At 43.8% G+C, this 115,343-nt stretch carries 76 protein-coding genes and 1 tRNA gene (1 of these 77 running past the window's edge); 25 read left to right on the top strand and 52 right to left on the bottom strand.

Features of this window, described 5'->3' with window-relative positions:
* The 10 genes from NBH06_RS10810 to NBH06_RS10765 form a co-directional block, all read right to left on the bottom strand.
* Positions 1-1,654: the 5' portion of a hypothetical protein gene (locus NBH06_RS10810; protein WP_250794286.1), read on the bottom strand. It extends 86 nt beyond the left edge of the window; only the first 1,654 of its 1,740 coding nucleotides appear in the window; it begins with the start codon at positions 1,652-1,654; its stop codon lies off the left edge, out of view.
* A gap of 22 nt (positions 1,655-1,676) precedes the next feature.
* The gene (locus tag NBH06_RS10805; protein ID WP_250794285.1) at positions 1,677-2,390 is read right to left on the bottom strand and encodes a YjjG family noncanonical pyrimidine nucleotidase; all 714 of its coding nucleotides are present in this window, start codon (positions 2,388-2,390) and stop codon (positions 1,677-1,679) included.
* Between the two features lie 143 nt (positions 2,391-2,533).
* Positions 2,534-3,538, bottom strand: a complete 1,005-nt coding sequence (locus NBH06_RS10800; RefSeq protein ID WP_021891871.1) for a phosphodiester glycosidase family protein — start codon at positions 3,536-3,538, stop codon at positions 2,534-2,536.
* A gap of 12 nt (positions 3,539-3,550) precedes the next feature.
* Positions 3,551-6,142: an endonuclease/exonuclease/phosphatase family protein gene (locus NBH06_RS10795; protein ID WP_250794284.1), complete on the bottom strand. Its 2,592-nt coding sequence runs from the start codon at positions 6,140-6,142 to the stop codon at positions 3,551-3,553.
* Positions 6,127-8,604 (bottom strand): phosphodiester glycosidase family protein, encoded by a 2,478-nt coding sequence (locus NBH06_RS10790; protein ID WP_250794283.1) that lies wholly within the window; start codon positions 8,602-8,604, stop codon positions 6,127-6,129. Before NBH06_RS10790 ends, NBH06_RS10795 begins: the two co-directional genes overlap by 16 nt.
* Positions 8,605-8,714: 110 nt before the next feature.
* Positions 8,715-10,502: a T9SS type A sorting domain-containing protein gene (locus tag NBH06_RS10785; RefSeq protein WP_155011988.1), complete on the bottom strand. Its 1,788-nt coding sequence runs from the start codon at positions 10,500-10,502 to the stop codon at positions 8,715-8,717.
* 88 nt (positions 10,503-10,590) lie between these two features.
* Positions 10,591-12,342, bottom strand: coding sequence for a RagB/SusD family nutrient uptake outer membrane protein (locus NBH06_RS10780; protein ID WP_155011987.1), 1,752 nt, complete (start codon positions 12,340-12,342; stop codon positions 10,591-10,593).
* 20 nt (positions 12,343-12,362) lie between these two features.
* Positions 12,363-15,620, bottom strand: a complete 3,258-nt coding sequence (locus tag NBH06_RS10775) for a SusC/RagA family TonB-linked outer membrane protein (protein ID WP_250794280.1) — start codon at positions 15,618-15,620, stop codon at positions 12,363-12,365.
* Positions 15,621-15,718: 98 nt separating this feature from the next.
* Positions 15,719-17,044, bottom strand: coding sequence for a glycerol-3-phosphate transporter (gene glpT / locus NBH06_RS10770; RefSeq protein ID WP_250794278.1), 1,326 nt, complete (start codon positions 17,042-17,044; stop codon positions 15,719-15,721).
* Between the two features lie 22 nt (positions 17,045-17,066).
* Complete coding sequence (locus NBH06_RS10765) at positions 17,067-18,635, bottom strand: glycerol-3-phosphate dehydrogenase/oxidase (protein WP_021890964.1); 1,569 nt, start codon at positions 18,633-18,635, stop codon at positions 17,067-17,069.
* A gap of 229 nt (positions 18,636-18,864) precedes the next feature.
* Here NBH06_RS10765 and NBH06_RS10760 point away from each other — a divergent pair, with 229 nt between their 5' ends.
* Entirely contained in the window at positions 18,865-19,629 is a 765-nt protein-coding gene (locus NBH06_RS10760; protein ID WP_040295879.1) for a DeoR/GlpR family DNA-binding transcription regulator, read from the top strand.
* A gap of 154 nt (positions 19,630-19,783) precedes the next feature.
* Here the strand turns inward: NBH06_RS10760 and NBH06_RS10755 are convergent, their stop codons facing one another.
* The 6 genes from NBH06_RS10755 to NBH06_RS13630 all read right to left on the bottom strand — a co-directional run bounded on the left by NBH06_RS10755 (position 19,784) and on the right by NBH06_RS13630 (position 38,791).
* Complete coding sequence (locus NBH06_RS10755) at positions 19,784-33,463, bottom strand: choice-of-anchor Q domain-containing protein (protein ID WP_250794276.1); 13,680 nt, start codon at positions 33,461-33,463, stop codon at positions 19,784-19,786.
* A 17-nt stretch (positions 33,464-33,480) separates the two neighbouring features.
* Entirely contained in the window at positions 33,481-34,458 is a 978-nt protein-coding gene (locus NBH06_RS10750; RefSeq protein WP_250794274.1) for a hypothetical protein, read from the bottom strand.
* Between the two features lie 55 nt (positions 34,459-34,513).
* Positions 34,514-35,476, bottom strand: coding sequence for a FimB/Mfa2 family fimbrial subunit (locus NBH06_RS10745; protein WP_008861413.1), 963 nt, complete (start codon positions 35,474-35,476; stop codon positions 34,514-34,516).
* A 99-nt stretch (positions 35,477-35,575) separates the two neighbouring features.
* Positions 35,576-37,312 carry a hypothetical protein gene (locus tag NBH06_RS10740; protein ID WP_250794272.1) on the bottom strand — a complete coding sequence of 579 codons (1,737 nt, stop codon included), beginning with the start codon at positions 37,310-37,312 and terminating at the stop codon, positions 35,576-35,578.
* A 25-nt stretch (positions 37,313-37,337) separates the two neighbouring features.
* A complete protein-coding gene (locus NBH06_RS10735; protein WP_051008890.1) occupies positions 37,338-38,669 on the bottom strand; it encodes a hypothetical protein in 1,332 nt (443 codons plus the stop codon).
* Between the two features lie 5 nt (positions 38,670-38,674).
* Positions 38,675-38,791 (bottom strand): DUF3575 domain-containing protein, encoded by a 117-nt coding sequence (locus NBH06_RS13630; RefSeq protein WP_083855842.1) that lies wholly within the window; start codon positions 38,789-38,791, stop codon positions 38,675-38,677.
* A 343-nt stretch (positions 38,792-39,134) separates the two neighbouring features.
* Between NBH06_RS13630 and NBH06_RS10730 the strand changes: the two genes are divergently transcribed.
* Positions 39,135-39,611 (top strand): DUF3575 domain-containing protein, encoded by a 477-nt coding sequence (locus tag NBH06_RS10730; RefSeq protein ID WP_008861416.1) that lies wholly within the window; start codon positions 39,135-39,137, stop codon positions 39,609-39,611.
* A 462-nt stretch (positions 39,612-40,073) separates the two neighbouring features.
* Here the strand turns inward: NBH06_RS10730 and rhaD are convergent, their stop codons facing one another.
* From rhaD to NBH06_RS10710, 4 genes are read right to left on the bottom strand one after another with little or no spacing between them, the layout of a single operon-like run.
* Positions 40,074-40,874 carry a rhamnulose-1-phosphate aldolase gene (gene rhaD, locus NBH06_RS10725; protein ID WP_250794270.1) on the bottom strand — a complete coding sequence of 267 codons (801 nt, stop codon included), beginning with the start codon at positions 40,872-40,874 and terminating at the stop codon, positions 40,074-40,076.
* 13 nt (positions 40,875-40,887) lie between these two features.
* Positions 40,888-41,925 (bottom strand): L-rhamnose/proton symporter RhaT, encoded by a 1,038-nt coding sequence (gene rhaT / locus NBH06_RS10720; protein WP_195329605.1) that lies wholly within the window; start codon positions 41,923-41,925, stop codon positions 40,888-40,890.
* A gap of 6 nt (positions 41,926-41,931) precedes the next feature.
* The gene (locus NBH06_RS10715; protein ID WP_195633591.1) at positions 41,932-43,191 is read right to left on the bottom strand and encodes an L-rhamnose isomerase; all 1,260 of its coding nucleotides are present in this window, start codon (positions 43,189-43,191) and stop codon (positions 41,932-41,934) included.
* Positions 43,192-43,208: 17 nt separating this feature from the next.
* Positions 43,209-44,690, bottom strand: coding sequence for a rhamnulokinase (locus NBH06_RS10710; RefSeq protein WP_195633589.1), 1,482 nt, complete (start codon positions 44,688-44,690; stop codon positions 43,209-43,211).
* A 127-nt stretch (positions 44,691-44,817) separates the two neighbouring features.
* Here NBH06_RS10710 and NBH06_RS10705 point away from each other — a divergent pair, with 127 nt between their 5' ends.
* Positions 44,818-45,711 (top strand): AraC family transcriptional regulator, encoded by an 894-nt coding sequence (locus NBH06_RS10705; RefSeq protein WP_195633588.1) that lies wholly within the window; start codon positions 44,818-44,820, stop codon positions 45,709-45,711.
* Positions 45,712-45,885: 174 nt separating this feature from the next.
* Complete coding sequence (locus NBH06_RS10700) at positions 45,886-47,610, top strand: DNA/RNA non-specific endonuclease (RefSeq protein WP_195492786.1); 1,725 nt, start codon at positions 45,886-45,888, stop codon at positions 47,608-47,610.
* 105 nt (positions 47,611-47,715) lie between these two features.
* Here NBH06_RS10700 and pgeF read toward each other — a convergent pair whose 3' ends face one another.
* Both pgeF and obgE read right to left on the bottom strand, forming a co-directional pair.
* Complete coding sequence (gene pgeF, locus NBH06_RS10695) at positions 47,716-48,522, bottom strand: peptidoglycan editing factor PgeF (protein ID WP_195492787.1); 807 nt, start codon at positions 48,520-48,522, stop codon at positions 47,716-47,718.
* Positions 48,522-49,655, bottom strand: a complete 1,134-nt coding sequence (gene obgE, locus NBH06_RS10690; protein ID WP_195492788.1) for a GTPase ObgE — start codon at positions 49,653-49,655, stop codon at positions 48,522-48,524. Before obgE ends, pgeF begins: the two co-directional genes overlap by 1 nt.
* A gap of 312 nt (positions 49,656-49,967) precedes the next feature.
* Here obgE and NBH06_RS10685 point away from each other — a divergent pair, with 312 nt between their 5' ends.
* Positions 49,968-52,004: a leucine-rich repeat domain-containing protein gene (locus tag NBH06_RS10685; RefSeq protein WP_195492789.1), complete on the top strand. Its 2,037-nt coding sequence runs from the start codon at positions 49,968-49,970 to the stop codon at positions 52,002-52,004.
* 568 nt (positions 52,005-52,572) lie between these two features.
* Here NBH06_RS10685 and NBH06_RS10680 read toward each other — a convergent pair.
* Together NBH06_RS10680 and hpt are read right to left on the bottom strand one after the other, a co-directional pair.
* Positions 52,573-53,145, bottom strand: coding sequence for an adenylate kinase (locus NBH06_RS10680; protein WP_250794268.1), 573 nt, complete (start codon positions 53,143-53,145; stop codon positions 52,573-52,575).
* 35 nt (positions 53,146-53,180) lie between these two features.
* Positions 53,181-53,720, bottom strand: coding sequence for a hypoxanthine phosphoribosyltransferase (hpt, locus tag NBH06_RS10675; RefSeq protein ID WP_008861427.1), 540 nt, complete (start codon positions 53,718-53,720; stop codon positions 53,181-53,183).
* 243 nt (positions 53,721-53,963) lie between these two features.
* Between hpt and NBH06_RS10670 the strand changes: the two genes are divergently transcribed.
* From NBH06_RS10670 to rnhB, 3 genes are all read left to right on the top strand, one after another.
* Positions 53,964-55,493, top strand: coding sequence for an NAD(P)H-hydrate dehydratase (locus NBH06_RS10670; RefSeq protein ID WP_250794266.1), 1,530 nt, complete (start codon positions 53,964-53,966; stop codon positions 55,491-55,493).
* Between the two features lie 128 nt (positions 55,494-55,621).
* Positions 55,622-56,689 (top strand): DUF4831 family protein, encoded by a 1,068-nt coding sequence (locus NBH06_RS10665; RefSeq protein ID WP_195329590.1) that lies wholly within the window; start codon positions 55,622-55,624, stop codon positions 56,687-56,689.
* Positions 56,690-56,694: 5 nt separating this feature from the next.
* Positions 56,695-57,291, top strand: coding sequence for a ribonuclease HII (gene rnhB / locus NBH06_RS10660; RefSeq protein WP_195329588.1), 597 nt, complete (start codon positions 56,695-56,697; stop codon positions 57,289-57,291).
* Between the two features lie 74 nt (positions 57,292-57,365).
* Here the strand turns inward: rnhB and NBH06_RS10655 are convergent, their stop codons facing one another.
* The 15 genes from NBH06_RS10655 to NBH06_RS10585 all read right to left on the bottom strand — a co-directional run bounded on the left by NBH06_RS10655 (position 57,366) and on the right by NBH06_RS10585 (position 78,822).
* Positions 57,366-60,260 (bottom strand): T9SS type A sorting domain-containing protein, encoded by a 2,895-nt coding sequence (locus NBH06_RS10655; protein ID WP_195492790.1) that lies wholly within the window; start codon positions 60,258-60,260, stop codon positions 57,366-57,368.
* Positions 60,261-60,424: 164 nt separating this feature from the next.
* A complete protein-coding gene (locus NBH06_RS10650; protein WP_195492791.1) occupies positions 60,425-61,813 on the bottom strand; it encodes a hypothetical protein in 1,389 nt (462 codons plus the stop codon).
* Between the two features lie 157 nt (positions 61,814-61,970).
* A complete protein-coding gene (locus tag NBH06_RS10645; RefSeq protein WP_195492792.1) occupies positions 61,971-63,530 on the bottom strand; it encodes a peptide MFS transporter in 1,560 nt (519 codons plus the stop codon).
* A gap of 27 nt (positions 63,531-63,557) precedes the next feature.
* Positions 63,558-63,983, bottom strand: coding sequence for a SufE family protein (locus NBH06_RS10640; RefSeq protein ID WP_195492793.1), 426 nt, complete (start codon positions 63,981-63,983; stop codon positions 63,558-63,560).
* 16 nt (positions 63,984-63,999) lie between these two features.
* Positions 64,000-64,989 (bottom strand): M28 family peptidase, encoded by a 990-nt coding sequence (locus NBH06_RS10635; RefSeq protein ID WP_250794354.1) that lies wholly within the window; start codon positions 64,987-64,989, stop codon positions 64,000-64,002.
* Positions 64,990-65,035: 46 nt separating this feature from the next.
* On the bottom strand, positions 65,036-65,941 hold the full coding sequence (locus tag NBH06_RS10630) for a S66 peptidase family protein (RefSeq protein WP_394368598.1): 906 nt from the start codon (positions 65,939-65,941) through the stop codon (positions 65,036-65,038).
* A complete protein-coding gene (locus NBH06_RS10625; protein ID WP_008861435.1) occupies positions 65,941-66,555 on the bottom strand; it encodes a M15 family metallopeptidase in 615 nt (204 codons plus the stop codon). The genes NBH06_RS10630 and NBH06_RS10625 overlap by 1 nt, the downstream gene beginning before the upstream one ends.
* On the bottom strand, positions 66,549-67,724 hold the full coding sequence (locus tag NBH06_RS10620; protein WP_195492795.1) for a hypothetical protein: 1,176 nt from the start codon (positions 67,722-67,724) through the stop codon (positions 66,549-66,551). The genes NBH06_RS10625 and NBH06_RS10620 overlap by 7 nt, the downstream gene beginning before the upstream one ends.
* Before the next feature lie 132 nt (positions 67,725-67,856).
* On the bottom strand, positions 67,857-69,170 hold the full coding sequence (der, locus tag NBH06_RS10615; protein WP_008861437.1) for a ribosome biogenesis GTPase Der: 1,314 nt from the start codon (positions 69,168-69,170) through the stop codon (positions 67,857-67,859).
* A 48-nt stretch (positions 69,171-69,218) separates the two neighbouring features.
* Positions 69,219-70,103, bottom strand: a complete 885-nt coding sequence (gene era / locus NBH06_RS10610; protein ID WP_046413755.1) for a GTPase Era — start codon at positions 70,101-70,103, stop codon at positions 69,219-69,221.
* 157 nt (positions 70,104-70,260) lie between these two features.
* Positions 70,261-71,253 (bottom strand): beta-ketoacyl-ACP synthase III, encoded by a 993-nt coding sequence (locus NBH06_RS10605; protein WP_046409983.1) that lies wholly within the window; start codon positions 71,251-71,253, stop codon positions 70,261-70,263.
* A 75-nt stretch (positions 71,254-71,328) separates the two neighbouring features.
* Positions 71,329-71,514: a 50S ribosomal protein L32 gene (gene rpmF, locus NBH06_RS10600; protein WP_008861440.1), complete on the bottom strand. Its 186-nt coding sequence runs from the start codon at positions 71,512-71,514 to the stop codon at positions 71,329-71,331.
* A gap of 12 nt (positions 71,515-71,526) precedes the next feature.
* Positions 71,527-72,114: a YceD family protein gene (locus NBH06_RS10595; RefSeq protein ID WP_046409980.1), complete on the bottom strand. Its 588-nt coding sequence runs from the start codon at positions 72,112-72,114 to the stop codon at positions 71,527-71,529.
* Between the two features lie 158 nt (positions 72,115-72,272).
* Complete coding sequence (locus NBH06_RS10590) at positions 72,273-73,427, bottom strand: sensor histidine kinase (RefSeq protein WP_008861442.1); 1,155 nt, start codon at positions 73,425-73,427, stop codon at positions 72,273-72,275.
* Positions 73,428-73,566: 139 nt separating this feature from the next.
* Positions 73,567-78,822: a choice-of-anchor J domain-containing protein gene (locus NBH06_RS10585; protein WP_250794263.1), complete on the bottom strand. Its 5,256-nt coding sequence runs from the start codon at positions 78,820-78,822 to the stop codon at positions 73,567-73,569.
* 462 nt (positions 78,823-79,284) lie between these two features.
* Here NBH06_RS10585 and NBH06_RS10580 point away from each other — a divergent pair, with 462 nt between their 5' ends.
* The 7 genes from NBH06_RS10580 (at position 79,285) to NBH06_RS10550 (ending at position 88,679) form a co-directional block, all read left to right on the top strand.
* Positions 79,285-81,453, top strand: a complete 2,169-nt coding sequence (locus NBH06_RS10580; protein WP_250794261.1) for an SGNH/GDSL hydrolase family protein — start codon at positions 79,285-79,287, stop codon at positions 81,451-81,453.
* Between the two features lie 14 nt (positions 81,454-81,467).
* Complete coding sequence (locus NBH06_RS10575; protein WP_250794259.1) at positions 81,468-82,469, top strand: uroporphyrinogen decarboxylase family protein; 1,002 nt, start codon at positions 81,468-81,470, stop codon at positions 82,467-82,469.
* A gap of 15 nt (positions 82,470-82,484) precedes the next feature.
* Positions 82,485-83,531 (top strand): uroporphyrinogen decarboxylase family protein, encoded by a 1,047-nt coding sequence (locus tag NBH06_RS10570; RefSeq protein ID WP_195331764.1) that lies wholly within the window; start codon positions 82,485-82,487, stop codon positions 83,529-83,531.
* Positions 83,532-83,668: 137 nt separating this feature from the next.
* Positions 83,669-86,359 carry a hypothetical protein gene (locus tag NBH06_RS10565; protein ID WP_250794257.1) on the top strand — a complete coding sequence of 897 codons (2,691 nt, stop codon included), beginning with the start codon at positions 83,669-83,671 and terminating at the stop codon, positions 86,357-86,359.
* Positions 86,360-86,372: 13 nt separating this feature from the next.
* The gene (locus NBH06_RS10560; protein ID WP_008861448.1) at positions 86,373-87,011 is read left to right on the top strand and encodes a cobalamin B12-binding domain-containing protein; all 639 of its coding nucleotides are present in this window, start codon (positions 86,373-86,375) and stop codon (positions 87,009-87,011) included.
* A 5-nt stretch (positions 87,012-87,016) separates the two neighbouring features.
* Complete coding sequence (locus NBH06_RS10555) at positions 87,017-87,718, top strand: vitamin B12 dependent-methionine synthase activation domain-containing protein (protein WP_046416061.1); 702 nt, start codon at positions 87,017-87,019, stop codon at positions 87,716-87,718.
* Complete coding sequence (locus NBH06_RS10550; protein WP_250794254.1) at positions 87,693-88,679, top strand: uroporphyrinogen decarboxylase family protein; 987 nt, start codon at positions 87,693-87,695, stop codon at positions 88,677-88,679. The genes NBH06_RS10555 and NBH06_RS10550 overlap by 26 nt, the downstream gene beginning before the upstream one ends.
* A 133-nt stretch (positions 88,680-88,812) precedes the next feature.
* Here NBH06_RS10550 and NBH06_RS10545 read toward each other — a convergent pair whose 3' ends face one another.
* The 6 genes from NBH06_RS10545 to NBH06_RS10520 form a co-directional block, all read right to left on the bottom strand.
* Entirely contained in the window at positions 88,813-90,804 is a 1,992-nt protein-coding gene (locus NBH06_RS10545) for a glycoside hydrolase (protein ID WP_250794252.1), read from the bottom strand.
* A gap of 56 nt (positions 90,805-90,860) precedes the next feature.
* Positions 90,861-92,468 carry a RagB/SusD family nutrient uptake outer membrane protein gene (locus NBH06_RS10540; protein ID WP_008861452.1) on the bottom strand — a complete coding sequence of 536 codons (1,608 nt, stop codon included), beginning with the start codon at positions 92,466-92,468 and terminating at the stop codon, positions 90,861-90,863.
* A gap of 12 nt (positions 92,469-92,480) precedes the next feature.
* Entirely contained in the window at positions 92,481-95,621 is a 3,141-nt protein-coding gene (locus tag NBH06_RS10535) for a SusC/RagA family TonB-linked outer membrane protein (protein ID WP_250794251.1), read from the bottom strand.
* Between the two features lie 395 nt (positions 95,622-96,016).
* Positions 96,017-97,333, bottom strand: coding sequence for a hypothetical protein (locus NBH06_RS10530; RefSeq protein ID WP_250794249.1), 1,317 nt, complete (start codon positions 97,331-97,333; stop codon positions 96,017-96,019).
* 33 nt (positions 97,334-97,366) lie between these two features.
* A complete protein-coding gene (locus tag NBH06_RS10525) occupies positions 97,367-99,007 on the bottom strand; it encodes a sodium:solute symporter (protein ID WP_021891004.1) in 1,641 nt (546 codons plus the stop codon).
* An 8-nt stretch (positions 99,008-99,015) separates the two neighbouring features.
* On the bottom strand, positions 99,016-100,041 hold the full coding sequence (locus tag NBH06_RS10520) for a glycoside hydrolase family 130 protein (RefSeq protein ID WP_250794247.1): 1,026 nt from the start codon (positions 100,039-100,041) through the stop codon (positions 99,016-99,018).
* A 261-nt stretch (positions 100,042-100,302) separates the two neighbouring features.
* Here NBH06_RS10520 and NBH06_RS10515 point away from each other — a divergent pair, with 261 nt between their 5' ends.
* The 8 genes from NBH06_RS10515 (at position 100,303) to NBH06_RS10480 (ending at position 109,794) form a co-directional block, all read left to right on the top strand.
* Positions 100,303-101,172, top strand: a complete 870-nt coding sequence (locus NBH06_RS10515) for an AraC family transcriptional regulator (protein WP_195331870.1) — start codon at positions 100,303-100,305, stop codon at positions 101,170-101,172.
* A 448-nt stretch (positions 101,173-101,620) separates the two neighbouring features.
* Positions 101,621-102,904: a site-specific integrase gene (locus NBH06_RS10510; RefSeq protein ID WP_007756660.1), complete on the top strand. Its 1,284-nt coding sequence runs from the start codon at positions 101,621-101,623 to the stop codon at positions 102,902-102,904.
* A 63-nt stretch (positions 102,905-102,967) separates the two neighbouring features.
* A complete protein-coding gene (locus tag NBH06_RS10505; protein WP_007756662.1) occupies positions 102,968-104,254 on the top strand; it encodes a PDDEXK nuclease domain-containing protein in 1,287 nt (428 codons plus the stop codon).
* Between the two features lie 12 nt (positions 104,255-104,266).
* Positions 104,267-105,331, top strand: a complete 1,065-nt coding sequence (locus NBH06_RS10500) for a hypothetical protein (protein WP_115485124.1) — start codon at positions 104,267-104,269, stop codon at positions 105,329-105,331.
* 221 nt (positions 105,332-105,552) lie between these two features.
* A complete protein-coding gene (locus NBH06_RS10495; protein WP_005654521.1) occupies positions 105,553-105,861 on the top strand; it encodes a DUF3853 family protein in 309 nt (102 codons plus the stop codon).
* An 11-nt stretch (positions 105,862-105,872) separates the two neighbouring features.
* The gene (locus NBH06_RS10490) at positions 105,873-106,940 is read left to right on the top strand and encodes an AAA family ATPase (protein ID WP_117589719.1); all 1,068 of its coding nucleotides are present in this window, start codon (positions 105,873-105,875) and stop codon (positions 106,938-106,940) included.
* Between the two features lie 211 nt (positions 106,941-107,151).
* The gene (locus tag NBH06_RS10485; RefSeq protein WP_032839816.1) at positions 107,152-108,108 is read left to right on the top strand and encodes a toprim domain-containing protein; all 957 of its coding nucleotides are present in this window, start codon (positions 107,152-107,154) and stop codon (positions 108,106-108,108) included.
* 282 nt (positions 108,109-108,390) lie between these two features.
* Positions 108,391-109,794 carry a hypothetical protein gene (locus tag NBH06_RS10480; protein ID WP_022210005.1) on the top strand — a complete coding sequence of 468 codons (1,404 nt, stop codon included), beginning with the start codon at positions 108,391-108,393 and terminating at the stop codon, positions 109,792-109,794.
* Between the two features lie 146 nt (positions 109,795-109,940).
* Here NBH06_RS10480 and NBH06_RS10475 read toward each other — a convergent pair whose 3' ends face one another.
* Genes NBH06_RS10475 through NBH06_RS10460 form a run of 4 tightly spaced genes read right to left on the bottom strand, consistent with a single transcriptional unit; the run spans position 109,941 to position 112,782 of the window.
* Complete coding sequence (locus NBH06_RS10475; RefSeq protein WP_005924033.1) at positions 109,941-110,816, bottom strand: radical SAM mobile pair protein B; 876 nt, start codon at positions 110,814-110,816, stop codon at positions 109,941-109,943.
* A complete protein-coding gene (locus NBH06_RS10470) occupies positions 110,813-111,481 on the bottom strand; it encodes a radical SAM mobile pair protein A (protein ID WP_005924036.1) in 669 nt (222 codons plus the stop codon). Before NBH06_RS10470 ends, NBH06_RS10475 begins: the two co-directional genes overlap by 4 nt.
* Positions 111,482-111,504: 23 nt before the next feature.
* Positions 111,505-111,969, bottom strand: coding sequence for a cupin domain-containing protein (locus NBH06_RS10465; protein ID WP_005924039.1), 465 nt, complete (start codon positions 111,967-111,969; stop codon positions 111,505-111,507).
* A gap of 33 nt (positions 111,970-112,002) precedes the next feature.
* Positions 112,003-112,782, bottom strand: a complete 780-nt coding sequence (locus NBH06_RS10460; RefSeq protein ID WP_005924041.1) for an MBL fold metallo-hydrolase — start codon at positions 112,780-112,782, stop codon at positions 112,003-112,005.
* A 136-nt stretch (positions 112,783-112,918) separates the two neighbouring features.
* Between NBH06_RS10460 and NBH06_RS10455 the strand changes: the two genes are divergently transcribed.
* The gene (locus NBH06_RS10455; protein WP_250794245.1) at positions 112,919-113,818 is read left to right on the top strand and encodes a helix-turn-helix domain-containing protein; all 900 of its coding nucleotides are present in this window, start codon (positions 112,919-112,921) and stop codon (positions 113,816-113,818) included.
* 226 nt (positions 113,819-114,044) lie between these two features.
* Here the strand turns inward: NBH06_RS10455 and NBH06_RS10450 are convergent.
* Positions 114,045-114,129: transfer RNA gene (locus tag NBH06_RS10450), tRNA-Ser, on the bottom strand.
* Positions 114,130-114,312: 183 nt separating this feature from the next.
* Between NBH06_RS10450 and NBH06_RS10445 the strand changes: the two genes are divergently transcribed.
* On the top strand, positions 114,313-114,456 hold the full coding sequence (locus NBH06_RS10445) for a hypothetical protein (protein ID WP_195331869.1): 144 nt from the start codon (positions 114,313-114,315) through the stop codon (positions 114,454-114,456).
* Between the two features lie 19 nt (positions 114,457-114,475).
* Here the strand turns inward: NBH06_RS10445 and NBH06_RS10440 are convergent, their stop codons facing one another.
* Entirely contained in the window at positions 114,476-115,165 is a 690-nt protein-coding gene (locus tag NBH06_RS10440) for an HAD family hydrolase (RefSeq protein ID WP_195331868.1), read from the bottom strand.
* A partial coding sequence (locus NBH06_RS10435) for a hypothetical protein (RefSeq protein ID WP_250794243.1) occupies positions 115,107-115,343 on the bottom strand: 237 nt, incomplete at its 5' end. The genes NBH06_RS10440 and NBH06_RS10435, both read right to left, overlap by 59 nt.

Genomic DNA, 115,343 nt, shown 5'->3' with positions numbered 1-115,343 from the left:
TTTCAAAATCGAAATCCGTCCTATTCATATAAATAGGACAAGGAATATCGAGCTTGTCTTTCATTTCCGTATCGGGGAATAATTTATATGGAATCGAACGCCGTTCCAATTTATCGAGAAACGAGTAGTTCCGGGTATACAGCTTCGCCTCTCCCGGCGAAGACTCCATCTTTTCCAACACATAATCTATCGTTTCCTTATACACGATATTCTTGACCGCTAAGCCAGACAAACAGATAAAAATGTCGGCAGAAAGCAATGAAAGAATCAGTATATGCAGTCCACGGGAGAAACGGGTTTTCAACCCGAACCGTTCGGCATAAAACAGCATAACGAACGGGAATAGATAGAAAAAGGCGACATATCGAGCCCACCACCCCGACGGAAGAATAACCAATGAGACGAGCAACCCGACAAGAACCGACAGATACCAACGCATACGACGAATATGCCCCGTACAAACGAACAAAACGATAGACAACAAAATCGCTTCGAAAAAGAATATACCGAATCCTCCGATTCGAACATCAGACGCGACCGATGATAAAATATCGATTTTAGAAATCCCGAACACATGTATGTCTTCGGACAGCATATCGTCGGAAGGATTAGAAGCCACCGATATTAAAGCCGCCTCGGCATTAGATTTTCCTCGTATCGCCGGCAATACCTGACAATCCATAATATCGACTTTACCATTCCCCGAAAGAGGATAAACAGGAGAACCGTGCTCTTTCCAATTAGTCAGATAGGGATTGTATGCACCAACACCAATCCCTGACAAAACAACGACCGCACATACCGCAGTCAATCGAAAGGAATGTTTATAACGGCTTTTTCTCAACAATGCAAAGAAACAGATTCCTCCCCACAACACGACCCAAAAGAAAATATTGAATTTTATCGCTGGAATAAAGAACAATAACAATAAGTCGATATGCAAAGCCCTTTGTATCCCTTTCACAAAAAAGAGATACATGTTAATAAGAAAAATAACCAAAAGCGTATAAAGGGTCCAATCTATATAATAGGTACACATCTGATTAATCACGACCGGATTGAGAGCAACCACCAAAGCAATCCATATGCATAAATATTTATTCATCGTCGGCAAACAATAACATAAGAATAAATAGATATATACTATGGAAGAAAATACGAACCATAAATTCAATGCTTTACCGGCATCCAGATTCCCCATACAGGAAACAATCGTAGCTGCGATTGTTTCGATTCCTCTTGGATAATGCTCTACCCATAAAACAGTATACCCATCGATAGGAGTAGGGCTGCACGCAGAAGAATAGATCGGGTTCCACCCGTTCACCAACTCCCGAATCGTACAAGCATGATACCATTGACCGTCGAACGACCGATCGTAAATACAAGCGGATAACCCAAGAGTAACCGACAGTACGACAAGCACGGCAACAGTCGTGGTCCACCTCACGCATCCCCGGATTCTCTTATCGGAACACTCCCATAAAACCGATATACATACAGCAATCGGAAAAATAAAACTATTTATTTGCAAACCTACCCATAAAGATAACACGGCCAGCACATAACTGACCAAAGGTATCGCAATCAAGAGCCGGGCGAAAGACTCCATCGAAGCGGTTTTATCCGTTGAAAAACAGTGAAAGAATTTCATCTTTATGGATTCTGGCAATCGGTCATAAAATTTGTTTTATTTCAGAAAGGGAAGTAGCGGTATAATCGGGTCGGGCTCCGGGAATAACGAGATTATCCCTGTTAAAATAAATAGTCTTCCAGCCGGCATTCATGGCTCCCAATATATCGGCATCGTAATTATCGCCGACAATCAATGTTTCCGAAGCCTCTGCCCCCACAATCTGCAAAGCATAGTCGAACAAACGCCGGTCGGGTTTGGTAATACCTATTTCATCGGAAAGAATCAATCGTTTGAAATAATGAGAAATACCACCCGACTCCAATTTACGGGATTGAACCTCGGCAAAACCGTTGCTCAATATATACAAGGGATAGCCTCTTTCCGTAAGATAATCCAACAATTCGACCGCTCCCGGAACCAATGTCTTCTGCTGGGACAATACATCGAGGTAGCGATCGTTCAAGGCCATGATAAACTCCTTATCCTCGGACATTTTACTACCTGCATGCCGAAGCGGACGAGAAAACCGCTCGACTATCAAATAATCTTTCGTTATCCGATTGTGATGATACAACTCCCACAATTCGTGATTCGTCGCCATATACAACGACTTGAATCGGTCATAATCGGGAATCTCTTTTTTCAATGCAAACTCATCGTAAACTTGCCGCAAAGACAACACGGAATTTGCCCTGAAATCCCATATTGTATCGTCCAAATCGATAAATAGAACCTTACATAGCAATTCAGACATACGTTTATTATTTGGCACAAAGATAACGCAAACAAAAGCCGAAACAAAAAAATTTGTTTCGGCTCACAAAATTTATTTTCACACCTCTATACACAGATATTCAAACTCTTCACATGAATCGATATTTTCATACGGTATCACATTCAGTCTTTCTCTACGATAGCCAATCCATTCCCGACAGCTCTGGGAGAACCATCGGAAGGACGATTACGAACAATAAACGAAGCCTTCGCCTTTTCATCTTCGTCCCGCAAAACCATTGTCGAGGAACCTCCCCCGTCATAATTCACGGCATCATAGCTACCTATTCCCCACATAAAATCGGCCAATTCGTAAATATCCAAACCCTCGGCATAATTCGTTCGCCGGCCATCTACCACCACGACGTACAACGTTTGTTTGTCTTCCGACAGTCCTATTGCCGTACGGGGGTGTGTATCGCACAAATATGTACCTATACTGCTGATCCCGTCATTAAATACACCTCGTTTAATCAAACAGCCCAAACCGCCCAATGCTTGATAAATATCGGCTTTATGTTTGATAACATTGCTGGCAATATCGATATCCACCTTTCCGTCTTTTGTCATATAGACCGTAAATTCATGATTGGGATCTTGCCACCAATCGCTCAACGGATATCCGTCTTTCCAAAAAAGATGTTTCGGTTTAATTAAAGTCGTTTCACCTTTCGAGTCTTTTTCATACACCCAAAAACCACCGTTCACGGCAACATGTACCCGGCGTCCCGAATTTTCGAGATACTTCGTCTGTTCGGGAATCGTATTGACTTTTGTCGGCATGGTATTCACTTCACCGAACGGTGTAGTCGTCGCAATAGTCAATTTATTCACGTCGACTTCCGCCACATAAGCATGCTGGCGAGCCTTAGCCGTGTGAAAGTCAATCTCGGAAAATACCAATCCCGGATACCGCTCCTCTGTCGTCACCCGGTTTACTTTCACCACCAAATCGGTACGACTCAATATTTTCTTCACCAAAACCGAAGTCGTATCGGTCGTAACCGGGAACGAAGGGGTATTATCACCCTCTTTCGAAGGTTCGTCTTTCGATCCGCAAGCTACAAAACCGAATATCAAACCTATCAATAAAAGTTTGCTCCAATAATCTCTGCCTAACTTTATCATAATATACTTCAATTAATTATTTTTCAACACTTTGGTAAATTCTATACCACCCGACCTATCGTTGGTTTCCACCATATAAACACCGGCTGGCAAAATCGACACATCGACAGGTCGACCCGAAACCGCCTCTCCTTTCATTTGCAAACTCCCCGACAGATTATATATTGTATATCCAACTGTAAAACTATCAGAAATAACATAAAGGTTATCTTCCGAAACAAAAACTCTTATCGAATTCTGTTGTACATTAGGTTCCATGCCCGACTCTCCGGTATATTCATAAGCACCTATCATAGAGCCGGTAGTATTGCGTATTACGCCTCTCCCATCGACAGCCAGATTATCCGTATAAACTCCATTATCGTTTATGTCGATATAGAAAGTAGATTCCCTCAGAGCAGCAGCACTCAATACATTCAGGTTATTATTTCCGCATGCAACGGACTTCACTTTTACAGTAGGTGCAAATCCCCCATTATCGAATAACAGCAAGGATAATTTTCCATCGACGATTTCACTATCCAACACTTTCTGCAAATCCTGTACACAACGGTCATAATTGCGACATACCATATCGGTAGATTTTGCCGTAATATTCATTCTATCTGCTCCACCATACAAATTATATGTAGAGTTTTGCAAGGAGGCCGACTCTCCTAAATAGACTTCCCCCGCAGCGGCAGCCGAAGAAAAATTACCGGCGATTATGTTATTTACCAATCTCACCTTTCCCGAAATCACATGTACGGCAGAACCGTTGAAATTGACCGAAGGAACGCCGCTCGTCGTATAACACGAATCGGTATTGCCGACAATCGTATTATTCACCAAATTCAAACTTCCCGACCCCGACTTAAAATAAATAGCGCTACCTCCATTGGTTTTATCGGAAAGCGAACTGCTTTTCGCAGTCAACCGATTATTGACGAATGTATTATTGACAAATGTACTTACCATATACTCCGACTCGCCCATCTGCGTATAAACCCCGTTCCGACTACTGACATTATCGGCTATCGTATTCCCCGACAACAAGGAAAAAATCACACCGTCCGAATATCCCGAACTACCTTGTGTCGCTCGATTCTGCACGAAATAGGAATCAGATATATGCGACCGCCAACCCGGAGAAGCCAAATAAAATGCTCCACCCTGAGAACCGGATTGATTTCGAGCAAACATCGTCCGATTTATATTCAAATTTCCCCCGGAATATATAGCACCTCCATACGCCAAAGCATAATTATCACACAACTCCACATCTTTCAAAATGAGGTCTATTCCTTTCGAATAAATAGCGGCTCCGCTATTGAAGCCTGTCACATCGGCATATCCCCCGGTCAACTTCAAACCGTCGAGTTCCACAAAACAAGAATCGGCAACGGTCATTATATGATAGACATTATCCTCCGCACCCGATGCAATACGACCCGACTCATCGGTCACATCGTTCCGGTTCAAATCTCCCGACAGTTCCGTTTTCCCGACTACCGAAGAGAAACTCTCGTCATATCCGCCATGAATACGAACGCTCTTATACACGTTTACCGTCGCTTGCCGACCTGCATGCGACGATGTTTCCACCGGATAGAAAACGCCTTCTGTCATAAAAATAGTATCGTGTTTCGAAGCGACATCGATAGCCTCCTGCAAATTATTGAACGGGGCGTTTTTCGAACCATCGGGAACAGCCGACGGAGTCGTGCTCACATACCACTTGCCCCGCTCCAAATTATCTTTAAATGTGCAAGTAATCAAAATGGGTAAATGATCGGAAGGCGTAATCCCTCTCCCGAAGTCTTCTGTAATCGTCTCGTAAGAAAGCACATTCACCCGATCGCAAAACACATAGTCTATGGGTTCTCCACCCGTAACGGCAGGATTCCACTGTGCAAACGTAGTACCCGGTCCAACCGGAGCCGTCTGCGTCACCTTGCGACTATCGTCTAAATAAGCATTGAATGTGTTATACATCGCTTTCTCCGCATAGTAGGCATTGAAGTCACCCACGATAATAGCGGGATAACCGTCTGCTATTTCCTGCATTTTCTGCACATTGATCCGCGCCCCTTCGGCACGTGCAAGCACGCCCTTATGGTCGAGGTGCGTGGAGAAATAGAAAAATACATCGCCGGTCGTCTTGTCCTGTAATTTCACCCACACGGTATTTCGGCGTACCGCCGTATCCCACGACAAATCCGGAGCCGCAGGGTTCGATGTCAAGAAATATTGACCCTTATCCAGCAAAGTAAACTTCCCGGCCTTGTATACGATAGTCGTATGCGTACCGCTCGTCTCGGAAATCGCTCCCCAAGAATGAGTCGCATAATCGTCGCCCAACAATTCCTCCAATTGAGGCAACATCTTGATGCTGTTCTCTTGCAAGCCCACCACATCGAAATCATGCTCCACAATATTTCTAACCACATATTCTTTCCGCACATTCCAATCTTTATCTCCCGTATCGGCCGCATTCTCCCCTCGGATATTATACGACCCCATTCTATACACAGGCGAAGCCGAAAGCCCGGCTATCATGCCAAAGAATACCACCGATAATAAAAATCTGCTTTTCATATTCAAAATAACTATCTGTTTATCCATATTTTTTGCGAGAACACTTTGCCTTCGGTCACTATCCTCATTATATACATACCTATTCCCGGAGCCGATATATGGTTGCTGTTTTCGGTCAAAGAGATCAAACACCCCGAAACATTATACAACTCGACCCGATCAACCGCCTTACCCAGCAATATCGTCCGTCCCGATACAGACAAATCCAAAGACTTACCTTCTACCGTTTGAACGTCCGAAGCATTTTCATTATAATAATTATAAACCAATTCCACGGCCGGAATATCTATCCGATAATTTTGCCCCAACGTATTTATATCCATACCCAATGTAAAATGCGAGAGCACCAATGGATAATTCGCGATATCGAAAACATCGCCCAAAACATCGGGGAAAGCTATATCGCATATATTCTCTTTATTCGCTTCGGGAATCGGTAAATCAACTGCGACTGTCTTTTTCGACGGAAGTTTCAATGTACAAGAAAACGTCTTAACCTTCGCTTCTCCCGGATTTATATGAATCCGTAATGTATCGGGCAGACTATACAGAGGAATATCCCCTGCCAAAGAAATCGTTTTCGCCGAAGTACTGTTATATAAAAACGATATTTGTAACCCCTCTTTCTCGGAATTAGTTACCGACGTATTTTTAAACCCGGCCGAGGTTGTGAAAGAAACTTTCAGCCAATCGGGAGTTCCGTCATTTATATTCAATACATGTTTCGAGGGCTCCTGCACTTTCACTTTCAGAGTATCCGACACCCCCGATATAGAGCCACATATCTCGGCCATTCCGTTTTGCAAGCCTTTCAAAACGCCATTCTCCACAAAAGCTACATGCTCGTCCGAACTGCTCCACGAAAGCGCACTCGGATTAAGAGGCACTACCTCGCCGGTACTTTTCGTCATCGACACTTCCACCGGATACTCATAATGACAATCGCTCACAATCGAATCCAATCTGAAAACGATATTATCTATATCCTCTTTCACCACGACCTCCATTTCACAAGTATATCCGGCCGGTGTACGAGCATAAATTTTACCCAAACCTATACCGTCGGCAACAAAAGTCTTACCATCGGCTTTTACATATCCTATCCGTTCGTCACAAGTAATCGTATAATTAGACATTTCCGTATTTATCAACAGTCCATAGGCATTATACCCGTAAACAGTCGGACTATATTCCTCTCCTTTGGATATGACATGCGGAGGTGTCGCAAAATCTATTCCCCCGACAAACGAAGATGCAGGCGCTGTGGAAACCACGAATACACCATCGCCGACCTTACGCTGCACACCTTTCGAACTGGGATAGTTCCTTACCCCCAACATACTGGTATACAATGTGCTCGAACCTCCTCCATCTAAATTCAGTGCCTCATCGGCTCCGGCATATCGCATCAAGTCGGCTAATTCCCGGGTACGAACGCCTCGCGAAATTTCGGTACGACCATCGCAGACCAACATAATCAAATTCTTCTTATCCTTACTGTACCCAATTGAAGTACGGGGATGCCACTCTATGGCATCAGCTCGCTCCCCTTCCGTATTCAATACCTCCCCGTTTCCCAATATCTTGGGATTACCGGTAGTCAGATGCTCCACCATAACGGTCTCGCCATCAAACGACATCGGTAAATTCACCTCTACTTCGTCCCCATCATTCAAACTTTGAATAAAAGGCCCTGCCAAGCCTTTTCCGCTAATTACGTACCCACCGTCGGGAATCACCATATTGGTTCCTCTCGCCCATGCACCTTTCACGGTCATCTTACAAGGCTTCCCGGGCACTAAGCGTTCTCCTGCTTTCGGCATCAACGCGACCTCATAATACATCGGGAAAGAACTGCCCGTCACCTGCGTCACTTGCCCCGGCATTTTATCGGTATAGAGAATAATTTTATTGTTTCCGGCGTTAACATTTACTCCCGATATCTCATACGAATCGGTAGCCGTAGTAATCGTCCCGGTAAAATCGACCGAAGCATTGCTAAGGTACGGTACTTTATCGGACGTAATTCCAAAATGACGGCATATCGCCGATGTAGATGTCCTATAAATTTCACCTTCGGCGACCGACGCATGATGCGGCCTACCGACAATACTGGTTTTTCCGTCGTTCGCGGTCCCCGACATCGCAAAAAAACCACCGTTGATTCCCGCAAAATAAAAACTTTCGCCCTCCACACTATGACTTTCCGCCATCTGTGTAACAGTTTGAGCACCGGCTAAATGATCCGTAGCGCACACTGTTCTTATATCCACATAAGGATCGGTAAGATCTACCGTCAAATAAAAAACCGTCAATGTCGTATCGGGCCCTGTCAATAACAACGATGTCTGCGTAGTCCCGGGACCTATTTTAGCATGAAACGTAGTATCTACCCGATAGTCCGTATTCCAAACTTTCCACGTAACGGAAGCATATGAATTGCATACCGTTAACCATAAAACCAACCATAAATAAATTTTCAATTTCATAGTACGACATCAAACTTATTATTAAGAAAAAAGGTAATGAGAATGTGAAAATATGCTGCCGGAAAGAACTCCGGCAGCATACCAGATGAAAAAACTACTTAATTGAGATGTTATTTAATCACTTTGAATGCCTGTCCGCCCACGGTCATAATATAAACTCCCTTAGCAGCAGAGGACAAATCGATTACTTCATTGGCCGGTACAACTTTCACGACATTACCGCTCAAATTGTAAACCGTCACGTCGGTATCTGCCCCATTCACTTGGAATATACCATTACCCAGCGTGTTTACCGAAACCTTGCTAACATTCGTCAGATCTGTAATACCCGATGTAGCATCACCGTCATAAGCTCCCACACAAGTAGTGGCAGCGCGTTTGTAACCGCGTTGATCGACAGTCAAATCGATATTCTCCGGCAAGCTCCATTCGGTTTTTAAAGCGTTCAGTTCATCGAGAGTCAAACTCGACATACGGGTCGTCGGAACCAGCGTTTGTGTATTGCCTCCATTATCACCGAAAGTAGTCTCTCCGAATACATCGGCATAGGTATATGTTTCTGCATCGTTATCTTTCAAATACAAAAGTGACGTCTTTTGAATTTCGGGAGTTTGCGTACGATCTCTCGGGGTAGTCCAAGAGGTACAATACCATGCCGTACCCGAAATATTATAACCGCCACTGTTCCATGTACCCGGACGAGCAGGACTATTACGGCTCAACAATATAGCTGTATTCGAAGGAGCTGCTTCGCCCAAAACACCGTTTACAACGTAATTATTCGCCATATAATTGAAACCGCCATAACTCATCACACCCAAACCGCGACCGACATCCTTAGTGCCATTGTTATTACTACCAACCGTACGAGCTTCTTGTTCAGCGGTATAATCTTTATTAGCAATCGTATTGGAAATCATACACATCGTCGTTCCGGGGTAGCCCATTATGACACCGAATCCTTCGGTATAGTTATCGGCAACCAAACTGTTCACCAAATAGAGGCGGACACGCTCGTCACTGCTACCCAAAAAGATCGCCGATCCGCGAAGTTTATTGGTATAAGCCGGTTTGCCATCTTCACCGTATTTATCTTCCGGATAATACTCAGTCGTAAAATAATTATCGGTAAACTGACATCGTTGCACAACCGCTGTCGTTTTATATTCTTTCTCTGCATAGCCAGAAACCGTGAACATACCTAACGCTGCACCTTTTTCTCCCGAGAAATTTTCCGAAAATACACAATCTGACACATTAGCATGAGAAGCTATTACATCAAGACCAGAAGGCCCCACATAGGCAGCTCCATTCTGAATGAATTTACACCACTGCATATCCAAATCGGTGTCAAACACCATCACCGCCCCTTTATAACTGCTGGCACTATCGTAGTTACGGAAAGCGTGTTTGAATGTAAATCCTTTTACAGTAACGTCCAATCGAATCCTTACGGTATCCGTAGGAGTAAACGATGCATTCTGTATATACCACAAGTGAGTACGGTTACCGGGAACAGCTGCCACATCGCTCTCGATAGCCCCTGAAATGACAGTTTCATAAGGAGAAGGATACGTAATATCTGTATTCGTACCCGTACTGGCAGGGTCAAAACCTCCCAAAAGAGTCACACTTCGATTAATAGCTAAATATTTGTCGAAATCGGGAGAGGACAATTTATACACTCCACCGGCAAAACAAAAGACATCGCCATCGGCAAAATTTCCTTGTTCCATATTCTCGGCAAAATAGTCATAACTAATGGCTTGTTCCCAAGAAGAACCGTCTGTTCCATCGGAACCATCAACTTTTATAAAATACGTTTCGGCCAACACGCTGGGCGCTGTCGCCAACATAAACCCTGCAACAAGCAGGCAAGAAGTCAATTTTCTTTTCATAACTACTTTTTTTAGATTAGATTATTGGTAAATATTTAATTTTAGCGAGGAGAACAGAGATAGTCACCTCCATTCTCCCCAAAATAGTTTAATAAGACAAGCCGTCTTCCCAACCCGGGTTTTGAGTCAAGCTATGATTCAATGTACGTTCGTCGGTCGGTATCGGCCACAGATAATCACGTTCCTCATTCCAAATCCGTTTCACATCTTTGTGAGGCCACATATATCCCTCGGTGTCGTTGGTCAGGAAGAAATCCACACCCAATTTGTATTTGGTCAATCCCAAACCCGACGGAGCCTGATCCTTGTAAATAGCGGTTTCCTTCTTTCCGTCTCCGTTCAAGTCGTACTTACCTTCTCCGGGGAAATAGACACCATGATACTCGTTGGTAAGCTGTTTACCCTCTTTCCAACGAATCATATCGAACAAACGGAAACCTTCGAGACAAAGCTCTACCGTGCGTTCGCGACGTATTTCCAAAATCACACCGGTCATCGCACTTTTCGTCACATTGGGATAACCGGTCACATCGGCCATCAAATAGGGATCAGGATTGGCATTCGCCTCGTCCATATCGATATGAGCATCTTCCATTCCTGCCCGGTCACGTAACAGATTGACCGAAATATCCAAATCGTCCTGCGTCAACGTTCCCAATTCGGCCTTAGCTTCGGCATAATTCAGATAAACTTCCGCCAAACGGAACAACGGGAAATACATCGGCGATTTGTTGGATTGGTCGTATTGCGGCTCCATCACATATTTGATGTATTGATAACCGGTCAACGTATATTTAGACAAGGTATTGATCATCTCCTTCGTCGTGCCTTTCTGTACATAACCGGGAGTCAGAATCGTTTGAGACAAACGGGGGTCGCGACCGGTCACTTCGGCTACGAACTCATTCTTCTCATGCCCGGGTTTATCGGTGTAACGAGAACCGTCGGCCATCAAATAATGATCTACGAAACGTTTGGTGAACGATACCCGTTGATTACCTGTCATCGAATTGCACTGAGAATTATGCAAGATAGAAAGCTCTGTACTATAACGACGTCCCAAGATGATTTCCTCGGCAGGAGCATCGAGACGAGCGAACAAATCGCGATACGGGGTAGAACCTGTCTTATAAAGCGAGAATCCTCCTTTTTGAATCAATTCCAACGAAGCGGCAGCCGATTGTTTCAGCATTTCCTCCCAATCACCTAAATTGTGATATTTACGAAACGTTCCTTCGAACAATGCAGCGCGGGATTTCAATGCCAAAGCCGTCCATTTGTTCACTTCATACGGAGTCTTCGTCTCGGGCAACATAAATATCGCTTGGTCCAGATCTTCCATTACCTTTTGCATCACATATTTACGAGAATCACGGGGTTTATACAACAGCTCATTATCCTTCGACCCGATTACTTCGTCGTAATAAGGCACATCGCCGTAACGCTGCACTTTCGTAAAATAGAAGTAAGCGCGCATAAAATGGGAAAAGCCATCATAATGATTACGCGCGTTTACATCGTCACAATTTTTACACCATTGGAAATACGTATTTATGACACGTAAATCCTCCCAATCCCATGCTTTTTCGGTACCGGGAGTACGATTGCCTAAAATCTCGTTATCCAAGATATTTTTGATGACATCGTCAGCACAAATATCATTCAGGGCATCGGCTCCGGGAAGCATGCCATAATAAGCGTTCGTCCACAGACGCAGCTCCTCTTCGCTCGAAAAATAATTTTCGGGAGCCATCGTATCCTCGGGGATCAAGTCCAAATCGGTACAACCCATCAAAGCAGCCCCGGTCAACGTACAGAATATATATAAATACTTTTTCATCGTTGTTCTGTTTTTAATCGTTAAAATGTAATGTCCACACCCACCGAGAAATTTCTCGAATAGTTATAAGCCATACCCGTGTTACCGTTTCCTCCGGCAGCTTCCGGATCGATATACTTGGTATATTTTTTCATCGGTGACCAATACCAAAGGTTCTCACCGGTAAAATAAACACGCAGTTTGGTAAAGACCTTTTTCAAAACCGGCAACGTATAACCCACTGTGAGATTCTTTAACCGGATATACGATGCATTTTGCAAGTAGCGGTCATTATTCACTCCTAATTGACTGTCTTTGAACGTCTGGTAACCGCGAAAACGGGGGAAATACCCTCCGGGATTCTCTTCGGACCAGCATTGATCCATAAAGTTCTCGGGAATAAAACTCGTGAATGCCCGGGAATAAGGTCCCCAGAAACCGGTGGAAAGATGATTGGGATACCAATCTCTTTTACCTACCCCCTGGAAGAAGATACCTAAATCGAAACCGTTCCAGTCGGCCCCTAAACGAAAACTATAATTATAACGAGGTGTCTCGTTACCGATAATCTCTCTATCACCCGGATCATATACTGTATCATCACCTTTATTGATCACATTATTATTGTCCAAATCACGGAATTTCAAATCGCCGGCACGATAATAAGGATCCACTTTATCCGACAAAATACGGGCGTTTACGAAATCTTGATTGATTTTCGAGGTATATTCAGTAGCCTCCTCGTCCGAGGTAAACAGCCCGTCTACCCGATAGCCCCAAATTTCACCCAAAACCATACCTTCATAATAGTCAGTAAGCAATTTTTCAGGATTGTTATACTTCGTAATCACCGTTTTGTTATCGCCCAAAGAGGCCGACACCGTATAATTAAACCGTTTCCCCATCAAAGCGAACGAATCGTTCCAGTTCAATGAAAGCTCCCAACCCTTAGTGCGCAAATCGGCACAATTTTCTTTGGGTTCCTTAGCACCGAAAACACTCGGCAACACATACGACTTAGCCAACATACCCTCGGTATCCCGGATAAAATAGTCGCCTGTAAAATTCAATCGGCTATTGAGGAACGACATATCCAAACCTATATTCCACGTAGCGATCGTCTCCCATGTAAGATAACTGGTCTTAGGATTGCTTGGATAAGCATATTGCAATTTGCTCGTCCCATCGAGCGTATAATTCAAGGTTCCACCTGTATTGATCTCCTCTAAATAAGCATACTCATCGACACCATGCTGATTGGCCAATTTACCATAAGAAAGACGTATTTTCGTATTATCCACTACGTCTCTGATAGGTTCCCAAAAATTCTCCTCGCTGATACGCCAACCGGCGGAAGCAGAAGGCACGAACACCCAACGGTGATCGCTGCGAAAACGGGAAGTGCCATCGTAACGGGCGCTCACTTCCAACAGATAACGGCTCTTATAATCGTAGTTCACCCGACCGAAAAAGCCGCTGTTACGCCATTCGGAGATTGACTGACTACGGGTTATCTCACCCGTCGCATTGGCAAAACTCGATAAATTCTCACTCAACAGATTCAACTGCTCCAACTTCAGATGAGTATCTCGTGCACCTCGATATTGATAACCGGCCAATGCCGTAAAATTATGCGCCTTGTTCCATGTGTGGGTATAAGTTCCATACACATTCAAGTTATGCTCGTTCGTCTCATAATGATTTTCCCGATAATAATCCTTGAAGTTACCGGTAATAATCGTTTTTTCCTCACCCTGTTTATTGGAATAGTGCAAATTATGGTTCCGAACTTTATTCAAACGGCCACGAAATTTGTAGCTATAATCTACCGTCAATACCAAATCCTTGAAAATATCGATATCGAAACGGTTTCCTATAATTATATACTTTTGATTGTTAGCATGGCGCGCGCGATTATCCACCAAATAGGGAGGAGTTCCATTAATGGTAGTATTGGCATGCGTCTCGGCATAAATAGCCTTACCTTCGGGAGTCTTGGCTGGCCACGATGACATCAAGGTTTTATCCACCTCCATCAACGTATTGTCTATGGTCGACAAACCGCTGTATTTATAAGAAGAGGAGAAAAAGTTCATATTGGTCGAATAGCGCAACCACGGCTTGATTTTCACATCGAGTTTCGCTCTTGTAGAATAAGTGTCATAAGTATCTGGGTTGATATTGAAAATACCCTCCTCACGATTATAACGACCGCTCACATAATATTTCACCTTATCGTTACCGCCTCTCACCGAAAGATTATATTCCTGTTGGGGACGAGTTTTACGGAACAGATAGTTGTACCAGTCGAAGTTGGCATAATAGCGATACGAACCGTCGTCCTGCAAAACGATCCACGGACGATCGGGATGCTCGGTCTTGTCGTTGCGACGCTCATACAGCATTTGCATTTCCTCTTCGGTATAGTTGGTAAAATTGGTCGCATATTGCGAATAATAGGCCTTATCGACCAAACTTACCTGATCGTAGCCCGTGGTCATATAATCGGTCGATGTCGTGTTTTGCGACCAACCGAAACGTCCGTTAAAACTTATACTGGCCTTTCCGGCAGCATCCGAGCCTGTCTTAGTGGTAATCAAAATCACACCCTTCGAAGCCGTCGCACCGTAAATAGAAGCTGCCGAAGCATCTTTCAAAATAGAAACCGACTCGATATCGTTGGGATTGACCATATTCAGCTCGGTCACTACTCCATCGACCATAATCAGCGGTGTGTTTGACGTCGATATAGACGATTCACCGCGAATATTCAAATCATATCCGCTACTGGAACGCCCGGAAGACATCTTCAAGTTCATCGAAGGATCGGCTCCCTGCAATGCCATGGCGACGTTACTTACCGGACGAGCATTGATTTCTTTGGCACTGATGGTTCCCACAGCTCCGGTCAAATTGACTTTTTTCTGCGTACCATACCCCACTACAACCACTTCATTCAGTAATTGATTGGATTCTTTTAATTTAACCAGAACAAAGTTTTTCCCGTTGACAGGAATACTCTGTTTTTCATAACCGACATACGAAACCTCCAACGTTGCATTGGCAGGTATGTCTTTCACAGTAAAAGCACCGTCGGCATCGGTCGAACGACCGATAGAGGTACCCGAAACTTTAACAACAGCCCCGATAATCGGTTGGTCATATTCATCTAAGACCCTACCAGTCAACTGATTACTGGCTCCTACGGACTGTGCGAACATCTGGAAACCAGACATAAAGGCGATAATCAAGAGTAAACAAGACCATCTCCTGTGCAGTGTGTTCGTTAGTAAATTCATAATTTTTTTGATTTATGGTTCTTATTAAATTAGAAGTTTCTATATATTATTATAAGGAATGAAAAATTCATTCCTTTAACAAACTATCTTTTAACTATTTACAACCGATTCTCTTTACAAAACAACATTAACACAACAGTTACGGCACAAGCGGATAGCAACAGAATAAACCCTCCGTCCCAACCGAAATGCTCGAAAATGTATCCCATACCGATATTGGCAAACACGGCCGATCCCAGCAAATAGCCGAACAACCCCGTGAAACCGGCAGCCGTACCAGCCGCTTTTTTAGGAACCAAATCCAAAGCCGAAACTCCTATCAACATTACCGGGCCGTAGATGAGAAATCCTATCGCGGCCATAGCTACGTTGGTTACCATCGCCGAAGCGCTATTCCAATAAACATAAACCGCCAGCATGACCAGCAACATATAAATAATAGTAACCGGAGCACGACGGCCTCTAAAAACTTTATCGGAAAGCCAACCGCAAAGTATAGTTCCGAAAATACCGGCTATTTCGAACGCAAAATAAGACCAACTGCTATTCGCCAAATCCATGTGCTTCACCTGTTCGAGATACATCGGCGCCCAATCTAACACACCATAACGTACAAAATAGATAAACGCATTGGCAAAAGCGATAATCCACAAAAGCTTATTATTGAAAACATGCCCGAACAGAATATCTTTGGTAGAGAGTTCCTTTTCCTGTTCGGAGGAATATGCCTGAGTACACTCTTCCGGCTTATACAGTTCGATAGGCGGTAATCCACAGGATTGAGGCGTATCACGCACCAGTAAATAGGCAATCACAGCAATGACTACGGCAACCATAGCCGGGAAATAGAAGGCTCCGCCCCAGACTCCGAAAATGGTAATACCGAAAACCGCCAAAGGAGCCATAAGAGCTCCACCGACATTATGAGCGATATTCCATATAGACATCTTTACGCCTCGTTCCCGGACAGAAAACCAGTGAACCATCACCCGGCCACACGGAGGCCAACCCATACCTTGCACCCAACCATTTACAAATAAGATGCAGAACATAAGCATGATAGAAAGCGAACTGACCGTCCACGGGATAAGACCCATAACAGTCATAATCACTGCCGAAGCTATCAATCCCAAAGGTATGAACACACGAGCATTGCTATGGTCGGAAACTGTACCCATCACGAACTTACTGATACCATAAGCTATCGAAACGGCAGACAAAGCCCAACCTAAATCGGCCTTATCGAAACCCATCTGTTCGAGTGCAGGCATGGCAATCGAAAAATTTTTACGTACCAGATAATAACCTGCATACCCGATAAATATACCGAGAAAGACCTGTAATCTTAACTTCTTATACTCCTTGTCCACCCGTTCTTTGGGAAGCGGATCGATAACCGGAGCCGGTTGGAATAACTTCAACATACACTATCCTCTCTCTAAAAAATCAGGCTAAAATATAATTTTTTGCCAGATTGGTAAAATTTTTAACTTGTTCCGTTTCCCAATTTTTATCTTTTCCCATTTCACGAGCCATAATAGCCGCTACACGAGGAGCCATTTCCATAGCAGCCCGAGCATCCATAAAGAGCGCCCGAACACGTCGTGCCAATACATCTTCCACCGTTTGAGCCATCTCCTCCCGCACAGCCCAAATAACATGAGCTACCCGGAAAGTATATCCGATATGAAGCAACTCCCCCAACGAGGCATCGTTTTCTATCAATGCTGCGATTTGGTCGGCATCGCTACCGTACACGTAATCCCAAACCGAACGGTCCACTTCTTCCCGATAACCATGTAATTGCATTTTACGAGTCACACAAGCTCTCGGTTCCAAACCGATCAAAGCAGCTACTTTATTCACCGCTTCTTCGGCCATTTGACGATAAGTGGTCCATTTCCCTCCGGTTATCGTAAGCATTCCCGAATCGGAAACATATATTTTATGATTCCGTGAAATTTCTTTGGTCTTTTTGGAATCGCTATGCGTAGGAGCAGCCAACGGCCGCAATCCGGCGAACACAGACAATACATCGCTGCGTTTCGGTTTACGAGTCAGATACTGCCCCGCCTGATCGAGAATAAAATCTATCTCCTCGTCCAGAGGCTTCGGTTCTAATGAATTTTCATTCAATGGCGTATCGGTAGTTCCCAATACGGCCTTTCCATGCCACGGTACACCGAACAATACTCGTCCGTCCCTTGTCTTCGGTATCATCAAAGCCGAATTTCCTCCCAAGAAAGCGGCATCGACTACAATATGCACTCCCTGACTGGGACGTACTTTCTTGCGACTCTCCGGCTTATCCATTTGCATGATATCGTCCACATAAACACCGGTAGCGTTCACTACTCCTTTTACATTTACTTCATACGTTCCGCCTTCGAGAGTATCTTCCAAAGCCGCCCCGCAAATCTTCCCGGAATCATTCTTAATCAAAGACGTCACTTTCATATAATTGATGCATATCGCACCGTGGTCATGAGCACTCTGCATCAATGTAATCGCCATTCTCGAATCGTCGAATTGCCCGTCGTGGTAAACCACGCCTCCACGCAAATGATCGTGCAGCAGTCCCGGCAACTCCTTCAAGGTCTGTTTCTTGGACAAAGGCAAAGACCTCCCCAAGCCCAATCGCCCGGCCAACAAATCGTAACAACACAACCCGATGGTATAAAAAGGACGTTCCCACCAACGATAGTTGCCGATAATGAAACGCATATCCTTTACCAAATGAGGGGCATTACGCCATAAGCGACCACGCTCATGCAACGCTTCCACAACCATAGATACATCGCCTTGTTGCAAATAGCGAACCCCTCCATGTACCAGCTTCGTGCTTCGACTCGAAGTCGCTTTTGCAAAATCGTGTTGTTCTACCAATAGGACACGGTATCCCCGACTCGAAGCATCCACCGCCACGCCCAAGCCCGTAGCACCGCCACCTATTATCAATAAATCCCATGGTCTCTTTTCTTCGGCCATCTGTTTTATCAAGCCTTCACGTTTCATTTTCTTATCTTTCGATTTTTGATTTCTTATTAAATCTTGCGATTACTTTCTTTTTATGTGACAAAGAAAATAAAAAAGCAAGTATAAACCAAGAAAAAATGTAAAAATTTTTCGTTTCGTTTTCTTTTCAATAATATTTCATTTCGTTTTCAAAATAAATTCTCAATATTATTTGTGCATTATTCAAATAAATTTTACATTTGTATGGAACAAATATTATAATATTATTATGCTTAGTATAGCCGAAAGACACAAACACATTCTTGACAAGCTCAATGCGCAAGGGTTCGTGAAAGTTTTAGATATCGCCCGCGAATTGGACGTGACACCTGTAACGATACGAAAAGACTTGAAATTACTGGAAGAAAAGAAATTGCTATTTCGTACACATGGAAGCGCCAGTCCTGTAAACCCTCACACGGCAGATATCAATATACATATTAAAGAGCGAATAAACAGCGATGCCAAACGGCGTATCGCCCATACAGCCATTCGTCTGCTCGATCCGAACGACTCGATTATCGTCGCCTCGGGAAGCACAGTGTATGCATTCGCCGAAGAAATTACAGACGATCTAAACCTGACAGTCGTCACGGCTTCGCTCAATGTCTCTACTTTGCTCAACCGTTTCGAGCACATTCATGTGATACAGCTCGGCGGAACATTGCGTAAAAGTTCTTTCTCGGTCATCGGCGATTTAGCCGCACAGGCATTCGACAATCTTACTTGTTCCAAACTATTTATGGGAGTAGACGGTATAGACCTCGATTTCGGGCTGACGACCTCGAACATAGACGAAGCCCGGCTCAACCAACGTATGATCGCAGCCTCACTACGAACGATCGTCCTTGCCGACTCTTCCAAATTCGGGAAAAGAGGATTCGGGAAAATCTGCACACTCGACCAAGTCGATGTCATCATCACCGACTCGGGTATTTCGCCATCGGTAGCGAAAAGCATAGAGGAAGCAGGAATAGAACTAATCATTGCATAAACCTCAAATCGAAAGGGAACAAAAGGGGCGGGAATGTTATTCCCGCCCCTTTTGTTTATCTCCGAATCTTAAATTCCATATTAACAAAGAAAAGACCTGCTTCACACGACGCAAGCAGGCCTTTCACCAACGATAAGTGTCGCCAACTCAAAAGCTATTTCACTACCACTTTCCCCTTAACTAAACTACTTCCTTCGATACGTATCATATAAACTCCCGATTCGAGTTCAAATTCCTCACTTTCCCCATAGGCTTTGCGACTCGCTCTCTGACGCCCGAGCGTATCGTAAATACCTATACTTTCGCCACCTTGCAAATTAACGATTCGCAATTGTCGTTTTCCCGGGGAATAGAATGTAGGCTGCTGCATTTCATCGGAAAGAGTTTTAAAGGATAGAGAGAAACGTCCCGTTTCCATCGCTCGATCATCTACCGTAAAACTATACGGCGCATGTTTCAAGTCCACTTTCCGCCCCGTCGATCTATCAGTAAGAACCACAGCATCATAACGATCATATTCCGAATCTTCGGTCAACGATATTTCATAAATTCCCGATTCGCCGGTATAGATACCCACCGGAGTTTCCCCTTCGATATCGGCCGTTTGAGTATGAGCAAATCGGACTCCCTTTTCATTGTAGACATAAATCTGCGGAATCCTCGGGTCGAAACTCATCATTTTCAACGCATCGTTTCCCATATCGAAATTCATGGGTTCTCCGTACACATTATCGGCAACAACCGATACATAGTCGCAACCCGCCGATAAATTACTCCCCGAAATTTTCAACTGTACACCGTGAGGAGCCGGCAACGTATTCAACGGGATAACAGGCTTGGCAAACAGAAGTTCCTCCGATTCCTTCACCGTAGCAGTCTGCGTGAATACCGCTGAGAAAGGAGCAATCGTGTTTCCTTCCCACGAATTTATCGAAACAAAACGGCTGGCCTCCGGGTCATAAGTATAGAGTATATGGTCGATACTCATTCTTTCGGTAGTATAAGAGCACAAATAAGGCACACCGAAAAGATTCCAACCCATATTCTCTTTATACGTAAAATGAGGACTGCCATCGACCAGAGTCTTCAAATTATGCTGTTTCAACAAAATGCTTTTCCCTTCTTCTGCCGATTCTTCATAAACAGGCAATGCCGATGAAGATTTCGAGAAACGCACAGTCACCGCATCCGAAGCAGAAGGAGTCGCCATCAGATAACCGACATTCGCGCCCATCTGGTTATTTTCAAACGCCCAATACTTACTATTCTGAGGAGCAACTACGCTATACAAATCTTCGGCTCGCTTAGCCCCGTCATACTCGTATAAATATAAACGGTTATTGTCGTCCCCCGATTCATCTCCGGCCTGTATAGCCTCTACCGGCAAACCGTCTATCGTAACGCCGTTCAACATCGTACCGTTCCCGACTTCAAGGGAGAATGGCAGACTCACCATATCCCAAGAAGCTGTCGTATCATTAATAAGCGGTTTCAAATCACGCTCTATGGCCAGATTATAAAGCGATACGGCATGCTCTCCTGTCCGCAAACCCGCAGCATGGTGAAGCAACAAATAGGACGGTGCGAAATCTTTCGTAAGGGCATCGGTCAGCCTCACTTCACTTTCCTTGCCGACATAGACGACGCTTCCCGCATGAGGATAATAATTATCGCTCACGTTGACAACCTTCTGCGGAGTCGTATTCCAAGTTTCGAAACAACCGTAATCCGGGCGAATTACTTCACCTTCCCCATGAAACTTATCGGTAAACAGCCGCACATTACCCAGCACATCGCAATCGGTAGACAGATCGATAATATCGGTATATTCCTTACCATTCCTGATCTTAGGCACTGTATATCCACCGATAGTCGTCACCGGATTTCCTTCATGGTCTACACCTGTTTCCTGTAAAGCTCCTATTCCAAACAAGACTGCATCTTTCTGGTCGGATAGCTGATAACGCAAATGTGTATCATCGGTAATATAATCCCCGACATAAAGCGGACTATACGCATTCCCCGACACCGAGGTCACCTCTCCGTTTATCGTATTGATTATCTTTCCCGTGCCGCCGATTTGTGCTCCCTCGCCAGGGGCTGTCACATGAATGGCTGCCGCATGCTCGTCCAATACGACAGCGGCGCTGCCTTCTTTCACCGTATTGTCATGCACCAAAACATTGTAGAGCAGCCCGTCCGTTTCCACCACAGCACCGTCGGGGTTCACATTATTATATATGACACTATTGACGATGGCGAACGAGTCGGCGACGATCACCGCCGGGCTGTTTTTGCTTCCCGTTATATGAAAGCCATTCAGTTCCGCCCAATTCTCCACAATCGTCCCAGCGGCACGGTCATTGTCCGAACGCACGACAGGAACCCCTTCCGCCTCTACCGAAAGGATACTTTCCGGTGCATTCTTTTCCAACAAGCCGGGACGTTGGGTCAGCTTCGTTTCGTTGGTTCCCCGGAATCCGCCATAAACTTTCACATTTGCCATCCACTGTAAAGTCGTAGGCAAAACGTAGTCTCCGCCGGCTACCCACACCGTACCATAAGTTCCGCTCTCTTCCGGGTCTCCCGAATAGTATGCCGAATAAATGGCTTCCTGTAAATCACCCATAGCATCGTCCCAACTGGAACCCAATCCGAATCCGTTAGGCTTCACATATAAATTAGGATAGAACAACCGTTGGTACTCATAAGCACCTATATCTATGCTGTTACCGGCTATACGACGATTGCCTCCGGCATCCACGAACATAACTCTCGCCAGCGAATCGCCGGGAGCCACAGGCTCTTCTACCGAACCGAACGGATAATACGCAAATAAATCGGTGTACCATTTATCGTTTTCCGCTTTATTATATGAGTCGCCTGTCATGTATCGATACCCCGTATTGATCAGTTTACGTCCCGGACGTATGTTATACTTTTTGTCCAACGGAGTCGCTTCATCGGGAGCTTCGAAACGGGGACCGTACGACATATCCTCATTGTCGGAACTTAATGTTTTATTGATATTGGCAGCCTTATCGCCCAATACGACACCTGCGGAACTATTCCAATAAACATACTCGGCATTCGGCTGCTCTGCCGTCGCATCGTCCACCTGAACCGCATTGCTGTACAGGGTCGCATTCTGCACATCTATCTGGTTGTTCAAATCTCCGACAGTAGGAACAGCCGAAGTATAATTCCTCCAAAATATATTGTTATAGATCTGCAAAGGTTCGGCGACAAGCGCTCCACGTGCGTACAATCCGCCTTTGGAGTTATCGGCTATCGTGTTGCTGACAATGTTGCCCGTCCCGTTCAAAGCAAGCCCCCAAGCCTTGTTGGAATGAAGCACGGTATTATATATATTGCCTTTATTCAGATACACAGCCGCACCTTTTTCTCCGGCAGCCGTATTATCGACAAACACGCTGTTCCGAATCGTCGTACTGCCATTGGCTGCATACACGGCCGCACCGGTCGAACCCTCGCCTGTCGCATCGGCCGCATTTCCACCGACAAAAGTAAAGCCCTCTATGTTTACAGGAGCCAACGCCCCGTTTTCCCCGGCCGTATCCATCGACTCGTCTATATAAACGAGGTGTTTCGAATCGTTTCGATTTCCTCTGATATAAGTCGGGTACAATATAGGATCACGCAAATTATCCATAGCGACATCGGTCCCCGTGATGTTGTTGGGATATCCGCCCCTCAATGTCAAACTCTTGGTCGAGTATTCCAGATTTCCCACATCGGGTTTCTCCAAAACGAACGAATAACCGCTTGTCCCGTCTTGCAGGAACGGCACATAGTCGCCCGAAGCAATCTTGATATATTTATCTTTTTTATTGGGACTGAGCAACAGTACCTGAATAGCCTGATGAATGTTAGACGTAGCCCTTTCCCACGTTTCTCCGTTGTTTTCTTTATCCGAAACTGCTTCGGAACTCTTCACATACAGTATATTACCGCCGAAAGGAGTCAACGATACCGTTTCATATTCATAAGCCCCTATATCGATCGTCCCCTCTTTCCACTCTTTCACATCGATCATATCTACACCGTCTTTCTTAATAATGTGATATGTATCGGGTTCTTTGGTAATACGCCATTTACTGTTCAGCGTATCCGGCACATTCTCGCGTCCCGACACTTCCTGCACGGCATAATATCCCTTGCCGGAACCATCGAGTACGACAGGTTCCGTTGTAATTGTCGTGCTCTTCACCGAACCGTCGGGATTCATTTCGATAACCGTATTCAGTCGACGTGTACCGCCATTCGTACCCCGGTTAACCAGCGTCGAGAGCGAAGGCAGAGAGAAATCGGCAGAAGCGAAATAATTTCCCGCTCCGGCATAATCGCTGGGAAATCCGAACCGAGGCCCCATAACCGCTTCATTAGCCCGATCCAGAAAGACCTCGAAATTTCCTGCATCTTCATCGACATCGGCTGCCGAAGTAATAATTTCCCAATGATCTGCATTGATACGTTCGGCATCGTCATTCCCCCAGATAACCGTATTGGTAAGATTATTACCGGCTGTCGAAGCCGAATAAACGGTACTACCCGATGTTACATCGCCCGACACATTCTCGGCATAGGCATTACGCACGATCGTATTGTTGATTAACTGCGATGTCGAACCGGATTCGGCATAATAGGCCGAGCCCGTTGATGCCGTATTGTTGTAAATCACCGTATTGACGATGAGCGACTTCCCGCCTTCCCGCAGATAGACCGCACCTCCCGATTTACCGGGAGCCTCGTTCCCGCCCAATATAGAACCATAGATCTCTATATCGCTGGCATACACGGCTCCTCCCCCGAAATCGGCCGTATTGAGCAACAATTGGCAATTGCGCAAAGCAATCGGAGCCAAAGCACATAAAGCCCCGCCTCCATGATCGGTACACGACGAGTTACCTTTTACCATCTTTATTCCATCAAGTACAACCCTGCGAGTAGCCTCCGAGTCTTCATAATAAGCCACATGCGAATTACCGGAACCGCCGCCTATATCGCCCGAAAGAATCGTTTCATTAGCGTACTCGAAATCTTCGAGCAAGCCGTTCCCGTTCCAATCTTGACGAGGTCGCTCGCTCAAAAATGCCTCCCCTTCGTAATACTGGTCCGATGAAGGCATAGCCTGAGTTTCTTCTTCCGTAACGATATTAATATCCAACTCCGAAACCGTATTCCCCGACTGATTCTTATTGTCTATCGTTATATCGCTAATTTCCACGGTATATGCAGCTTCTCCACCGAAATAAGGATGAACAGAGACGAGCGAAAGCATATCGCCATTGGACAATGTATTTTCCTCATCAGTAATCTCTACGGAGGAAGCACCGTTATATACCAATCCGGTCTTTAAATCCACCGTCAGGTTGTACTCTCCATTACTAACTCTTCCATTTATAAGCAAAGACTTTCTTACACCGGCTGTCGAATATAACTGTATACGCAACCTGCCGTCCTCGTTCCCTTTACTCAAATCGGTAAAACGTATCGTTGCATGCAAATACCGATTACTCGGGTTTGTTCTTTCGTATTTCACTGCCTGTGGAAAACGGAAATAAGCACCTAATGATGGATTAAAATAATTATACCACCATAAAACACGTTCCCTCTTGTTTGTTAATACGACACCGTCGTTCCCCGAAACTATAATAGATGCCCAATTAGAACTTGGACAATAATGCATACCGTATGCTCCTGCCGAATTTCCGGCAGCATAATAATCGGAGACATTGGAAGAATATGTATTCGATTTTTCCGCTTGCGAAAGATTATTCAAACTCACCGAGGCATCATAAGGAACACCCGTAGAAGTCTGATGAAGAATATCGGTATCGAGAATTTCCATCGATACCGTTGTGGAATTCTTGCGATTATCGATCGTAGCGCTATACAACTTCACACCGGCCGGTAATCCCGAGACGCGAACAGCCTCGATGACCGGAGCTGTCGCCCAATCGGTATTTCCGATAGCCAGATAGCGCAAATCGTAAATATACTCGGTGGTGCTGTCGGTGGCGATGACCGGCAATTCCAGCTCATGAGGGAGTTGGAAGCCATTGACCGTCACAACAGGAGATGACGGTGACTTCTCATCGGTCGTGAAATGCAAGAACCACGAAGAGGGTTCGTCCTCCAATGCCTTTACCTCTGGATAAAAGGTAATCTCTCCATCGCCGCCCAATGTATAGGAATAGTCTTCTTTGTTCCATACACCGGTGGCATCGACACGCTTCGAGGGTTCCACTTTAAACGATTCTATCCAACTCTCGTAATAAGGTAAGTTACTGCCCCGGAATCCTCCGTATATCGATGAATATCTGTTAAGAATAAAAGAAGTTCCCCAATTATCCTCTTTCACCGAAGTTTTCGGGTTATACGTTCCCTTCGAGACCCATATCTCGCACCGGCGAGTATCCTTATTCGGATCGTGTTCGAAATTGGCATCATTCCCGAAATAATCGAGAGCTTGCTGTATATCGCCCAAAGCGTTTCGCCAACTGCGGCCGTTCGCCAACCCCTGTGCCGTTTGCGACACATACAACCGGTAGATTCCGTCTGCCCCCTTTTCGGCTTCGGTATCTCCCGCAGGGTCGATAACAAATATCCCGTCATAAGCAAAAGCTCCTATCTCGAAATAATCCCGCAAAGAAGAACCCTCTTTATAAAAACGATTCGTTCCGAGCAAATCGAGTCGAGAAACATGCAATGCCTCCATGAGCGGAGAGCCCGGCTGCTCGGCTCCGATACCGGCACGAATCAACGCCGATACACGTTTCAAAGTAAAATCGAGGTTATCGGGGTCGGTAAAACCGGGAGCATTCAAGCCCACTATGGTCGATGTATTCTCATTCGTACTCGTCAACGCCATGTTTCCGAAACCCACGACTTTGATACCTTCGACCGCACAATGATTAAAGATATAGTTTTGATACCGCACGCCCGTAAAGGTCGTATCGACCTGCTGGGACATGTTTCCGTATATATTTTTTCCGTTACCGGAATCGTTCATCCAGAATACAGAATTGATGATAATCGGCTTCACGCCTATCGATATACCACCACCGGATCCATTGTTCACAGTCGTGTTATCGACCACCGTACAATTTACGACCATCGAAGAGTCGTCGGCATAAATACCTCCGCCATTGGCTCCCACGTTATTATAAACTATCGAACCGGTAATCCGGCCGCCCGGAGCTAAGTAAACTCCTCCACCCTTATCGGAAGCGGCACAGTTGAAAACGGCACAATTTTGCAACAATCCGTTCGACGTAACCTTAACGCCGCCACCCGACTGCCACTCTTCGTCAGACGGGTGATTGGCATTTCCATAAACGATATAAACACCGTTGAGCAAAGCTATTTCGGGGTTGGGATCGTCGTAATAAGCTGCACCCTCGGCAGGCATCGTGGCGTTGTCTTTATGCTGCTTCATGCCGAACGTTACGACACGATAGGCGCTTTCTTCTGTCGAACTACCGATCATACCGTTGAAAAAAGTCCTGTTCAAACGCATATTACGTCCGTCCACAGTCTCGTCGTCAGAGATTCCAGCAAACCCTCCATACACTTCTATTCCGGCCGGAATAATAAACGAAGCGGTACGAGGCTGATCGGGAAGAACGACATCGGTAGGATAATAAGTGCCTTTCGCAATCCTCACTTGAATGCGAGTAATATCTCTATATCGACCCGATGCGTACGTTTCCTTATTGTGAATAATATAACCTGCCCAGTTGAGAGCTTTTTGTAATTTCGCTTCGCAAGCGGCGTTCGCCCACGACGAACCGTCTACCGTACCGTTAGCCGCCTTCGTCACATAAATAACTCCCACCTGTTCTCCGTCGATAGTCTTGATAGCGGGCATAATCGGCTCGCTTTGGTCTATTTCGTATGCCCCTATATCGATAGAACAGTCTTTAAAACGGTCGGTATAGTCCATATCGGTCTCGGGTAATGTAATCCCTTCGGGACTATTATTCCCGGCATTGATACAGGGTGAAGTGCCCTGTAAACGATAGTCGTTATTTTCTTTATTTCCCGACGAACGATCCACGAATTGCGGAACTTGATTGATAATGTTGTCTTGCGTCAAGTTAGCGCCAGAGACTCCCGATATAGAACCCGAGGGATAACAACAATGCGAAGTTCTCAACACTACATTGCTATGAGCCTGTACCTGAGACGAGCCCGAATTATTATAAATAATGGTATTGTAAATATTGGCCGCACCATCGGCAAACCAATAACCGCAATAAATGGCTGCACCGCTACCGGAGTTGTCGGCAATCGTATTGTTATAAAAATCGGCTACTTCAATATAAACGGCCTGACCGTTGGAATTACCGCCAGATACGGAATTACCGGCAAATACGCAATTGTACAACGTACCGTAACGCATGTAAACACCCCCGCCGTATTGTTCTCCGTAATCGCTCCCCAATGCAGGCATATCGTTATTGAAAAACGAACAATTGGAAAATGTTCCGTCGTTACAAAATGCACCTCCGCCGCGACTACGGGATGCTACATTATAATTGTTTCTGATAATACAGTTTTCGAGCCGTCCATTTTTCCGCAAGGCTACCCCGGCACCGCCATCTTTTCCGTGACGTATTCGAGTTCGACCGTTTTGTATTATAAATCCGTCCCATATAGTCTCGATAACAAATGGATTCAACGCCACATTATTAGTCTCGGTCGAAGCCTGTCCCTGCGAACCCGCTTCCAAACGACCTCCGTCCTCATAATACGGGAAGGGTTGGGTAAGTACCCTACGAACTTTATTCGCATTGTCGTACCGACTGTTCAATTCATAGAACTGACTCGTCGATCCACCGGCATCCATATCGAAATAAGGAGCATACCCATCAAGCGAAGTAACAGCATTCGCCTCGGCGGTAGTCATCGTCTGTATAATCGTATTGTAGATGCGGGGATTACGCTCGTCCTTCCCCGGTGTTCCTATCTCGGGAAATCCGCCGTACACCTGTACGGCATCCCGCATAAAGAATCCCCGCCGACTCGTATATTCCCCTTTGGCTACCCACACTTCGACCAAAGCCGTCGTATCGACACCAACAGGTATTTGTACCGATGCGCTACGACCGTTCGTTTGATTGTATGTATAATCTGTATAATTCAATGTCTCATAAGCGATCCGCCCGCTTCCGTCCTTTTTCAACGATGCCTTGTAAGCCTCGTTGACAGCATACTGCAAACCGGTAATATAGTCGGTAGCATCTCGGCTGTCGTATTCGATTTGATCATAAGGCAGGCCATCGTCGAATCCATACCACGCATTTCCATTGATAGCGTTCGCCCACGAAGAACCGTCTCCCGTACCGAAATAAGAGGTTTGAGGAGAAGAGGCCGTACCGGCAGGCCCGCTACGCACGTAAAGAACCGAACCGACAGGATTCAGACAAGTAGCCTCATAAGCTCCTATATCGGGGGCTCCACCCACAGCGAAATTATGCCCCGTAATATCGGCATCAAGAACCAAATCCGGATCATCAACTATACTTTCGTCACCTGCAATCACCAACGGAGATTTACAAGTAGGTTCGAATCGAGCCGGACCTCCCAATGGCGTATCGTATCCGCTCGATATAGCCCCCACGTTCCGAGTAGAATTGACGAACGACGGGTACATAGGATCACCCTGAACGATGCTCAACTGCATGTTTTCACTCCATAGATTCCACTCCTCTGGTGCATATTGGATAGCATTGTTACGAATATCGAGCATAGTGGCCGACCCCGTAATTTGTACATCTTCGGGAGCGATAGTCCCGGTCGAAGTATTTCCCCACAAAACCGAGTTATAAAGTCTCAGTTGCCCATCCACCGCACAAATGCCCGGGTCATTGTTATGTATAATCGTACAGTGATTGAGACGAGCATCGTTTGTAAGAGTTATTGCCGAATAAAAGGATCCGCTCGACAATCCCGTATTGGTATTATTATTCACCACCGTATTGGTCATTACCAATTTTTTCGTCGTACCCAACATAACGATTCCGGCTCCGTTCGTTGCGACATTATTCTCGATCATGCAATTGCGGATATGCAATGTGCCATATTCGTGCAACACACCACCCCCGGTCTTGATAGCAGAAGAACCGGTCGATGCATCTCCGTTGACGATATGAAATCCGTCGAGAATGGCTTCTCCGTCGTCAGACATAGTCACCACATGATAAAGGTTCCCTCCGGCCAACGTACCGTCGAACACCGTACGGAAATCCACCGGATTACGTATCGGTTCGGCGACATCGCTCCCTGTCGGGACAAACGTCTGTCCGGGAACCGTAGAGCCTTCCGTACCTTCCAATTTGGAATTGAAACCGCCATACAAGGAAACGCCTCCTCGCAAAACGACCGACGAAGTGCGACGGTCACTACCGATGGCTTTCCATACCGGATTTATCGTCCCCTCCTTCACCCATATCTCACGAGGGCAACCGGGATATTCGGTATCCGGGAGTCCCGCCAAATATTCGATAGCCGAGTTCCCCGATATAATCGGAGATTCCCAAGACTCGCCCGAAAGGTCCGTATTGACCGACGGGTCGACAAAAATAACCAGTTTCTTTACACCGTTATCCTCTATGACACTATACTGCAAAGACGGACGATCGGAAGCGAAAGCACCTAAGACACGAGGCTCGACGAACGCTTTGCTAAGAATATCGGTCATCGCGACATAAAACTGTGTTTTCACCGGAGCATATCTGACATACGGAGCCTCGGATTGGCTGCCTCCTTTTCTTTGTAGGGCAGAAAATTCGGATGGAACCCAACGCTGTACGTCATAAATAGTTCGCAACGCATTGTCGAGCGTTTGAGTGCCCTCGACATCGGCAGCTGTCGTCTGGTACACGCCGGCCTCATTGTTGATAACGTCGACATTGCCGACTCTTACATTGGTAAAATCAGGGAACCTGAAATCATAAGCGATAGAAGAACGTCCTTTTGAATTTTGATCGGACAAGGCATACGTTTTTTGAGTTACAGTATTCACGCCCCAAATCGTATTGGAAAGATTTTGCAGCGCCGTATTATAAACCTGTATCGAAGCCGGCACATTCGATTCGGCCGTCTTTCCGTTTTTCCCGTAAAATTGCCGAGTATGTTCGAGGGTCGCATTTCCCCAAAGAACCGAATTATAGACTATGCCATATCCATCGACGATCATACCGCCCGAATTTCCTTCTTGGTCGGAAGCCACCGCCGAACAATAGTTCTTAACCACCGTAGAGGAAGAAAGCCCTCCCAACTTATCAAAATAGACCGCTCCCGCATCGGACGAAGAGGTATTGTTGGAAACGAGCGTGTTCACCAAGACGCCCCGGTACATATCGTCTAACGATTCTTCGTATGCAGGATTGTTATACTCCGCCTCATCGACATACACACCGCCGCCCACGCGAGCCGTATTGTTGGTTATCACCGTTCTGAAAACGGTTCCGTTCCCCAATATGTACACGCCGCCGCCCAATCCGTTGCGCACCTGCACTCCGGGCGAAGCATTGCGAAAGACCATGCTGTTCACCAACATTCCGCCGTTATTCATCATCACCCCGCCACCGCGAGTCAAGGCAAAGTTTTGATAAATGATACAATTCGACACGACTCCGTTCTCGGTCAAATAGATTCCACCGCCCATACGGGTCGATTCTCCGCGCTCGCCATAGTCGGCGCAACCGCCCGTAACCACGACACCGTCGAGAGTCGTCTCCACGGGAAGCGGCTTTGCCGTAACGGCTTCGTACTTCGTGGTTCTTTCGTTAAATCCCTCGGAAGCGAACCATACCACATGGTAGGAGTTGCGCCCGTAATATTGCTCCCATTTCTTCTCTCCGGCATTCCAACGCCAACCTTTCTGCGAATCGTCGTTCCGGTCGACATCTCCGCTGAATATCGTACGATTGGCAAACGCCCATTGAACATCGAGATGGTCCGGGTCGCGGGGACGAGTCGTGCTGTTGTTTATCCCTTCGTCGCCGGTTTGTCCCCGGAATCCTCCGTAAACCGAGATACCGCTACGCATGATGAAAGAACGATGCCTTTCCGTACGGCCCCTTATACCCGACTCATCGGTAAATGCTGCCGTGGGGTAATACGTTCCACCGGCGACCCACACCTCTCCCACTACATTCCGGGCATATAGTTGATCGATCGCCATCTGCACATCTTGCACGGCCAAACGCCATGTACTTCCGTCCCGGACTTCACCGTCGGCAAGAGGCGGTTCGTCGGGCGAAAGCTGACGAACATACAATATATTTCTGCCCGAAACCGGCTGATATTGATAAGCTCCTATATCCAGCGTCTTACTGACTATCCTCGGCTTCCCGGCAATGTCGTAAGAAACATCGGTCCCGTAATACGTGTTCAACGTCGTCATCCAAGAACCCTCGGCTTTCGACAGGAGCACAGAATTTTGACGCAACAAAAACGAAACGCCCAAATCGGCATACACAGGCTCCAATATAGCCCCTATCTGAGTCGTAGGATTGATAAAATTGGGCACAGAACCCGTATGGTCATTATAAGGCAACAACGAAATATTATCGTTGCCTTTCGTTTCGTCCCAATCGACGATCGCACAATTCGAGACACGGTCGACAAGAGCATCGAATCCCTTCAATCCCGCATGGTTCAACGGGTTGATACTCCATATAACCGAGTTGGATACGCTGATCGAAGAACCCGCCACATCGGTATCGGCCGGACGACCTATACCATACAACTGGTTGTTGACAATCGTATTATTGACAATCGAGGTCTCATCGTATACACAAATACCGCCCCCGTTATTATTGTAAACGACATTGTCGAAAACGACTCCTGCTTCGGAATAGATACCGCCTCCATATCCGAACCCGTCGCGACGGAATGCCGAATTGGATACCAACACCGAGTTATAGACAAAACACGGTTGGGAGTCCGAACCGCTATTCTTATGCATATAAACGGCTCCTCCTTTCGAGGCAAAATTAAAATAGAACAGGCATCGCTGTATGCCGCAACCGATACCGTCGAGCGATACACCTCCGCCGCGCCCCGAATTACCGTCTCCATCGGCAGAGCCCCCGACAATAGTTATCCCGTCGAGCATCACGTCCACACTCGACGGATCGAAAGTAACTACCGTATGGAGATTGTCTGTCCGGGTGGTATTCTGGGTCGGGTCGAGCGAAGAGAACATGTTATCCGTACCGACTACATCGTTTCTCAATCGGTCGCCCGATAAAATAGTCTGGTTCTTCAACGCCCACGGCTCCTGCCGGTCGCCCGAATAGACATTGCCGTATTCTCTCTCTTCGAGACTGTTCTCCCCCTCATAGACCAAAGCTCCTAAATCGTCGAACACTTGCCCGCGAAAACCGCCGTAAACAACGACCTGATTTCCTTTCAAGACGAACGAGGCACTCTGTTCATCGCCGGGAAGGAGTGGTTCGGTCGGGACATAAGTACCCGCCGCAATCCATATCTGCAATGTAGAGTTAATAGCATTCCATGTATCGGTAGAACGAAGAATCATTTGCAAATCGGAACCCTTAGCAGCATTCGCCCACGAAGAACCGTCGAACGTACCGGCTCCTTCGGGGGAAACATATATGCGTCGCAAATTGAAGGCCGGTTGAGCCGGCTGGATATTCGACTGAGCCTCTACCGGTAAGCTCGTCAGCGACAACAGAAACAATAGCAGCAATCCCGCCGAATATCCCATGCGTTTCGACACATCGGAAACACGGCCTGCAAAATCAATAATTTCTCTATTTCTTCCGTTCAACATAACCTATAATTCCTTTTCTATATCGAAGCTGTCCATCGATAATTATATTCCGTTTGCGTAAATCCCACCACATCGAACCGCAGCAAATAATACGGCGCAACCGCCAAGTCCTCGGGGGTATCGACGTGTATGTTATAAGTAGTCATCTTTACATAAGTGTCTGCATATACGCTCTGCACGACCAGCTCTATATCGAGCGTACCGCTATCGTAGAGATAACAGTCGTATCGCCCGTTAATCCATGCCGATTGACCCGGTCCCGAATTACCGGTAAGGCTGACCACGTGATCGACGACGGGGTCATTCGACCTCACGGCAAAGAATTTTCCCTCTTTGGGTACATTTTTCAACTTCAATGAAACGACTTTCGCCGACGTACAGTCCCCATGTTCTTTCTGTCCGGCTGGCTTGGCGTTGTAATTGGATATAGCCGTCCCTATATTGTACATAATATCGACCTTAGAAGCCACCAACCCGGCATCGATAACTCCCGAATGCTTCATTTGAACCAATTCGAGGTCGAGCAAAGTACCGGCATATAAATCGCGCGAAGGCGTGGCGATCGTCGTCAACGCCATCACCTCGTCTTCCGTCGACAAGGCATCCCATTCGTAGTGCCTGCCGGCATTGACGATAGCATAAAACGAGGCGGTGCACTTCGGCACGTCTATGGCTTGAAACTCATAATAGGCCGTGCTTTCGGGCAGCTCTATATAATAATGTTCCATGTAAGCGGCAGCGCCGTTTTTAGGCTCTACATACATGAACAGGTTGATATTTTCGATGGCATCCGGCATCTCCGGCGATGTCCCGGGGTCTCCCGGAAGCCCCACCGCTCTCGAAATTTCCCGGCCGGTGTATATACTCAACGTCACGCTCGCCGTCTCCTGCGGTTCCGACGGACTGCCGGGCTGCAACGAGTTCTCGCCTCCACAGCCGCCGAGCAACCATGTAGCGAACAAAAGTGCCATTATCGCATATCTCTGTTTCAACATCAAAGCTCCTATTCGATTAAACCTATATTCGACAATCTGCCCGCATGCGGGAATATTATATATCCACATCGATATCTCCTCCCGGCTTCCAGTCGATAGTCACCGCCACAGTCGCCTGCACATTGTGACCGATATCTATACTGCCGTCGTCCCTCACCACACCGTATATTTCTATACACTCTCCGGCGGGAAGCGGCTCGGTCAGATTGATCGTATTTCGTGTTATTTTATCTCCTATGGTAACGTAAACATCGGTATTCCAGATAGCATTTTCCTCCGATGGGTTACGATTCAAAGACTTCGCTCCTGCTCTCGCCTCATTCCTCGACGGGAACGAAACAGCTTCGAAAAGCGCCAGTCCGTTTTCATCTTTCCCCGCTTCATTCATCTGTACGACAACGGGGCGGTCGTACTCATAAAGACTGTCGTTACACAAAAAACCGGTTGCGGTTTCATTGACATATCCCTCTACCCGTTTTACCGGGACGACGGGATCGGTTCCATAACTGAGGTGTAACCTCGTCTTGGAAATACAAGGCGTCAAAACTACCTCGATAAACTGATTTCTGTCCGCTATCGTAAATCGTTCCCTCCCGACATACAGTTCCGAAACATGCGAAGATACCGTATCGGCCGCCGACTCATAAGACAATTTATAACGATCGGACGCGACACCGAGGTCGGAACATTTCACACAACTCGCCTGCGAAATATTGGCAATGGCAAAATGGTGATAATCGTTTGCAGGCAGGGTAATAGCGTAGATATTGTTCGACGGCATTCGTTCCCGCTCTACATACTCATGATAAGCGAGCGATTTGTTACCGTCATAAAAATGCATATTGAGATTCTCCATTCTACCCGAAAATGCCTGTGTATGGGTAGACAGTTCTATTCTATATCTGACGGTGAAATTGTTGCAATCGGACATGTTGTCGTCGATGCAACCGCTCGATAACGGCAGCAACGCGAAAAAGATTCCCCCGACAACCCATCTTTGCCAATCACCTGTTTTCATTTTCTCGATATTTATTTTTTTGAGGAAATATCTCCGGCGAATCGAAACGCTCCCGATTCACCGGAGACAAATTTTACAGTTTAACTATTTTTTTCGAAATCAATCGCCGATAGGTACATCGATAACCAAACCGGCTTTCCAGTCTATATCGACAGCCAATGCCAATTCCAAACGCGGGTTAATCAGGTCGGGAACCGTATTGTAGGCTTTTGCCAACGAATTGATAGACAAGTTCGCCGTCGTATTGTAATCCTGCTGGAATACGCGAACGACTTCACTCTTACTGTTGTCCTTCTTATAAGTCAGCTTTCCTACCAAGTAGAACGTTCCGCCTTCGGGAACCAAATTGCCGTCTAAACCGTAGAATTGAGGACCGTCATTCAAGACCTCCAAAGCAATATTGGGTGTATGTCCCAAATCTTCTGCATTACCGGTAGAACAATCGGCCGTCTCGGGCAATAAGCTGTATATAAATGGAGTCATACCAGCAAAATCGGGAGTAGCGGCTTTCGTCAATTCGTAATCATTGGTATTCATTCTGTTGTCATATACAATCTTGGAATAAGTGTCGGCAGCAGAAGGATGCATTTCCCAATCCAGTTTATCGGGCAGACCACCAATCAATATACCTTTTACAACAAAATTATGGTTGGCCAAAGTCACCTTAGTATTTTTACCGGCCGGAACTGTACCGTCGGCCGATTTGAATGCAGCTTTCACATCGAGACGTGCCACACCGTAATTGATCGTTTTGTTCAAAGCAATCTTCGTCGTCGCTACCGTAATCGGCGTACGAGCTCCGTTATAAACACCATTATTCCAATTAGTAAATGTCGGAAGAGTCGAATAAGCTACCGGATAGGCATTGGTCCAATAATACAAAGAAGAAGGATAGCTGTATGCCTTCGAAGAACCGCTCGTAACAATACCCGAACCGCCGGGGCCGTTCTCATCGAACACGATAATACCGTTATCCAATTTATACGCTCCTTTCGGAAGATTGGCGGGGAAATCTTTGTAAGCATCTTTTGCCAACTCTGTCGCCATATTATCGACCGATGTCTTTGCCGTATTGGCTGCTGGCGTAGAGTATTTCGTATGTAATTCGTTCAACCCGTCCGAAAGATACTGTAAAGCCAATTTCAGATTTTCCAAAGAAGCGCTATTGAACGAAAAGTAACCATTCTGCAACTCTGTTGCCTTATTCTTCTCCTCACCATCTGTCAAACTACCGACATAAGTAGCCAATGCATCCGTAACATTCGTTTTCCACGCCTCTATCAAAGCGGCTGCGGTAGAATAGGAACCACCGGTATAAGTACCTTCGGTAATATTCTTCAAAGTAAACGCTATGTCGGCAGGAGTCAAAGAGGTAACCGAAGCATCGGGTGTCATCTCCAAAACACCTTTGTAAGCAGCGTCATGCTTGGCTTTACCGTAAAAAAGAAAAGCGATGTCGCCGGAAGGAATAGTTACGTCGGTAAACGTTTTTACAAAATTCTTGGCCTCACCATTCGTGATTTCAGCACCTGTCAACTGGGTAGCACCGGCCAATACCGAATTGGCTCCTACATAATCGCCGCTCAAATTTGAAAAAGGCATTAACCTCAAACTTTCTATACCCAAGAAATTGTCGTTGCCTTGAACATCGTCGCTGGTAGCACGGGATACCGGCGAAGGAATAGCGAACGAGAAACTCGTCTTGACAGCATCTCTTTCCCCCACAGGAGTCTCTCCCCCCGGAATAACCTCTTCGTTGGAACAAGACGACAGAACTGCGGCAGCAGCAAGGAACATAGTCCCGGCTTTTGCCCATTTTGTTTTCATTGTTTTCATCTTCGTAATTGTTTTTGTTAAAAGATTAATAATCGTTTTCTATATTTTCCAAGTTTTGAATAGCTACTTTGTCACCCATAGCGGCTGCCTGCTTGAACAAGTCCAATGCCGTCGCTTTATCGCCCAAACGATAATAGGCTGTCGCGAGAGTGTTCAAACAGCGTTTGTCTTCCCGTATGGGTCGAAGCAAAGAGACAGCCCCGTCGAAATCGCCCTCGGCAATCATACCTTGTGCTTGGTTGATCTTTATAGCGTTGTAATCCGGCTCCGAAGTATAATAAACCCTCATGTATCCCGAATTACGTTGGTCGGAGAATACCGAGCGCAACAGCTCCTTGAAAGGCTCTCCACCGTCCAGCCGGCGCAACAACCACTCCCGACGGCCGAGATCGGCCGTATGGTCGATAATATCGAGCATCTCGTCCCGGCAATCGAATGTGCTTTCTTCCACCCGATCGCGCAATTCGCCCCATGCCTCGCCCCCGTTGGCTACCTCGTAGAGGCTATCCGGCAATTCGAGATAACTGTTTACATACTCCTTCAAGACCTCGGCGCGAGTGCCTGCCAAACGGGTATTCCGGCCGAGAGGACCCTCGGGCGAAGCAAACCCGACAATCAATATCTTCCCGACATCGGAACGGTCGTCGGCATAGATCTGCCTCAATATATCGACGATTCTACCGAGCGTCACATCGTTGTTTCGGTAATCGCGACGCAAGTCGGACTTATCGAGAGGGAAATAGACTTTCAATGCTCCCCGATCCCTCCACACGGTCATCGAATCGGAATAGGGCTCGTACTCTGCCATCGGGAACAAAACCTTTTCGACCTCGGCCAACCGTTCCGCCACGCTCGGTATCAATGCCACCGGCTGTACCGAAGGGACATAAGGAGGACGCAGTTTCACATCGGAACAAAGAAAGATGCCCGGCAAAGGTTCGACCTTGCAACACCCCTCGCGCTCACATAACAGGCTGAGATCGACAGGGGCTCTACCCATCCATTTTTCATAAGGCAGCACGCAATCGTATTGCAACTCGCCGCCATCGACGGTCTGATAAAAAGGAACTTCATACGTTTTCCCCGAAAGCACGGCTTCCCGGCGGCGTAACTTTTGTTTACGCTTGCCTATAATCTCTATTTCGTCGAGAGCCAAAGAATCCACACCGTTCTCGATAACGGGAATAAGCCTTTGTACATAATCGGAAGCAACTGTTCCCGACGGAACCAAAATTTTGAAACTTACCCGAATACTATCTCCCGAACGGTGTATCGAAGCATTCTCGACCTTCACCTCGGCCCCGGCAAAAAATATAGCCCAGACAAAAACCGGCAGAAACACTATATATCTTTTCATCGCTCTCATTTCAGTATATAGATTATAGAAATCGCGGCTTCGGTAGGAGCAAGATAGCCTTTATGGCCGTCGCCTATTTTACGCCCGCAAGTACGACACTGGTAATAATCGAACGTATAAATCGGCTATATTTTTAGCGTGTTTTCCCCGATGAATTTTATTGTTTGTAAAGGCTTACAATACAAATAAATTTCAAAGTTTTTATTAATAATATAAAAATCAATCTGTTAAAATAAAATATAGTCATCGTATTTGTATTGTAATAATTCTAAAATATTGTAACTTTGTCACCGTATTTCAAATGGTAGTAATGGGGAAGCGGGGCAATAACAAATGATGCAAAATCTGTTATTGCCTAAAAATTAGAAGGTTATTATAATTGATAAAAAATATATGGGGCGAATAAAACGATTTGAGTTATAAAAAATATATTTTGTACTAATCCTCACATAATTAGACAAATAGATGAAGAGAATCCTAAATATAATTATAATAATATTATTATCGGCTATTTGTTTGACCGGTACGGCGCAAAAGATAGCGGTAAAGAGTAATCTCCTCGGTTGGGCTACCGCCACACCGACGTTGGGAGCGGAAATAGGATTGGACGATCGTTGGACGTTGAATACTCATATCTACTATAATCCATTCACTTTCAGGGATAACCGAAAATGGAAGCATATCCGCGTACAACCCGAAGTGCGTTATTGGCTCTGTCAAAAGTTCAACGGGCATTTCTTCGGGCTTCATGTATTATACACCCATTTCAATGCCGGACAAGTTCCGCTTCCTTTCGGAATTTTTCCCGATGTTAAAAAATATCGTTATCAAGGCAACACTTACGGAGCCGGGTTATCTTACGGTTATCAATGGATTTTAACACCTCGGTGGAGTATCGAGGGAAGTATCGGTGTAGGATACAAGTATAATACGTTGGTTTAAACCTAATAAATATATCTATTTATTTACATTTAGAAATATTATTTAACTATTCAAATATCATTATACAATCTACATTTATTGGGTTAAATAGGGATCTTCACATATTCTAAAAATAAAAAAAAATTTGCCTACAAAAACAGAGGGATCTTAACCAAAAGGGATATATCGAAACCACTCGATATATCCCTCATTTTTAGATTCAGTAGAAAATTTGCGAGGTAGGAGGAAAGGGGGACGCACCACCCTGTTCCTGTATTCAAAGGTATCAACCTTCTCCCCTGCCGTGTCCCGTAGCATTACGGGGAATTGCAGAGCAACATAGGGGAAACACCGAAGAAACGATAGTTGCTAAGGAGAGGGGGTAAAAAACTGCTGAGTAGATTTTTGATGACATTCAACCCCTCCGTCACTACGTGACACCCACACAAAAGAGCCTTTCCCCGATGATATAAAATCAAATTTTCACACCAAACGGAACGCCTTGCGAAGCTCCTCGGATTGTTCGTCGGTCAGGCCTTCGGGCTCGAATCCCATCGCACGAGCTTGCAAATAAATCTGCGCCGATTTAGACAGCGTATCGATCATATCGAAACACTCGATCACATCGCCACCGACAGCCAATGCTCCATGCTTCTCCCACATAACCACATCGTAACGGTCGAGCAACCGGATAGTGGCATCGGCCAGTTCGAGCGAACCGGGCAACTTATAAGGCACGATACCCAAACCTTTGGGTACGATAACCCGCGTTTCGGGAATCATAGACCACAACAGTTTTCCCAGTACATCGGACTGTAAGAACACCCGGTTATGGGTCATCGCCACCAAATCGGTGGGGTGGGTATGCAACACGACCTTATTGTCGACACCACGGCCTTTCAGATAGTCGTGCATCGAGAGATGCGAAGGAAGTTCCGACGTAGGCCGTACCGGATTATCGGCGATAATTTCATACCAATCTCCCGTATCGGAAATACGAATCATGGCCATATTTTCCATCGGGTGCGAAGCGACATAACGCATACGCCGGTTCGTTCCTGTCACCAAAAAGAAATTCCCTTTCAATGCATTCATCACTTTGGGTAACGGGTATCGCTGGGAAATGGCAGGCAATGCCTTCTCTTCATCGGTCAATAAATCCGTAACGTTTACCGAAATATTCCCGCCGTTTCGTTCGGCCCACCCTCGTTGCCACAAATAGCCGGCCACTTCGGCGACATCGGCAATCTGGCATTCGAGTTTATCGTTTTTAATCAGTTTCATCTCTTTTATTTCATTATAAATTACTGTTTACCAAATTGGGGAAAACCGTCGAGAAGATAAGAATCAGCAACCCGGCGATCAATACGGTTACGGTCCGCCGTCCTACCCCATTCCATTCTTTCAACAAAATTCCCCACACGTTGCTGAAAATAACATTCAGCGACATCAATATGCTCCACGAGAAAGCCAGCATGACCGGCGAACCGGTGAAGAAACTTTTTCCCATGCCCAACCCGAAGAATTGAGAATACCAAAGCAAACCCGCCAAAGCGCAAAACAACAAGTTATTGACTCCTGTCGATACCGATACCGAGAAATACTCCCTGCCGGTACGATTCTTGATATTCTGCCACAGGCAATACGCCGCATTGGTACAAAAACCGCCCAATGTAACCAACAGGATCACCGGGTTAAGGGCGAACAAGTCGGACGCACCCAACGCCAATGCCGTCTGCTGCACTTCGGCTCCGGCTTCAAGTCCGAGACTGAAACAGGCACTCATCATACCGGCGAGCAAGGCGACCGAAATCCCTTTGGTAAAAGCGAAATCGCGTATAGCTTTCTGCTTCTCCTCATCGCTCATATTCCGAGCCTTCAAACTACCCGCATAACCGATCACCGCAATACCGGCCAACGTAATGCACACCCCGGCCAACAAGACGAGACCTTCGCTGCGAAACAGATTCGTTCCCGCAAACAAAGCCGGAAGCAATGTACCGAAAGCCGCACAAGTACCCAACGAAATAGACTGTCCGAGGGCGACACCGAGATAGCGCATACTCAACCCGAAAGTCAATCCGCCCACTCCCCACAGCACACCGTACAAGACAGACATGAACGGAATACCCTCGGAGTAGAGTTCCCCGAGACTATGACCCGTCGGAACCGCCAGAAACGCACCCAACAAGGGGAACACCAACCATGCGAAAATCCCCTGCACGAGCCAGAAACTCTCCCAGCTCCAAGATTTCACTTTCTTGATAGGCACATAAGAGCTCGACTGGCCGAAACTCCCCACGGCAATAATCAATAATCCTATGAGAATATTCATGGTTCGTTACTGGCGTTTGGAAGTCACATTTTTCTCATAAGCCTCGATGTCGGCAATATAATCTTCACCCACGGGCACATCGTTCGTCAGGCAGAAGTAATCCCAAACAGCATTCCACGGCAGGCTCTTGCACTCTTCGAGCAAAGCGAGACGTTCGAAGAAACGCCCTTCGGCCTCATATTTGCGCAACAGGGCAAGCGGTTCGAGCAACGCTTGCAAGAAACATTTCTGTGTAGCCCGCGACCCGATGACATAAGCCCCGATACGATTGATAGAAGCATCGAAATAATCGAGACCGATGTGTACTCTCGAAAGGGCATCGCAACGAACCACTTCATGAGCCAAGTCGAGTGTGTCGTCGTTCATAATCGTTACATGGTCGGAATCCCAACGAATGGGACGACTCACATGCAACATGATTTCGGGCGTAAACAACAGCAACGAGGAAATCTTGTCGGCGATACTTTCGGTCAAATGGAAGTGACCGGTATCGAGAGTCACGATCTTATTGTGCTTCACGCCGTAACCCAAATAAAAATCATACGACCCCACGGTATAACTCTCGGCTCCGATACCGAAAAGTTTGGCTTCGATACAATCTTTCATATGCTGGTACTCGGTAGCGAAAATACGGTCGAGAGACTGTTCCAACAACCGACGATAATAGAGCCTGTTGACGGTCGTATCTTTGGAACCGTCGTGAATCCAAAGATTCATGATACAAGGATCGTTCTGATATTTTCCCATCTCGTCGGCAATCCACCGGCAACGACGAGTATGTTCTACCCAAAATTCACGAATCGAATCGTCGGGATTGGCAAGTGTGAGCATGCCGCTTTTGGGGTGGGAAAACGAAGTGGAATTAAAATCGAGCTTCAATCCGTTCTCTTTGGCCCATTGCATCCAACTGGTAAAGTGATCGGGAGTAACCTCGTCACGATCGACCCTCTTACCGCCGAAATCGCCATACACCTCGTGCAGATTGATGCGATGCGAACCGGGCAACAAAGATTTCACTTTAAGCAAATCGGCACGCACTTCGTCGATATTGCGAGCTTTACCGGGATAATTTCCCGTAGCCTGTATTCCGCCGGTCAATTCGCCGTCGGGATTTTCAAATCCTGAAACATCGTCGGTCTGCCAGCAATGCAGCGACAAAGATATTCCCTGCATTTTTTTCAACACTTCGTTCACGTCTACGCCTATGGCGGCATAACGTTCGGCGGCATACTCGAAAGCCGCCTTCACGGCTTGTTCATTCTTCATGATATTCTCCTTTCTATTTATAATAAATTACATTTCTTCTTGAAAATCACGTATTTCTCGTTCCACAGTTCGGTATCGCACGGTTCATAACGCTGTAACGAGACCGCTCCGGCTGCCAATCGACGCATGGAATCCCGATCGGCTACCACGCCCAAAGCCCGCAACTGTACCAACACATTACCCAAAGCCGTCGCCTCGGAAGGCCCGGCAATCACAGGAAGTCCGATAGCATTTGCCGTAAAACGGTTCAACAAATCGTTTTGCGAACCGCCGCCGATAATATGCAGACATTCGATGGGAAAAGATGCCACCGTCTGCAAGCGGGTCAAAACAAAGCGATACTTCAAAGCAAGACTCTCGAATATGCACCGCACATACTCGGCATGCGTTTGCGGTACGGCCATGTGATGAGACTTGCAATAATCTGCAATAGCCTCCGGCATGGAAACAGGATTGGAAAAGGTCGCATCATCGGGATCGACATAACTCTCGTTCGTGGCAACGGACTGTGCCATTTCCACGATTTGCGGATAGGAATAAGTCACACCCGATTTGTTTTTCCACACTTTCAGGCACTGTTCCAAAAGCCACAATCCGGTGATATTTTTCAAGAAACGGGTAGTCCCGTCGATACCGCCCTCGTTCGTGAAATTCATTCGATAAGCCTCGTCGGTGACAATCGGCTTTTCCGATTCTATACCCATCAACGACCAAGTACCGGAACTGAGATAAGCGAAATTCCTTCCCGATGCCGGCACGGCCGCCACCGCCGATGCCGTATCGTGACCGGCAACAGCTACAACAGGAATAGCCGACAATCCGATTTCGGCCGCTACATCGTCCCGTAAGTTCCCGATTATCCGGCCCGGCATAACGACCGGAGGAAATTTTTCTACCGGAATATGCAAAGGTTCCAACAACCGTTCTTCTATCCGGCAAGTTTCGGGATTCATCAATTGGGAAGTCGACAATATAGTATATTCACACACCTCTTTTCCGGTGAGCAGATAAGAGATGGCATCGGGCATAAACAAAATGCTGCGTACTCCGTCTATATCGATACTGCCTTCGAGACGCATCGCATAAAGTTGGAACAGCGAATTGAAATTCATAAACTGTATACCGGTCAAACGATAAACCTCTTCCCGGGGAATATGTCGGAAATATTGTTCGGGAACACCCTCGGTATAAGGGTCGCGATATGCACGGGGCAACGAAACGAACGAACCGTCGGGCCGAACACAGACAAAATCGACGCCCCATGTGTCGACTCCGATAGAATCGATTGCAATCCGTCGGGAAGCCGCCATGTTCAGACCTTCTTTGATAGAATCGAACAGAGAATAAATATCCCAATAACAACGTCCGTCAATCTCTTTAATCACATTGGGAAATCGGTTGAGAATTTCCGTCTCCAACCTTCCGTGTTTCATTTTTGCCAAAATGACACGACCGCTCGTAGCTCCCAAATCTATGGCTATACATGCAGTGTCTTTCATGTAAAAACAAGATATTTTATAATTTACGAAACAAAAATAGAATCAGAGAAATAGATTCGACTGATGTTTTTGATACAAAAACTTTCTATTTTGATATTCCGAAAAGAAATCCTATATTTGGGCTACTATGAATACGGAAGAGAAAAAATCGGATGCTTTAAAATACCTGAGAGTAAATGCTCGGGACGAAGAATGGGGTATCGTCATTACGACGGTAGGCTATCAATACGTTTCGCCGAATCATGCCTACCCGTTGTCGAAACACCCGGATAACTACAATTTCAAGAACGAAGGCAAACGCACCCTCAACGAATATCAATTGGTTTACATTACGAGAGGAGAAGGCTATTTTTCCAGCCGGTCCTGTCCGAAGACACACATAGAAGCCGGAACCATGCTGTTGCTCTTCCCGGGAGAATGGCACAAATATTACCCCGACGCCCGAACCGGCTGGGACGAACATTGGGTAGGGTTCAGAGGATCCCATATCGACAACCGGGTAAAAAGCGGCTTCTTCACCCCGTCGCACTGTCTGTTCAAAATAGGAACAGACGATAAAATCATAGACCTTTATCACGAAATCATGGACAAGGCCGAACGCGAGAAAGCAGGATTTCAACAAATCGTATCGAGTATAGTCTTACATTTGTTAGGAAGCGTGTACTACAAAGATTTGAATCGCTCGTTCAACGACGATCACATGATCGACATCATCAACAGAGCCAGAATCATGATGAAGGAAGAACAAACCGGGAACTTGTCTCCCGAAACCATTGCAGCCCGATTAGGTGTAGGATATTCTCTGTTTCGCCGGGAATTTAAACGGTATAGCGGAATTTCTCCCGGACAATATCAGCAACAACTGAAACTGGCTCGTGCCAAAGAATTACTGTCCTCGTCCAATCTCTCCATTGCAGAAATCGCATTTGAACTGAATTTCGAATGCGTGGGACAATTCTCGACCTTTTTCCGCAAAAAGGAAGGAGTGACCCCATCGGAATTTCGACGACAAAGATTCTGATTATAAGATTTTTACACATTCAACAATAGACATTCGGGTAAATAATAAGAAATCGTTCCTTATCATTTTACCTATATGATTTTGACGCTTTGACTTCAAAATTTGACGCATTGCTCTTTTTCATCTCCTCTTCCAAGTTACTTTTGTTTCCGAATCATAAATAATATTTTATCTATGAAAAAGACATTCGCCTATGCCTTGTTGATCCTTACGGCTCTCTATTCTTGTGAAGAAGGAAAACAGGAAGAACCCGTACTTCCCGAAACGACTCCCGATGAAATCTATTTAAACGTTTCACCTCATACACTCACTTTCGACGAAACCGACGCGTCGAAGAATATCATAACCGTCAGTACAAATACGAACTGGAAAGCAACAGTGGATAATTCGGAACTGAAAATAAACAGAACCGAAGGAACAAGCAAAGATACCTCCATATCCATTACCGAAGCTCCCGAAGGAAAGACTTGTAAACTCACGATTTCGACGATTCCCGCAAATGGAGAAAAAACGATTTCCAAAGAAGTGTCCATATCGAGAGCCGCGGCTGTCGTCACTCCCGACCGGACGATTATATATAACAACGATTTCGACAAAGAGACCGCAGTCAAAAACACATACTGGCCTTACCTCGACCAATTCGACGGCTGGAAAAATGCGAACGGAACCGGTAGCGGAGCCGAGACATACGACCAAATGAGCGTATCGGTCAGAAGCGACTGGACATCAGATTACGCCCCACCCTCCGACTACCGCCCTTACGCATCGGGGAAAAACAACATCTACTTTAACAAAGCCGGCAGCTTCGTTTCCATAAACAACATTAACATCGCTCAGGAAAAAGATTTTATCCTGCAATTCGGTAGTTCTGAAAACAAGATATTCGATTACGACGACTTGAAGGTCGAAATAGGAAACGGGACTTCATGGGTAGAAATAGACTATTCCAGAAATCTGACGAACAGTTGGGCTTTGACGACAAGCATGTTTTCCCTTCAAAACAGTTCCGGCACACTTAGTATCAGATTCACTGCCACAGGCGCCACACAAATGCGCATAGACGACATAAGATTGACCGACGGAGAACCCTCGGAACAAATCATTGTTTTCGATAACACCGTTTATCCGTTGGCAGAATTGCCTGCATACGAAAACGATGACTACGTCGTCACTCACTACGGCACGCTCGGCAGTCACAGGGTACGGAACTATACTATGCTGTTCGATAAAGAGAAACACGCCGCTTTGTGGGTTGCATACCCGCTCCATTCATGTTATCGGGGAAACAGCGGAAGAACCGAGGCTTGGGCGGCAGACCCTCTCATCGAAATGTTATATCAGGCCAAAGTTTATGGAGAAACATTCTGCTATTATAAAGACTATTCACGCGGGCATCAAATACCTTCGGCCGACCGTACGGCAACCGACGAACTGAACAGCCAAACATTCTATGCCTCGAATATGACACCCCAAAACGGAGATTTCAACGGCGGGATTTGGGCTTCTCTCGAAGGGAAAATTCGAGAAAATATGTGCCAAGACACTTTATACGTAGTGACCGGTTGTTACTTTGGAAATGGATATACGACTACTTACGACGGATATTATGGAAACAACGCCGATCCAGCTTCTAAAATCTGTCCCGTACCTACCCACTATTTTAAAGTGGTATTGCGTACTCGTTCCGGGAACTCGGGAAAAGCCGTCGGTCAATGTGGCTCCGACGAGCTGAAAGCCATTGGTTTCTGGTTGGAACATCGCAACGACTACCCCCAAACATTTAGTACAGAATATTGCAAATCGGTAGAATATATAGAACAACAAACCGGGTTCACCTTCTTCCCCTCCGTACCAAAAGAAGTAAAAAAACAATGTACGCCGTCCGATTGGGTTCTCTGAAATAACCCCGGCTGAGACTGACAGCACAAAAAAAGGGGAACGGACCGTCTAAACGAAATGAACACGGTCGACAAGGTTCTTGGATTTTCTCTCCAAGAACCTTTTTTATGGACAAATATATATACCCGTCAAAAAACGCCCGGAATGAAATCCCAAGCTGCGAGCCGAAAAAAACTCCCAATCATGGGCTCGTGTACAAATACCCGCAACTTCGATACGGGACAAATCGACGCCACAAACCGTCAACTCCTCCACAGCAGCCGCCCACAAATCGATATGAAAACGACCCGACGGATAACGATGCGCTATACGATTTACATCGAAACCCTCCGAGTCAAACGTTTGTACCACCTCATCGCCCACTTCGAAATTGTCGGGGCCGATCGACGGCCCCACCGCAACATACAGATCAGACGGAACCGTACCATACATATTAACCATCTCATCGATCGACCGTCGAACGATATGTCCGGCCATGCCTCGCCACCCGGCATGAACAGCAGCACAAGCCCTATGAACAGTATCGTAAAGCAAAACGGGGACACAATCGGCCGTCGACACAGCTATCGCTACGCTCGGACAATCGGTCATCACAGCATCGACACCGTCTAAACAAGCTGTTTGTTCTGGTTTAGACAACCGAATGAACTCGTCGGTTATAGACAGAACTTTCGTTCCGTGAATTTGGCGCGGAGAAATCAGCGTATCGATACCCAACGAGCGACAGAACCTCTGTCGATTTGCGATAACCCTATCGGGATTATCCCCGGTGTATTCACCCATATTATCCGTAGAATACACATCACCGTGAACGACTCCGTTACGTGTCGTAACGAACGTAACGACTCCCGGCAGTGCATCGAACGAAGGAAACGAATACCACCTGCAATCCTTATTCTCGTGTAAAACCATTACCAGTCTTCTTCCTCGAAATTATCGTCACTCGACCCGTCGCCACTTTCGTCACGTTCCAAATCCGTATCAAAGTTATCTTCCTCCTCGACCCGATGACGCTCATCGAGATTACGATGGGTCAATGTCATCACCCGGTTTTCCTCATCGTTCAACTCACGCCACAACACATCTTTCAACTCGGTAATACCCTGTCCCGTCACCGATGAGATAAATACGACAGGCACATCGGGCAAATCGTCCTTCATCGCCTCGATCAACTCGTCGTCGAGCATATCGCACTTGGTCACGGCAAGCACCCGCTGTTTATCCTGCAAATCGGGATTGAAAGCGGTAAGTTCGCGAAGCAAAATATCATACTCTTTGCGAATACTATCGGTATCCGCTGGAACCATAAACAACAATACGGCATTGCGTTCCACATGCCTGAGGAAACGCAATCCAAGCCCCTTTCCTTCGCTCGCTCCCTCTATAATTCCGGGTATATCGGCCATGACAAACGACCGATTATCTCGATAGGATACGATACCCAAATTCGGTTCGAGAGTAGTAAAAGGATAATCGGCTATTTTAGGACGAGCCGCCGAAATCGTAGATAACAATGTCGATTTACCCGCATTGGGAAATCCAACCAATCCTATATCGGCAAGCAATTTCAACTCCAAAATAACAGTGCGCTCCACGGCCGGTTCTCCGGGCTGGGCATATCTTGGGGTCTGATTGGTCGCCGATTTGAAATGCCAGTTTCCCAAACCGCCACGGCCGCCTTTCAAGAGAACTACCTCCTCGCCGTCTTGGGTAACCTCACATAAAAACTCGCCCGTATTGGCATCGAAAACCGCCGTACCACAAGGGACCTCTATGGTCTTATCTTCACCGTCTTTACCGAAACTTCTGTTCGCCCCGCCGGGTGAACCGTTACCGGCAAGTACGTGACGAGAGTATTTCAGATGCAACAGAGTCCACAAATTACGGTTAGCTCGTAAATAAACATTTCCTCCCCGACCGCCGTCACCGCCGTCAGGACCGCCCTTAGGCACATATTTGGCCCGGTACAAATGCATAGCACCGGCTCCGCCCTTACCTGAACGACAAAGTATTTTCACGTAGTCTACAAAATTCGACTCTGCCATAATTGATTTATTATTTTTCTTTTGGATTAAACGATACAAAAATAGTTATTATGCAAACAACCCTAAGTGGACACATATTGCAAAAATAGCTATAATAAGTGAAATTATAAAATCCCAAGCCAAACGGAATGAAATATAGCGGGAATCGATTTTTACAGATTATAAAATAGTTAACATCGATAATACGCGGCTCTATAAGAATAATAAATATTTCTATTTTTGAACTTTTTCACTATCCGGGTTCGAAAATAGTTTCAGATTGTATTAATATTATTATCTTTGCGGCATACTTATTAGATAATTTGAATTATTATGAAGAAAATTGTTACTCTTTTTGTCGCAATAGCGGCATTTTGCGGGTTCACTTCAAAAGCAGAAGAAGCTACTACTTTCGAAGTGAACAGAATTAAGTACACCGTAACCGGAGAAAATTCGGTAGGTGTCTCGGGATTAAACGAAAATTATGAACCCAGTGAGGTAAAACTTACCGAAGTAATTATTCCTTCCACGGTCGAAAATGCGGGGAAAAACTATACCGTCACTTCGGTCGAGGAGTACGCTTTTCGGTGGACATCGGGCATCCTGAAAATAGAACTTCCCAATACCGTTACCGAGCTAAAAAATAACGCCATCTATTACAACGATGATTTGGAAGAAATCGTTTTGTCGGAAAACATTACAAAATTAGGAGAATACTCTTTGGCATCGAACCGTAAACTGAAAAGACTTGCCATTCCCGCCGGAGTAACCGAAATTCCTCAAAGCTGTTTTGCCAGCGACGAAGGATTGACGAGCATTACTTTCGCCAGCGATTTTACATCTATCGGCAACGGCGCTTTTTACAAAGCCGGTATGGCCGAAATAACGATTCCGGGAAGTTGTAAAACAATCGGCAACAACGCCTTCCAACTCTGTCCGAACTTATCCAAAGTAACATTGGGCGAAGGGGTTGAAACGCTGAACGAAGGAGCTTTCCGCGAATGTGCAAAACTCACGGAAATCAATCTTCCGGCAAGTCTTAAAACAATCGGACAATATGCCTTCCTCAACGATGTAATGCTCTCGTCTGTAAGAATTCCTGTTGGGGTAACCGAAATAGGAAATGCCGCTTTCTCGAATGTCGGTGTCACAGCTTTTGAAGTAGAAACCGGCAATACCGCTTGTCAAGCCATAAACGGAGTTTTGTATTCGGCAGAAGGAAATATCCTCTTGGCGTATCCTCTAAATGCGACAGCCACAGAATACACGATTGCCGACGGTTGCTTGGGTGTAGGAGAAGGAGCATTCGCTCATACCACTCTTCAAAAAGTAATCGTACCCGAAGGGATGCGAGCTTTCGATGATAACGCATTCTCCGAATCTTCTCTCGCCGAAATCAATTTTCCCGAATCTTTGGTATTATTCGGTAATCAGGCTTTTGCAAAAACCCAGCTGACAACAGTTGTTCTCCCAGAAAACATGACAAACGTATATGAGGGTACATTCGCTCAATCCACAAAACTTCAATCGTTAACGATTCCCTCTGGGATTCGCACCATTGAGTCGTATGCCTTCAATGGGTGCACTGCGCTTACCGAAATACATTGTTTAGGAGCAGAACCGGCCACACTGAACTATTACGAAGGTTATGACCACCCTTTCAATGGTATCGATGCCTCACAAGTGAAAGTCTATGTTCCGAAAGGATTTAAATCGGCCTACGAATCCTCTGAGTGGGGATACCAATTCGACAATATCATCGAATCAAATACAGGTATTTTCCTACAAGAAAGTACCAACCCGGCCAACGACGCCGAAATGGAATCGATCGGGACTATTGAAATCACTTTCCCCGAGAATGCCTCTCTTGTAGAACAATTTCCTTTGGTAAAAGTAGTTAAAGGACAAGAGCTATACGGAGAACCGGTAGAAAACGCAGGCGGTTGGATGGCATTCGCCAGTGGTAAAAAAGTAAATGTATTCCCTGCCGACGAATATCAGGAAGGTCCACAACCCATTCCTATGGAAGACGGTGTAGACTATTACGTCACCATACCGGCCGGAATAGTAAAAAATGCCGAAGGTTCTTTGAATCAGAAAATCGTCCTTCACTTCGTCGGTAAAATCGAAAGCGGCGTAGACCAGATAGAAAGTAACGACTGCTTTGTTACAAATAACAACGGTACGCTCAATGTCGTATTAGGAAACTTAACCGATTGTACGGTCGAACTGTTTAATGCTACTGGAAACCTTATCAACAGCATTAGTCATGCACAAGGAACAGCGACTCTTCATGTCGAATCTAACGGACTCTATATTATTCGTATCGTATCGGGCGACACGATAAAAACTTTCAAAATCGTAAAATAATAAATCTTTTAGCGATTATCCGAAAAGGGGAGGTATGAACCTCCCCTTTTTTAATTCCCCTTATGCTATCTATTATAGCTTTTCTTCTTTGATAAGCTCTCCTATGGGTTTCATAGGCATCTTACAACTATACAAGCTCCCCTGTGTATAGCATAATACAACACAAAAACAAAGACTCATTAAAAAACGCGGGCAGCCGACAATCGCTCATTCCACACGTGGGCTTCTCGCATTGCCCTCAACAAGCAACAAGCCAAGCAGCTACCCACACTTTATGTATACAACACCGTTTTCACGCATGTACTACACACATGTGGGCGCCTACACTTTCATCATCTTCCTTGTTGATAAATTTTGCGAGAATTTACATGTAGAAGATTACGTCTGTAAACGCCTTTAATATGTCTTTATCTCTATTCTGCAATAGAGAAACTGTTGCAAAAATATGATTTTTAGAGATAGCTCCTAAAAAATATAGCCGTTATGAATCCTCTATGATTAAAAAACAAGAGAAAAGGGGTACAATTGTGTACCCCTTTTTCTCTTATCTTATCGGTCTTCCAAGAAATTATAATTCCGATATAACCGACTTAATAGATTTGAAAATATCATCGACACTACCCATACCCTGTATAGCACGATATTTTTTCTCTTTTTGATAAAAATCCTTCAACGGTTTTGTCTGATTGTGATACACATCGAGCCGCTTTTGTATCGTTTCCAAGTTGTCATCGCTACGGCCCGATACTTGTCCCCGCTTCAACAAACGGTCGATCAATTCTTCCTCCTCCACTTCAAGCCCCAAGACAACATCTACTTGGGCATTGCGTTCGGCAAGCATCCGAGTCAAGGCCTCGGCCTGAGCGATAGTCCGAGGAAAACCGTCGAATATAACCCCTTTCTTAGATTCCTCATGAGAATCGAGCACATGCGCCAAAATATCCACCATCAACTCGTCAGGAATCAACTGCCCCTTAGAAATATACGAATCGGCGGTTTTTCCCAATTCAGTACCCCGGGCTATCTGTTCACGCAATACATCTCCCGTAGAAATATGAAACAGCCCATATTCTTCGATGATTCTCTCGCTCTGAGTTCCCTTTCCCGAACCCGGAGCGCCAAAAATAACTACATTCAACATTTTACCTTATATTAACCTATTAAACCTCTTATTTCTTATTCCGATACCACATAAATATCCTTTAAATTACGCCCCTGCTCATCGTAATCGAGACCATACCCTACTATAAAAGCAGGAGGTATTTCAAGAGCTACATAATCGGGCTTCACATCACATTTCAAGGAATCGGGTTTAAACAGTAACGTGGCGACCTTTATCTCTTTCGGATTATGAGAATTCAATTGCTGCAATAACTGTTGAATGGTAAAACCCGTATCGACAATGTCTTCTACCACAACTACCGTACGACCGGTGATATCTTGCTGTAACCCATATATTTGCTTCACCTCTCCGGTCGAGTGCATACCCTCGTATGACTTCATTCGGATAAACGATATTTCGGAATCGATAGTCATTTCACGAAAAAGATCGGCTGCAAAAACAAATGCGCCGTTCAACACACATAAAAAAAGTGGATTCTTACCGGCCAGGTCTTGATTCATTTTCGAAGCGATACGTCCCACTGCCGCCGCTATTTCGTCCCGTGAAATATACGGAGTGAAAAAACGGTCTTTAATCTGAATTTTTGTGTTCATTGGTGTTATACTGAATGTTTCGCAAAGGTATAATAAATCGTAAAAACTTGGAAACGATAATCTATATTTTTACAGAATCGCCCCCCGATCATCATTCGACCCGACAAAATACACCATTTCCTTTTTTCTCACTATATTTGCAAATAAGATGCAGTTCGGTATAGTCAAGTCGGAAATATAATTTCCGCTTGCCTTTGCACTCACCGTTCGCTATATTTGACCTTATCAAAAGACTCCATTGAGATGAAAATATTTACGACCCAGTCAACCAAACTACTCGATCGATTAACCATAGAATACGAACCGGTATCTTCCATCGATTTAATGGAACGAGCAGCCGAAGCTCTCACTTCCGAAATATGTAATACGATTTCTCCTTCCCAACGTATCTATATTTTCGCTGGACCGGGAAACAATGGAGGAGATGCATTAGCCACCGCCCGATTGTTAATTGACCGGGGATATAAACCCGTCGTATATCTTTTCAACACAATGCCCAACCATCGTTTATCGGCAGATTGTGAACAGAATCGAGAACGACTGAGGAGAACCGGCCATAACGATTTCTTTGAAATAACCAACCAATTTACACCGCCGGTTGTCAATTCCGACGACTGCGTGATAGACGGCCTCTTCGGAGCCGGATTGAAAGAACCCTTGACAGGAGGATTCGCATCTTTGGTACGCTACATCAATGAATCGGGGGCTTTTGTCATTTCCATTGACATTCCGTCCGGATTATTCGGCGAATGGAATCCCGAAGCATCAGAAGACCGCATTGTCAAAGCTCGATTAACCCTCTCATTCCAAATGCCCAAATTGGCTTTCTTTTTTGCTGAAAACGCAAAATTTACAGGGGAAACCAAAATACTCGATATACGCCTTCACCCTCGCGCCATCGCCGAAACCGAAACTTGTTATTACCTAACGACAGCAGAAGATATAGCTCGTAACATACGACATTCCCGACCCAAGTTTTCGGATAAACGGGATTACGGACATCTGCTATTGGCTGCCGGGCAATACGCCATGATGGGCGCTGCCGTATTATCGGCAAAAGCAGCGTTACACAGTGGAGTCGGATTAGTCTCGGTACACTCGCCTCGATGTGCCAATCTCATTCTGCAAACAGCTGTACCCGAAGCAATTTTCTCTCCCGACAAAGGAGAGAACCATATCGAAGAAATTCCTGTCCACCCCCGTTACTCGGCAATTGCAATCGGACCGGGAATGGGGTGTAACGAAACGTCCGTATCGGCGCTCATGCATTTAGTCAAAGAAATACGCCAGCCACTCGTGCTCGATGCCGACGCCTTGAACTGCATTGCCCGTGAACAAAGCCTTTTAAGATATCTGCCGTCCCATACCATACTCACACCGCACATTCACGAACTCGAACGCATGTTCGGCCCCATGACCGACGATGCTTCTCGACTGAAATGTATCACACACGTAGCCACGAAATACGATATAATCGTCGTCTTGAAAGGGGCGAATACCGCCATAGCTTTGCCCGACGGAACCATACATTTCAACTCGACCGGGAATCCCGGAATGGCGACAGCCGGCAGTGGAGACGTGCTCACAGGGATAATCGGCTCTTTACTGTCACAAGGATACTCTCCCGAAGATGCCGCCATCATAGGCGTGTACCTCCACGGAGTTGCCGGAGACATAGCTGCTCGGGAGTCGGGAGAAGAATACATTACAGCCAGTGATATTATCAATCACCTCGGACTGGCTTTCAAGCAGATAAAATCCTATCAGGTATGATAGAATGTCAAAACATTTTATATCTTTGCATGAGATGCGAAAATAGGAAGCCTTCGGTATAGCCGAATATTTTTAAATTCGCTTCTGACTCGTATTATTTTATTTCATAACATCATCAAGAGAATCAAATGAAATATTTTATTCTAACTCTCGGACTGTTCCTTACGACGAACATCGGATTTGCCCAAGAAACAAAAAGACTCACTGCCGAAAAGCATAACGAGTACGGACTTATATACTCTCTCCCGCAAACACATCTCGATATAGAAGTGGTTGCCACAAAAACGACACGCAAAGCCGGCCCTTATTACCAATATGCCGAAAAATATTTGGGAATACCGGGAGCCATTACACAAGACTCCGAAGAATGGGCGTTATCTTCCGTCAAAGTTACACCCTATGGAGTACCCGATCCCGAAGAACAATATCTGATGCAATTCAAACCGGGCGGTAATGGATATATCGTCTTAGATGAAAACGGACTTCTGCTATCCATCAACACCGAACCGGTCATCGATTCGATTGTCTCCACTGCACCGAAACAAAAACAAGAATCGCCATTAGACAACAACGAATATGCGAAAGTCTACTCCGAAGAACTACTCATGTCGGCTTCAACGGCAAAAATGGCCGAAGTAGCAGCCAAACAATTATACCGTATCCGAGAGAGCCGCCTCAATTTGGTAACCGGTGAAGTCGATGAATTACCGGCCGACGGAGAATCGTTCAAACTCATCATACAACAACTCGATGAACAGGAGGCTGCTCTCACGGCATTGTTCATGGGGACAACGCAAACCGAGACAATCGTCAAACATTTCGATTATATACCCGTTGAAGAAGTTACAAACGACATCGTTTTCCGTATTTCGGATTTATATGGAATCGTAAAGCCGGAAAATCTCAGCGGAGCCCCCGTATATTTATCTCTGAAAATCACCGAAGAAGGAGAGCTTCCCATCGATAACAAAGGGAACATAAAAAAAATGCCAAAAAACGCCGTAGCGTATGCTATTCCGGGGAAAGCAGAAGTAATACTTTCCGACGGTAAAAAAACGCTTTTCAAAGAGAATTTACCAATCGCACAATTCGGTGTCGTATTCGGATTGGATCCTTCTATATTCACCGACAAAAAAGCCCCTTCTTGTGCGACATTCTATCCACAAACAGGAGCTATCCGGCAAATCGGCAAATAATTAATATGCTTTTACCATACATGAAAAGCGGGTTGGCAGAAGCCGGTTGCGACGAAGCAGGACGAGGCTGTCTGGCAGGTTCGGTATATGCAGCCGCCGTAATATTACCGCCGCACTTTCGAAACGAATTATTAAACGATTCAAAGCAGTTATCCGAAAAACAACGTTACGAGCTGCGTCCCATTATCGAACAAGAAGCCGTAGCATGGGCCATCGGTATCGTCACCCCCGAAGAAATCGACCGCATCAATATTCTCAATGCTTCGTTTCTGGCCATGCACCGGGCTATCGAACAACTGAATCCGCAACCGCAGCATCTTTTAATCGACGGTAACCGATTCAAACCATACCCCGACATTCCCCATACTTGCGTCGTAAAAGGAGACGGTAAATACGAAGCCATTGCCGCAGCCTCCATTTTAGCGAAAACATATCGAGACGACTATATGAACCGATTGCATGAACAATATCCCATGTATGATTGGAATCGAAACAAAGGATATCCCACAAAAGCCCATCGTGCCGCCATACGCCAATATGGACCTACACCCTACCATCGCATGTCCTTTCAACTGCTTGAAAGGCAACTCTCGATTTTTTAAATGCAATCATCTCTATACAAAAACCGCCGATATTAATCGGCGGTTTTCTATTCTCATCTTCAAAAGGGGAAAAATCATCTCTTCATGATTTTTTTCGTCGATACCTTTCCTTGATCGGTCACTACTCTCAAATAATAAATACCAATCGGATAAGAGGACATATCCACTGTAAAAAGATTATCCGAAATATATACTTGACGACCGGTTCCGTCAAATATTTCTATCTTCTGAACATCGACACCCTCCACATACAAAATATCGCTTACGGGATTAGGATAAATACGGACCGACAAATCATCAACAACTTTTGTAATACCCGAACTTGCATCGGTAAACAACATTTTAACATTGGGCCACATGGTACTTCCAGAATACCCAATAGGAACTGCATTCGGATCTAACACCTCACTGTCATCAAAAGCAGAATAAAAGCGCGAACGTTGCGGATCACTGTCATAAGAGCCATACGTACCTTTGAACGATATATCGTATGACGTAGAACCTGGATTACCTTTAAGAATAAGAATAACCAAATTCCCTCCCTTATACGAATAAGGGGTAGTCAGCTGGAATATCCACTCTTCGTCGCCGGGTGTGACAGAAGCGGTTCCATCGAACACCAAAGTCATCTCATCGGCCGGAATAGAAGTCTCGGACAAATCCTCCAACTCGGTCTCACCTACCCATATTTTCACAGGAATATTCGAGTAGCTTGTTCCTACCGAAGAGAATCGATACGATATCATCTGCAAAGTACCGCTTTTCAGTCCTACCTCGTCTTTATAATAAATGGTCTCACCAATCGACTCACCCGTCATGAACGACACCGGGAGGACCGAGATTTCTTCATCATGATCACCTATCAAAATAAATTGGCTGCCCTCTTCAAGTACTGAAACCGATAGCTCCTCGGAACTGTTATTCGTTTTATCATCGTCACCGGCATATTCAATCTCCGCATGAATTTTGATATCACCCGATTCGGAAGGCGTGAATTTCATATCGAATACAATACTCTGCATTGTCCCGATTTCGACTCCGTCCATTTCTGCCAATACCGAGCCTGCGGCATCCAATAATTTTACTTTATAGTCTGTTGCAGCGACTTTGTCCACCCCTTTATTCCTTATCGTGAATGCATAAATCGTTTCAGACTCTGCTCCGGGATACAAATCTCCCTTCAATGATACCGCCATAAGATCGTGCGTTTTTTTCTCAGTTACGGTTACGTCGGCTTCCCAACCTTCGTCCCGACTCATAATATCGGAGTAAAAAACAAAAGTGAGAGCTCCGTCGATACTGGTCGATTCCAAAGAAACCAAAGCAGAAGGAACAGAAGTAGATGTAAATTCTCCAATCAACGGCGCATTGGTGTCAGCCCCATCGAAAATATACAAATAATCGCCATACGTATCCGTCACAAATTGCTTGAACGAGACATGCACCAAACCGTTAGAGTTTTGAGGTCGTATCGTAAGCGTATCGTTCCGAGTGTTCGGGTAATAGGCATTCGGTCCAGCAGCATCATAAAAATGATAAGTTTTTCCGCTCTCAACGATAGCCTCGCCGTTTGTCATTACAATCCAGTTAGCCGGTTTCACAATAATCGGAGCGGCAATAGACACAGCTCCATTTCCCATATCGTTTACTGCATAAATCGAATAAGTATAAGTTCCGAATCCCGGAGTATCGGTATAAGACGTAGCCGATGGATCGGATATTTCTATTTCATTCGAAGCAGAACCATTGGAACGAGTAATAACATATTTTGTAATACTACCCGGATCAAACGTCCCGCCATACATACCTTCTTCGGGAGCTTTCCACGTCAATATAGCCTCGTTATCCCCTTGTTTCACCACAAAATCGACCACCTTTCCCGGTGCATTTTCCCCTACATAGGTAGAAACATCATCGCTATCGACTCCACCATCGCCTTTGGAATTTACGGGAACAAACCGATAACTATATAATCCGTCTTGTAGATTCTCATCGGTATATTCCATAGATTGTCCTATCTTATCGGACGAAACGGTCACGGTTGTCACCAATTCTTCTCCTCGATAAATCTTTATTCCTGTAAGTTCGGTCAAGGCTTTACCTTGTGCATCAAATGAAGGATTCCTCCACGAAAGAATAGCCGAATTGCCCGAAGCTACCACCTTACGGTCCAAAACTCTGTCCGGCGCTCCGACAGGGACATGGATATAAGGAATAAACATACTCGCCATACTGTCATCGCCATTTTTACCCACACCACCGATAACAGTAGCTGCACCAGTTGTTATATCGACCGTATAGAGCTTGTAGTCGCCACAATTCAGCCAATACAAAATTCCTGTATTTCGATCGAAATCCATACTTTGAGTAAAAGCTGCATTCACTCCGGTAGCTCCGATCAATGTACAGGCGGCTGTGGCTTTATCTATACGATAGAGATTATCGTCGGTAGAAATACCATACATCGTCCCATCGACATGGCAAGCCAATGCCAACATATAAACAGACATTGTCGAAGTTTGGAATGCTCCTATCTGCTTCGTCTCTCCGGTATTAAGGTCAAGAGTCATCAAATATTCGGCTCCATTTTTAATACCATACATGGTGTTCGTCGTGTAATCATACGTCATTTCTACCAAATGGACTCCATTGGTAGAAATAAGAGTGCGTGTACCATCATTCATGTCAATAGTATATAGACCTTCCAACGACGATTGTGTACCCGGTTTTGTCACCTGCGCATACCATTTATAATTAAAATAAGTACCTGCATAAACAGCCCCCAGAGTAGATTGATCGGCTATGAGTTCTACAACTCCCAGATTATCCGACGAAAATTTCACCGGGCCTTTTTGTACATTGACAGGATTACTTTGTTGCCAATTTCGATAAGCATAAATAGTTGTCTGCGCTTGAAGCGAGCTAACGACGCAAAAACACAGGAAAATTAGGGCGTAAACTTTCTTCATAAATAATAAAATATTAGTTGAGCGATTAAAATTATTTTATTCCAACACAAAAATACGGATTAATTCTAATAATTTTAAATCAATTTTCGTTACATTCTTATATTTTATTATTAGCTATAATTCAATTGATTAAGTAAAATATACGTTACTCAACGCAACGATAATTACAATTTTATCTCTTGGAAAAGTTCCTCTACGGTAATATACTTATGCATCTTGTCATTGATTCGTTTACGCAAAACTCTAATGGCAGAAACCGAGACACTGCGACAAGCAGCACATTCCTTAGTATTCAATCCAAGAGAACTTAGACAAAAGAAATAAAACTCCTCGTCGGAGAATGAAAAATAAGCAGTAAGAAGTTGATAAAGTAAAGCATACTCTTGACGTAAGGATTTAAATAGCCTGTCCCGCAACGATATTGTAAGGAAAACATTTCCCCCTTCGATATATTCGGTTACCTCCTTAAAAAATTCCGATTTCACAAATCGTTTGTTTTTCTGTGCTGTAATCTCTCCTATCCGTTCTACGATCTCCCGTTGCAATGCCTCTGTTCGTTTTTCTATTTCCGTAGAAGTTTCCCGATTATTTTCTTCCTCGACTTCGATGTGTTGTTTATTCGGGATAATTTTCCTTCTAAAAAAATAAAACAGAAAAATACTCACTAAAACGACAACAACGGCTGTACAAACTATACTTAATAAGGTTCGGTCATGTATTCTTCGGGAATATTCCACATTCATATTGTTTATCAACTCACCGTAAAATGCCGAATTGACCTTTGCTGGTTTTACCATTCCAGCGATGGAATCGCATAACGAATGATACAACCCGAGATATACACTATCGCCAGTCATAGCATACAAGTTCTCATAGGCCGAAGTCTTCGTATAGATATAATTACTACGAGCTGCTTTTTTCGTGTAATAAATAGCAGAGTCAATATTTCCTTCTCCACAAAAGATACTACCTCTTACCAAACAACTTTTATAGAATAATACTGAATCACGACAAAGAGGTCTGATTTCAGAATTATATTTCATTGCAGAAGCATAATCTCCCGATATCAGAAAATAATAAGAAAGTGCATTTTTAGTTTTATAAAGTTCTTCCTCACTCTCAATTTGGGGAATCAACTCGATTGTTTTTAAAAGAGTTGTATCAATACCTCCCTCCTTATCTACATAGTAACATTTCCATAAGCCACGATAAGACTCAGAAAGCTGGCTTTTATCCGAAAGCATGGAATTGAATGTAATAGCCTTTCGGAACATTTTTTCGGCCTCCTCATTTATATTGCTTTTAAAAAGCAACAAAGCAATCCGATTATAGTAAGCCCCCAAAGCATCAAAGTCTGATATTCGACTGGAATCCAAGCTGCAAATTGCAGACAAATAATAAACGGCCGCCGAATCAAACATATTTTTATCCTCGAAAGCTACCCCCTTCTCAAAATAAGTCGAAGCCTTATCTGCCTCTACTACTCTATCTGCACAAGAAAACAACAAAATAAAAAGGGGAAATACCGATATGTAATGAATTAGCCTCAACATCTTTTAAGAACCATAAATTACCCTTCTTGCAAATTTAGAGAAAATATCCAACCTTACAAACAGTGATACCCGTCTCACCCTTAATAAAATCACAAAAACACAGGGCTCCCGTTTCCGGGAGCCCTAAATATATCATTTTATAGAGAAGACAAACCGACTATTCGGCCACTCTCTCCAACCATTTAAGCATACCTAACATTACACCCATCGATATCAAACATACGGCAAAGAACACTGCCCAGCATTGCCAAATGGGCCAAGCGTTGTACATAAGGGGACCAATCCACAACAACAAATTGCCCAATGCAGTCGCTCCTAACCACAAACCCTGACAAAGTCCCAACAAATGTTTGGGAGCCACTTTGGATACAAACGACAAACCGAGAGGCGAGATGAACAACTCGGCTACCGTCAAGAAGAAGTAAGTTACGATAAGTACCCACCAATGTGCTTTCTGAGACATTTGCTCAGCTACCGGGAGAAGTTTGAAATCGTCGGCAGAAGGATAACCTTTTAATGCTGAATAGATCACCAAGAATAAGAATGCCAATCCGGCGATAAACATGCCGATAGCAATCTTACGGGGTGTCGATATTTCTTTCCCCCGACAGCTCAACCAAGCGAACAAAGCCATAACAATAGGGGTAAGCGTAATAACGAAGAAAGGATTGATTGCCTGCCAAATCTCCGGAGCGACTGCGCTCGAATCTACAAAGTCGCGTGCAAAGAAAGAAAGAGACATACCATTTTGGTGGAACGAGAACCAAAAGAAAATAACGATACCCAAAACGGCGAACAAGGCAGCCATACGTTGTTTGATTTCTTTGGCCATTGCCCGTTTCTCCTCGGCGGTATATGATTGAGACTCCACTTTGGTCTTTTTGCCCGGAGTAGGAAAACGTTTCTGGTAAGCGACAAAAATTATCAAAGAGATAACCATAGCGACAACCGACGCTATAAACGAGTAGTGAATACCCTCGTTAAAAATTTGAAGATAGTTTTGACAAGCACTCGTCAGTTCTGCCACGTTACCGCCGGCTGCCGTCATAAGGGCATTAAGGTTATCCAATGCAGCCTGACTCATTTGGGTTCCATTGTTAATGAACTCGTGGCAAAGTGCCGGAAGTTGGGCATTATAGGCCATTCCGTTCGCTCCCAACCACCATTCTCGCAAAAGGGGCGCAATAAAAGGAGCAATCAAACCACCCACATTAATAAATACATAAAAAATTTGGAATCCGCTATCCCGTTTGCTTTTCGCAATCTTCAAAGCCTCATGACCTTGTTTTGCAGCCTCTGCCTCAAAATCGTCATACAACTGCCCCACAATAGCTTGCAAATTTCCCTTAAACAAACCATTGCCAAAAGCTATCATAAACAATGCAAAACAGGTAAGCGGAAGTAACCAAGCTATATTCGTACTCGTTGCTAAAATCGGAATAGACAACAGCACATAACCCGTTGCCATGATTATCAATCCGGTTCGAATCGTTCCTTTGTAATTCTGGGTACGGTCGGCGATAGCACCTCCCACCAAAGCCAACAAATAAATACCCGCATAAAAGAATGAATATATAGTACCCGATGTCTCCTCGCTTAGTCCGAATTTAGAACAAAGAAACAATACCAATACAGCATTCATAATGTAGTAGCCGAAACGCTCGCCCATATTCGCGAGAGCTGCCGCTATCAACCCCTTAGGATGTCCTTTAAACATAATAACAGATTTTAAGTATTAAATGAATTAATTGTTTTTCACTTTAAAAGCCAAAGCATACATGCGCATTTGTTTAACCATAGCCACAAGCCCATTCGAGCGAGTCGGCGATAAATGTTCGTTCAACCCTATTCTGTCGATAAAATAAAGATGAGCATTCAAGATCTCATCGGGTGTATGGCCGGATAAAACCCGCACCAACAACGAAACTATCCCCTTCACGATAATCGCATCGCTCTCGGCCTCGAAATCGATACGGCCGTCGCTATAATCGGCCTGCAACCATACCCGGCTTTGGCAACCTTCAATAAGATTTTCGGGAGTTTTGTATTTTTCGTCCAAAGGAGGAAGGGCATTGCCCAAATCGATCAGCAATGCATATTTGTCCATCCAATCGTCGAATACCGAAAACTCCTCTATAATCTCGTCTTGTATTTCGTCGATACTTTTCATATTATTCATTTTTCAATCATTCTTCATAAAGAACCGTTAACACGGTCTGGCCTACGGCTTTCAACGTCGACCGATCTATATTTCTCATTGTATCGTCCACCGTATGCCAATAAGGAGGAAATCCCGTCTCTGTATCTCGATGACATGGAATAATATCGATGCTGGGTATTCCATAACGGTTTACATACAAATGGTCATCGGTAACATATCCGCCGTCCTCCTCGATAAAATAGTTTCCGTACCCCAATCGCTTCGCCGTATCCCATACTTGCGCCACAATTCCGGAAGCATAATACTTCGAAAATAACTCTCGTCGAAATTGTGCCCCGGCTCCGCCCACCATATCGAGTAAGATCCCGAATCGGACCCGATATCCCGGCTTATGAGGCCGACGTGTCCAATACTGTGTGCCCAATGCCCATGTGTTTTCGTCGCTCGACTCGCTCCAATAGGGAACACCGTAATCCTCGGCATCGAAAAAGGCTATGTCGACACCCGTGTCGGGCTGTCTCTTCCCTATCTGACGAGCTATTTCAAGCAATACGCCCACTCCGCTCGCACCGTCGTCGGCCCCGGCAATAGGCTGACGATGTTTACTCTTATCCGGGTCGTTATCGGCGTATGGACGAGAATCCCAATGAGCGAACAACAAAATGCGATTTTTCTTTTCAGGAGAAAACGAACCTATGATATTCCGTATAGAAAGCTCTGTCCCGTCATAAGCCGTAACCGTTCCTTGCTGCACTTCTACGACAGCGCCATGCCGAGCCAACTCGGAAGATAAATAATCGGCCGTTGCCAAATGTGCCGGAGTGTTGGGCACTCTGAAACCGAACTGCACTTGATGTTCGATATAAGCATAAGCACTATCCGAATCAAAAGAAGGAACCTCTATCGACACGCTATCCGTATCCTTTTCCTCGCTATTTTTCACCGACTTTGCAGAACAAGCGACCAACCCGACAATTAAAATTAAATACCCGGCCTTACGGTTTACTGTTTTCATCATGCTCAAAAATAAACATTCTGATAAAAACTCGCAAATATCCCGGCTATTTTATACAAAAAGATAAATCCACCGACCGCTCACCGACAGAAAACACGACATCTGCCCCTTCGATCATCGGCAAATTATCCGAGACATGTCCCACCGGAAAATCGAAACATACCGGATAATCATACTCATCGACCATTTTACGAATCAACTCATACAATGTACCACCCAGACCTTCGTTCTCGGTATACTCGGTAAACCTACCCACGATCAATCCCGACAACGAAGCCAAACGACCGGACAATTTCAAGTTATAAAGCATGCGTTCTATTTTGTAAGGAGGCTCGGCTATATCTTCTATAAACAAAACCGTTCCGGGCAAAAATATATCATACGGAGTAGAAATCAATCCGCACAAAACCGCCATATTTCCACCCACCAACATTCCCCGTCCCTCGCCGCAACGGTTCAACGGGTGCGGATTCTCCTTGTATTCGGGAATTTCTCCGAATAAAATTTGCCGTAAATAGTGCGTACAACGATTATCCGCCGGCTCGGTAGTCAAATGCTTGCACATGGGAGCATGCAACGACATCACCCCACGGCTCACACAGAGAGCATGCAAAGCCGATATGTCGCTGAATCCGATAATCCACTTCGGATTCCGAGCAATATCATCGGTCAATCCGTCCAACAAATGAACGGCCCCATATCCGCCACGGCTGCACAAGACAGCCTTCACAGCAGGATCGTACAACGCATGGCGGAAATCGTTCATTCGTTCATCTATCGTCCCCGAATAAACGCCCGAATGATCCAGACAGTGAGAAGAAACAGTCACACCGAGCGACCAACTTTCCAAAACGCCGGTCGCCCCTTTCACATAATCGGGATTGATAATACTCGCAGGCGAAACAATGGAAACGCTATCGCCGGGGCATAAAAATTGAGGTCTGTACATCATCAAAAATCCAATATTTTAAATCGTTTCTTATCCGACTCCTGTACATAATGTTGATAATGCCACCATTCATTAGGAAGCGGATAAAGCTCTTGTTCTCGCATGACTGCATACAAAAATCGTCGATTGTGATAAGCCGCCTCGCTTATCCTACCTGTCTTCAATAAATAATCGTCGTCGACCGTATGCGCTTCTTCTCCAAAAAAATCATACGGACTGCCCATATCCAATGCGACGCCATCGCTACCGAGTATCGATAAATCGACAGCCATGCCGTAATTATGGAAGCCTCCCTCATTGTAAGGATTAGCCACATACTGCTCTTGCGGTGTACCTCGCACTCGCTCGAACATTCTGCGCTGTATGCTTAACGGACGGGCGGCATCGTAAATCACCAACCTATATCCCGGCTTTAACTCCTGTAACCGGGCATGTACCCGGGCCAGCCGTGAAATCATATGAGGCAATAGATAGGCTTTTCTCAAATCGGGATATAAAATTTCACCCATAAAATTATCGGCCGTAGCGTATTTCAAATCTACGACCACATCGGGAATGGCAGTTTGAATATCGACCAACCCCGCCTGCTCGAAATATTCCTCATAGTTGATCACCATACGGCTGTAAATCCATTATTGGGTAATAAAATCTCATTATTGTTTTCTCCGTGCCTAAACGAGTATCTGTTATGGCCATACGACTCTATCCGATAATTATCGGTAAAACTTACTAAATGAAGCTCTTCCTTAGAGGAAGGTAAAGAAATAGACACATCGGCATGGCGTGTGAGCTCGGGCACTTTAAAGTAGAATTCCCGGCGTAATGTAGGATAAGAACATTTTATCTTAGCATCGAAATATACATACTCTCCATCGATACATAATACTCTGTCGGGAATATCAGAGGTAAGTTTGATACCTATTGTTGCCGAATTTTCCAACTTCACGAGCTCCACTTCTATGTCTCTTACACGAATTGGGACATTTCCCAAATAAAATTCTACCGAATAGTTCAATAAAGAAACTGCATTTTCAACATTCAACGACTCAATAAAAGAAAGACACGACAATTCTTCTCTCAAAAAGAAAACCTCGCCTTGCTCTTTCTGGAAGAAAGGATTCTCATTAAAAGCAAAAAAGCATGAAAATTTGGTCAACTTATTCTCCGTTCCTTTCTTCAAATATTTCTTATAACGCAAAGATTGCGATATGCAAAATCCAGCATCTTTACATCTCATGTACTGTCCAGCCTCATCGTAGAGTTCGTCTTTTCGATTAGGAATAATTTGAATATCATATACCATATCGTCTCTGTATGACGGGTTCTTTAAGATAGACGAAAATACCCCCTGCATATTCTTCGCTAAAAGACTACCTAGCAATCGCTCGCTACAATTATTCACGACATCAATCACTTCTTTGGAATCATACTTCTGAATAATATCCAATTCAGCGCCCAACGATTTAACGATACTGTCATCGACTTCATTCCGAAACTCCTCCTTCGCTCGTTGTTGCTGACGATCCAAAAGAGGTTTTATCTCTTCGACTATACTCTGGGCTGAGGTTCTTTTCGTAAGCAGCTGATAAGTTAACGTAAACAAGAAAAATGCGATAGTCGTACTTATTATCGACGTTAACAAATCGTACAAAAATCCCTCCTGCATTTTCCAAGCCTCACAAATAAAACCTATTACGGCGGCGGCCAATGCGACAGCAATGATAAAAAGGGCATACCAATAACGCTCCATCACATTCCGGAATTTACTTTCTCCCTTATCCTCCATATATAAAAACTTCTAAATAATTAAAATCAAGACTCTACTATTCACAAAAATAGCAATCTTTCAATAGTATTTAAAATATCTGTCCCGAAATCTGTGAGACTTCGGGACAAACGACAAAAGCTATAAACAGTTTTATTTTTCTCGCATGAAAATATTGATGGGTGTACCGCTGAAATTCCAATTCTCCCGTATCTTGTTTTCGAGATACCGTTTGTACGGGTCTTTCACCCATTGCGGCAAATTACAAAAGAACACGAACGTGGGGACGTAAGTCTCCCGCAACATGGTCACATATTTTATTTTTACATACTTGCCTTTATGTGCAGGAGGCGGATAATTTTCTATCGCACTCAGCAACACTTCGTTTAATTTCGAAGTAGGTATCTTGGTATGCCGATTCTTATAAACCTGCACGGCGTTCTCCAAAACTTTATAGATACGTTGCTTAGTCAACGCCGAAGCATAGACAATGGGAAAATCGACAAAAGGAGCAAGACGTGCCCGTATGGCATTTTCGAAAGTTTGAATAGCCTTGTTCGATTTATCTTCTACCAAATCCCACTTGTTGACACAAACCACCAAACCCTTTTTATTTTTCTGTATCAACGAAAAGATATTCAAATCCTGTCCTTCGATACCTCTTGTAGCATCGATCATCAAAATACAAACATCAGAGGCTTCAATAGCTCGTATGGAGCGAATCACCGAATAATATTCGAGATCTTCGGTAACCTTCCCTTTCTTACGAATGCCGGCCGTATCTACCAAATAAAAATTGAATCCGAATTTATCGTATCGGGTATAAATCGAATCGCGAGTCGTACCGGCAATATCGGTAACAATATACCGGTCTTCGCCAATAAACGCATTGATGATAGAAGACTTTCCGGCATTAGGGCGTCCCACCACCGCAAAACGAGGAATGTTTTCCTCTATCTCGGGTTCCGATTTTTTGGTAAAACGTTTCAATATCTCGTCCAGCAAATCGCCCGTTCCCGAACCGCTGGCTGCCGACACACAAAAAGGATCGCCCAGCCCGAACGAATAAAATTCGGCGGCGTTATACTGCCACTCGTTCGAATCGGCTTTATTCGCTACCAAAATCACCGGTTTATCCGAACGGCGCAATATAGCTGCCACATGGTCGTCGAGGTCTACCGCACCGGTTTTCACATCGACCATGAACAAAATAACATCGGCTTCCTCAATGGCCAAAGCCACTTGTTTGTTAATCTCTTCCTCAAAAATATCTTCCGAGTTAACAACCCAACCTCCGGTATCGATAACAGAGAATTCCTGACCGCACCACTCGACCTTACCGTATTGTCGATCCCGTGTCGTACCGGCTTCTTCGTTGACAATCGCTTTACGAGTTTGAGTCAGACGATTGAAAAGAGTCGATTTTCCCACATTCGGGCGTCCTACTATCGCTACTATATTTCCCATAATTCCACTTTCTTTTTACGGCTCTCACAGCCTTTATTTCTTAATCTTTTATTCAGGTATATACCCGAAACCTTTCAATTTATTTTCCCGACTACGCCAATCTTTCTCCACTTTTACATACAGTTCGAGAAAAACTTTTTTGTCAAAAAACACTTCGATATCTTTCCGGGCCAAAGTCCCTACCTTCTTCAAAGCCGAACCGCCTTTCCCGATAACGATTCCTTTCTGAGAATCTCGCTCCACATAGATAACAGCCATAATATGAATACGATTCTCTTCTTCATGGAATTGTTCTACCCCCACCTCACAAGCATACGGAATCTCTTTATCGTACGTCTGCAATATTTTCTCACGGATAATTTCCGTTACGAAGAAACGAGCCGGCTTATCGGTCAAAGCATCTTTCTCGAAAAACGGAGGTGACGGAGGTAGTAATTCCTGAATACGCTTCAACAAATAGTCGAGGTTAAATTTATATTGTGCCGAAACCGGTATAATCTCGGCATTCGGCAACAACTGTTTCCACTCCTCTACCAACGTTTCAAGAGCGCTCTGCTCTTTCAGCAAATCGATCTTGTTGATAACTACCAATACAGGAACCGTCTCCCGAGCCACCTTGTCGAGGAACGATTGGTTTTTCGCAGGAGCTTCCACCACATCGGTCACATAAAGCAAAATATCGGCATCGAGTAATGCCGACTGAGAAAAATTCAGCATCGACTCCTGCAACTTATAATTAGGGACAAGAACTCCCGGAGTATCGGAATAGACGATCTGCATATCCTCGGTATTCACTATTCCCATAATTCTATGACGAGTCGTCTGTGCCTTCGACGTAATAATCGAAATTCGTTCTCCGACCAGTGAATTCATCAACGTAGACTTACCTACATTGGGATTCCCGACAATATTTACAAATCCGGCCTTATGCATAATTCTGTTTTATTTGGTTACAAGTCAATAACTTCTGAATACAAAAGTAGTGAAAATATTCTACCCGACGAAACAACCTACAATCGCTTTTGTTCGAAAACAAGAAAAGACGCATCTCTTTCGCCAAAAGATGCGTCTTTCTTATATCTCGACAAATTTATTTTGCGTCGTATCCCCAAACGAGATAAAGAGCTCCCCATGTAAATCCTGCTCCAAAAGCCGTGAGGACAAGTTTATCTCCTTTTTTGAATTTATGCTCAAATTCGGCCATACACAAAGGGATAGACGATGCACTCGTATTCCCGTACTTTTGAATATTGACCAATAATTTTTCTTCCGGCAGCTTTATACGATCGGCAATAGCCTCTATAATACGCAAATTTGCCTGATGAGGAATAAAATAATCGATCGTATCTACGGACAAACCATTGCGAGCCATCACGCTTTCCGAAGAAGTGAGCATATCGGTTACCGCATGCTTATATACCGCCCGACCTTCCTGATAAACAAAATGTTCATCATGATCTACCGTCTCGTGCGAAGCAGGATGAACAGCACCACCGGCTTTCATCAACAAATGAGGCAGTCCCATACCATCGGTATGCAACACGGCATCCTTCACTCCGACTTCCTCGTCGGTAGGTTCTAACATAACGCAAGCCGCAGCATCACCGAACAGTGGACAAGTAGAACGGTCCTTATAGTTAACCATCGACGACATCTTTTCTGCCGCCAAAACAACCACATGCTTATACAGTCCGCTCTTTATATAGGCAGTTCCTGCTTGCAAAGCAACGATAAACCCTGCACAAGCGGCTTGTATATCATACCCATAAGCTGTTTTTATTCCCAATTTTTCCAATACGATCGATGCCGTAGAAGGGAAACGATAATCGGGATTCGACGTAGCACAAATGAGTAAATCTACTTCACTGGGCTTTACTCCTGTTTTTTTCAACAATTCGGCTACTGCTTTTACACCCAAATCGGAAGATCCCGTTTCTTCTCCTTTTAAAATTCTACGTTCTTTAATACCTACACGAGTAGTAATCCACTCGTCGTTGGTATCGACCATATGCGACAACTCGTCGTTTGTCAAAACATAATCGGGAACATACGAGGCAATTCCCGTTATTTTTGCATTCTGCATAATAATAAAATCGGCTTAGTGTGTGAAAAAATGCCCTAAATCGCTTTAGGGCCATACATACTTATCGATAAGAGCTTAAACAGCAGCTTCTTTTTCGATTGCCAATTTTCCTCTGTAATAACCACACTCTCCACATACAGTATGGTATACATGCCAAGCACCACAGTTAGGACAAACTGCCAAAGTTGGAGCCACAGCTTTATCATGAGTTCTTCTTTTGGCTGTTCTCGTTTTCGATTGTTTTCTTTTAGGATGTGCCATTTTTCTATTACTTTAATTATTATCTATTATTTTCTTTAATTCGTCCCATCTCGGGTCAGTTTCCTCCCCTTCGCCGGGCACTTCATCTACAACATCTTCATCATCGTATGATGCGGCATCTTCACTTTCGTCGCTATCGTCCATAGAACGCGCCGCATGTTTACGCAATTTAGCACTCATCGATTTATTGCATTTTCCTGCCTGATGAACATGCTTCAAAGGTATTGTCAGTGCAATGAACTCATATAAAAACCATGCAATATTCAATTCCCCGTCACTTTCAGGAATAACAACCACATTATCGCTCTCCTCGCTGTATTCCGAACCGAATTTCACATAGAGCGTTTCTTGGGTTTTTACCTCATGGTCCATATCGTCCAAACAGCGATCGCACGGAATTTGAATAACTCCTTCCAAATCAAAATCCAGTTCGAAAGAAGCCGCCGTCCGCTTCACTGTCAATTTCACCTTCACCTTTCCTTTTTGAACATCTTCACCTTCGATATTCTTAAAGAACTCATTATCCAATACATACTCAAAATCCTGAGTACCTATCGGCATACTTTTGAGCGGTAATTTATAAGCACTAAATCGTCCCAATGCTATTTGTCGTTAAAACTCCGCAAAGGTATAAAAAATAATCGTTACAAGTCAATCTTTTCGGTAGTTTTTATTTCACATTCACAATTTTTCAAATGGAGAGCCATAATCGATTAGCCCCGACAACATTCAAAAAAAAGAAAGATTTTCCAGCCCGACTAAACGACTCGCTTCAATTCGATTCTGAATGTCGTACCTTTTCCTACTTCCGAATCTTTCACATAAATGCGTCCGGCATGATAATCCTCTATAATACGTTTTGCCAAAGTAAGTCCAAGTCCCCAACCTCGTTTCTTGGTCGTGTACCCCGGATTAAAAACCGTTTTGAAATTTTTCCGTGCAATCCCCTTGCCCGTATCTTTTATATCGATATAAATCTGTTGCTTCTCCGACGTCATATAAACATCTATACGCCCTTCTCCATTCATCGCATCGACTGCATTCTTGCACAAATTCTCTATAACCCATTCAAATAAAGAAAGACACACCATCGCACCCTCGGCATCAGAAGGGAGATGAGTCGTAATCAATACTTTATCGGAAACTCTGCGACGCATATATTCTGTTGCATTTTCAAGCACTTCGTTGACATATATCAATTCCATTTCTGGCTTCGAGCCTATTTTAGAAAAGCGTTCGGCTATGACAGACAGACGGTTCACATCTTTATTCATATCCGACAGTAACGAGGGATCTACACCCGACGATTCCAACAAATCCATCCATGCCATCAACGACGAAATAGGAGTTCCCAATTGGTGAGCAGTCTCCTTCGATAATCCCACCCACACCTTATTCTGCTCGGCCTTTTTCGTACTAATCAACGCAAAATAAACGATTAAAACGAACAGAACCATAACACCCAACTGCACGTACGGATAAAGAGATAGCCGCTTTAACAAAATAGAATCGTCATAATAGAGATACTGTTTCTCCCCGTCTCCCAAATTGATCTCTATCAAATTGGATTTACTTTTTAATTGTTCCAGTTTCTCTTGTAAATATTTCTCCGTATCCGTTTCGGGCAAATTCAAATTAAGGTACTGATTTATTTCGCCGGTATCATCGACGATAATCGCCGGTATGGAGGTATTGCTCTGTATCACTTTCAATATCAACTCCATGCTCATTTCAGTCTTGTCACTGGCCAATTCACGCGTCGCTTCGGCCCATATTTCCATTTTCTTTCGCTCCTCGATAGACAAGTCTTCTACAAGGTCATTCGAGACATAAAGTACCCCGCCAACCAGCAAGACAGAAATCAACAAAAAAATCAGTTTCCCTTTTTGTCGGGCATCATAGATATTTTGCATAATATACACTCAGTATTACATATTATATAAACGGTTCCACGACTCGAATATTATTCAACGGCTTCTTAATGTAAAAAAGAGGAGCCTTTCGTTATTCAAAAGCTCCTCTCTTCTCATACTTTTACCAGCAGTGTGCTGACTAACGGACTTGAACCCGGATTGTTCGATTATCTACCTTCACAAGATAAACGCCTCTTTCCATTGGAATTTTCTCTGTATCACTTTCTAACTCTATATAAAAGAGCGTACGACCATCAATGCCATAAACAGATATTTTTCTTCCTGTCACCCCCTCAGCCATAATGCAACCGTTCATACCATAAACCCTGATGTCATTTCGGTTCAACTCATCTACTGCCGATGTTCCCAAACGAACGGTATTCGAGCGGAACGATTCTCCTTTATCATAAACAACAGTGACATGATAAGCTCCATATTCAATAGACGGAGTAGAATAATTCGTCTCAACGATAGGAGTTTGAGTCAGTTTCTGTCCATTGCAATAAACATGATACCCTACAACCGATAAATCTTTTACCGCCGATACCGGAACATACGACAAATCATCAACTAATAAAGCGAACTTATTTGAACTGATATAATGAATTGCAAAATAACGGGCATTCTCTGGTAACTGATAAGAATATTCTTTCCAACCTACATTAAGAACCGATTCCGTAGCAAGCAATTCAAAGGCATCTACACCGGTCGTTGTCGTCGAATAAAGCACTTCAAACGTCTCCGGCGTATATTCCGTTGTAGGAATCGTAGCATAGAACGACACGTTTGTTCCTCCTATAATTTCAGGAGAAATCAAGTAGTCGTCATTTTGAGGCGTCAGACCGTCATAACTCAAACCAGCCCAAGAAACCAAACATTTTTCACCAGAATGAGGCTTCCAGTTATTCGAAGTCACATCAACACCCTCGGCCAGAGGTTCCCAGACTTGAAACGCCATCGGTGTACCCATATTCGGAAATTCTACAAATAAAATACCGGCAGAGGTCAAGCCATCTCCATCTACCACCGTATAATCACCTATATTCTCATAAATAAACGATTCGTAACCTTCGAAATCATCTACCATCGGCTCGGGGGTCAATGTAGGCTTTGTCCAAGACAGTTCATGAGCCTTCTCTGTTTTCTCCCCGACTAGGTCGGTAATAACAGGCAACTCTGATTGAGAAGCGATTATTATTGCCTCCAATATATTATTTTCTGGGATCTCATCAGACTCTTTTGCTATAACCTCTGCTTTAATAGGAGTTTCTTTGCCTATCATTTCAGCCGTAGGAGTAACCGTAAATAAATGATCGGCTGTTTCTCCCTGCGCCAAAGCCTCCGTCCGAGAAAGAGTTTGAACCAGAGTCTCATCTACATAAAGATTCACATCATAAGTTATCGACTGCTTCCCGTTATTTTTAACGACAACCGTATAATTTTCAGATTCACCCACGACAGGACGACGAGCACCTTTGATACTTTCGAGTTTCGCATCTAATTCCGACTCATTAGCAACCGCTATATTATCGATGATTACATAATCACTACCATTAGAAACAGCTCCATCAAACACAATTGCAATCCACGGATAATCTTTATATTGAGCCAAATTTACTTTACATACGGTCCAACCCGGAAGAAAAGAGGCTGTATTGGCGCTATAAACCTCGGTATATGCTTTATCATCGGCAGTCACTTTCACCGATAATTTTCCGGCGGCATTCTGGTAACGATATAATAAAAATGTCAATGTAGGAGCATTAAAACCACCCAAATCTAATTTGGGGACTTGTAAACGAGCTTCTCCCTTACCCGATTGAGAATGGCAAACGAACATTCCTCCATCTTCCGGCTCCAAACCGAGACTACGGATATAATTCGTCAATCCCCACTCGGCTTGTCCGCTCAATGCCCCCATAATCCAAGGATAAGTTGTTGTCATATTATTCACACCGTTTTCCTCGAAAGGCATCGTATAAGGGATTCCCAATACGACATTATCTAACGCAGCCTCGCCTTCGCCCCCGATAGTAGTAGCAGAGACAAGGAAAGTATAAGAATCGAGTTTAGAAGAGGACGGAGTAGCCGTATAAGAAAGGGCTGTGGTAGTTCCCACTTCTCTATAACTCGTACCCACATACTCATAAATCTTATACGTAATATCAGATGGCTGGAAATAACCATTATGCACACCAACCGTAGGAACACTCCACGATAACTCGGCCTTCAAATTATCGGAAGAGGGTAAAGCTGTAAAGTTCGACACAATGCTTGGAACATCGATACCGCAATAACACGTTACCGTAGCTGTTCCTCCTTCACTAAACTCATTCTTGGCCACCACAGTATAAACGTTATTTCCCTGAACCGCATTCTCATCATTACAAGAAAGAACTTCGCCTGGTTGTTTACCCGTAAATTCAGCGACCACAGACCCGTCGACACGTTTCACGGTCACATCGACCGTACCAGTCAGCTCTTCACCGTTCAAGCTTTGAGTAGGCAACCGGAAACTCAGCGTTGCCGAAAGCCCCCCTTGTGCAGCGGGAGTAGCCTTTAATTCTGCAACAGCGGCCGGAGCTTTCATCAACGCACCGTTACGCACCTCTATATTTTTTATATTCAAGGTAAATTGATCTGGATCGGAAATTGCATGGAATCCGACATAATAACGGCCATGCTCTGTAACTTCAAAGGTAGCTGTAAAAGTTTGATATTCCTTGTTCGTCAAATCAAATGTCTGAGCCTTTTGTTGATCTTCCGGCTTATCCGATTTACCATAAGTCACTTCCAATTTCTCAGAACCCATTACACCGGCCTTAGCGTCAAACACGACCTCTATCATATGGGCGGTTCCCAATTCGATGGCCGGCGTTACGACATAATCATCGGCCGAATTCGAACAATAAGCATACTTCAACGAACCGTCGCTTATATCGTAGTACCAAGTATTATCATCGTTATTATTATCCTTGATCGTAAACAAAGAAAACTCCTGTTGAGTCGGTGCTACCATATAAGGTAAAGAATAAATACCGCAGAATACCGTTTGTTCCACTTTTACACCGGCATTTTCTCCACTATAAGCTACAACACTATATGTGTTAAACCCAAAGTCCGAATGTTCGTCTTCATACGTTAATGTCGCTCCCAAAACCGGATTTTCAAACGTTTTGATTAACTTCCCATTACGCAAGATTTCAATTTTAGAAACAGACGAAAGAGGTTCTCCTTGATAATTTTCTTTCGGAACGACAAAACTCATTGTAGCTTTCTGTAATCCTGCTTGATCTGCCGTCACCACAAAATCGGTTACGCCCTTCGGAGCATAAATACTTCCGAATTCTTCCACACGAATATTATCTACATTAACTCCAAAACGATCGGCAACGCTTGTACAATGAATTGCAAAATTTCCTTGCCCGTTCGCTTCTGGCACGTAGGTAAGTACAATATGTCTCGGAGAAGACGCATCCGCCATAATTTCCGTCGGTTCCATAACAATCGTAGATAACGATTCTACGGAAGGCTCCGCTCCCACTTTAACACCAATAATTTCTGCATTATACCCCGAGCCTGAACAAATATCGAACGAAAGCTGATAAACATTATAAGCTTTAAAAGTCATTTTAGGCAATACCAAATAATCATCAGCAGCATTATCGGCAGAGAAAGTATAACCCGCACTAAATTGACCCGTATCGAATTGCCAAGTCACACCATCGCCATTATTATCGATTATGTTCAACAAATCGAATGACGATGCATCTTCGAAAGTTTGTTCATAAGGAAGCGAAACGGCTTTCCCAAAAACGACCGAATTACTCTCGACCGACCCACACTCTTCTCCGCCGAACTTCACGATTACAGTATACTTGTAAGACTTTAACTCATTCTCGGGAAGATTATCGATATAAGTTGTCTCTTTTATGTCGGTCGATAACGACTCTCCATTACGAAGAATGTCATACGAAACTTTTGTCAAGTTTACCCAACCTCCATTAATACCGGCTTCGGGTAATGTCCAAGAAAGGGTTACCTTCCCAGATTCTTCGGCAACAGCGGTCACTTCGGTTGGAATTTGGGGCATATCTTCTCCGGTAAAAGTTTTTATCGAAGCTGCAACCCCCTCTCCGCCACTATTCAAACAAATTACTTTCAATACATGTAATCCATTCGTTAATACAAGAGATATAGAAAATTCCGCACCGGGACTTTGGTTTTCCTTTATCTGGACAGTATCGCCATCGACTACTATGGCTACATTTATCAATCCTTTCAGTTCATTACCACCGGCAGTCCTTGTAGGAAGATCGCACGAAATTCGGGCTGTCGTCGCACCCGGAGTCGCATAGGATATACTCAAATTTTCAACAGCAGCCGGAGCAGAAGGATCAGAAAAAGGATCTGTCGTGTACAAGCCAATCCACTCCTCTCCATTTTCAAAAGCCAATTGCGTATAAAACTCTTTCGAGACCGGATCTATTACAATCAACTCGCTCTCACTCCAATTACAAGCAGCCCAATAGATTTTACGATCGAGAGGGCTCCAACAACACGATTGAGAATATTCAGGGAAAAAACCTGTACTCACTACTTTCTCCCCCTGTATGGCAGACTCTTTATCAAACTTATATACATCGCCATAATCATCGATTACATACATTTGCCCTTCTCCATCAATACACATTCCACGATAAGAATTTTCCATTGGAGCGACAACTGTAAAATCCAATGTTTGGAGATCCAATTTACTCAACGTATAAGCCTCCCCAGCCTCATCATAATTAATTGAATAAACGACATCATTGACCGGATCATAGGTCATATTCACCGCAGCATTAGGATATTCCGCCTCTTTTTCTATAACTTGTTTATCTCCCGTCACGACATCTACGACTACCAATTTTGCAGAATTGATACCCGACCAGTAAAACTCGTCAAAAACCGATAAATAGAATTTTCCATTAGCGTAAGTCCCACCGCCTTCGCCTTCACCATATTCCTCTACATCATACAGTTTAGAATAATCTCCTGTATTAGGATTAATCGAGTAGATACCATAATCCCTCTCTTCATAACTATTAGTAGCTGCCAAAAAGCCGAACAAATTCGCCGGTGAATTTTGTGCATTAATTTTGGCAACACGAGTACGAGCCGGCAACTTAGAGATATTAATAATTCCCACTGGATTTCGAGACGAGCGCTTTCTATATTTACGAACCTGCGCTTTACCTGATTTAAGAGGTACACTCCGTTCTGTAAATTGATAATTTTCACGTTCTTTCGGAATAGATTCCGACCCTAAAACTTTGGAAGAAAAAGCCATTATACACATAAGCACAACGATCCAACCTCCAAAAACCTTTAATTTAGTACTTGATAACTTCATAAAAACACTACTTAATTATATATTTTGATTCCAAAATAAACAGCTCTTACAAATGCTACACAATAAATGATTAGCCTATAAATCGTTCCACAAAATTTTATGCAAAATTAAATATAATATATATACTATATAATACCCATATTTAGGTATTATGTAATATAATTTTACAAAATAAAGCAACACAAATATTTTAAATTATAAAAAATTTCATTGTAAATCGGCCATCAATCATAAAAATAATAAACGAAAAAACACTTCATATCTTCCATCTATACCCATTAATTCTATTTAGAACATATACAATACTATTTTGAAAATCAAATATTACTTCATCATTAAGCAATAAACTATTCAAAAAAATATCACCCTTTAACTCAATTATATCATAATATTTCAAATACCCATTCTAATTTTGCATAAAAAACATACAAACGATAAAACAAAAACTTAATACTACCTATCATGAAAGTGAACATATTTAAATGCCTAACATTATCTCTATTACTATGCAGTATCCAATTACTATACGCAGGACGCATATATGACGAATTCGAAGATACCTATAAAATAACTTGGATTGGTAACTCAAAATTGATTTCTGGAACGACCGACGATTGGGCACAACGAGCCGGAGACATCTATCGATTGAAAATCGACGATCCATCAAACTACTCATTCTTAGTTTATGAACTGCCCGAAAATGAAATTGCTCATGAAATAATTGTCGATTACTATTCTCCGACCGGACTACGTCCCACTTTGGCCGTAAAAAATTCGGCCGGAGAAGAAACCAAATATGTGGAAGGTTGGGACAACGGTTATCCAGAAATAACGGATAAAGGGCATGGACTATATCAATGTACTTTAAAAGACAGCTTGATACCGGAAGATGCAACTCAGGTCGTTATCTATTTAGATGCCCAATCCGACATAGAATTATTAAGAAACATAGTATATTATGGAGATGGCTATCAAGCGAAGAATTACAACGAAAAAACGAACTATTACCGGGTTCAAAAGCTATTGGAAAAAGCTGAAAGCGGTAATGACATTACCATCGGTGTCATAGGTGGTTCGATGACTGCCGGAGCCAACGCCGAACCGATGGAGACCAATTGTTACGGAGCCCGATTAAAGACTTGGTTCGAATCGACTTTTGGAATCGACGTCAATTTCATCAATATCGGTATCGGTTCTACGAATTCCTATTTCGGGTGTATCCGTGCCGAAGAGAAACTATTACGATTCAACCCCGATTTAATTATAATCGAATATGCCTGCAACGATCAACTCGAAGATATTTATCTGGATTCTTACGAAAGCCTGATACGGAAATGTTGGAAAAACCCGAGTGAGCCAGCCGTTATATCGCTAATGCTATGCACGCAAGCTGGGATTTCAAAAATCGAACGTCAATATCCCATCGCTCAACATTGTCAAATTCCGATCGTCAGTTACAACGATGCCATAAAAGACGAAATAATCAAAGGAGAAAAAACATGGCTGGACTATTACCAAACCTCTACACTCATCGGCGGTGATGGCATACACCCCAATACAACCGCACATCAAAAAATCGCCGACCTAATAGCGACCGAACTACTTGAAGGGAAAAAAGCATCGAACATCGATCGAATGGCATCACTACCAGCTCCGCTATATAGCAACATTTTAGAAGATGCATTTTATTTGAGCGAAACCGATATAACCCCGGTCCAAACAGGTGTCTGGACGGCGGGAGGTTCTATTTGGGATTTCGGCACAGGAAAAGGTTGGAGAAGCGAAATTGCAAACAGTGAACTTCAATTTAAAATTAACGGAGACGTTGCTGCCGTCACATATTGGAAACGCCCGGCAAACGAAAATTTCGGAACGGCCCAAATTTGGGTAGACGACAATCCGGCCGTAGTCATTGACGGCTCTAACGGAGAACACATCGACCAAATCGTATTGACCGATTTGGGAATCGGAGAGCATATACTCCACATCAAACTGTTGGAAAACAAAAAATTCGAAATTGTATGTATTGCCGTTTCGGGGGAAAGAAGCTATTGGAATGGACGATACTATTTGGAAAACGTTGCCAACAATCTTAGGTTAACGATCAGCAACAATGACATTACGATGAATCCGAACGGTACAGGTTTTAATGTTTCTCATACCGACGACGGATATATCGCCTTCAACGAAAACAATTCATATCTATCGGTCAATGCTGCTACCGGCGCTTTGGAACTTTCATCGAATCTCGACACCGCCTCAAAATTCCTCTACATAGACAAAGGTGAAAAAGCTGCAATACGGGCTTTGGCTAACGGAAAATATTTGTCTCAAAAAGACAACATTATAACGGCCTCTACCTCCGATATAGCCGACAATGAATATTTTCTATTCAAAAACGAAGGCGATCCCACGACTATTAACGAATTAAGGAACAACGAAATCGACTGTTCCGTTGTATCCAATCAAATCATAATCAAAAATGCAATCGGAGAGCAAGTCAATATTTTCGATCTATCCGGTAAACTACTATATCGACAAAACATCTCGACCAATAATGAGAATATCTATTTCAACAATGGCAATTATTTAATACAAATCGGCGACAAGACATTTAAATGTAATATATAACTACCCATTCCGCTATGATGACAGCCAAAGAAAATGTAATACGAACCCTTCGACATGACAATCCAGAATGGATTCCGGTAAACCTGTGGCAACTGCCCGCCGCAAAACTAAAATACGGACAAGCGCTTGACGACATCATCAATCGCTGCGAAATCGATATTCTCTCCGCTCCGTTCGACGACCCCACCGAAGACGCACGTCACTACCAAATCGGCAGTTATACCGATTGTTGGGGATCGACTTGGGTAAATCACCAAGCAGGTATTATCGGAGAAGTAAAAGAATATCCTTTTGCCGATTTCAATAAAGTTTGGAACTATGAAAGTCCCAAAAAATTATTTTTATCAGGCATCTCTGGATTTGAAAAGACAAAAGCATTCATCGACACTCATAAAGACAAATTTATCTTAGGCGGTTGGATTAGCTTGTTCGAACGTATGCAATACCTTCGTGGTACAGAAAGCCTTTTCATGGATACGTTGATTGAATCTCCGGAATATTTCAAACTAATGGAAATTGTCGAAGATTTTTATAACACCTACTTAGACGAATGGCTTAAATTAGAAGTCGACGGAATAATTTTCGGAGACGACTGGGGCTCACAACGCTCTTTATTAATCTCGCCTGAAACATGGAGAAAACAATATAAACCTTTATACAAACGGTTTTTTGACAAAGTCCATACTGCCGGTAAATTCGTTTTTATGCATAGCGACGGCTACATTTTGGAACTATACGACGACTTGATCGAGATAGGAGTAGATGCCATCAATAGTCAAGTGTGGTGCATGGGATTAGACAAAGTCGCCGAAAAATGCAACGGACGTATTACAAACTGGGGCGAAATATGTCGTCAGCACATACTCCCCGAAGGAAGTGTCGAAGATGTAATCGACGCCGTACACAAAATGAAAGAAGCTCTATGGGTAAATGGTGGCCTCATCGGGCAATTCGAAGCCGGACCCGATATGCCACTGGAAAATATCAAAGCCGGTTTAATCCATTGGAACGACTAAAAATTCTCTCAAAACATGGAACAGTTTCAGCCGAATGCAAACAACATTCTCGATGTCCTTTATAACAAAAAGCCAAAGTATCTCCCTCTATATGAACATCACATCGATATCGAATTTATAGAGAAATTTACAGGAGAAGAACTTATCGGTTACCGCGAAACAGAACCAGAATACTTTTTCAAAAAAGTAACGGAGTTTTGGAAAAATAATACCTACGATGCCTTTGACTTCGAAGCTCCAATCTGCGACGTTTTCCCGGAGCACGGTGCAATTATGGGAGGAAAATTAGGCCCCATTCAAACCCGATCAGATTTTGAGCGCTATCCCTTCGACGAAATACCCCATTTGTTTTGGGAAGCGAACAAACCCAAACTCGGCGCTATCAGAAAAGTCTTGCCAACAGGAATGAAAGCATATGGAGGATGCGGGTATGGCATTTTCGAATCTGCCCAAGATTTGGTAGGTTACGAGAATCTGTGTATCATGCAATACATAGATCCCGACTTGTTCCGCGACCTTTTTATTCGTATCGGTGACTTATACGTCGAATTATGGTCCAAAATGATACAAGAATACAGCGACATCTTCATTTTTTTCCGTATGGGCGACGACTTGGGACACCGCACATCGACCATGCTCGAACCGACAACCATCATTAACCACATACTTCCTCAAACCAAGCGTATAATAGACTTGGTACATCATGCAGAAAAAAAATTTCTTCTGCATAGTTGCGGTAACATATTCGAAATAATGCCCGACATCATAACTTTGGGAATTGACGCAAAGCATAGCAACGAAGACCAGATCGCTCCTTTCGACGAATGGATAAAACGATATAACGGTCAAATAGGACTTTTTGGAGGCTTCGATGTAAATCTGCTTTCGTTGGGAACCTATCAATCCGTATATGACGAAGTATTGAGAAAAGGCACAGAATACCGGCGCATTTGCAAGGGTTACGGATTAGGTTCGGGTAATTCCATCGCTTCTTATGTCTCTGTCGATGGATTCAGAGGAATGATCGATGCCGTCAAACAAATTCGAAGAAAAGAAAAATAACAAAAAGGATTTATCTATATCGCGGTTGGGAGCCATTATCCCAGTTCCTCCGACTCAAAATTTTAATTCATCACAACAAGATAAGTCACGCAAATATTTGAAGCACGCGTTTTCTAAATTATAACACTTTTGATAACATGAAACGAAAATTTATTTTACTTACCCTTGTAATTGCAACATTGATTGTCCCTGCGAATTTACAAGCATTCGAATCAACTGTTGAGGAAGAATTACAAACACCGTGGGAAGGTTTCGGGTACAATCAATGGGGATTCGCCCGCGAAAGCGACGGTAACACCTTTAAGCCGTGGTCCGATGATTTATGGAAAACCACGACAGAACGGATCCTTGCCATCAAACCTTCGTTAGTCCGCTTACCGGTAATCCGCGATTGGTTCAACAAAGATGATGATGGGAATAATCTGCCCATCGGAACTTATAATTGGGATAGCAAATACATGCAGGCCTATTTCAAAATTATGGACCTTTATAAGGAACACGATATTAAAGTTATGAGTGGTTTCTGGGGGGTCGGATATAACGGAGAGGATTATAAACAATTTTACACAACCGACGAATGTGCCCAACTGCAAGCCGACCTCATCGAGTATCTTTTTAAAACAAAAGGTTACGACAAAATCATTACCAGTTATGCGCCCTCGAACGAGCCTTTGGGAGTAGGTATCTCTTACGAAGATTGGAGTACCATGATAAAAAAACTTTACGCCGAATTGGAGAAACGTGGCTTACCCACAAATTTTCTGTCGGGAGCCGATTCATGGAGCGACTGGATATGGAAACCTGCACAATACAACGCAGATCAACTGTCAGCCTATGATTTCCATAACTACCTGAACGATACACCCGACGATACTTACAATCAATTATATAATCGCACCATTGAAACGACTTTTGCAAACTATCTTGCAAATGTCTATAAATACGACAATTCCAACAAACCCGTCCATGTATCGGAAATGGCTCCCATCGGAGTCCCTTTTATCGACTGGCCTGTTGCCGATGCTCCGGCTCATTGTCGAATCGACACCTACGAATATGCATTAGGTTTTTGGGACTACGGCATACAACTTGCCCGTTCGGGCATGGCATCGGGATTGGCTTGGGCTCTCGACGGGCTGGAACAGAATAAAAATGCCGGCATGTGGAACAATGCCGGAACTTATGGCGGTATGACTTTACGTCCCTGGTACTACACATGGCAACTGATGTGCCGTTACTTTCCCCGTGGAGCAAAAATTCTCAAAATGACCGAACTGGAAGGGCGCAAAGATATTCGTATACTCGGAGCCCGTATCGGCTCCGAAGATTACTCGTTTGTCGCAGTCAATCGACGTATGGATGCTCAAAGCAAAACACAATCCATTACCTTTAAGGTCGATTGTACCAAACCTCTTTACATTTATCGGTTCAACCGCAACAGTTGCGGAGATGGCGCTGCGTTGTCTCTTCCGTATGAAAAAATAACCGATCAAAATCTTTCTACCGGAATCACGGTGGAAGTTCCTATGGAAGAAGGTATATTCATCACTACCTTAGAACCGTTGGAGACAAATACGTCCGAAACACAGTCTACTCTAACCATCGACTTTGAATCGCAAGACGGGTATATGCTTCTCGGCGACTATAACAAAGGGATTAGAACCTACATAGGTTCTAATCCCCGCAAACGAGACCCTAATACCAGCGACAATGCCGGATACTCCGAAATTCTAATTAACGACGAATACAATCCCCGAGATTGTTTCAGTACTATATTTCCGCTCAATAAAATCCTAATCAGTGAAGATTTTCCACTGCTCAATATTCAGTTGTACAGAAGTAGACCGGCAAAAATCGCCATTGCCTTACATGTTCAAAATGAAGACAGGCTATTGGGTTACGAATTCGAAATTCCTCACAGAGAATGGAGGGAATTACAACTGAACCTAACGCCTCTAATCGGTAAAACACTGGATTACATCATCATATATCCTTATAGAGATTCAGCGACGACTTCCACTCTCGACACCGAATCTTTGATTTTTGACAACATCTTTCTATCCAATACAGAAAATTCCCCTATCGATTTACAAGAAATTACAACAAACAACGACCAACAATACCGACAAATTCTGGACATCGACTTCGAATATTTGAATTCTTTTGTAAAAGTTATTCCGGCCAATTCCTCCATAATGTCTTCCATTGCTTCGAATCCCAAAATACAAGAAAACAATCCCAGCGATAAAGCCTGCCAAATAAATATATTAACAAACGATGCCGATCAAGACTTGTCCGCACAATTAAATTTATATCCATTTGTACAAGTTCCCGAAAGTAACCACAACCTGTTCTTCTCATATTACCGCCCGACAGGACAATCCGAAATCAAGATAGTCGTCAATTTCCTTTCGGGAGAAAAAGCCGTCGGACACTTTTCCTGTAACGAAAAAAGAGAATGGTTTAGGTACGGTCTGAACTTGTCGAATCATGTCGGTCAAATCATTACAAGCATCGACATCTATCCCAATCTAAATTATTCAGACCGGCTGAACGTTCTCGACACTTCTTTCTTCGACAATTTTATATTTAGCGCCGAAGAAGTTTCGGGAATCGAATATGTAACAAACAACGACATCTCGGTAACCGCCGAAAACGGATATATTTATATTGAAGGCGTTAAAAGCATGCCTGTCTATCTTTTCTCTGTCGACGGTAAATTACTGCACTTTGCAGAAAACGTAAACGGGAGTTACTCCATTCCGGCAGAGAATGGAGTACATCTCATTAAAATAGGCAATACATCTTATAAAATAATCAACTTCTAATAATCCAGCGAAAATGGCAAAACTTTCAGATTTACATAATGCAATCGTAAAAGGGAATCTCGAACTGGCAGTCAGTACAACCCAAGAAGCGCTTCAAGAAAATATCGACCCGCAAACATTGATCAGCGATTATTTGATTAAAGGAATGGAAGAAATCGGGACTCAATTCGAAGCCGGAAAAGCCTATGTTCCCAACCTATTGATGAGTGCCCGGGCTATGAAAGGAGCTTTGGAACTTCTTAAACCTTACATGGAAAATGACAAAAATACAATCTCTCTCGGGAAAGTTGTCATTGGAACGGTTAAAGGCGATCTGCACGACATTGGGAAAAACCTCGTAAGCTCCATGTTGGAAGGCTGTGGATTCGAAGTGATTAATCTCGGTGTCGATGTTTCCGATGAAAAATTCGTCGAAGCCGCCAAAGAACACAAAGCGAACATTGTCTGCATGTCGGCACTTCTGACTACCACAATGGTTTATATGAAAGAAGTTATCAAAGCTTTTGAAAAAGCCGGAATCAGAAACGATGTCAAAATCATGATTGGAGGCGCTCCACTCAGTGAGAAATTTGCCGAAGAAATCGGAGCCGACGGATATAGCGACAATGCCAATGCCGCTGTAACTCTCGCCCGAAAATTATTGAACAAATAAGAGAAATGGAACATTCACTGCGGTTCGAAGAACTAAACTTGACAAAAGAAACCGTATATATAGAAATGGGGTATGGAGCAGTATCTCCCGACAAAAATGTTCGGGATTTAGTCGACAACCTGTTCCTCGTTGCAAACAACATAGTAAGACCTCGTTTTTACTTTCGAATGTTCGACGGGTATGTAAACAAGGATTGTATATGTTGTAATCAAAAAATATTTCACGTTAACCAGACTATCGCCACACTGTTGAAAAACTCCGAAAGATTCGTTTTTTTCGCTGCGACTGCCGGTATGGAATATCAAGATTTTCACAATAAACTATCGAATGCAGACGATGCATTGCTACTATTCATCTGGGATACCCTCGGTAGTTGTATTGCCGAAGCGACAGGAGACATTATGGAAAAGTTCGTGGAAACAGAATTGCCGGGAATACCCCATACTAACCGTTTTAGTCCGGGTTATTGCGGGTGGCATGTGAATGAACAGAAATTACTCTTCTCACTCTTACCCGATAATGTATGCGGAATCACTCTCAATAGCAGTGCCCTGATGTATCCTATAAAATCTATCAGCGGAGTGATAGGCTCTGGACTTCATGTCGATACCCGCAAATACGGTTGTCAATTCTGCGAACTGGACAACTGTTATAAGAAACGAATTAAAAAATCATTTAATCATGAAACTCAATCTCAATCGGAATAAACGATATGCTATTCCCATTATGACACACCCGGGAATCGAGCTCATCGAGAAAACTGTAAAAGCCGCCGTTACCGACGGCCAGACACATGCCGATGCCATTATCGCCTTGTCAGAAAATACTCCTTCCGATGCGGCGACAGTCATCATGGACCTTACCGTCGAAGCAGAAGCTTTCGGGGCAAAACTTCATTTCTCCGAAAACGACGTACCCAGTGTTGCCGAAAGGTTGCTTCACGACAGGAACGAAGTGGAAAATCTCCGCATTCCCGATACCGATACCGCCCGTATTCCCGAATATCTGAAAGCAAACAGACTTACGGCAGAACGAATCAATGACCGCCCGGTCTTTGCAGGTTGTATCGGACCTTATTCTTTGGCAGGTCGACTTTACGATATGTCAGAAATGATGATGGCTATTTACGTCGAACCCGATTTAGCAAAAATACTACTCTCAAAATGTTCAGAATTTATTCTCAAATACATTCGGGCTCTGAAAGAAACAGGAGTCGATGGTATCATCATGGCCGAGCCTGCCGCCGGGTTACTCAGCAACGACGATGCCACAATATTCTCGACTAATTATATAAAACCGATCGTCGAGGCCGTACAAGATGAAAACTTCCTTTTCGTATTGCACAACTGCGGAAACACAGGGCACTGTACGCAATCCATGATCGACTCAGGAGCAAGGGCTCTCCACTTCGGTAATCAATGCGACATCGTCTCCGCCCTTCAACAAGTACCGTCCGATCGCATTGTTATGGGGAATCTTGATCCGGTCGGCATTTTCAAATCGTCATCTCCGAAACAAGTCTACGACGAAACGGAGAGACTGCTGCATGCTACTACCGATTTCGACAACTTTATTATCTCAACGGGTTGCGATGTTCCTCCGGGTGTCACCCTTGAAAATATAAATGCATTTTATCGAGCTGTCGAGATTTTTCGTAACCGACATTAAAAGTAAACATCTGCACTTTTTACTTTGTATCCGATGAAAGACCGAACCTTTTCATTATAACAAAGTGATTGTAATAACAGAAAGAGGGCATACTCATTGTGAGTATGCCCTCTTTATATTCCGTACCAACATTTCACCGTTTTTCTATTTTCACTTCACGAATACGAGTATTGGAGAAATAACCGTTCGGCAGCATTTCAATCTTTAAATAATTGCAATTATCGAGTTCTGTTTTCGGTGTTATGGTCGAATGGACAAAACGCCAAACAGACATTTCGGGTCCGGTAAACGACAATTCGACCTCTCTCCACTCGCAATTATCCGGCGAGACGTACACTTTGAAACGGTCGGTTATGGTCTCCACTCCCGACACCTTGATTTCAAAATAATTAAACCCGTCGAACTTATAAGTTATATAAGCATGTTCTTCATTGGTCGAAGGGTGAATAGTTCCGCAATCTTCCAAAACTTTGAAGAACTGGAAATCGGGAGCAGCAGTGTTACATTCGTCATAGAATTTAGGAAAACCGTTTAATCCCAAATTGTCGGAATGATCATACATACGTTGGACACCCTCCATCGGATCCATCATATATTTATCATTTTTTACAATCTCCGGTTTGCTACCTCCAATCGTAGTCAACAGAACAAAACCTTTCGCGGGAAAATCGATAACTATTCCCTTTTGAAGATCGACATCTTTCAAGACTTCTTTCACAACTGGAAAGCCTGCTGTATCGACCGGATAATCGTCCTCGAAATACACATATTTATTGATTATCGGATCGTTCACAACGGTAGGAATCTGTACAGTTACACGCTGCGCAAAATCGGCTGTATTTGTAATCGCAAATGTCAAATCTCCTGTCGGAGTCAATGCGGCCACACCATTCAAATTCTGAGTCCTATAAGAATTGGAATACAAAATTTTCGACCCTTTCGGGATATTACGCGACATCAACGACCACGTATAGAACCACGGACGTATATTCGCTTCTTCCGGTTTATTTTTCTGTTCTGCAATCGAATTCCAAAATCCCCAACGTTTCTGTTCATCGAGGTCGTCCTTGTAATGCATGGCATCATCCATACCCCATGCCGCAGCAGCCGACCAGCCGGAGCGCAAAGTTTGAATCAAGGCATCGGCAACGAACGTTCCATACCACCACTGGTGAATCAACGTATGCTGGTCAAACACCTCATTATGTCCGTCACGAATACCCATTTCGCCCCAAATATTCACTTTGCTGCTGTCCTGCATTTGTGTAAAGAAACGAAACATTCGTGTCTCATCTTCCACACGATTCGTAAAAGTCCAATCTTTATTGATATACCAATGATAATCGATGACAGGAACCACACTATCCAATTCGGTCAATGTCTTATTGAACCAAACATCAGTCCCCCAATAACCTCCGTCCGGTCCCACGATCTCAATATCATTCAATCCCCGTTTATCCAGTTCCGAGCGTAGATTAAGAATGGATTTCTTCCATTTTTCCCATGAATAACCGTTTCGAGGATCATTGGCCACCAAATTTACTTCATTCCCCAAGTTAAATTGCTTGATACAAGTCATACCCTTCTCTTTAACCAAATATTCAACCAATTCAGCTACTTGAACGGCATATCGGGAATCGTCCAATTCTATCGTATACTTAGGCATATCGACGGGGACAGCCTGTTTCCAATTCGGATTCATCGGCTTCCACCACTCTCCAAGCAACACATCGATGTCGTTATCCTTACAAAATTGAAGCTGACGATACAAGTCGTTCATGAATCGACGAGAATTAGCATACCAACGGGCATCGACTTTCGTCGAATCCATGTCCCAAAGCAATATAGGGTCGTTCCCGTCATAACCGAAACAGTAGAAATAGGGCATTATGCAACAACGAATATACCCCAGTTTCATAAATTCGACTCGTCTAAACAAACGATCCCATTGCTCCTCCGTCATCGAATCCCGGTCATTGGGTTCCCATTGCATCGCCCCTCCATAATAGTTTTCCTGCAACACAAAATCGGTATCCACAACTATCGGATTCTGAACCTCCTGTTGTTCTGTCTTGCAACCGGACAATCCGAACAAGAGTAAAATCAAATATATCAATCTTTTCATATACAATCATCTACTTTCTTAATTATCAAATATTTACTACACCTAAAAAAGACGATTTAATATCCGGGATTTTGAACCAATGCACCTCGGCTTAAATCTATATCATTTTGAGGAATGGGGAAAAGTTCTCTTTCCTTTGTATAATAACGTCCCTTATCGACATCTTCTGTCGCATAGCCGTTACTATATACAGCCGTCATAATTTCTCCATAACGTTCTTGTTGCATCAAATCCATACGGCGGATTCCCTCACAAGCGAACTCAAAGCGACGCTCGTTCCAAATAGCCAATCGCACTTCCGCCACATTATCGGAAGTTATGTCCGGTAACGATGTCGGCTTTGTGTCGGGCACATACTTTTGAATGACTCGTTTCGCATCCAACGGACTGGATTCGCGAGCTCGTTTTCTCACTTGATTCAAATACTTTCTAGCACCCACGATATCACCTTTTTCCAAACAAGCCTCGGCATACATCAACAAAACATCGGCATAACGAATGACATAAACTGTCATTTCTACATCTTGTGGATAGACCGGAGACGCCGCATTTAAAGTCTCGCTCATGGGGACAAAATGTTTACGGTCAAAGAAACGACTGGGATAATTCGCATCTCCTGTCACAAAATCATTCCCGACGAATTGGTCGCCTTGACGAACAAATGTCCAAGTAATTCGCGGATCCTCCGGGTCAAAAGCATCCAACAAATGTTGAGTCGGTAAATGAAACCCATAACCGCCATCGCTACTGGGAATAAACCAAACTCCGTTCCACCCCGTCGATTCATCCCAATTCTTTCCATTGGTGACATATTGTATCTCAAAAATCGACTCTCTCAAATTGGAATTTGGGTTCAACCATTGAGTCGCAAAATCTGGATCCAATTCATATTCTCCTTTTTGCTCGCCTTCAACCAGAACATAGAGCATTTTATAAACATTCTCAAAATCACGATTATACCAGTATGTCCTACCCAACATGGCATAAGCCGCGCCGCTCGTAACGCGCCCGGTGTCTTCCTCGGAATACTCGCTCCGTTTCGGCAAAGCCGTAGCCGCAGTAAAATCGGCTATAACCTGTTCCCAAATCTGGGCTACCGGTGTCCGGGGTTTATATATATCCGCAGGCTGTTCGGCATGCAAAAACAAAGGAACATCACCCCACAAATAAGCCAGATTAAAATACCACACGCCTCGTAACCAACGAGCCTCATTTTCATAACGCGTAAGCAATGTCTTATCGTCTTCCGTTAAATCAGTATTCTCCAAACGAAATATTTCGCTCTTGTCCAACAATGTATTTATTTGGTAAATAGCTCTATACGCCATGTTCCAAAACTGGCTCACTTTACTGTTCGTCGTAAATATATTGAATGTTTCCAACTGATAAATATTCCTCTTATCGGTAAGGCCACTGCCACCCTTCTCGCAATCATCGGATGCACAATCGTTGATAAACATCAACTCCAAGCTCATATCGTTCCAACTATCCTTCATATAGAAATAGCAGGCCGTCAATGCTTGATTGATCTCTTCGAGATTATTGTAAAATTCCGTGTCTTCTCGACCTCCGTACATAGTCGTATCCAAATCCTCATCTGTACATGAAGGAAGAAGGAACAACGAGCCTAACAATATATATAGTATTCTCCACCTTAGTTTCATAACTGTAATCGTTTAAAATTGAACATTGACCCCTACTGTAAATGTGCGAGGATTAGGATACCCCAAATTCTCTATACCCATATTCAAAGCATTGCCATTTGGGACTTCCGGGTCCATATATTTGAATTTTGTAAATGTAAACAGATTTTCTCCGCTCACATATAATCGCAAAGAACTAAACACCTTCGTAGCTTCGACTATTTTCTTCGGGAATGTATAGCCAATCTGTACAGTTTTTATTTTACAGAAGCTACCGTTCTGCACATACCATGACGAATTTCTATAATTATCATTATCATCTTTTCTGGTAATTCCGAATACATCGGTTTTATCACCGGGATTCCGCCACGCATCTGTGTAAGTTTCGGCTAATAAATTCGTTATACTCGTCTGCCTGAGAAGAGCTTTTGTCCCTACCCAAATATCATTACCGGCAACACCTTGAAAATAAAGAGCAAAATCGATTCCTTTATATCCCAATTCGATATTTCCTCCATAAATCACATCAGGGTTGGGGTTTCCTATATAATCCCGGTCATTGCTATCCAGCGTATTATCGCCATTAAGATTCTTGAAACGAGCATCGCCGGGTTCTGCAAGAGGTTGAAGCAAAGTCTTCCCATCGGCTCCTACATGGGCGAGAACCTCTTCTTTCGACTGGAAAATGCCATCACAAACATATCCATAAAAGCGTCCGAACTCTTCTCCGATTTCGTTCTTCGAGACAGTACCCCAAATCGGATCGTTCGTTCCGGTTTCAACCAATTTATTTTTTTGGAAAGTAAAGTTTGCGCTCACAGAATAACGGAAGTCGCCGACCTTCCCTTGATACCCGATCAAAAATTCCAAACCCCGGTTTTCTACGGAACCGGCATTCACCCACGGGGTTGTAGGATAACCGGCCATTCCCGGTAACGGATTCTGCATTAACATATCCCGTGTCGTCTTAATGTAAGCATCAGCCGACAATGTCAATGAGTTTTTAAAGAAGCCCAAGTCGACTCCTATATTGCCTTGCTCCACTGTTTCCCACTTAATATCTTTATTTCCCTTAGATGTAGAGGCATAAGCCTTCAACAGATTCAAACCGCTGTTAAACCCATACACCCATGTATCATAAGTAGAAACGACATCGGCATAAGCGAACGAAGGAATGTTTTGATTCCCGATTTGGCCCCAACCACCACGCAGCTTAACCGCACTCAATACATTCTGATTCCAATCTTTATAAAACTCCTCCTGATCTATACGCCAACCCAAAGAAAAAGATGGAAATGTCCCCCAACGGTTACCCGGTGCAAATTTCGAGGAACCGTCGGCTCTGACACTGACAGTCGCCAAATAGCGGTCTGCATAGTTGTAATTTATACGCCCAAGATAAGAAATCAAATAGTTTTCATAACGGCTACCCGTAGAAGTTCCCTCTTTCGTCCCGGCTCCCACGATTTGGAAAGCATCGGAATTGCTCGGCGTATTCAACCGCTCTGCCGTAAAAGAACGACCGGTATAGGCTTCCCACGTGAAACCTGCCACCGCCGAAATAGAATGTTTTCCAAATTGATTATTATAACTCAACGTATTTTGAAATGTATAATTCAGTTCCGTAGAACTCGTATTGGCGACACTGTTTTCCAACAAAAATTTACTCTCCACGTTCGTACACATATTATATGGAGTATCATTCGGCCTCAAATCAAAAAACGGGTTAAACTTGGTATAGGTATATTCCGGTAACTCAAAACCCAACATAGTCTTAAAGTCCAGACCCTTTAATCCCAAATTGATATTTAAGTAGGCCGTACCGTCGATATTACGATTCAAATGCTCTTTTTTCTGTCGGTTCAATTTTGCAACAGGATTCGAATAATAGCTGTATTGAGATCCCATATATTTATTAAATTCATAATTAGGATCCTGCTTATCTGCATTTTTGGCATAAATCGGTGAAAACGGATCCGGTAACAATATTTCATTAATCGGAGTGTTCAAATCATGACTTTTGACATAGGCTGCACCTAAGGTCTGACCGATCGTTATCCATTTATTAAACTTATATTCGTTGTTCACACGCAATGTAATACGTTCATAATCCGATGTCATTACAATACCCTCTTGATTCAAATAACCTATGCTGAAATGGCTGGTCAATTTATCCGTACCACCACTGACCGATAAGTTATAGCTGTGTTTAAACGCTGTTTGAGTGGTTTCATTCCACCAATCGGTATCATAGACATTTATATCCGTCGGTTCGCCATATTCGTCGACAGGGCCCAAGCCTTCTCCATCGAGATGATAAAGTCGGGTAATATTTCTAGGCATCCGCATTCCGTCATTCTCATACGCCTCTTCCAAAAAGCTATACAACTGATCGCTATTCATCATATGCACTCGATTAATTGCATTTGACCAACCGAATGACGCATCAAACGTGATACTGGTTTTACCGGATTTACCTTTCTTCGTAGTAATTAAAATAACACCATTGGCTCCACGAGAACCGTAAATGGCAGTGGCCGAAGCATCTTTCAATACCTCAATATTTTCAATATCAATAGGATTAATAGTATTCACACTGCTCTCTTCCATAGGTTGCCCGTCCACGACATACAACGGGGTTAAATCGGTTGAAATAGAACCATAACCACGAATACGAATCGTAGCTCCTGCCCCCGGAGTTCCGGAATTGGACGTAACATAAACTCCCGGAGCTTTACCTTGTAGAGACTGGGTAATATTCGTGTCGCCTGTTTTTACGATATCTTCTCCCTTTACAGAAGAGAGAGAACCGGTTAAATCGCTTTTTTTCTGTGTACCGTACCCGATAACTACAACATCATCTAAGATAACTTGATTTTCCGACATCGTAACCGACATCGTTTTACCATTCACAGTCACCACTTTGGTGTCATAACCGATATAACGAAATTCCAGACTTTGTCCGTCCTCTGCCTTTACAGAAAAACGTCCATCTGCATCGGTCATCGTTCCTATATTTGTCCCTTTGACAAAGACGCTCACTCCCACGAGTGGTTCTTGTCCCGAATTAAAAACACTACCGGAAACAATACCACTGTTATTTTGACCCGATATTTCCAAAGGAGATATCGACAATATCAAAATAACAGATAAAAATTGCCATAATTTCATCATTCCTTGATTTTAAATTTATATGGGGATAAAGGCATCTTGAATTCTTTAATATCCCACACCCGAAAACAATATAATAACTTTAATATGCCAAATTCTTCAAGACTGTATCACCGACTTTACAAGCTACAAAACAGCATATCTGCCAGCCTCTCCAAGAAAATTCATCGACATTATCCTCTAATTTTCATGGTTTTAAAACATCGACTACAAGTAATGTCGAATATACAGATATTATCCAAACAAACAGTATCTATCACATAGTACCATTTATTCTCATTCCATAAAAATAAAATAGCCTATAACTCCCTCCAAGCCAAAAACTACCGCCGATTTTTATATTATCTTAAAGGAAAGGTGTACCAAAAAGAATTTTTTGGTACACCTTTCAAAATTCATCAATAGACTACAATTTTAGACGTAGTATCGCCGATCTTTACCAAATAAATACCCCGTTCGATATCTATTTGCAAAAACCCATTCAACGCATATTTTCCTATTTCCATTCCAGAAACCGAATATACACTCATTTCACCGGCTTCGCCTTCCACATAGAGTGCACCTTTACCACCCCAGACTTTCGATGTCGAAACGACATTATCGGCTATGCCAGAAGATGTAGCGACATCGGAGATATAGATATTATCGAGGTATGTAGTTTCTGCTACCGAAACATTGTCGGTTCCGAATTTTTCATTCGGAGAGAAATAGAATTGCTTGAAAGTAGACCCAATATATTCTTCTAAATCGATCACTACTTCCTGCCAATTTTCCGATCCGGTAAATGGAATTTCTTGATTCTTATATGAACATGTACCACCCCAAGTTTCCATTCCGAATACAGAATTCTCATTTCTCAAAATACTGAAATGCAAATAACGACCGTCGGTCTCGGTAATCTCGGTCAATTGCTCTTCTTCGCCAGACAACAAACCGATGGCTACGCCAAACCAGTCGGCGTTGTCCCACCCCCAATTCGGGTCGGTCGGGTCTTGTACAATTTTCAACACCTTGTCGCTACCATTGACCGCATCTTTTTTAGGATTATCTACCACTTCGATCGTAGAAGAGGCATTTTGGGAACCAGCCATATCGATGCTATAATTCTCGGTTTCAAAGTCGACAGAAAACTCGGTCGGCACAATCATTAAATAAGGAGGTTTGACATATTCATACGAGTCTCCGCCTTCATAAAAAATTTCTGTACGACGATAGCACGGAATCCAGTTAGCCACTTCTTCATTGGCAACCATCGTCACTTTAATCTCTTTTACTCCCTCTGGCAAAGCGCCCTGATACCAAACATCGATCCAATAGTTATTTCCTAAAACTGCATCATAAGATTTTTCAACCTTCATGTCGGGGACCTCTTGATAATTCAGCTCATCGGTTGAATACTCGATTTTAATAAACTGGTCGAAATCCATACGATCATTGGGGACCAGCACATTGACTATGAATCCGGTTAAATTTTTATTTCCCCAAATATCTCTATTAAATATAAATGCAGTAGGAGTAGAAGCCGATGACTTTTGTACATAACTACCATCTCCATAATAGGCATCCGCTGCATCATTGAACAAAGCACTACCACCTTCGATATAACAATCACGCTCCACATCGGCCTGTGTCATTTCATTCACATAGGTCTGCGCATTAACACTCACTGATGCTAATACCATTCCCACAGCAACTAAATTGAAAATTTTTTTCATGATAATTTATTTTTTACGGGTTAATAATTTTTCTTAAAAAAACCACCAATACTCTAATAATGCAATTATAATCAAAGCAATACTGATGTATCTAAAATTTTTATACCAGGGAACTGTTTTCAATTCCCTCGTATCGTCTTGCCAAACGGATTTATTCCATGTATAAGTTTCGACATCGGTCTCTTTATTCCTATCGCACTTGCTCACGATAATATTCACAAGAACACTCAAAATCAACAAAATGGGAACCCACAACAAAAAGTGAAACGGTACGACGCCTCCGAATCCGAATTTATAAGTCATGATTAATGCCGACATAGCCAATCCCGACATTAAACCGGCAAATGCACCATTGCGAGTAGAACCCTTCCAAAACAGGCCGACTAAAAACGTCCCGACAATTGGAGGAGCCAGATAAGAAGAGAACTCTTGATAATAGGCGACTAACGATGCAAACTTACCGATCAACGGGGCCCACAATACAGCTACGACCAAAGCAATAAAAGAAGTCCACTGACCTACGCGCACCAAATGCCGGGGGCTGGATTCCGGTCTCCACGACTTATAAAAGTCCATTGTAAACAAAGTAGATACAGAGCTTAATGTCGCACTCAGAGTCGATGTCAGAGCAGAAACCATACAGGCAATCATCACACCAATCAAACCGACAGGCAACAACTTCAAAATCAATCGAGGATATACTTCATTCGTATCGATTCCATATTGTGCCCGCAATGTATTTCCATCTATAATTTCATTGGGCAACGTATCTCCCACACCGAACAAATCGATCATTCTGCCCACCATTCCCGGAGCTATGAAAATAAACAAAGTAAACACGTACAAAAAAGCCACGAATAAAAAGCCCAATCGACCCTCATTGACAGTTTTGGCCGACATAACTCGCTGTACTATGACTTGATTATTTCCCCAAAAATAAAATCCCAAAATAGGAATAGACAAAAAAATGGAAAACCAGGGAACCGTAGTATCCGAATTCGGACGAATCAAATTTAACCAAACTCCATCATGGAAATGTTCTACAAAATTTTCCCAGCCTCCGACCGAATTAAAACAAAATATCGACAGCAACACCGACCCTGCAATCAATATTATGGATTGTATCATATCGGCATTGATGGCAGAAGACAATCCCCCTATAATTGTATAAGTACCCGCCATCAAAGCCATTCCTATAATAATCCACATCATATCTATCTCGGGAAAAATAATTTTCAGAATCAAAGCCCCTGTATACAAAGCAGCTCCGGCATCCAAAAACACATTGCCGATAATAGTGATGAACGAAAAATACTTCCGCGAACGATTATCAAAACGCCTTCCCAAATACTCGGGTATCGTATATATACCCGATTTAATATAAAACGGAAGGAAGAATAACGACACAAAAATTATTACGAATATAGCCCCGACATTATAATTAAATACCGCAATACCACTTATAAAACCCTCGCCAGAGTGTCCCATAAGTGTCGAGCTGCTCACACTAGCGGCAAACAAAGAGGACCCAACAACAAACCAATTTTGAGATTTTCCGGCTAAAAAATACTCACTGGCATTTTCATTCTTCCTGTTTTTAAGAGCCCACCAAATGATTCCCACTACAAAAAGAAGTATGACAACTATATCGATATTTGATATATTCAGTTCCATGGGGTATCTTATTTTTTTCTGCTATTCGATTTCACGAAATCGATCAATTCTTGAAAATCACACGTAGCCAAGTTCACCCATTGATCAGAAGCACCATAATAGACATACAAAATATTATCCTTAACTACGGCCCCTGTCGGAAAAACTACCCCCCAACGATATAAACCCTGCGTCTCTTCATACGTTTCCGGTTCAAGAATAAAATCTTTTGTTCTATACAATACCCTTGTCGGATCATTCAAATCGAGAAGAGCGGCGCCAACGCGATAGGTAAAGTTCGCATCTACTCCATGATAAAGCAAAAACCACCCGTCGTCAGTTTTAATAGGAGGAGTATTCCCCCCGATTTTAACCTCCCAATCCTCTTCACCCTTCATCAATAATTTACTCTCGGTATTCCACATCATCAAATCGTCTGAGCTCTTTATCCAGATAGAAGGATAATCGGTTCCATAATTACCGTTTGCATTCACATAATCTTTCGGGCGATGAAGCATCCAATATTTCCCGTTTATTTTCTCCGGGAACAAAATCACATCACGATCGTCCAACGAAGGCTCTGTCAAACGCCCCACTTTCTTAAAATGGAGCATATCTCGCGATACGGCAAGCGCCGTATTACTGATATTCTCCCTCAAACACTTCGGAGCATTCGGATCATGTTCCGGCGCTTCCACCTGATCATAATCAGTCTTCCAATATTGACTAGCAAAATACGGGCGAAAAGCATATGTTACGAAAAACTCACTCCCCATTTTTACGATACGCGGATCTTCGTTTGAACCAGCATCAAACGAATCTTTACCCGGTGAAAAAACTGGCTCTTTCGAAACACGCTTAAAATGGATACCGTCCGTACTTTCTGCCTTGCCTATATATACAAGATGTTCTATATCATTTCCGGCCGCCCTATAAAGCATGTGAAAAACGCCATTATCATATATTACCCCCGGATTACACACAACTAAACTTTCCCAATAATTCTCAGGATTAGGCGACAATATCGGATTACCCTCGTATTTCTTTAATTTCATAATATTTTATATATTTATTTCATCGACAAAATTAAGCGAAATTTCACATCACACTTAATACATTTTAGTCAAATACCTATATTATATTGAATAATATTATGCAATTTTTTATCATAATACATCAAAATACTATTATATAAAACAATATATTTCTATAAATCAAATAATTATAAAATTAAATTATAAATAATAATCATATATATTATCGACAACATTCAAATTATTTTATACATTTGTACTATATATTAAATTGCTCCGATTATGAAAAATATACAACACGAAATCACCCCGATTAATGAAGACGATCTCTTCATTATACTCAATCACCCAAAAGCCGATTTTGATTATCCCATACATTTCCATTCCGATTTCGAACTAAACTTAGTCCTATGGGATTTTGGACGCCGCATTGTAGGAGACTCCATCGAACCTTTCGAAGAGGTCGATTTAGTACTGACCGGCCCCAATGTTCCACACAAATGGGAAGGCAACAATGTCGAGAGCAACCATGTCATCACTATACAATTTCACGAACAGCTCCTAACATTCCCCATTCTTCAAAAACGCATGTTCTCCTCGATAAAAGATATGTTGGAAAAATCGAAAAGAGGAATCCAATTCACAGAAAACAAAAACTCCGATATTGTCAAAAGAATAATCGCCATGACTCAAATGACGGGATTCAACGTTTGTCTCGAATTCTTCGCCCTACTCTATAACCTATCGACCAATCCGCGCCAAAGAATTTTAGCCAGTGGAACCTTCGACAACGATAGCATACTCAGAGATTCAAAAAGCCGGCGAATCGCGAAAATCAACGAGTACATAAACAACAACTACATGAATCCCATCAAATTATGCGATATAGCCCAATTAGTCTCTATGAGTGATTCCGCTCTAAGCCACTTTTTCAAGAAAAGGACAAATCGAAATATTGTAGATTACATTAATGACATACGAATCAGTAATGCCACAAAAATGTTATTCGAGACGACAAATTCCATTAGCGAAATCGCATTCCTATGCGGGTTCAACAACATCTCAAACTTCAACCGTATCTTTAAAAAAAATAAAGGAAAAACGCCCTCGGAATACAGGGAATCGATACAAAAGATTATGATTAAATATTAATAACATCGATCTATAACATTCTTAATCAAAAAAGTCTATACAAATACACAACTTATGAATTCTAAAAAAGATAAGTATAAAAAGAGAATCAGAATAGTGAGATATTCACGGCATTAAATATTATTTCCGAAAGGCTAGCACAAACATTCATTAAAATATTTAATGTCTATATACGAATAATCTCCACTTGAAGAAAGATATAAGATAGATCAAAAGGCAATAAAAAAGTCTCACAAATATTAGACTTGTGAGACTTTCTACTTATTTTAGTATTTAGCGGAGAGAGAGGCTCTCGAACTTATACTTTCACAGAATCTCATAAAACCGCAAACAACTGATAATCAAGTGCAAATTACAACATAGAGTAAAACTAAATGTTTCTAAATGTCTTTTGCTATCTCAATAATTGGGTGTATATTTGGGTGTAGAATTTCAAACGCACCCAATTATGAATATCAAGCGCAACATCATTTTTGCATTGGAGAGCCGGAAAAAGAACGGTGTGCCAATCGTAGAGAACGTACCCATCCGTATGCGTGTCATCTTTGCCAGCCAACGCATCGAGTTTACAACGGGCTACCGGATTGACGTAGCCAAATGGGATGCAGACAAGCAGCGGGTAAAGAACGGATGTACCAACAAGCTAAAGCAGAGTGCAGCCGAAATCAATACGGACTTGCTGAAATACTATGCCGAAATCCAGAATATTTTCAAGGAATTTGAGGTGCAGGAGGTCATGCCAACGACCCAACAGTTGAAGGAAGCTTTCAACATGAGAATGAAAGACACCAGCGAAGAACAGCCGGAAGAAGCCCCTGTCAGCTTTTGGGAGGTATTCGATGAGTTTGTAAAAGAGTGCGGTAACCAGAATAACTGGACGGCATCCACCTATGAAAAATTTGCAGCAGTGAGGAACCACCTCAAAGAGTTCAAGGAGGATGCAACGTTCAACTATTTCGACGAGTTTGGATTGAACGAATACGTCAACTTCCTGCGTGATACCAAGGATATGAGAAACAGCACCATCGGCAAGCAAATGGGATTCCTCAAATGGTTCCTGCGCTGGAGCTTCAAGAAAGGACATCATCAGAACATTGCATACGATACATTCAAACCGAAACTGAAAACCACCTCGAAAAAAGTAATCTTCCTGACTTGGGATGAACTGAACAAGCTGAAAGACTACCAGATACCCAAGGATAAGCAATACCTGGAACGTGTGCGTGATGTTTTCCTGTTCTGCTGCTTTACGAGTTTGCGGTATTCGGATGTTCGCAATCTGAAAAGAAGCGATGTGAAGTCCGACCACATCGAAATAACCACAGTCAAGACTGCCGACAGCCTGACGATTGAACTGAACAAATACAGCAAAGCCATACTGGACAAATACAAGGACATCCATTTCGAGAATTACATGGCTCTGCCCGTCATCAGCAACCAGAAGATGAACGATTACCTGAAAGAGCTGGGCGAACTGGCAGAAATCAACGAGCCTGTACGGGAAACCTACTACAAGGGAAATGAACGTATTGATGAAGTCACACCCAAATACGCTTTGCTCAGTACCCATGCAGGAAGAAGGACATTCATCTGCAATGCGCTGGCTCTCGGAATCCCGGCACAGGTGGTCATGAAATGGACGGGACACAGCGACTACAAAGCTATGAAACCCTACATTGACATAGCGGATGATATTAAGGCAAATGCCATGAACAAGTTTAATCAACTATAAAAGTATCAAACAGTTTCATAGATAGTTATCAATGACTATATTTGTAGAAATTATCATCACAATATGAGCAACAAGGAATCCAACATAGAGAAAACGAATTTTGATGCATTCATACAAGCGGTCGGTTCGGAAATAGAACAGGCACAAGTAAGGCTGATTGTTGCAGCCAATGCACAAATGCTGTTCCATTACTGGAAGATAGGCAATTACATCCTTTATCACCAGCAGCTGCACGGATGGGGAAGCAAAATCATCAAGCAGTTGGCAAAGGCTATCCGACTGCATTACCCTGAAAAGAAAGGCTATTCGGAACGTAACCTTACCTATATGTGCCAGTTTGCAAAAGCATATCCTTTAAGAGCGTTGCAAAGTTTCATAGAAACAGATGCAAGCCTGTCTGTCCCAACCATACAGAGTGTGACCAATGAAGTATTAAAACTGAATGACAAGCAATTTACGCAGGAACTTACTGCGCAAATACAATCGATTGATTGTCAATCATTAGCAATTACGCAGGAAGTTCCTGCGCAATTTGAAGATGTGGGAAAAACCGTGTCTGCCATTTACAGGATGGGAATCAGGGAAATAGAAGAAGTTTTCTTGACCTCTCCTATAGCCAAAATAAACTGGACAAGCCAAATGACTATACTTGACAGTTCGCTACCTTTAGGTCTAAGCTACTGGTACATGAAGCAGTCTGTGGAAATGGGATGGAGCAGCAATGTATTGAAAATGCAAATTGACAGTGATTTGTATAGCCGACAAATCAGCAACAACAAGGTAAACAATTTCACGACCACACTTCCGGCTCCACAAAGCGACCTTGCCAATTACCTACTCAAAGACCCGTACATCTTTGATTTGGCAGGAGCCAAAGAAAAAGCAGACGAAAGGGATATTGAAGAACAGCTGGTGAAACACGTTACCCGCTACCTGTTGGAAATGGGCAACGGTTTTGCCTTCGTTGCCCGGCAGAAGCACTTCCAAGTCGGAAACAGCGATTTCTTTGCCGACCTGATTCTATATTCCATTCCGTTGCACGCATATATTGTCATAGAATTGAAAGCCACTCCTTTCAAGCCGGAATATGCCGGACAACTCAACTTTTACATCAACGTGGTGGATGATAAGTTGAGAGGGGAACACGACAACAAGACCATCGGTCTTTTGTTGTGCAGAGGAAAGGACGAAGTGGTTGCCCAGTATGCCCTTTCCGGCTATGACCAGCCCATCGGCATCAGCGATTACCAATTGAGCAAGGCGATTCCCGAGAAATTGAAATCAGCGTTGCCCAGCGTAGAAGAAGTGGAAGAAGAACTGGCTTCTTTCCTTGACAAGGATCCCCAATAATAAGAGTATGCCATGCAGAAAACGATAACAACCCTCATTCCTCAATACGGGGAGCTGAACAGAATCTGCAAAGATTGGATTGTAAGCCATACTTTCTCTTTTGAAAAGCAGAAATTCATCGTTGATTTCTACTCGAAATGGAGCGATATAAAGGCTTTTGAGCAAGCTATCCTTGAACTGGTGCTGCATACACCGCCAGAACCATGTACCCTGCTGCTGAAAAGTCTGAAAAAGGAAGTCAAAGAATACATACGGCTTTATGAATCTTACCGCCTTCTCCATGACGAAGTGATCATACGTGTATGCTACCAATACGCAGACCGCTACAAGGAAACCATCAAGGAAGAGATGGAAGTGGTAAACAGGCTGCGCAAACCGATGAACGAAGCCAACAACCGCTATGATTCCATTGGCTACCGAGAGCATACACCCGAAGAAGAAAAGCTGGCGGAAAGAGAATATGAGCGTTGCAAGGCTGAATATGAAAGGGAGAAAGCCCAACTGGAGCATCTTTATGAGCAGCAAACCCTTCTCTGGAAAGAAGCCCGGCAATACATGAAAAACCGTTGCGACGACATCTACCTGCTTAGCGTACACTTCATGGGCATCCTGACCAAATATGTACCGGACGAAGAAAGCCAACCGAACGAAGCAGACAGGCAGAGCCGTACAGACAGCCAGCCGGAAGCTGAAACTACAACCGCATCGACTACAGCTACGACTGCCGGATTGCCTGAATATTTCAGCATGAAGCTGATTTCCCTAATTCATGAAGTTTGTGCAGGGGAACAGTTTGAAGACATTACCGCACCGGATTTCTATGCCTGCATGAATCTGCATCCCTGCCAGTGCGTACTGAAAATAAAGCCAAGGGAAAAGATACGGGTATGCTATCTGATTTCCCTGATGAGGGAGCAGTTGCCGGGGCAGGATAAGGACAAATGGAAGGAAGCCATCCTGAAACACCTGGATATTGATGAAGACTATTACAAGTCCAAGTACAGGGAACCCGTTTCCGATTTACCCAGTATTCCCAACCAAAAGTTCGCCAAGGAAATGGACGGAATATTCCGATAACCCGTGATATTCCAATATATTTTACGACATGACCACTTATACCACTCAAAATAATTTTTGAGTGGTATTTTTATTTCTTGATATTCAGCGATATAACAGAACAATCCATATCTATCATCCACATACTTACCACTCAAAACCCTACCTAATTTTGCATCGTTCGAGAACAGAAGAAACAGCCTGTGCGCAGGGCTATTGTCAAACAAGTAATCATACGGACGATGAACAACCTCAAAGAACTGTTAGTGAAACCCGTCTGGCAGATGACAGGCGAAGAGTTCCTTTTTCTAAGCAGACACGCTTCGGTACAGGCAGAGGCGCAACCGCAGCCGACCACCGACACGGAAAGAAAGTACGTGTACGGCATACTCGGCATAGCCAAGCTTTTCGGGTGCAGCCTGCCCACAGCCAACCGCATCAAGAAAAGCGGAAAGATAGACAAAGCCATTACCCAGATTGGACGCAAGATTATCGTGGATGCGGAACTGGCGCTGGAACTGGCTGGCAAGAAAACCGGAGGACGCAGATAAAGGAGGTGATTATGGACTATATAAAAGAAATATCACCCGAACAAGCCGTTATCCTCTGGCAGGAATCCCGGCTAAGTCTGTCAAGATGCTACGAAAAAGCCCCCGAAATTCTGAAAGTACACGGCTCTGTCATCGGGACGCTGGGCAATTTCAGCGCATCCATCGGCAAAGCCAAGAGCAAGAAAACCTTCAATGTATCGGCTATCGTAGCCGCTGCATTGAAGAACGGTACCGTGTTACGATATGCGGCTGAACTGCCCGAGGAAAAGCGGAAAGTGCTTTATATAGATACGGAGCAAAGCCCCTACCACTGCCTGAAAGTGATGAAGCGGATCCTGCGGATGGCAGGATTGCCCGATGACAGGGACAGCGGTTATCTGGAGTTTCTCGCTTTGAGAAAATACACCCCGGAACAGCGCATCAGCATTGTAGAACAGGCTATCTACCACTCACCGGATATTGGGCTGGTCATCATAGACGGCATCCGGGATATGGTGTACGACATCAACAGCCCCGGTGAATCCACCCGCATCATATCCAAGCTGATGCAGTGGACGGACGACAGGCAGATTCATATCCATACGATACTGCATCAGAACAAGGGGGATGAGAACGCAAGAGGGCACATTGGTACGGAACTGAACAACAAGGCGGAAACAGTCCTGCTGGTGGAAAAGGACAAGGGGAACAGCGACATCAGCCATGTTTCCGCCATGCACATCCGGGCGATGGATTTCGAGCCTTTTGCATTCTGCATCAACGACAGAGCCCTGCCCGAACTTGCGGAAGGCTACAAGCCGGAAGCAAGGAAGCCGGGAAGACCCTCGGTGGAAAAGTTTGACCCTTACAAGGATATTTCAGAACCGCAGCACCGTGCCGCACTGGAAGACGCTTTTGCACTGAAAGAGGAATACGGCTACAAGGAGCTGGAAGACACCTTAATCAGGACTTATCTGGCAGAAGGGGTTAGACTGAATCACCAGAATGCAGTGGCGCTTATCACCATGCTGCGCAACAAACGGATGATAGTGCAGGAAAACGGCAGGAAGTATTCCTTCAAGCCCGATTACCACTATTAGCCGACAATCCCGAAAATCGCTTCACTTTATTCCCGTATCCTATATATACGACAATTTAGTGAAGTGATTTCAGAAACAGACAAATCACTTCACTTTATTCCGGGGGTCTATATATTAGGAGTTTAGTGAAGTGATTGTACTGACCGCATACTTTTAAGAGTTGCGGGCAAAAAGAGAAATAATCAAAGCACTCACTAAAAACGATTTCCTTATGAACATCGAGACTGCAAAACAAATCAATCTGGCTGACTACCTGCACAGCCTGGGGTATTCACCCGTCAAACAGCAGGGTATCAACCTTTGGTACAAATCTCCCTTGAGGGAAGAAACAGAGGCTTCCTTCAAAGTGAACACCGAACGCAACCAGTGGTACGACTTCGGTTTAGGGAAAGGGGGCGGTATCATTGAACTGGCTGCACACCTGTATGCTACCGACCATGTACCTTACCTGCTGGAGCGGATTGCGGAACAGACACCGCATGTACACCCGGTATCTTTCTCTTTTGGCAAGCAGGACTCTTTCGGTCCGAGCTTCCAACAGCTGGAGATAGTACCGCTATCGTCTCCTGCCCTGCTTTCCTATTTACAAGGTAGAGGAATAAATCTGGAACTGGCAAAAAGAGAATGTAGTGAAGCCCGTTACACCCACAACGGCAAGCGTTACTTTGCCATTGCCTTCCCTAACGGTTCGGGTGGGTTTGAGGTTCGTAACCCCTATTTCAAGGGCTGCATCGCCCCCAAGGAAATCTCCCACATCAGACAGTCGGGAAAAGCAAGGACTGCCTGCTATGTGTTCGAGGGTTTCATGGACTACCTTTCCTTTCTGACATTGAGACAAGAGAGCTGCCCAAATTATCCGGAATTGGACGGGCAGGACTATATTGTATTGAACTCCGTATCGAATGTGAACAAGGCTCTCTATCCGTTGGGCAATTACGAACGCATCCACTGCTTTTTCGACAACGACCATGCAGGAATGGAAGCACTCCGGCAAATCCGCATGGAATACGGCAGAGACCGGTACATCCGGGACGCTTCGCAGATTTACAGCGGATGCAAGGACTTGAACGAATACTTACAGAAACAGGTTGAAAGAAAAAGGCAGCTCCAGTCCGCCAAAGGGGTGCGCAGCCAATCACCGGAGAAGAAGAGCGGCTTCCGGTTATAGCCCACTATAACTACACGCTCCGCTTTCGTAGTTGTGGGCTCTCCCGAGGGGATTAGGGCTTTGCCCTAATGACCCACTCAGGGCGTTTCACCCCTGAGAACCCCGAGCAAAGAGTGACCCTCTCTTTGCAATCTCCGCTTATGGGTTACCCCTAAGAAATCTCGTGCAAATGAGAGCAGAGGCAAACTTGCTTGACCTATGCCGAATGCAGCCGAGATTCATAAAATAACCCCTCTGCGAAAGCGAGCAAAGTAAATTAATTGTAAACAAAGAAAAGAAGCTATGGCAACAAAATCAAGCATACACATCAAGCCTTGCAACATCGCATCGAGCGAGGCACACAACCGAAGGACTGCCGAGTATATGCGTAATATCGGGGAGTCCAGAATCTATGTCGTTCCCGAACTTTCCACCGATAACGAACAGTGGATAAATCCCGACTTCGGCACTCCCGAACTGCGAACTCATTATGACAATATCAAGCAAATGGTCAAGGAAAAGACCGGACGTGCCATGCAGGAAAAGGAAAGGGAACGCAAGGGAAAGAATGGAAAGATTATCAAGGTGGCGGGATGCTCACCCATCCGTGAAGGAGTATTGCTTATCAGACCGGACACCACACTGGCTGATGTACGCAAATTCGGTGAAGAGTGCCAAAGACGCTGGGGCATCACTCCGCTACAGATTTTCCTGCATAAAGACGAAGGGCATTGGCTGAACGGTCAGCCGGAAGCGGAAGACAAAGAGAGCTTCCAAATAGGAAGCAGATGGTTCAAGCCGAACTATCATGCTCATATCGTATTCGACTGGATGAACCACGAAACCGGGAAGAGCCGAAAGCTCAATGACGAGGATATGGCAACCATGCAGACCCTTGCTTCCGATATTCTGCTAATGGAACGTGGGCAGACAAAAGCTGTCACAGGTAAAGAGCATCTGGAACGAAACGATTTCATCATTGAGAAGCAGAAAGCCGAACTGCAACGTATAGAAGAAACCAAGCGACACAAGGAGCAACAGGTAAGCCTTGCCGAACAGGAACTCAAACAGGTAAAAGCTGAGATACGTACAGACAAACTCAAAAGTGCAGCTACCGATGTAGCCACTGCCATAACCAGCAGCGTAGGTTCTCTTTTCGGAAGCGGTAAGTTGAAAGAACTGGAACATAACATCGAGCAGCTACATCAGGAGATTGCCAACCGGGACAAAGCTACTGATGAATTAAAAATTCAGATGCAACAAATGCAGGAACAGCACGGCAGACAAATACGCAATCTTCAAGGAATACATAATAAAGAGATTGAAGCTAAAGACAAAGAAATATCACGGCTAAACACCCTGCTTGAAAAGGCATTATGCTGGTTCCCATTACTCAAAGAAATGCTGAGAATGGAAAAATTATGCTATGTCACTGGTTTTACCAAGGGGATGGTTGATTCTCTTTTATACAAAAAGGAAGCTCTCAGATGTAGTGGAAAAATCTATTCCGAAGAATATAGACAGAGATTTGAAACAAAAAATGTAATTTTCAAAATTGAACGAAGCCCGATCGATAAGAATAAATTGATGCTGACTATAAACCAACAGCCAATCAGCGAATGGTTCAAAGAACAATGGGAGAAGTTACAGCAGCATCTGCGTAACTCAGTGCAGAAAGAACAAAAATCCAGAGGATTCAGGATGTAATATAGAGAAGTACAATTCATCATGGATTGTACTTCTATCGTAATATATAGTACAAAATCTAAGTTGTCTAACTATTCTAAAGTAAAATAAGCAATAAAAGAATATCTTATTCACTATTAATATACCATATTGTCAATATCTTTCCCTCATTTAGTCAATCGTATCTTTTCGTGGTAGAAATAATTTACGATAACCGGCTTGCCTTTTTCCGAGCGCCCGTAAGGCAAATCATTTATTCTATATGGAAACCCCTGTGCCTTGGCGTATTGGGAAATGTCCTGTTCCAATGCCTGCCAGTAATCAAGCCTCTTTTTGTTGTATATTTCTTCGTATAACGGAAAGAGGTCGGGATGCTTCTCACGGATATACGTCATTATCCCTCCCTTGAACTGCCCGCGCAGATTCAGGTTTTCGAGCCATATCAAATCGGCATATCCTTTCACTTTCTCGATAATCGCCTTCATATCGGTTATTCCGGGGAATATGGGCGATACAAAACACACGGTACGGATGCCCGCCTCATAGACCTGACGCATTGCGTTCAGACGACGTTCTATGCTCACGGCATTGTCCATATCCGTACGAAAACGCTCGTCAAGCGTATTGACCGACCATGACACCGTTACTTTGGGAAAACGCTTCAACAGGTCGAGGTCGCGCAGGACAAGGTCGGACTTAGTGCATATCATAATCTCGGCGTTGCTCCCACGCAGCTCTTCGAGCAGCCTGTGGGTACGGCAAAATTGCTCCTCATACGGGTTGTAACCATCCGTCACGGAACCTATCACAATGCGCTCTCCGTCATATTTGTGCGGATTGGCTATCGGTTTCCAGTTCTTCACGTCCAGAAATGCACCCCACGGTTCTGTATGCCCGGTGAATCGTTTCATAAACGATGCGTAGCAATACTTACAGGCGTGGGGGCAGCCCACGTAAGGGTTGACCGAATATCCTCCGACCGGCAGTGAGGATTTGGTCATAACGCTCTGTACGTCTATTTCTTTGATTATTTCGGTATTCATTGTAAGCGTTTTGTAAATTGTTCCGGCAGTTCCTGAATCATCCTTTCTTCGCCCATTATAGGCAGCAAATCCTCTTTCATAAACACGGGGACGCCCTGTGTTTGGGCTTGGTCGGCAATGTGAAGCACCCATTCGGGACGGGAATCCACTTTGCCTTTCCGATGTCCGGTCTCCGTACCTATGACAATCCAGTCGATACCCTCGAAATCTATATCGCCGATTTCATCGAAAATAGGTTCGAAAGTGACATGGTAGTGCTTGGCCTTGATATTTCTTTTCAAATCGTCTAGCCGCTTTTTTTCGGAATTGCGCGTGACGGTCACGCCCATCCATACATTCTCGTCATCTGTAGAGAAACTGATCTTGTCCGGACATTTCGTAAGGAATATATAAGCGTGTTGCGGATTGCTTTTCATTCGTCTGAATATTTCCGCATTCCATTCAGGCTTCCAATCGGAGAAATCGCTCATTCCGGTCATCAGCCATACGTGAGGCTTGGGCGTGTCGATGATACGCAGCTTTCGCACCATATATTCCGGTACGGAGAAGTCGTCCGTAATATGGAAACGGCGGCAGTTGTTACGGGCATAGCAGTAGCTGCACCCGATGGAGCAGCCTACCACTATGTTCATATTCTTTATCAGGGATTTTATACAGATAGTCATCTGCTTAGAGTTCCTTTTTAGAATCATTTCGGAGAGACTTTCCATTTTACCGGTTCTTTCAGTATGATTCCGTCAGTGGCATCCTCCTGTGAGAATGTATTGCTGCAATATTGTATGCAGAGCATGAGGAGCGGAGTCGTTCCGTTGTTACGGACACTTCGTTTTCCTGCAGGAGATACCCTGACAACGCTACCTTCTTCCACTGGGAACACTGTTCCGTCTACTTGAAATTCACCTTTACCGGAGAGGAAAAAATAAAGTTCCTCATGACTCTTGTGACTATGCAGAAATCCGGTTTCTGTACCCGGGGCGAATGACTGGAAAGAAAACTCGCTTCCCGTAGTTCCGAGAGCGGTGCTGCAGAATACTTTTCCGGGAATTTTCACATCCGGGCCAAGCTGAAGTTCGTATTCATTCAGTTCATTCAACTTACCGACACTGATCGCGGCGAAATTCTGTTCTACCGCGATTTTCCTAATCTTTTTCATCTTTCTAATATTTTGAAATGATTGTTTATACAGTTATTTAAGTGTTATGCTTTCTCCGTCTTCCGGTATAATCAGTCGGCTCATATCCGTCCCGTGATGGCGAGCTTCGTTGCGAAGGATGGCACGGGTGGTCTGGCAATGATCGATGGCATCCATGTGTACGGTAATCAGCTTGATGTGTGGGGGGAGTGTGTCAAGCATCGCCATTACTTCCTGTTCATTGGGGATGATACAACCGTCCGTCTTAGAGAATTCGGGGAATACCGCACCGCCACTGTTCACCACAATATAATTAGGACGATACTTTTCCACGGTAGCAAGAGTACATTCTTCCCATTTGCAATCGCCCATGATATAAATAGTCGGAAGCCCTTCGGACATCAGCACATAGCCCGAAACAGGTCCCATCATCTGGCCTATCTGACCGAAACCGTGATGGCCAATAGCACGGTGGATGGTCAGATGACCTAAGGTTATGCTCTCTTCAATCGCTTCTACATTTGAGAAACCATCTTTCAGGATGGCGGCCTTATCTTGTGGCTGGGTGTAGAAAGGAATGTCTTTCGGCAAATGCTGCTTTACACTTGGTTCGTAATGGTCGATGTGGTTGTGGGTGAGCAGTACCATATCAACACCTTCAGTAATGTCGCTAATAGGCATTACGAGATGTACCCTCGGATTCTTATATACACCGAGAGCTGATTGCAGGGTTCCTTTGTCGGCAAATACGGGGTCAATAAGAATGGTATGTCCTGCATAGTTGATTTTCAAGGTGGCACTGCGTACCAACCGAATAATTGCTTTTTCGTTCATGATGTTATGTTTTGTATTATTTTTCGGGTACAAAGTTCGAAAGGATATCCCAATGTCTCTATGCCTTAAAAACAGGAATATATGCCATTTTGATAAAAGAATGATGTATATTTGCAAAAAGCAAAAAACAAGAGTGATGAAAGCTATAATCAATCCCGAAAGACTTGTAAGCGTTCCGTTCAATAAAACGCAATGTGGCGTAGACTTCTACATTAACACAGGCGAAAGCAAGGACATCTGTGGTGTCTTGACCGAGCATAAGGCGTTTAAGACAGATTTTTTCAGCTTCTATTTCTTTCGTCGTGCCAATGGATATTTGTTGCTGAACTTCCGAAAAGTGGAGTTACGGGATGGTATGGTGCTGCTTTTGTCGCCGCACCAGCAACAGGAATGGCACGTGAACGAGGTAGAACTAGATTACACTTTTCTTATTTTCCGCGAAGACTTTATGCGCACGTTCATTGCTGACAAGTTCTTCGTATATCGGCTGTTGTATTATTATCAGACTGATACACCGCCCTACTTGTTTGCCGAGCCGGAGGAGCTGACGGAATATATGCGCCTCTTAAAAAAGATAAAACAAGAACTACAACATCCTGTGGTAGACACTTACAACCTCATTGTGTCAGTGCTTTATTATCTACTGGTAATTATCAACCGGGCATACGCTCAAACTTATCGTCTACCTGTCGAAGTGCCAAAAAACAATTACGCATTCAAATTCAAGTACTTACTCGAAAAACATATCCGAACGACACAGCGCGTTCAAGAATATGCTGATATGCTTCGGGTAAGTCGTATCACCTTGAATAATTCTGTCATGGCGCAATTTGGTGTATCAGCCATTCACTTACTCAAGCAACGTCTTTTGGAAGAGCTGAAAAATGAGCTACTGTTCTCCAATCTGAATGTGAGCCAACTGGCAGACGAGTTCCACTTTTCCGACCCCAGTCACCTCATGCGTTTTTTCAAAAAAGAAACAGGCAAGACTTTTACCCAATATCTAATGAATTACAAAAGAGGAATATATGAATAGAAATTTCATATTTGGCAAATGAATTCCATATTTAAGATATTTATTTTTTTGAATAACTATATTTTTCGTCATAAAGGTTCATTCTGCCAGTCCATAGAAATACCAATCGCTTTGTAATTGACATTCTTTTGAAGAATCTTAAAAAATACAAAAACACCCAATTTTACATTCTTGGGTGTAAAAAAGGGTGTAAATCTCGCAAATGCTTGATTTACACCCTTTATTGCGGAGAGAGAGGGATTCGAACCCCCGGAACCTCTCAGTTCAACGGTTTTCAAGACCGCCGCAATCGACCACTCTGCCATCTCTCCATAGTCGACTTCTCTATTTGAGCGGTGCAAAGATACGACTTATATTCGAAAAATAAAAAAGATTTCATATTTTTTCTATCGACACCTCACTCTTAACAGTACACTTCTCTCATAAATACTCAAAATAGCTCCTATTTCAATAAATGTGTCACCCTTCTCTGCTCATCTAGTACGATAGAGAAGGTGGCACACAGAGACGAAGTGATTAGAAAATACCAACAATTACTATTACGTTCCTACGTTTTACATCGCAGACGAAAAGGAGAGGGCGGTATCTATCCCAACGAAGTCGAAGCTATCTTCAAAAAGGCTTTGGTACAAGAATAAGGTTCAATCGAAATCACCATCAAAGGTAATTTGTTATATCTTCGATATGATTTAATTGGATAAAGTTCCTGTATTCTACCTTTCCCTCATATTGCTCGTATGCCCAAGTGACATGATGGGGTACATGAACGGCATAACCTCCGAGTTCCAATACAGGAATGATATCGGATTTTATTGAATTTCCTATCATGAGAAATTTCTCAGGGGAACATTCCAATTTATCAAGTAGCTTTTTATAGTCTGCCTTTTTCTTATCGCTCATTATTTCTATATGGGTAAAATATTCTTGCAACCCGGAATTTGCAATTTTTCTTTGTTGGTCAAACAGGTCGCCCTTAGTCGCTAACACCAATTTATATTTCCCTTGAAATGCAGATAAAACCTCTTTTACTCCATTCAGCAATGTAACCGGCCTTTGCAAAAGCTCTTGACCCAATTCAATGATTTTGTCTACAAGACCGATATTTCCTTCTCCTTCCGTCACTTTACAAATTGTCTCAATCATACTAAGCATCATGCTTTTCAATCCATAGCCATACATATGGAGATTTTTCATTTCCACTTTAAATAAATCTTCCGATATAGATGACGACATCTGATAGGGACTGAGGAGATTACAAAATTCCTTTTCAAATTCTTGAAAATACAATTCATTCTCCCAAAGCGTGTCGTCGGCATCGAAAGCTATGTATTCGATCGTTTTTTTCATAGGTCATTTTCTTTATCGTAATAATCGGATAATTTCCCCACCGTTTCATCTGCCCCTCCGTCTTTTGGATAGGAGCGGGGGTTGCGAGTCCTATATACAAAAAGAGAAAGCCGAAGGGGTTCCCCTCTCCGGCTTTCTCTCCTATAAGTTGGCGGCTACCTACTCTCCCACTTGCGCA

It is taken from the genome of Barnesiella sp. B2-R-119 (genome assembly GCF_023656675.1).
Taxonomy (GTDB): domain Bacteria; phylum Bacteroidota; class Bacteroidia; order Bacteroidales; family Barnesiellaceae; genus Barnesiella; species Barnesiella intestinihominis.
This window is presented reverse-complemented; position numbering and strand designations above follow the sequence as displayed.

Excerpts from the sequence above, each read along its gene's own strand:
- NBH06_RS10510 (WP_007756660.1), top strand. The coding sequence starts at position 101,621 with ATGAATATCAAGCGCAACATCATTTTTGCATTGGAGAGCCGGAAAAAG.
- NBH06_RS10455 (WP_250794245.1), top strand. The coding sequence starts at position 112,919 with ATGAAAGCTATAATCAATCCCGAAAGACTTGTAAGCGTTCCGTTCAAT.
- NBH06_RS10440 (WP_195331868.1), bottom strand. The coding sequence starts at position 115,165 with ATGAAAAAAACGATCGAATACATAGCTTTCGATGCCGACGACACGCTT.
- NBH06_RS10780 (WP_155011987.1), bottom strand. The coding sequence starts at position 12,342 with ATGAAAAAGTATTTATATATATTCTGTACGTTGACCGGGGCTGCTTTG.
- NBH06_RS10655 (WP_195492790.1), bottom strand. The coding sequence starts at position 60,260 with ATGAAGAAAGTTTACGCCCTAATTTTCCTGTGTTTTTGCGTCGTTAGC.
- NBH06_RS10730 (WP_008861416.1), top strand. The coding sequence starts at position 39,135 with ATGAAGAGAATCCTAAATATAATTATAATAATATTATTATCGGCTATT.
- NBH06_RS10485 (WP_032839816.1), top strand. The coding sequence starts at position 107,152 with ATGAACATCGAGACTGCAAAACAAATCAATCTGGCTGACTACCTGCAC.
- NBH06_RS10555 (WP_046416061.1), top strand. The coding sequence starts at position 87,017 with ATGGAACATTCACTGCGGTTCGAAGAACTAAACTTGACAAAAGAAACC.
- NBH06_RS10650 (WP_195492791.1), bottom strand. The coding sequence starts at position 61,813 with ATGTTGAGGCTAATTCATTACATATCGGTATTTCCCCTTTTTATTTTG.
- NBH06_RS10625 (WP_008861435.1), bottom strand. The coding sequence starts at position 66,555 with ATGGTGATCAACTATGAGGAATATTTCGAGCAGGCGGGGTTGGTCGAT.
- NBH06_RS10515 (WP_195331870.1), top strand. The coding sequence starts at position 100,303 with ATGAAAAATATACAACACGAAATCACCCCGATTAATGAAGACGATCTC.
- NBH06_RS10505 (WP_007756662.1), top strand. The coding sequence starts at position 102,968 with ATGAGCAACAAGGAATCCAACATAGAGAAAACGAATTTTGATGCATTC.
- NBH06_RS10760 (WP_040295879.1), top strand. The coding sequence starts at position 18,865 with ATGCTTAGTATAGCCGAAAGACACAAACACATTCTTGACAAGCTCAAT.
- NBH06_RS10630 (WP_394368598.1), bottom strand. The coding sequence starts at position 65,941 with ATGATGTACAGACCTCAATTTTTATGCCCCGGCGATAGCGTTTCCATT.
- rnhB (WP_195329588.1), top strand. The coding sequence starts at position 56,695 with ATGCTTTTACCATACATGAAAAGCGGGTTGGCAGAAGCCGGTTGCGAC.
- NBH06_RS10470 (WP_005924036.1), bottom strand. The coding sequence starts at position 111,481 with ATGACTATCTGTATAAAATCCCTGATAAAGAATATGAACATAGTGGTA.
- NBH06_RS10700 (WP_195492786.1), top strand. The coding sequence starts at position 45,886 with ATGAAAAAGACATTCGCCTATGCCTTGTTGATCCTTACGGCTCTCTAT.
- NBH06_RS10735 (WP_051008890.1), bottom strand. The coding sequence starts at position 38,669 with ATGAAAAGATATATAGTGTTTCTGCCGGTTTTTGTCTGGGCTATATTT.
- pgeF (WP_195492787.1), bottom strand. The coding sequence starts at position 48,522 with ATGGTTTTACACGAGAATAAGGATTGCAGGTGGTATTCGTTTCCTTCG.
- rpmF (WP_008861440.1), bottom strand. The coding sequence starts at position 71,514 with ATGGCACATCCTAAAAGAAAACAATCGAAAACGAGAACAGCCAAAAGA.
- NBH06_RS10640 (WP_195492793.1), bottom strand. The coding sequence starts at position 63,983 with ATGAAAAGTATCGACGAAATACAAGACGAGATTATAGAGGAGTTTTCG.
- NBH06_RS10775 (WP_250794280.1), bottom strand. The coding sequence starts at position 15,620 with ATGAATTTACTAACGAACACACTGCACAGGAGATGGTCTTGTTTACTC.
- NBH06_RS10680 (WP_250794268.1), bottom strand. The coding sequence starts at position 53,145 with ATGTTGAATGTAGTTATTTTTGGCGCTCCGGGTTCGGGAAAGGGAACT.
- NBH06_RS10535 (WP_250794251.1), bottom strand. The coding sequence starts at position 95,621 with ATGATGAAATTATGGCAATTTTTATCTGTTATTTTGATATTGTCGATA.
- NBH06_RS10705 (WP_195633588.1), top strand. The coding sequence starts at position 44,818 with ATGAATACGGAAGAGAAAAAATCGGATGCTTTAAAATACCTGAGAGTA.
- NBH06_RS10635 (WP_250794354.1), bottom strand. The coding sequence starts at position 64,989 with ATGAAAACAGTAAACCGTAAGGCCGGGTATTTAATTTTAATTGTCGGG.
- NBH06_RS10525 (WP_021891004.1), bottom strand. The coding sequence starts at position 99,007 with ATGGAACTGAATATATCAAATATCGATATAGTTGTCATACTTCTTTTT.
- NBH06_RS10520 (WP_250794247.1), bottom strand. The coding sequence starts at position 100,041 with ATGAAATTAAAGAAATACGAGGGTAATCCGATATTGTCGCCTAATCCT.
- NBH06_RS10475 (WP_005924033.1), bottom strand. The coding sequence starts at position 110,816 with ATGAATACCGAAATAATCAAAGAAATAGACGTACAGAGCGTTATGACC.
- NBH06_RS10715 (WP_195633591.1), bottom strand. The coding sequence starts at position 43,191 with ATGAAGAATGAACAAGCCGTGAAGGCGGCTTTCGAGTATGCCGCCGAA.
- NBH06_RS10580 (WP_250794261.1), top strand. The coding sequence starts at position 79,285 with ATGAAAGTGAACATATTTAAATGCCTAACATTATCTCTATTACTATGC.
- NBH06_RS10590 (WP_008861442.1), bottom strand. The coding sequence starts at position 73,427 with ATGCAAAATATCTATGATGCCCGACAAAAAGGGAAACTGATTTTTTTG.
- NBH06_RS10795 (WP_250794284.1), bottom strand. The coding sequence starts at position 6,142 with ATGGATAAACAGATAGTTATTTTGAATATGAAAAGCAGATTTTTATTA.
- NBH06_RS10570 (WP_195331764.1), top strand. The coding sequence starts at position 82,485 with ATGGAACAGTTTCAGCCGAATGCAAACAACATTCTCGATGTCCTTTAT.
- NBH06_RS10805 (WP_250794285.1), bottom strand. The coding sequence starts at position 2,390 with ATGTCTGAATTGCTATGTAAGGTTCTATTTATCGATTTGGACGATACA.
- hpt (WP_008861427.1), bottom strand. The coding sequence starts at position 53,720 with ATGAACACAAAAATTCAGATTAAAGACCGTTTTTTCACTCCGTATATT.
- rhaD (WP_250794270.1), bottom strand. The coding sequence starts at position 40,874 with ATGAAACTGATTAAAAACGATAAACTCGAATGCCAGATTGCCGATGTC.
- NBH06_RS10565 (WP_250794257.1), top strand. The coding sequence starts at position 83,669 with ATGAAACGAAAATTTATTTTACTTACCCTTGTAATTGCAACATTGATT.
- NBH06_RS10750 (WP_250794274.1), bottom strand. The coding sequence starts at position 34,458 with ATGTTGAAACAGAGATATGCGATAATGGCACTTTTGTTCGCTACATGG.
- NBH06_RS10765 (WP_021890964.1), bottom strand. The coding sequence starts at position 18,635 with ATGAAACGTGAAGGCTTGATAAAACAGATGGCCGAAGAAAAGAGACCA.
- der (WP_008861437.1), bottom strand. The coding sequence starts at position 69,170 with ATGGGAAATATAGTAGCGATAGTAGGACGCCCGAATGTGGGAAAATCG.
- era (WP_046413755.1), bottom strand. The coding sequence starts at position 70,103 with ATGCATAAGGCCGGATTTGTAAATATTGTCGGGAATCCCAATGTAGGT.
- NBH06_RS10605 (WP_046409983.1), bottom strand. The coding sequence starts at position 71,253 with ATGCAGAATGCAAAAATAACGGGAATTGCCTCGTATGTTCCCGATTAT.
- NBH06_RS10460 (WP_005924041.1), bottom strand. The coding sequence starts at position 112,782 with ATGAACGAAAAAGCAATTATTCGGTTGGTACGCAGTGCCACCTTGAAA.
- NBH06_RS10500 (WP_115485124.1), top strand. The coding sequence starts at position 104,267 with ATGCAGAAAACGATAACAACCCTCATTCCTCAATACGGGGAGCTGAAC.
- NBH06_RS10540 (WP_008861452.1), bottom strand. The coding sequence starts at position 92,468 with ATGAAACTAAGGTGGAGAATACTATATATATTGTTAGGCTCGTTGTTC.
- NBH06_RS10685 (WP_195492789.1), top strand. The coding sequence starts at position 49,968 with ATGAAGAAAATTGTTACTCTTTTTGTCGCAATAGCGGCATTTTGCGGG.
- NBH06_RS10755 (WP_250794276.1), bottom strand. The coding sequence starts at position 33,463 with ATGTTGAACGGAAGAAATAGAGAAATTATTGATTTTGCAGGCCGTGTT.
- NBH06_RS10490 (WP_117589719.1), top strand. The coding sequence starts at position 105,873 with ATGGACTATATAAAAGAAATATCACCCGAACAAGCCGTTATCCTCTGG.
- NBH06_RS10575 (WP_250794259.1), top strand. The coding sequence starts at position 81,468 with ATGATGACAGCCAAAGAAAATGTAATACGAACCCTTCGACATGACAAT.
- NBH06_RS10560 (WP_008861448.1), top strand. The coding sequence starts at position 86,373 with ATGGCAAAACTTTCAGATTTACATAATGCAATCGTAAAAGGGAATCTC.
- NBH06_RS10745 (WP_008861413.1), bottom strand. The coding sequence starts at position 35,476 with ATGAAAACAGGTGATTGGCAAAGATGGGTTGTCGGGGGAATCTTTTTC.
- obgE (WP_195492788.1), bottom strand. The coding sequence starts at position 49,655 with ATGGCAGAGTCGAATTTTGTAGACTACGTGAAAATACTTTGTCGTTCA.
- NBH06_RS10710 (WP_195633589.1), bottom strand. The coding sequence starts at position 44,690 with ATGAAAGACACTGCATGTATAGCCATAGATTTGGGAGCTACGAGCGGT.
- NBH06_RS10785 (WP_155011988.1), bottom strand. The coding sequence starts at position 10,502 with ATGAAAAGAAAATTGACTTCTTGCCTGCTTGTTGCAGGGTTTATGTTG.
- NBH06_RS10790 (WP_250794283.1), bottom strand. The coding sequence starts at position 8,604 with ATGAAATTGAAAATTTATTTATGGTTGGTTTTATGGTTAACGGTATGC.
- NBH06_RS10530 (WP_250794249.1), bottom strand. The coding sequence starts at position 97,333 with ATGAAAAAAATTTTCAATTTAGTTGCTGTGGGAATGGTATTAGCATCA.
- NBH06_RS10550 (WP_250794254.1), top strand. The coding sequence starts at position 87,693 with ATGAAACTCAATCTCAATCGGAATAAACGATATGCTATTCCCATTATG.
- NBH06_RS10545 (WP_250794252.1), bottom strand. The coding sequence starts at position 90,804 with ATGAAAAGATTGATATATTTGATTTTACTCTTGTTCGGATTGTCCGGT.
- NBH06_RS10480 (WP_022210005.1), top strand. The coding sequence starts at position 108,391 with ATGGCAACAAAATCAAGCATACACATCAAGCCTTGCAACATCGCATCG.
- NBH06_RS10800 (WP_021891871.1), bottom strand. The coding sequence starts at position 3,538 with ATGATAAAGTTAGGCAGAGATTATTGGAGCAAACTTTTATTGATAGGT.
- NBH06_RS10645 (WP_195492792.1), bottom strand. The coding sequence starts at position 63,530 with ATGTTTAAAGGACATCCTAAGGGGTTGATAGCGGCAGCTCTCGCGAAT.
- NBH06_RS10495 (WP_005654521.1), top strand. The coding sequence starts at position 105,553 with ATGAACAACCTCAAAGAACTGTTAGTGAAACCCGTCTGGCAGATGACA.
- NBH06_RS10465 (WP_005924039.1), bottom strand. The coding sequence starts at position 111,969 with ATGAAAAAGATTAGGAAAATCGCGGTAGAACAGAATTTCGCCGCGATC.
- glpT (WP_250794278.1), bottom strand. The coding sequence starts at position 17,044 with ATGTTGAAGTTATTCCAACCGGCTCCGGTTATCGATCCGCTTCCCAAA.
- NBH06_RS10670 (WP_250794266.1), top strand. The coding sequence starts at position 53,964 with ATGAAAATATTTACGACCCAGTCAACCAAACTACTCGATCGATTAACC.
- NBH06_RS10620 (WP_195492795.1), bottom strand. The coding sequence starts at position 67,724 with ATGGAGGATAAGGGAGAAAGTAAATTCCGGAATGTGATGGAGCGTTAT.
- NBH06_RS10585 (WP_250794263.1), bottom strand. The coding sequence starts at position 78,822 with ATGAAGTTATCAAGTACTAAATTAAAGGTTTTTGGAGGTTGGATCGTT.
- NBH06_RS10665 (WP_195329590.1), top strand. The coding sequence starts at position 55,622 with ATGAAATATTTTATTCTAACTCTCGGACTGTTCCTTACGACGAACATC.
- NBH06_RS10740 (WP_250794272.1), bottom strand. The coding sequence starts at position 37,312 with ATGAAAACAATGAAAACAAAATGGGCAAAAGCCGGGACTATGTTCCTT.
- rhaT (WP_195329605.1), bottom strand. The coding sequence starts at position 41,925 with ATGAATATTCTCATAGGATTATTGATTATTGCCGTGGGGAGTTTCGGC.